Origin of the sequence: Acinetobacter sp. YH12097, from assembly GCF_013419225.1 — a bacterium.
GTDB lineage: Bacteria > Pseudomonadota > Gammaproteobacteria > Pseudomonadales > Moraxellaceae > Acinetobacter > Acinetobacter amyesii.
Genome location: NZ_VPAN01000009.1, coordinates 1 through 94,025, shown reverse-complemented (window position 1 = coordinate 94,025; position 94,025 = coordinate 1). Strand labels below are relative to the sequence as shown.

81 protein-coding genes, 4 tRNA genes and 3 pseudogenes are annotated in these 94,025 nt (G+C 40.3%); 44 read left to right on the top strand and 44 right to left on the bottom strand.

What is annotated here, in order from left to right:
* From FTU37_RS06295 to purB, 5 genes are all read left to right on the top strand, one after another.
* A partial coding sequence (locus FTU37_RS06295) for an IS3 family transposase (RefSeq protein ID WP_153888945.1) occupies window positions 1–202 on the top strand: 202 nt, incomplete at its 5' end.
* Between the two features lie 615 nt (window positions 203–817).
* Complete coding sequence (locus FTU37_RS06285) at window positions 818–1,303, top strand: NUDIX hydrolase (protein ID WP_168379208.1); 486 nt, start codon at window positions 818–820, stop codon at window positions 1,301–1,303.
* 4 nt (window positions 1,304–1,307) lie between these two features.
* On the top strand, window positions 1,308–2,444 hold the full coding sequence (mnmA, locus tag FTU37_RS06280; RefSeq protein WP_168379207.1) for a tRNA 2-thiouridine(34) synthase MnmA: 1,137 nt from the start codon (window positions 1,308–1,310) through the stop codon (window positions 2,442–2,444).
* 12 nt (window positions 2,445–2,456) lie between these two features.
* Entirely contained in the window at window positions 2,457–3,188 is a 732-nt protein-coding gene (gene hflD, locus FTU37_RS06275) for a high frequency lysogenization protein HflD (protein ID WP_078190181.1), read from the top strand.
* A gap of 56 nt (window positions 3,189–3,244) precedes the next feature.
* Window positions 3,245–4,633 (top strand): adenylosuccinate lyase, encoded by a 1,389-nt coding sequence (purB, locus tag FTU37_RS06270; protein WP_180124007.1) that lies wholly within the window; start codon window positions 3,245–3,247, stop codon window positions 4,631–4,633.
* 184 nt (window positions 4,634–4,817) lie between these two features.
* On the opposite strand, the gene FTU37_RS06265 is transcribed toward purB, so the two are convergent.
* Window positions 4,818–5,057, bottom strand: coding sequence for a hypothetical protein (locus tag FTU37_RS06265; protein WP_168379205.1), 240 nt, complete (start codon window positions 5,055–5,057; stop codon window positions 4,818–4,820).
* Window positions 5,058–5,269: 212 nt separating this feature from the next.
* Between FTU37_RS06265 and FTU37_RS06260 the strand changes: the two genes are divergently transcribed.
* Window positions 5,270–5,935: a DUF2238 domain-containing protein gene (locus FTU37_RS06260; protein ID WP_180124006.1), complete on the top strand. Its 666-nt coding sequence runs from the start codon at window positions 5,270–5,272 to the stop codon at window positions 5,933–5,935.
* A 364-nt stretch (window positions 5,936–6,299) separates the two neighbouring features.
* Here FTU37_RS06260 and FTU37_RS06255 read toward each other — a convergent pair whose 3' ends face one another.
* From FTU37_RS06255 to FTU37_RS06230, 6 genes are all read right to left on the bottom strand, one after another.
* The gene (locus FTU37_RS06255; protein WP_252725857.1) at window positions 6,300–6,725 is read right to left on the bottom strand and encodes a hypothetical protein; all 426 of its coding nucleotides are present in this window, start codon (window positions 6,723–6,725) and stop codon (window positions 6,300–6,302) included.
* Window positions 6,726–6,830: 105 nt separating this feature from the next.
* Window positions 6,831–7,793, bottom strand: a complete 963-nt coding sequence (gene sohB / locus FTU37_RS06250; protein ID WP_180124005.1) for a protease SohB — start codon at window positions 7,791–7,793, stop codon at window positions 6,831–6,833.
* Between the two features lie 190 nt (window positions 7,794–7,983).
* A complete protein-coding gene (gene pstB / locus FTU37_RS06245; RefSeq protein ID WP_218948527.1) occupies window positions 7,984–8,907 on the bottom strand; it encodes a phosphate ABC transporter ATP-binding protein PstB in 924 nt (307 codons plus the stop codon).
* Window positions 8,908–8,920: 13 nt separating this feature from the next.
* On the bottom strand, window positions 8,921–10,312 hold the full coding sequence (gene pstA / locus FTU37_RS06240; protein ID WP_180124004.1) for a phosphate ABC transporter permease PstA: 1,392 nt from the start codon (window positions 10,310–10,312) through the stop codon (window positions 8,921–8,923).
* Window positions 10,309–11,688: a phosphate ABC transporter permease subunit PstC gene (gene pstC / locus FTU37_RS06235; RefSeq protein ID WP_180124003.1), complete on the bottom strand. Its 1,380-nt coding sequence runs from the start codon at window positions 11,686–11,688 to the stop codon at window positions 10,309–10,311. Before pstC ends, pstA begins: the two co-directional genes overlap by 4 nt.
* A gap of 99 nt (window positions 11,689–11,787) precedes the next feature.
* Window positions 11,788–12,816 carry a substrate-binding domain-containing protein gene (locus FTU37_RS06230; protein ID WP_180124002.1) on the bottom strand — a complete coding sequence of 343 codons (1,029 nt, stop codon included), beginning with the start codon at window positions 12,814–12,816 and terminating at the stop codon, window positions 11,788–11,790.
* 410 nt (window positions 12,817–13,226) lie between these two features.
* Here FTU37_RS06230 and FTU37_RS06225 point away from each other — a divergent pair, with 410 nt between their 5' ends.
* The gene (locus FTU37_RS06225; RefSeq protein WP_180055095.1) at window positions 13,227–14,279 is read left to right on the top strand and encodes a Rieske 2Fe-2S domain-containing protein; all 1,053 of its coding nucleotides are present in this window, start codon (window positions 13,227–13,229) and stop codon (window positions 14,277–14,279) included.
* Window positions 14,280–14,634: 355 nt separating this feature from the next.
* Here FTU37_RS06225 and FTU37_RS06220 read toward each other — a convergent pair whose 3' ends face one another.
* Window positions 14,635–16,167 carry an aspartate aminotransferase family protein gene (locus FTU37_RS06220; protein ID WP_180124001.1) on the bottom strand — a complete coding sequence of 511 codons (1,533 nt, stop codon included), beginning with the start codon at window positions 16,165–16,167 and terminating at the stop codon, window positions 14,635–14,637.
* 3 nt (window positions 16,168–16,170) lie between these two features.
* Window positions 16,171–17,544 carry a diaminobutyrate--2-oxoglutarate transaminase gene (locus FTU37_RS06215; RefSeq protein ID WP_168379196.1) on the bottom strand — a complete coding sequence of 458 codons (1,374 nt, stop codon included), beginning with the start codon at window positions 17,542–17,544 and terminating at the stop codon, window positions 16,171–16,173.
* 484 nt (window positions 17,545–18,028) lie between these two features.
* Between FTU37_RS06215 and FTU37_RS06210 the strand changes: the two genes are divergently transcribed.
* The 6 genes from FTU37_RS06210 (at window position 18,029) to arsH (ending at window position 23,770) form a co-directional block, all read left to right on the top strand.
* On the top strand, window positions 18,029–18,730 hold the full coding sequence (locus FTU37_RS06210; protein ID WP_180124000.1) for an SIMPL domain-containing protein: 702 nt from the start codon (window positions 18,029–18,031) through the stop codon (window positions 18,728–18,730).
* A gap of 185 nt (window positions 18,731–18,915) precedes the next feature.
* Entirely contained in the window at window positions 18,916–21,111 is a 2,196-nt protein-coding gene (locus FTU37_RS06205) for a TonB-dependent siderophore receptor (RefSeq protein ID WP_180123999.1), read from the top strand.
* Window positions 21,112–21,224: 113 nt separating this feature from the next.
* Window positions 21,225–21,554 (top strand): metalloregulator ArsR/SmtB family transcription factor, encoded by a 330-nt coding sequence (locus FTU37_RS06200; protein WP_078191857.1) that lies wholly within the window; start codon window positions 21,225–21,227, stop codon window positions 21,552–21,554.
* Window positions 21,551–22,024: an arsenate reductase ArsC gene (locus tag FTU37_RS06195; RefSeq protein ID WP_180123998.1), complete on the top strand. Its 474-nt coding sequence runs from the start codon at window positions 21,551–21,553 to the stop codon at window positions 22,022–22,024. The genes FTU37_RS06200 and FTU37_RS06195 overlap by 4 nt, the downstream gene beginning before the upstream one ends.
* Window positions 22,024–23,064 carry an ACR3 family arsenite efflux transporter gene (arsB, locus tag FTU37_RS06190; RefSeq protein ID WP_180123997.1) on the top strand — a complete coding sequence of 347 codons (1,041 nt, stop codon included), beginning with the start codon at window positions 22,024–22,026 and terminating at the stop codon, window positions 23,062–23,064. Before FTU37_RS06195 ends, arsB begins: the two co-directional genes overlap by 1 nt.
* 1 nt (window position 23,065) lies before the next feature.
* The gene (gene arsH, locus FTU37_RS06185) at window positions 23,066–23,770 is read left to right on the top strand and encodes an arsenical resistance protein ArsH (RefSeq protein ID WP_180123996.1); all 705 of its coding nucleotides are present in this window, start codon (window positions 23,066–23,068) and stop codon (window positions 23,768–23,770) included.
* Between the two features lie 57 nt (window positions 23,771–23,827).
* Here the strand turns inward: arsH and FTU37_RS06180 are convergent, their stop codons facing one another.
* The 4 genes from FTU37_RS06180 to FTU37_RS06165 form a co-directional block, all read right to left on the bottom strand.
* Window positions 23,828–24,280: a GNAT family N-acetyltransferase gene (locus FTU37_RS06180; protein ID WP_218954644.1), complete on the bottom strand. Its 453-nt coding sequence runs from the start codon at window positions 24,278–24,280 to the stop codon at window positions 23,828–23,830.
* Between the two features lie 157 nt (window positions 24,281–24,437).
* Entirely contained in the window at window positions 24,438–25,571 is a 1,134-nt protein-coding gene (gene proB / locus FTU37_RS06175; RefSeq protein ID WP_180123995.1) for a glutamate 5-kinase, read from the bottom strand.
* A gap of 40 nt (window positions 25,572–25,611) precedes the next feature.
* A complete protein-coding gene (cgtA, locus tag FTU37_RS06170; RefSeq protein ID WP_078190204.1) occupies window positions 25,612–26,826 on the bottom strand; it encodes an Obg family GTPase CgtA in 1,215 nt (404 codons plus the stop codon).
* Between the two features lie 214 nt (window positions 26,827–27,040).
* Window positions 27,041–27,415, bottom strand: a complete 375-nt coding sequence (locus FTU37_RS06165) for a helix-turn-helix domain-containing protein (RefSeq protein WP_078191873.1) — start codon at window positions 27,413–27,415, stop codon at window positions 27,041–27,043.
* Between the two features lie 115 nt (window positions 27,416–27,530).
* Between FTU37_RS06165 and FTU37_RS06160 the strand changes: the two genes are divergently transcribed.
* A complete protein-coding gene (locus FTU37_RS06160) occupies window positions 27,531–28,385 on the top strand; it encodes an SDR family oxidoreductase (protein ID WP_180123994.1) in 855 nt (284 codons plus the stop codon).
* A gap of 58 nt (window positions 28,386–28,443) precedes the next feature.
* Here FTU37_RS06160 and FTU37_RS06155 read toward each other — a convergent pair whose 3' ends face one another.
* From FTU37_RS06155 to uvrB, 7 genes are all read right to left on the bottom strand, one after another.
* On the bottom strand, window positions 28,444–29,124 hold the full coding sequence (locus tag FTU37_RS06155) for a hypothetical protein (protein WP_180123993.1): 681 nt from the start codon (window positions 29,122–29,124) through the stop codon (window positions 28,444–28,446).
* 3 nt (window positions 29,125–29,127) lie between these two features.
* Complete coding sequence (locus FTU37_RS06150; RefSeq protein WP_218954646.1) at window positions 29,128–29,829, bottom strand: MFS transporter; 702 nt, start codon at window positions 29,827–29,829, stop codon at window positions 29,128–29,130.
* A 306-nt stretch (window positions 29,830–30,135) separates the two neighbouring features.
* A complete protein-coding gene (locus FTU37_RS06145) occupies window positions 30,136–31,593 on the bottom strand; it encodes a glyceraldehyde-3-phosphate dehydrogenase (RefSeq protein ID WP_180004927.1) in 1,458 nt (485 codons plus the stop codon).
* A gap of 710 nt (window positions 31,594–32,303) precedes the next feature.
* Window positions 32,304–33,980, bottom strand: a complete 1,677-nt coding sequence (locus FTU37_RS06140) for a hypothetical protein (RefSeq protein WP_180123991.1) — start codon at window positions 33,978–33,980, stop codon at window positions 32,304–32,306.
* A 218-nt stretch (window positions 33,981–34,198) separates the two neighbouring features.
* On the bottom strand, window positions 34,199–35,131 hold the full coding sequence (rarD, locus tag FTU37_RS06135) for an EamA family transporter RarD (protein ID WP_180123990.1): 933 nt from the start codon (window positions 35,129–35,131) through the stop codon (window positions 34,199–34,201).
* Between the two features lie 133 nt (window positions 35,132–35,264).
* The gene (locus FTU37_RS06130; RefSeq protein ID WP_180123989.1) at window positions 35,265–35,855 is read right to left on the bottom strand and encodes a lipocalin family protein; all 591 of its coding nucleotides are present in this window, start codon (window positions 35,853–35,855) and stop codon (window positions 35,265–35,267) included.
* 153 nt (window positions 35,856–36,008) lie between these two features.
* Window positions 36,009–38,030 (bottom strand): excinuclease ABC subunit UvrB, encoded by a 2,022-nt coding sequence (gene uvrB / locus FTU37_RS06125; protein ID WP_180084150.1) that lies wholly within the window; start codon window positions 38,028–38,030, stop codon window positions 36,009–36,011.
* Between the two features lie 292 nt (window positions 38,031–38,322).
* On the opposite strand from uvrB, the gene FTU37_RS06120 reads away from it, so the two are divergent.
* Together FTU37_RS06120 and FTU37_RS06115 are read left to right on the top strand one after the other, a co-directional pair.
* Complete coding sequence (locus tag FTU37_RS06120; RefSeq protein WP_180050860.1) at window positions 38,323–39,111, top strand: hypothetical protein; 789 nt, start codon at window positions 38,323–38,325, stop codon at window positions 39,109–39,111.
* A 198-nt stretch (window positions 39,112–39,309) separates the two neighbouring features.
* Window positions 39,310–40,767, top strand: a complete 1,458-nt coding sequence (locus FTU37_RS06115) for a sensor domain-containing diguanylate cyclase (protein ID WP_180124011.1) — start codon at window positions 39,310–39,312, stop codon at window positions 40,765–40,767.
* 60 nt (window positions 40,768–40,827) lie between these two features.
* Here the strand turns inward: FTU37_RS06115 and FTU37_RS06110 are convergent, their stop codons facing one another.
* Window positions 40,828–41,007, bottom strand: a complete 180-nt coding sequence (locus tag FTU37_RS06110) for a hypothetical protein (protein WP_078190224.1) — start codon at window positions 41,005–41,007, stop codon at window positions 40,828–40,830.
* A gap of 444 nt (window positions 41,008–41,451) precedes the next feature.
* Here FTU37_RS06110 and FTU37_RS06105 point away from each other — a divergent pair, with 444 nt between their 5' ends.
* From FTU37_RS06105 to FTU37_RS06095, 4 genes and pseudogenes are all read left to right on the top strand, one after another.
* Window positions 41,452–42,528 carry an OmpW family protein gene (locus FTU37_RS06105; protein WP_180007679.1) on the top strand — a complete coding sequence of 359 codons (1,077 nt, stop codon included), beginning with the start codon at window positions 41,452–41,454 and terminating at the stop codon, window positions 42,526–42,528.
* Window positions 42,529–42,771: 243 nt separating this feature from the next.
* Window positions 42,772–43,983, top strand: coding sequence for an MFS transporter (locus FTU37_RS06100; RefSeq protein ID WP_180007678.1), 1,212 nt, complete (start codon window positions 42,772–42,774; stop codon window positions 43,981–43,983).
* Window positions 43,976–44,110, top strand: a complete 135-nt coding sequence (locus FTU37_RS16680) for a hypothetical protein (RefSeq protein ID WP_257221407.1) — start codon at window positions 43,976–43,978, stop codon at window positions 44,108–44,110. The genes FTU37_RS06100 and FTU37_RS16680 overlap by 8 nt, the downstream gene beginning before the upstream one ends.
* A gap of 221 nt (window positions 44,111–44,331) precedes the next feature.
* Window positions 44,332–45,288: pseudogene (locus FTU37_RS06095) on the top strand (TauD/TfdA dioxygenase family protein).
* Window positions 45,289–45,395: 107 nt separating this feature from the next.
* Here the strand turns inward: FTU37_RS06095 and FTU37_RS06090 are convergent.
* Window positions 45,396–46,307 carry a LysR substrate-binding domain-containing protein gene (locus tag FTU37_RS06090; protein ID WP_180007677.1) on the bottom strand — a complete coding sequence of 304 codons (912 nt, stop codon included), beginning with the start codon at window positions 46,305–46,307 and terminating at the stop codon, window positions 45,396–45,398.
* 102 nt (window positions 46,308–46,409) lie between these two features.
* On the opposite strand from FTU37_RS06090, the gene FTU37_RS06085 reads away from it, so the two are divergent.
* On the top strand, window positions 46,410–47,261 hold the full coding sequence (locus FTU37_RS06085; RefSeq protein ID WP_180007676.1) for a pirin family protein: 852 nt from the start codon (window positions 46,410–46,412) through the stop codon (window positions 47,259–47,261).
* A 95-nt stretch (window positions 47,262–47,356) separates the two neighbouring features.
* Here FTU37_RS06085 and FTU37_RS06080 read toward each other — a convergent pair whose 3' ends face one another.
* Window positions 47,357–48,343 carry an alpha/beta hydrolase gene (locus tag FTU37_RS06080; protein ID WP_257225233.1) on the bottom strand — a complete coding sequence of 329 codons (987 nt, stop codon included), beginning with the start codon at window positions 48,341–48,343 and terminating at the stop codon, window positions 47,357–47,359.
* Window positions 48,344–48,678: 335 nt separating this feature from the next.
* Between FTU37_RS06080 and chrA the strand changes: the two genes are divergently transcribed.
* Window positions 48,679–49,917, top strand: coding sequence for a chromate efflux transporter (chrA, locus tag FTU37_RS06075; RefSeq protein WP_180123987.1), 1,239 nt, complete (start codon window positions 48,679–48,681; stop codon window positions 49,915–49,917).
* A 33-nt stretch (window positions 49,918–49,950) separates the two neighbouring features.
* Here chrA and FTU37_RS06070 read toward each other — a convergent pair whose 3' ends face one another.
* The gene (locus FTU37_RS06070; protein WP_180007673.1) at window positions 49,951–51,063 is read right to left on the bottom strand and encodes an AAA family ATPase; all 1,113 of its coding nucleotides are present in this window, start codon (window positions 51,061–51,063) and stop codon (window positions 49,951–49,953) included.
* A gap of 142 nt (window positions 51,064–51,205) precedes the next feature.
* Window positions 51,206–52,621 carry a Si-specific NAD(P)(+) transhydrogenase gene (sthA, locus tag FTU37_RS06065; RefSeq protein ID WP_078190237.1) on the bottom strand — a complete coding sequence of 472 codons (1,416 nt, stop codon included), beginning with the start codon at window positions 52,619–52,621 and terminating at the stop codon, window positions 51,206–51,208.
* Between the two features lie 206 nt (window positions 52,622–52,827).
* Here sthA and lipA point away from each other — a divergent pair, with 206 nt between their 5' ends.
* The 3 genes from lipA (at window position 52,828) to FTU37_RS06050 (ending at window position 57,313) form a co-directional block, all read left to right on the top strand.
* Window positions 52,828–53,841, top strand: a complete 1,014-nt coding sequence (lipA, locus tag FTU37_RS06060; RefSeq protein ID WP_180004941.1) for a lipoyl synthase — start codon at window positions 52,828–52,830, stop codon at window positions 53,839–53,841.
* Window positions 53,842–54,253: 412 nt separating this feature from the next.
* The gene (locus FTU37_RS06055) at window positions 54,254–56,767 is read left to right on the top strand and encodes an acyl-CoA dehydrogenase (RefSeq protein WP_180123986.1); all 2,514 of its coding nucleotides are present in this window, start codon (window positions 54,254–54,256) and stop codon (window positions 56,765–56,767) included.
* Between the two features lie 159 nt (window positions 56,768–56,926).
* Window positions 56,927–57,313, top strand: a complete 387-nt coding sequence (locus FTU37_RS06050) for a carboxymuconolactone decarboxylase family protein (protein WP_180111703.1) — start codon at window positions 56,927–56,929, stop codon at window positions 57,311–57,313.
* Between the two features lie 104 nt (window positions 57,314–57,417).
* On the opposite strand, the gene FTU37_RS06045 is transcribed toward FTU37_RS06050, so the two are convergent.
* Together FTU37_RS06045 and FTU37_RS06040 are read right to left on the bottom strand one after the other, a co-directional pair.
* A complete protein-coding gene (locus tag FTU37_RS06045) occupies window positions 57,418–57,675 on the bottom strand; it encodes a hypothetical protein (RefSeq protein ID WP_180004813.1) in 258 nt (85 codons plus the stop codon).
* 186 nt (window positions 57,676–57,861) lie between these two features.
* Window positions 57,862–59,040, bottom strand: coding sequence for a S1C family serine protease (locus FTU37_RS06040; protein ID WP_078191894.1), 1,179 nt, complete (start codon window positions 59,038–59,040; stop codon window positions 57,862–57,864).
* A gap of 169 nt (window positions 59,041–59,209) precedes the next feature.
* On the opposite strand from FTU37_RS06040, the gene FTU37_RS06035 reads away from it, so the two are divergent.
* From FTU37_RS06035 to FTU37_RS06025, 3 genes are all read left to right on the top strand, one after another.
* Window positions 59,210–59,968, top strand: coding sequence for a Nif3-like dinuclear metal center hexameric protein (locus FTU37_RS06035; RefSeq protein ID WP_180022627.1), 759 nt, complete (start codon window positions 59,210–59,212; stop codon window positions 59,966–59,968).
* A 156-nt stretch (window positions 59,969–60,124) separates the two neighbouring features.
* On the top strand, window positions 60,125–60,751 hold the full coding sequence (locus FTU37_RS06030) for a superoxide dismutase (RefSeq protein WP_078190250.1): 627 nt from the start codon (window positions 60,125–60,127) through the stop codon (window positions 60,749–60,751).
* A 224-nt stretch (window positions 60,752–60,975) separates the two neighbouring features.
* Window positions 60,976–61,794 (top strand): AraC family transcriptional regulator, encoded by an 819-nt coding sequence (locus FTU37_RS06025; RefSeq protein WP_180123985.1) that lies wholly within the window; start codon window positions 60,976–60,978, stop codon window positions 61,792–61,794.
* A 26-nt stretch (window positions 61,795–61,820) separates the two neighbouring features.
* Here FTU37_RS06025 and FTU37_RS06020 read toward each other — a convergent pair whose 3' ends face one another.
* Window positions 61,821–62,417 carry a LysE family transporter gene (locus FTU37_RS06020; RefSeq protein WP_180123984.1) on the bottom strand — a complete coding sequence of 199 codons (597 nt, stop codon included), beginning with the start codon at window positions 62,415–62,417 and terminating at the stop codon, window positions 61,821–61,823.
* Between the two features lie 392 nt (window positions 62,418–62,809).
* Here FTU37_RS06020 and FTU37_RS06015 point away from each other — a divergent pair.
* The 5 genes from FTU37_RS06015 (at window position 62,810) to FTU37_RS05995 (ending at window position 64,098) form a co-directional block, all read left to right on the top strand.
* Window positions 62,810–62,885 (top strand) — tRNA-Asn (locus tag FTU37_RS06015).
* A gap of 5 nt (window positions 62,886–62,890) precedes the next feature.
* Window positions 62,891–62,966: transfer RNA gene (locus tag FTU37_RS06010), tRNA-Asn, on the top strand.
* A gap of 217 nt (window positions 62,967–63,183) precedes the next feature.
* Window positions 63,184–63,259 (top strand) — tRNA-Asn (locus FTU37_RS06005).
* Window positions 63,260–63,517: 258 nt separating this feature from the next.
* Window positions 63,518–63,593, top strand: a tRNA-Asn gene (locus FTU37_RS06000).
* 22 nt (window positions 63,594–63,615) lie between these two features.
* Window positions 63,616–64,098: a DUF2726 domain-containing protein gene (locus FTU37_RS05995; RefSeq protein ID WP_218945491.1), complete on the top strand. Its 483-nt coding sequence runs from the start codon at window positions 63,616–63,618 to the stop codon at window positions 64,096–64,098.
* Between the two features lie 75 nt (window positions 64,099–64,173).
* On the opposite strand, the gene FTU37_RS05990 is transcribed toward FTU37_RS05995, so the two are convergent.
* The 4 genes from FTU37_RS05990 to FTU37_RS05975 all read right to left on the bottom strand — a co-directional run bounded on the left by FTU37_RS05990 (window position 64,174) and on the right by FTU37_RS05975 (window position 67,581).
* Window positions 64,174–64,434 carry a hypothetical protein gene (locus FTU37_RS05990; RefSeq protein ID WP_168379169.1) on the bottom strand — a complete coding sequence of 87 codons (261 nt, stop codon included), beginning with the start codon at window positions 64,432–64,434 and terminating at the stop codon, window positions 64,174–64,176.
* 183 nt (window positions 64,435–64,617) lie between these two features.
* Complete coding sequence (locus FTU37_RS05985; protein WP_180123983.1) at window positions 64,618–66,069, bottom strand: S9 family peptidase; 1,452 nt, start codon at window positions 66,067–66,069, stop codon at window positions 64,618–64,620.
* A 122-nt stretch (window positions 66,070–66,191) separates the two neighbouring features.
* Window positions 66,192–67,073: a 4-hydroxybenzoate octaprenyltransferase gene (gene ubiA / locus FTU37_RS05980; protein ID WP_180123982.1), complete on the bottom strand. Its 882-nt coding sequence runs from the start codon at window positions 67,071–67,073 to the stop codon at window positions 66,192–66,194.
* A 22-nt stretch (window positions 67,074–67,095) separates the two neighbouring features.
* The gene (locus tag FTU37_RS05975) at window positions 67,096–67,581 is read right to left on the bottom strand and encodes a chorismate lyase (protein ID WP_111884531.1); all 486 of its coding nucleotides are present in this window, start codon (window positions 67,579–67,581) and stop codon (window positions 67,096–67,098) included.
* Between the two features lie 203 nt (window positions 67,582–67,784).
* Here FTU37_RS05975 and FTU37_RS05970 point away from each other — a divergent pair, with 203 nt between their 5' ends.
* Complete coding sequence (locus FTU37_RS05970; protein ID WP_180123981.1) at window positions 67,785–68,699, top strand: polysaccharide deacetylase family protein; 915 nt, start codon at window positions 67,785–67,787, stop codon at window positions 68,697–68,699.
* Window positions 68,700–68,781: 82 nt separating this feature from the next.
* Here FTU37_RS05970 and FTU37_RS05965 read toward each other — a convergent pair whose 3' ends face one another.
* Together FTU37_RS05965 and glnA are read right to left on the bottom strand one after the other, a co-directional pair.
* Window positions 68,782–69,060, bottom strand: a complete 279-nt coding sequence (locus FTU37_RS05965; RefSeq protein ID WP_168379164.1) for a hypothetical protein — start codon at window positions 69,058–69,060, stop codon at window positions 68,782–68,784.
* Window positions 69,061–69,156: 96 nt separating this feature from the next.
* Window positions 69,157–70,572 carry a type I glutamate--ammonia ligase gene (glnA, locus tag FTU37_RS05960; RefSeq protein WP_171262625.1) on the bottom strand — a complete coding sequence of 472 codons (1,416 nt, stop codon included), beginning with the start codon at window positions 70,570–70,572 and terminating at the stop codon, window positions 69,157–69,159.
* An 888-nt stretch (window positions 70,573–71,460) separates the two neighbouring features.
* Between glnA and FTU37_RS05955 the strand changes: the two genes are divergently transcribed.
* From FTU37_RS05955 to FTU37_RS05925, 7 genes are all read left to right on the top strand, one after another.
* On the top strand, window positions 71,461–72,045 hold the full coding sequence (locus FTU37_RS05955) for an aminodeoxychorismate/anthranilate synthase component II (RefSeq protein WP_078190263.1): 585 nt from the start codon (window positions 71,461–71,463) through the stop codon (window positions 72,043–72,045).
* An 18-nt stretch (window positions 72,046–72,063) separates the two neighbouring features.
* Window positions 72,064–73,110 (top strand): anthranilate phosphoribosyltransferase, encoded by a 1,047-nt coding sequence (gene trpD / locus FTU37_RS05950; RefSeq protein WP_168379163.1) that lies wholly within the window; start codon window positions 72,064–72,066, stop codon window positions 73,108–73,110.
* A 16-nt stretch (window positions 73,111–73,126) separates the two neighbouring features.
* Complete coding sequence (gene trpC, locus FTU37_RS05945) at window positions 73,127–73,933, top strand: indole-3-glycerol phosphate synthase TrpC (RefSeq protein ID WP_180123980.1); 807 nt, start codon at window positions 73,127–73,129, stop codon at window positions 73,931–73,933.
* A 106-nt stretch (window positions 73,934–74,039) separates the two neighbouring features.
* The gene (locus FTU37_RS05940; RefSeq protein ID WP_257225230.1) at window positions 74,040–74,993 is read left to right on the top strand and encodes a hypothetical protein; all 954 of its coding nucleotides are present in this window, start codon (window positions 74,040–74,042) and stop codon (window positions 74,991–74,993) included.
* A gap of 142 nt (window positions 74,994–75,135) precedes the next feature.
* A complete protein-coding gene (locus tag FTU37_RS05935; protein ID WP_180123979.1) occupies window positions 75,136–75,825 on the top strand; it encodes a Smr/MutS family protein in 690 nt (229 codons plus the stop codon).
* A gap of 95 nt (window positions 75,826–75,920) precedes the next feature.
* Window positions 75,921–76,469, top strand: a complete 549-nt coding sequence (gene folE / locus FTU37_RS05930) for a GTP cyclohydrolase I FolE (protein ID WP_171262632.1) — start codon at window positions 75,921–75,923, stop codon at window positions 76,467–76,469.
* A 120-nt stretch (window positions 76,470–76,589) separates the two neighbouring features.
* Window positions 76,590–76,946: a cupin domain-containing protein gene (locus FTU37_RS05925; protein ID WP_168379158.1), complete on the top strand. Its 357-nt coding sequence runs from the start codon at window positions 76,590–76,592 to the stop codon at window positions 76,944–76,946.
* A 79-nt stretch (window positions 76,947–77,025) separates the two neighbouring features.
* Here FTU37_RS05925 and FTU37_RS05920 read toward each other — a convergent pair whose 3' ends face one another.
* The 5 genes from FTU37_RS05920 to hemE all read right to left on the bottom strand — a co-directional run bounded on the left by FTU37_RS05920 (window position 77,026) and on the right by hemE (window position 83,016).
* A complete protein-coding gene (locus FTU37_RS05920) occupies window positions 77,026–78,402 on the bottom strand; it encodes a diguanylate cyclase (protein ID WP_168379157.1) in 1,377 nt (458 codons plus the stop codon).
* A 106-nt stretch (window positions 78,403–78,508) separates the two neighbouring features.
* Window positions 78,509–80,413 carry a DUF4105 domain-containing protein gene (locus tag FTU37_RS05915; protein WP_180123978.1) on the bottom strand — a complete coding sequence of 635 codons (1,905 nt, stop codon included), beginning with the start codon at window positions 80,411–80,413 and terminating at the stop codon, window positions 78,509–78,511.
* A gap of 79 nt (window positions 80,414–80,492) precedes the next feature.
* A complete protein-coding gene (locus FTU37_RS05910) occupies window positions 80,493–80,963 on the bottom strand; it encodes a DUF3015 family protein (protein ID WP_078190276.1) in 471 nt (156 codons plus the stop codon).
* Between the two features lie 150 nt (window positions 80,964–81,113).
* A complete protein-coding gene (locus tag FTU37_RS05905) occupies window positions 81,114–81,905 on the bottom strand; it encodes a DUF817 domain-containing protein (RefSeq protein WP_180124010.1) in 792 nt (263 codons plus the stop codon).
* Window positions 81,906–81,945: 40 nt separating this feature from the next.
* Window positions 81,946–83,016: a uroporphyrinogen decarboxylase gene (gene hemE / locus FTU37_RS05900; RefSeq protein ID WP_180123977.1), complete on the bottom strand. Its 1,071-nt coding sequence runs from the start codon at window positions 83,014–83,016 to the stop codon at window positions 81,946–81,948.
* 205 nt (window positions 83,017–83,221) lie between these two features.
* On the opposite strand from hemE, the gene FTU37_RS05895 reads away from it, so the two are divergent.
* Together FTU37_RS05895 and FTU37_RS05890 are read left to right on the top strand one after the other, a co-directional pair.
* The gene (locus FTU37_RS05895) at window positions 83,222–84,442 is read left to right on the top strand and encodes a L,D-transpeptidase (protein WP_180048626.1); all 1,221 of its coding nucleotides are present in this window, start codon (window positions 83,222–83,224) and stop codon (window positions 84,440–84,442) included.
* 192 nt (window positions 84,443–84,634) lie between these two features.
* The gene (locus FTU37_RS05890; protein WP_168379153.1) at window positions 84,635–85,330 is read left to right on the top strand and encodes a pirin-like bicupin family protein; all 696 of its coding nucleotides are present in this window, start codon (window positions 84,635–84,637) and stop codon (window positions 85,328–85,330) included.
* Between the two features lie 29 nt (window positions 85,331–85,359).
* On the opposite strand, the gene FTU37_RS05885 is transcribed toward FTU37_RS05890, so the two are convergent.
* From FTU37_RS05885 to atzF, 5 genes and pseudogenes are all read right to left on the bottom strand, one after another.
* A complete protein-coding gene (locus tag FTU37_RS05885; protein ID WP_168379152.1) occupies window positions 85,360–85,497 on the bottom strand; it encodes a hypothetical protein in 138 nt (45 codons plus the stop codon).
* 536 nt (window positions 85,498–86,033) lie between these two features.
* Window positions 86,034–86,435, bottom strand: a pseudogene (locus FTU37_RS16675) (guanosine-3',5'-bis(diphosphate) 3'-pyrophosphohydrolase); the annotation flags it as partial.
* A 159-nt stretch (window positions 86,436–86,594) separates the two neighbouring features.
* Entirely contained in the window at window positions 86,595–87,284 is a 690-nt protein-coding gene (locus FTU37_RS05875) for a GntR family transcriptional regulator (RefSeq protein WP_180026403.1), read from the bottom strand.
* Window positions 87,285–87,286: 2 nt separating this feature from the next.
* On the bottom strand, window positions 87,287–90,886 hold the full coding sequence (gene uca / locus FTU37_RS05870; protein WP_180123976.1) for an urea carboxylase: 3,600 nt from the start codon (window positions 90,884–90,886) through the stop codon (window positions 87,287–87,289).
* A gap of 19 nt (window positions 90,887–90,905) precedes the next feature.
* Window positions 90,906–92,720: an allophanate hydrolase gene (atzF, locus tag FTU37_RS05865; protein ID WP_180124008.1), complete on the bottom strand. Its 1,815-nt coding sequence runs from the start codon at window positions 92,718–92,720 to the stop codon at window positions 90,906–90,908.
* Between the two features lie 575 nt (window positions 92,721–93,295).
* On the opposite strand from atzF, the pseudogene FTU37_RS05860 reads away from it, so the two are divergent.
* Window positions 93,296–93,706: pseudogene (locus FTU37_RS05860) on the top strand (Fic family protein); the annotation flags it as partial.
* Window positions 93,707–94,025: the final 319 nt, after the last annotated feature.

The window sequence follows — 94,025 nt, the reverse complement described above, 5'->3', positions numbered from 1 at the left end:
CGATAATGCACCGATTGAAAGCTTTTGGGGAATACTGAAAAATGAGTTAGTGCATCATTACAACTATCAAACCAGAGAAGAAGCCAAAGCAGATATTATAAAATACATTGAGTTATTTTATAATCATCGAAGAATTCAAAAGGGTTTGGGTTTTAAGACACCAAATCAAATGGCCGAAGACTTTTATAAGTTGGCTGCCTAGAATCTCCCAAGGGAAAGTCTCCTGATAATTCAGCGTATATCAGTCTAGCTGTTTCCGAGACATTGCCTTGATTGGCTTCAATTAATTTGATGGCTTCAGCTTTAAATTCTGTGGTGTAAGTCTTGTGTTTCTTGCTCATGGTAAACTCCTGATGAGTGTGTTTAGTTTACCAAGTTAAAACCTCCTGTTTTTTCAGCACACATCACCCCAAAGATGATCCAGCCTATCCGTATGCTAAATGGGGATATTTATTAGCTATGTATAAATCAGGACATGGTGAGTATAAAGAACAAATGGAAAAATTCATTAACTCGACTACAGATGAAACAATGAAGTTCCAATTTCAGGGTTCTTATGAAATGGCAATTGAAAGTAACAATTGAAATAGTGCATGTATTAATTATTTTTTAATATTAATCATATCCATATTACAAAAAAAGCCTATATCAACTGTACAGGGCTTTTTATGATTCATTGTTTCCAACCCCATTTATGAACCAGTGTTCCATAAATTTCTACGCTAAAAAATATCTCTATCCAAAGAATTCACCTCCCATCGTAGCCACCGCTCCCTAAATTTTGTAGAATAGCGTTTTTACCCCATGGTGCTTTTCTATGACCGCTTGGACTGCTCACGTCACTGTTGCGACAGTCGTTGAAAAAGACGGAAAATTCCTATTTGTTGAAGAACATACAGAAGGTGTGACCCATACTGTATTTAATCAACCTGCAGGTCATGTTGAAGCTGGCGAAACCATTATTGAAGCCGCCATTCGAGAAACCATGGAAGAAACAGGTCACGATGTAGAAATCACGAACCTCCTAGGCATGTATACTTATACTCCTCCGATGTTCCCTGATCGTACTTATTTCCGTTTCTGTTTCTTAGCTAAAGACATTCAGCACCATGCCGATGCACAATTAGACACAGGTATTGCCGGTGCAGTATGGATGACGCTTGATGAACTCATTGAGTCTGCCCGTGCGCGTAGTCCATTAGTCATCAAAGCTGTGCAAGATGCTCTTTCAGGTCAAAAATTTCCTTTATCGCTCATTTACGAGCACCAAAATTCTCCCTTAATTTCAAATTTGGATGCTTAATCCTATGCAACAACGTGTCATCGTCGGTATGTCTGGTGGTGTAGATTCTTCTGTATCTGCAGCACTTTTACTTCAACAAGGTTATCAAGTTGAAGGTCTTTTCATGAAAAACTGGGAAGAAGATGACGGCACGGAATACTGTACGGCAATGGAAGATCTTGCCGATGCTCAAGCCGTTTGTGACAAAATTGGAATCAAACTTCATACCGCAAACTTTGCGATGGAATATTGGGACCGTGTCTTTGAGCATTTCTTAGAAGAATATGCCGCAGGTCGTACACCAAACCCAGATATTCTCTGCAATAAAGAAATTAAATTCCGTGCATTTCTCGACCATGCTGTGAACTTAGGTGCTGACTTTATTGCGACAGGCCACTATTGCCGCCGTGGTGAAACGCTAAAAAATTCACGTGGTGAAGAGTATGCCCCTCTACTGCGTGGTCTAGACAACAACAAAGACCAAACCTATTTCCTACATGCAGTGCATGGTCGTGAAATTAACAAAACTTTGTTCCCTGTGGGTGAAATTGAAAAACCACAAGTGCGTAAAATCGCTGAAGAATTAGGTCTAATCACCGCGAAGAAAAAAGATTCAACAGGAATTTGCTTTATTGGCGAACGTCGATTTAATGACTTCTTAAAGCAATATTTACCTGCTCAACCCGGAAAAATCGTCCTAGACACGGGTAAAGAGGTTGGTGAACATCACGGCTTAATGTACTATACGCTCGGCCAACGTGGTGGCATCGGTCTTGGTGGTCTAAAAGGTGCTGAAGAAGGCGCTTGGTTTGTACTGCATAAAGATATCGAAGGTAATCGCCTAGTCGTTGGTCAAGGTCATGAACATCCACTCATGCAAAGCACCATTTTATGGTCTGAAGCGATTGATTGGGTGGCTGGTGAACAAGAGATTCCTGAATCAGGCTTCCGCTGCACAGCGAAAACTCGTTATCGTCAGCCTGACCAAGACTGTACAATATTTAAAGACCCTACAGCGCCAAATGGTGTGCGTGTCGAATTCGATGAGCCACAACGTGCTGTTACACCGGGTCAAAGTGTGGTGTTCTACACCGGTGAAGTTTGTTTAGGGGGTGGTGTGATTCATCATACCAATGCGCCTAAACCGGATTTTATTGAATAAGGATTGTTTCGGATGACAGAGTTACCGTTTCAACAGCCTCAGACTCTGAATACTCGCCAAAATCGTGCATTGGCGTTAGCTGCTGTTTTTCAAGCGACACAGCTGACCCACATGACTGCATTGACTGGGCAACAGAGTATCGGGGAAAGCGGTAACTTTTATTTTGAACATCTCATTAAAGCCAGTTTAAATATCCGTCCTAAGTCGAATCAGTCTAGTCAGACGCTTGATTTTTTTAGTGGCTTGGCGGATATTTCGCTGGGATTAAAAACCTTAGAAAGTAGCATTACTCAACCCTTCAATACATCTCCCAAATCTAGACTTCCTAAACTTGCCAATACTAAGCTACCCATGACGTATGCGATGGCGTTATTGCAGTTAGAAAAGAAAGTCTATAGCAATCCTAAATTTGTCGAAATCATCGAACAATCCCAACAAAAAATTCTAAGACAGCTTTCCTTTTTTGATAATAATTATTTACATCCAAGTATCATTGCCAATTTAGCGCAAACCTATATTGAAACTGCAGGCCAAATTAATCCACGTATTATGGTTCGTGGTAATGCCGAAGCATTTAAAGACACTTCTCATACCAATCGCATTCGCGCCACCTTATTTACCGGCTTACAAATGGCACATTTATGGCGTCAGCTCGGTGGTAGCTCATGGGGTATGATTTTCAGTAAGCGCAAGCTACTACAAGATATTCAAGATCTTGCCCGTTTACAGTATCAGGTGGTTTAACTGATGCAGTACGGGCTTTTTGTTTTACGTTTAATTCCAAAATTTAAGGAATCGCTATGAACGCTTTAACCGCACTTTCTCCATTAGATGGACGTTACGCAAGCAAATGTGATGCTCTACGTCCCTTCCTCTCTGAGTTTGGTTTAATCCATGCTCGTGTGACTGTTGAAGTGCGTTGGTTACAAGCGCTTGCAAACCGTCCTGAAATCACTGAAGTTCCAGCGTTCAGTGCTGAAACTAACGCTGCGCTTGATGCAATTGTTGCGAACTTCTCTGAAGACAATGCAAACCGCATTAAAGAAATTGAACGTACAACAAACCATGACGTAAAAGCAGTTGAGTACTTCTTAAAAGAGCAAATCGCACATATCGATGAGCTTAAAAATGCTGGAGAATTCATTCACTTTGCATGTACATCTGAAGACATCAACAACTTGTCTCATGCTTTAATGCTTAAAAATGGCCGTGAAGTTTTAGTTGCAGCAATGCAGCAAATCATCGATTCAATCGTTGCTTTGGCTGAACAACACGCTGAACAACCAATGTTGTCTCGTACACATGGTCAAACTGCAAGCCCAACAACTTTGGGTAAAGAAATGGCGAACGTGGCTTACCGCCTTGCACGTCAAATCAAACAATTCAAACAAGTTGAATTACTTGGTAAAATCAATGGTGCAGTAGGTAACTACAACGCGCACTACTCTGCTTACCCTGAAATTAACTGGCCTGCGCATTCACAAGCATTTGTTGAATCATTAGATTTAGAATTTAACCCGTACACCACTCAAATCGAACCACATGACTACATGGCGGAACTTTTTGATGCGCTACGTCGTTTCAACACCATTTTGATCGACTTTAACCGTGACGTTTGGGGCTACATCTCACTTGGTTTCTTCAAACAACGTTTGAAAGAAGGCGAAGTTGGTTCTTCAACAATGCCACATAAAGTTAACCCAATTGACTTCGAAAACTCTGAAGGTAACTTGGGTATTGCGAATGCGGTATTGGCTCACCTTGGTGAAAAACTTCCTGTATCTCGTTGGCAGCGTGACTTAACTGACTCAACTGTGCTTCGTAACATGGGTGTTGGTTTTGCACAAAGCTTGATCGCTTTTGAAGCTTGCTCTAAAGGTATTGGTAAACTTGAATTGAATGCTCAACGTATTCTTGAAGACCTTGACCATGCGCAAGAAGTACTTGCAGAACCGATTCAAACTGTTATGCGTCGTTATGCAGTTGAAAAACCTTACGAAAAACTTAAAGCCCTAACTCGTGGTCAAGCAATGACTCGCGAAATGATGGTTGATTTCGTAAATGGTAACGAATTAGAAGCTGTTCCAGCTGCTGACCGTGCGCGTCTTGCAGAAATGACACCTGCAACATATACAGGTAATGCATCAACTCAAGCAGCAAACATTAAAGATCTTATTTCTAAAATCTAATTTTAGATAGATCAAAAAAAACGAGGCTTCATGCCTCGTTTTTTATTTATAATACTTCTGCTCTCTTTGAGATGAGGAGCATGCTCCGCAAGGAGATGAGACTATCCAACTCTCCCTTGCGAACTCAGAATATATTCTGAGGATTCTCATCTCCTATAAGGAGATAGAAAATTTAGACGCAATTTTATTCTGCAGGGCAATATTTCGCCCAATCATCTTTCATTCGCTGTAATTCACAGCCTGTTAAAACATCTGAGTAATAAACATAATATGTGGCATCGGGATACTGAATTTCATGGCGAAACATCATGCCACGCAAAGACACAGAGAGCTCTTCTGGAAAATCATCTGTTAAATAAAGTTCTTCAAACTCATAGTTAAAATAACAATTTTGAGTCGCAATAAATGCCTCAACAACGGCCATAGTTACTTCCAAATACATAAACTTCGATATACATCTGAGTTTAATACAATCTTTTTGAAAATACTTATCCCTAGTTGCTAGCTGATGACATTTGAAAAAATAATGCACAAATTCTAACGCCGTCGAACTAACACCTTTCATCGCATTATGGCTATACTTGCCGCGAATTATAAACATTGCACACCGATAAAAATTTTGAGCTTTGCCTTTTCATGATTGATTTCAAATTAAAACTTAAGCACATCTTAGCTTTTGCATTATTAACTCTTGCCATTGTGATCGCCAGTATCCAACCTTTAGAAATGGAAGCGTATATCCTCCATCAAATCGGCACAGCGTTTATGCTGATCGTGTTGCTCGTTTTCCTCTATAAAATAGGGCTAAGTTTCACAACAGTTTGTCTGTATCTTGGCTTTTTACTAATTCATGTCATTGGTGCCCATTATTTATATTCTTATGTGCCTTATTCTGAATGGACACAAGCTCTCCTCGGTTTCAACCTTGACCAAAGCATGGGATGGACTCGGAATATGTATGATCGGCTTGTACATCTTGCCTTTGGTTTGCTGCTCTACCCGTTCTTTTATCGCATATTTCAAATCTGGCTACCGCAGTTAAAAGCCGGAACACTCTTTTTATTGGTCGTACAATTCGTCATGGCGACCAGTTTATTTTATGAATGGATCGAATGGCTGATTGCCATTGGCTTATCACCAGAGGACGCTGAAAATTACAATGGGCAACAAGGTGATATTTGGGATGCACATAAAGATATGCTACTTGCAACACTTGGTGCGATGATCACTGGTGGTATTTGTTTAATGACATCAAATTTGTTGAATAACGCTAAACAAAAGCCTGAATATTTTTTATCTTAAATACTGATGTTACGCACCTAGAAGTAATTTCTCATTTTAAAAATGATTTTTAAGTCTATTCGACGGAGTCTTACATCTAGGAATTGAATAACGGGATTAGCCTTCGGCTGGAGGTACTTTTACGAAACGATGTTTCTCATTCGGCAAAATGAGAAGCGAAGCTTCGCAAGGAAACCATCTTGCGGAGCAATGCTCCTCACCGCAAAACTCGTTCGCTCGCGTCTACGTATTCAAAGTATCGCAAAAACATTTTTGATTAGAAGCAGCCCTGTCTCAAACACTTGCGGATGACGTTACCGCGTATCGTTGTTTTATTTGAATCAAATTGCACTTCTGGTGTTACTGCGTAACATCAGTTAAATATTTAAGCAGTCCATTGAATTAAGATTGAATCTGACATTTGCGGATTCAATTTTCGGTCATAATACTGAAAGCACGCTTTTGCTCCCGCTGGCATTTTTTGTAGATCATCATCTATACGAAAATGCCGTGTATATTTTGTATGATTCACTAAAATTTCAACCCGCTCAAAAGGCTGTCTTTTATTTATATTTCCGCTACTCATATAACTCTGATAGGCCACAACAGTGCCGCAGGCTTCAGAGCGAACATCTACCTGTAGTGATGAACAATAAATATAGCCTGCCAACAGTGTTGCTGCTGGGCCAAACAGCGCAGCATACTGTTTCAGCACAGATTTTTTCACACTTTGAAAATGCAGCAAATATAGCCAAGGCCAAACCATTAGGCAAATGACACCACCTAAAATAAACAGAAAATTAGACATCATTATCATCAATATCTATGTACGCAACGCAATCTATCACAACAGCATCGTTTAGCATAAAAAAAGCTCACCGAAGTGAGCTTTAAATACTTTATAAGCATAAAGATTTTAAAATTTTAGATCTTTTAATTGAACGATATTTGGATTAGCTTTGCTCAATGATTCCATCACTTTTGACATGACAGCAGGAACCAATGAATCCGCAATTTGTGCTGCTTGTAAGCCTAACTTCTCACCCAGTGTTGGTTTTTTGCGGGTTTCAATCATATATACATCATGTTGTGGCATAAGACTTAATAGATATTCATCTGACGTTTGGAGTTTATCGACCAAATTGAGATCCATTGCATCTTGACCATACCAATGCTCACCTGTGGCAACTTTATCGACATTGAGCTGAGGACGGTATTTTTCAACAAAGTGTTTAAACAAGTTATGGGTTTGCTGTAACTCTTCTTCAAATTTGGCTTTACCTTCAGCAGTATTTTCACCAAACATAGTTACGGTACGTTTGAACTGACCCGCGGTATACAGTTCAAAATCGATATGTTTTTCTTTCAATAAACGGTTAAAGTTCGGCACTTGTGCAACCACACCAATCGAACCCACCACGGCAAATGGTGCTGAAACGATCTCATTTGCAATGCAGGCCATCATATAGCCACCGCTTGCAGCAACTTTATCCACGCAAATGGTTAAGTTAAATCCAGCATCACGTAAACGTACCAATTGTGCAGCGGCCAGACCATAGCCATGCACCATCCCGCCTGGACTTTCTAATCGTAAAACCACGCGGTCACGTCCTGCTTTTGCTGTCGCTAAGATCAGGGTAATTTCTTCACGTAGACTCGTTACCGCAGATGCAGCGGTATCACCATTAAAATCGATTACATAAATTTTTTGGTTATTCTTTTTACGTGCGCGCGCTTCTTTTGATAATTGTTGGCTTAGTTGCAGCAGCTCAAGTTTAGATGCAGTCGTTTGCGCAATTTTTTTTCGTTGTTCATTGATACGTGCATTTAAGTGGCTTACACGAATTTCCGCAGGCAACTTGGGATTATGAAATAGCATAAAATTGAAACTCATTTAATTCATATTTATGTTGTATAACATGTGGGTTACATCACAAAAATTCAATCTATTTTTTGAAAATAATTCTCATTGAGTCAAATTGAGCTTTTTATTTCTATCAATTCTTTTCTACCTAATTATTGACTTCATAAAAAAAGAGCCTTTCGGCTCTATTTTCAAACAGTCTAGATTAACCAAAACGACCGGTAATATAGGCTTCTGTAAGCTGATGATCCGGTTGGGTAAAGACTTTTTCAGTGGAATTCACTTCAATTAAATCACCCAAATGGAAATATGCGGTACGGTCAGAAACACGCGCTGCTTGTTGCATCGAGTGTGTCACAATCGCAATGGTATATTGCGCTGAAAGTTCAGTGATGAGCTCTTCTACTTTTGCTGTTGCAATTGGATCGAGTGCTGAACAAGGTTCATCCATTAAAATCACTTCAGGACTGACAGCAATGGTTCGCGCAATACATAGACGTTGCTGCTGACCACCTGAAAGTCCTGTACCCGGTTGGTTCAAACGGTCTTTCACTTCATCCCAAAGGCCTGCTTTACGCAGACTATTTTCAACAATTTCTTCCATGTCGTATTTGTCACGTGCCAAACCATGCAATTTTGGACCATAAGCGACATTGTCAAAAATAGACTTTGGGAATGGGTTCGGCTTTTGGAAAACCATACCCACTTGGGCACGCAGTAACACCACATCGAGATTTGGATCATAGATATCTTGATTATCCATAAGCACTTGCCCTGTCACACGACAAGAATCAATCGTGTCATTCATACGGTTGAGCGTACGTAGGAAAGTTGACTTACCACAACCAGACGGACCAATAAAGGCAATCACTTCATTTTCATAAATGTTCAGATCTATGCCTTTGATCGCTTCAGATTCACCATAGTACACATGCACATCATTGGTACTGATTTTCACATTGCTCGATTTCGCATCTTTTTTCGCGCTAGATTGCGTATCGAATTGTGACACAAACGCAGTATTGGTTTGTTTTTGGCTGCCCTGAGCAGAGGTAAATTGTGTTTGTTCTGGATTCACGGACTTATCCTGATATAAGGAATTCTTTTCAGTTGTAATGACGCTATTCATATAATGCCCTCAATTACCAGCGTACTTCAAATTTCTTACGTAACCAGATGGCTAAACTGTTTAAGCCGATCATGAGAGCAAGAAGTACAATGATTGCTGCTGCGGTACGTCCTTCAAAGAAGTTACGTAGCTCATTACCTTGCCAAAGGAAAATTTGTACAGGTAATGCAGTGGATTGATCTAAAGGAGTGGCTGGTACACTTGCCACAAAGGCACTCATACCAATCAATAATAATGGAGCAGTTTCTCCTAGGGCTTGCGCAACACCAATAATGGCACCGGTTAAGATACCTGGTAATGCCAGTGGCAAGACGTGGTGAAATACAGTTTGTAAACGTGATGCACCCAAACCTAAAGCGGCTTGACGGATCGATGGAGGAACAGCTTTTAGTGAAGCACGTGTGGTAATAATGACCGTTGGCAAAGTCATCAAACTTAAGACTAAACCACCAACCACAGGAGCCGAAAGCGGCATATGCATCCAACCAATAAAGATCGCTGCACCAAGCAAACCAAAGACAATCGAAGGAACCGCTGCTAAGTTGTTAATGTTGACTTCGACAACATCGGTAATCCAGTTTTTAGGTGCAAATTCTTCTAAGTAAATTGCGGATGCTACACCGATTGGAATTGAAATAATGATCACGATCAGCATCATAAATAACGACCCCATAAACGCCCCAGCTAAACCTGAAGTTGCAGGTGAGCTACGAGAGTCTGGATTCTTAAATATTTCAGTATTAAATGAGTTAGTAATAACACCATCAGCTTTAAGTTTATCTGCAAGTTGGCGTACTTCTGGGCTCAATTGTTGCTGTTCATCAGGCAAGCTGCGGTCAATATTACCAGCCAACCAGACATCGACATTAGCATCTGCAAGGATTTTAAAATCTTGTTTTTGACCAATCAATGACGGATCTGCCATTACCATGTCACGTAAGCGATAAGCTTCTGAACTTGTATATAAACTGTTGAGATCATCACGTTGTGAGGCAATCGCTGGATCTTTTGCTATGATGCCATTTACGATGAGCGCATCCCAATCCACCATGCCCATTTCAGTTTGCCAAGCAATGTAACGCTCTTGGAACTGTGCAGGTGATTCACCTTCTTTTTGAATTGGTTTCGCACCAACTTTGACAATGTTTGGATCAAAAAACACAGGTACCGTCATCGAGCTTTGCCAGAATGCAGGTAAACCTTTGGCTAAAATACTACCAAACAATAGCACGACGAACAATAAGCCAGTCACTACTGCACTAAAACCCAAGACACGGAAGGTATTTTCTTTACGGTGTCTTTTCGCCAATGAGTTTTCAATGATTTTCTTACGTTTTTCACGAAGCTCTGCGGCTGCGAGCGGATCAAAAGTTTGATCCATATTTGATGTATTCGTCGTACTCATTCGTATTGCTCACGGTATTTACGCACAATGTACAGTGCAACAATATTCAGACCTAAAGTAATCACAAACAGTGTTAAACCGAGTGCAAAAGCGACCAATGCTTGAGGACTCGCAAAGTCTGTATCACCTGTTAATTGGTTTACGATGGTAATGGTGACGGTAGACACCGCTTCGAGTGGGTTGATATGCAGTAAAGGACTGTTCCCTGCTGCAAGCACCACAATCATGGTTTCACCAATCGCACGAGATGCTGCCAATAAGAATGCACCGATAATGCCCGGCAATGCAGCTGGAATCACCACTTGACGAATGGTTTCTGATTTTGTCGCACCCAAACCAAGTGAACCGTCACGAAGCGCGCGAGGGACTTGGGTAATGATGTCGTCAGATAATGATGAAACGAATGGGATAATCATAATCCCCATCACAAAGCCTGCTGTTAAAGCACTGGTTGCATTAATATCGAGTCCGATATATGCGCCGAGCTGTTTTGCAAAGGGTCCAATAATCATTAAGGCAAATACACCATAAACGATGGTTGGAATACCTGCGAGAACTTCAATAGCCGGTTTTGCCCAGGCGCGAAAACTTGGCTTGGCATATTCAGCTAAATAAATGGCAATCATCAAACCAACTGGAACAGCAACCAATAGCGCAATACCACTGACCATGAGTGTGCCCCAAAGGAGTGGCAGCAAACCATAACTACCTTCAGCATTCCCTGATGTACTAAAGCCGGGGTTCCATTCAGTGCCTAAGAAGAAATCTAGTGGACTAACAAAACTAAAGAAACGCATGGCTTCACTGAACATCGACATCACAATGCCAACTGTTGTCAGGATTGCGACACCCGAACACAGTGCCAATGCAATATTAATGACTTTTTCGACTTGGTTACGTGCACGATATTTTTCTGCGATGCGGCGTTTAGCCATGACTAAACCAATCAATGCCGCACAAATCACAACGGCCAATTTTGCATATGAGCCGATGTTTTCAATTTTCTTTAACTGTTCTGCTGCTGCAAGTTCATATGCAGCTGGCGTATCACTTACTCCAAAACCAGAAGCAATCACTTGAACGCGGTCAACCATTACACTCGTGCTTGCAGGATCTAAACTTAAACGAATATTTTCGGGAACATTATTTAAAATTACATGTTGAAAAATACTCGGTTCAACCAAGTTCCAAACAATCAAGATTAAAAAAGCGGGAATCCCACACCATAAAGCGACCAAAACACCATAATAGCCCGGTCGTGAATGCAACATTGCTGAGTTATTGCCTTTACCTGCAAGTTTGCGACTTTTGGTCAGTCCAACTTGATAAGCGATTGCAATAATTGCGAGCAACACACCAATAAGTAGCAGATTCATGTAATCTCCACTGTTTTTTCAAAAGCCCTTCTTGAAAAAACTGTTTCTTTGCAAAAAGCCAATGGCAGGTCAATCCTGCCATTGGCTGTTTCAATCCAATTATTTAACTGCTTTACCAGCTTTAAAGTTTGCAAGAACTGCAGCGCGATCTTTATCAGACATTGAAATTAAGCCTGCTTTTTCTAGCTTAGAACCTTTACCTGATACTTTTTTACTGAGGAAGAATTCTGTGAACTCTTTTAAGCCTTTAATTGATTTTAAGTGCTCGCCTTTTACGTAGAAGAACAATGGACGAGATACTGGGTATGAACCATTTAAAATCGTCTTCTCAGAAGGTGCAACGTTGTTTACTGTTGCCACACGTAGCTTGTCACGGTTTTGGTCATAGAAACCTAGACCGAATACACCAACCGCATTAGGAGATGTTTTTAAACGTGCCAATGTTGCTGTATAGTCGCCTGCAATTTCAATCACACGACCATCTTTACGGAAAGTTGAACATGCTTTTTTCTGAGCATCTTTATCTAATTTTGCGAAAGCTTCATAAGTTTCACAGCCAGCATCAACCATTTTTTCTTGGAACACTTCACGTGTACCGTGGTTTGATGCAGGAATAACTAAAGTGATTGCTTCATTTGGTAAAGTTGGGTCGATTTGATTCCAACGAGTGTATGGGTTTGGAACCAATTTACCTTTTGATGGTAGTTCCGCAGCGAGTGCAGCAAATACATGCTGTGGGCGAAGTTTAAAAGCCGCTTTTTTCGCATTTGACGCAAATACGATACCGTCATATCCAACTTTAATTTCTAAGATTTGGTTAACGCCGGCTTTTTTACATGCAGCCAATTCAGTATCTTTAATTTTACGAGATGCATTTGCAACGTCAATTGTGTTGTCGCCAACACCATTACAGAATTGTTTCAAACCACCCGAAGTACCGCCTGAACCAACGACAGGTGCTTTAAATTGTGGGAATGTATTACCAAACTCTTCTGCAACAATACTTGCATAAGGCAGTACAGTTGAAGAACCAGCAATTTGGATCGTGTCACGAGCTGCATTTGCAGTTGTAGCGACTGTTGCCCCAGTAGTGAGTACCATAGCAAGTGCGATATGATTTAAGCGCATTCTCATCTCTCTTAATTGATGCATTTATTGGAGTACGCCACTTTTGTTTTTAAAGTCTTGTACTTTTTCGATATCTGCATTTTGATTTTAGAGTATGACAGTTAGGTTACATCTTTATGACGCTTTTATGATAATTGATGATTGCATATTGATTTAAATATAATTCTTTATTTTTCAATATGTAATGAAATTTTTCAAAGTATTGGTCTTATTTATTTCTACTTTGTTATTCGTAAGAATTCATGTCCGTGTCATCTTTTGTCTTATTTTCTTTTTTCAATTTCCCCTCCTTTTCTGAATGTTGCACATTTGCATGTTCGATTTTTTATTCCTCCGTATTCCAATAATTGAAATTTCATTACATTTTTAGTTCGCTCAATATGCGAGTTTACATAAAAACAGAGCCTAAAATGACCAGTAAAGCCATTGCGACATTTAATCCGGACTTGCCTGTGCATATGACTTTTGAAAAACATGACTGGCACTTACTTGCAGAATATTGGTATCCGATTGCTTTATCGAGAGACATTACAGAACAGCCTTATGGCACTGTGCTTTTAGATATGCCGCTCGTTATCTATAAAATGGGAAATGAACTGGTTGTCGCTAAAGACGCCTGCCCGCATAGGGGCGTACCGCTAAGTTTAGGCAAAAATGATGGTCTAGGGGTAGTCTGCCGCTATCATGGCTTACGCTTTGGTGAACATGGGCATTGCAACCGTATACCCGCACATCCCGATCACAAGATCTCCCCTCGCTTTAATTTACGAACTTATGCAGCTGTCGAACGTTATGGCTTAATTTGGTGCTCCCTCACTGCCGCTAAAGAGGCTGCACCGAATATCCCTGCAATGCCATATTGGGATGAATCCGAGTTTCAGCAATTGGTTTGCCCAACGGTCGATTTTCAATGCTTCGCAGGCAGGCAGCTTGAAGGCTTTATTGATGTCGCGCATTTTGCATGGGTACATCCAGAAACTTTTGGTGACCCTGAAAATACAGAAGTACCTGACTATAAAACCATTGAAACTGCAACAGGATTCCATGCAGATTACTGGAGCAGTGTTGGGCGCTACCCGATTGGTTTAGAACAACGTGGACAAGATGGCTTTCAATGGCTGCGCCATTTTGAAATTCATCTGCCGTTTACCGCAACGCTGACGATTCATTTTCCAAATAACAGCAAGCAAGTGATTATGAATGCGGCTTCACCGATGACTGCTCGTTCTACCCGTCTATTTGCACCGATTTGCCGTAACTATGACAAAGACCTGCCTGTAGAAGATGCTTACGACTTTAACCTGAAAATATTTGAGGAAGACCGCTTAGTCTCTGAATCACAAAAGCCTGAATATTTGCCTTTGGATTTAAGCATCGAAGCGCATTTTCCAGCGGACCGCAGTTCCAGCATGTACCGCAAATTATTGCGTAAAAAAGGTTTTAGTCCATTGTTTGCGGCATAACATCAATATCGTATTGCATTCACCTCACCCTAACCCTCTCCTACAAGGAGAGGGAAACTCCTTTACAAGCCTTATATTGGTTATAAATATTGTGGTATCTCATTCATCAAATGATAAACATCAATGACTATCGCGACTGGAGACAGGGATGTCACTATAAGGTAATGGTCACATGGATGTACCTTTTGCCTGAGAAGGATTTTAGTTACTTTGATCCCTCAAAGTAACAATCTGCCTACGCAGTAAACTATCATCTCTCAATGAAAAATTGCGGCCATGTAATAAATTAAGCGCCTTTTCATTTAAAAAAAAGGAGCTCAAATGAGCCCCTTCTTCTACAACTACAAAATGACAATTAGTCAATTGCAGGTGTATATGTACCGTCAGCGATTGGGCCTTTGATACGATCCGCTTCTGCAAGCACCAGAGCAAGCAAATTCTTCACGTTGTCTAAAGTCGCTACTGGGCTTAAAGTCGTCATTTTCAAAGATTGAACCTGACCTACTTTAGTTACACCAATATTCGCTTCACCACGTGCAAACAATTCGTCTGCTACGTTTTGGTTCAATGTATCTAACAATTCAACTGGGTAACCTTCAGGGATCACACGGAACAATACAGAGGCGAATTGTGGATCAACCAACATTTCTACACCATCAGTTGCATCAATATATGCTGCAACATCACGTGTTAGACCTACACCATGATCAATCATCGAACCGTAAAGCTCTTCACCTAACGCTTCAACCGTCATCCACAATTTCAACGCGTCAAAACGACGTGTTGTTTGTAGTGACTTAGATACTAAGTTAGGAACGCCATGCTCTTCATCATAAGCAGAGTTTAAATACTCAGCTTCATAATGCATGAAACGATAGTTCGATTCATCTTTAAGCAAAAATGCGCCACATGAAATCGTTTGGAAGTAATGCTTATGGAAATCAAGCGTTACCGAGTCAGACAGTTCAATACCATCTAACATTGAACGATAGTCATTTGAAAGAATCAGTGCACCGCCCCATGCTGCGTCGATATGCATCCACGCGTCATATTTGTTGGTGATTGCACGCACTTCTTTCAATGGGTCAATTGCGCCTGCATCGGTTGTACCCGCAGTTGCAACCACACATGCTACAATTTTACCTTCAGCTTGAAGGTGCGCCATGGTTTTCTCAAGCGCGTCTATATCCATGCGTGCATTTGCATCTACAGGAACAGTGACAACAGATTGGAAACCCATACCCATCATGGCCATGTTCTTTTGCACAGAGAAGTGTGCATTTTCAGAACAGATCACTTTTACGTTACGCATTGCTTTCGCAGGTACGCCATCACGCTGAACAGACCACGGGTTACCGTTTTCGTCTTTCCAGTTTTTAGCAATACATGCATCACGTGCAAGCAAAACGCCCATCAAGTTAGACTGCGTACCGCCAGAGGTGAATACACCTGCTTGACCTGCACCATAGCCAACTTTTTGGCGAAGCCAGTCAATTAACTGAACTTCCATCAATGAACCTGCAGGGCTTTGATCCCATGAGTCCATAGATTGATTCGTCGCGTTAATGAGCACTTCAGCGATTTGGCTTGTTACCATTGTTGGGCAATGCAAGTGCGCTAAAGAATGTGGGTGATGTACTTTTAAGCTTTTGTTTAAGAAAAGCTCAACCATACGGTCTAGTGATTTTTGTACACCCATACCTTCTTTTGAAGGATTGAATGCAATTGCACTACGAAGCTCTTTAATGCTACCGCCGGTGTACATTTTGTCATTTTGCAACCATGCAGAAACGGCTTTTACCGCTTCGCCCATTGCTGACTGATAGTCAGCAATGGATTGTGCATCATTGCAGAATAACGCTTTACGATGTTCTGCAAAATCTACCATGACTTATGCGCCTCGGGTTGCAACAAGTGCTTCAGCAAGTGCTTTCTTGAAGCGAACGATCACCTCAATACATTCAGCTTGGTTAATGATCAATGGGCAAAGTAAACGAATGACTGTACCGTTACGACCACCTTTTTCTAACAACAATTTGTTGTTGAAACATGCTGCTTGAATTGCTGCTGCCAATTGAGAATCACCTGGTAATGAGCCCATGTGATCTGCTTTTTGACGTTCATCAACAATCTCAACACCAATCATCAAACCACGACCACGCACGTTACCAATACATGGGAATTCTACAGCTAATTTTTTAATTTCAGCTTGTAAGAAGTCACCACGCTCTTGTGCATTTTGCGCAAGATTTTGCTCTTTGATGGTTTTTATTGTTGCAAGACCAGTACCCATAGCAAGTTGGTTACCACGGAATGTACCCGTGTGACCCGCTGGTTGCCATGCGTCAAACTTACGTTTAATGCCCAATACTGCAAGTGGTAAGCTACCACCTACCGCTTTAGACATTACAATGACGTCTGGCTCAATACCTGCATGTTCAAAGGCAAACATTTTACCTGAACGTGCAAAGCCCGCTTGAACTTCATCAAGAATCAACACGATGTTGTGCTTTTCAGTCACTTCTCGGATTTTCTTTAACCATTTTACAGGTGCAGTCACCACACCGCCTTCACCTTGGATTGCTTCCAAGATTACAGCTGCAGGTTTTGTTACACCGCTTTCTACGTCTTCAATGAAGTTTTCGAAATAATACGTTAATGCGTCTACACCCGCTTCACCACCAATGCCTAATGGGCAACGGTATTCATGCGGATACGGCATAAATTGAACACCCGGCATTAAGCCGTTCACAGCATTTTTAGCAGACAAGTTACCTGTCATTGCTAAAGAACCGTGAGTCATACCATGGTAACCACCTGAGAAGCTGATTACTGAACTACGACCAGTGTAAGTTTTTGCTAATTTAATTGCTGCTTCTGTACCATCTGCACCAGACGGGCCACAGAACTGTAGACAATACTCTTCTTTACCACCAGGTAATTGCTCAAGTAGTGCTTCAGTAAAAGCATCTTTTAAAGGCGTTGTTAAATCCAAAGTATGCAATGGGAGGCCACTTGCAAGTGTATCTTGGATACTTTGAATTACCGCAGGATGATTATGGCCTAATGCCAATGTTCCTGCCCCAGCTAAACAATCGAGGTACTCTGTACCTTCAACATCGGTAACCCAACAACCTAAAGCTTTTGCTATCGCAAGTGGAAGTTTACGCGGATAGCTACGAACATTGGATTCCATCTGGCTTTGGCGAGTCAAATAGTATTCGTTAGTAGAATTAGTGGCAGGGTTTACAGAAGAAACGCTCATATCGAATTACCATCTCTGATATGGGTTGAAAGAAATAAGTCGGGTGACTTGCGGTCCTTTGACTCGGTGCTTTATGAGTTTCTAGTTAGTTTTAAGAGCTCTTTGTGTAATGGCTAACTAGACGGCGGATGATACAGACTTTTTCAATAAAATAAATCACTTTTATGATCAAATAAAAAGATAATTTAGAGAAAAAACAGATCTATGCCATGGATAACCTGAATTATCATCTTACAGTGTGACAAAACAAAGAAAACCTTTTTATTTTATGCTTTTTTACAATTTATGAATGATTATTGTAATCTTCAAACATTTACGCAATTAAGTATTGATTATTTGAAGCAATATTCATCAAGCACTGCATTTATTTTTCTTGAAAGATTTACAATCCCACCACAGATTTTCCTTTAATCCATCACAATCCCCTTTTAAGATAAGAGCATAAGCTAAATTAGTCATTCTGAAAGAAGAATAGGTCATAACAATGCGTAAAATTATCTTATCTACTGTTTTATTAGCATCCGGTCTAGGTTTGGCAGCAGCAACTCAAGCAGCCGACCCACTCAATTACAACATCGTGAACATTCAGGCGGATGCCACTCGCCAAGTGTCGAACGACCAAATGTATGCCGTTTTATATATTGAAAAATCAAATAAACAGCCGGCTGAACTTGCTACCCAAATCAACCAATTAATGACCCAAGCGGTGAACACAGCCCGTAAATACCCTGCGGTAAAAATCGAAACGGGATCTCAAAGCACCTACCCGATTTATGACAATGACAGTCGTAAATTGAAAGAATGGCGTGGTCGTGCTGAAGTTCGTTTAGAAAGTACTGACTTTAAAACTGCTAGCCAATTGGTGAGCGAGTTACAACAAAATTTCCAAACTCAATCCATCAGCTTTAGTGTGTCAGATGCACAGCGTAAAAAAGTTGAAAATGAACTCATGGTTGAAGCATCCAAAAACTTTCAACAACGTGCTCAAGCGCTCGCTCAGGCATGGAATAAATCAGGCTACAACTTGGTTAATATTAATTTAAATACCAGCAATTATGGTGGTCAGCCAGTTCCGCGTATGGCGATGATGAAAGCTGCAAGTGCCGATGCTATTCCTGAACAAGAAATGGCAGGTGGTGAATCTAAAATCACGGTCAGTGCAAATGGCTCTATCCAGTTTAAATAATTAAATTCATTTTAAGAAACCGTGCTTTAGCGCGGTTTTTTTAATTATAAAACCCACCTATTCTTTATTTAAATTAAAAAGTCTATTAGCTTAGTCAAATTCATAGTTTTAAATGATAATCATCCTTATTTAAATTTATCGCACTCAAGATTATGATACGCGCTCTCTCCATTGCTCACACTTTTATGTATAGTTCAAGCAAAAAATCTCTAAAGCTTCAAAACTTCCCGTTATTACCGCTAAGTATTGCCGTAGGTATAAGCATGGTTGCCACTATGGCTTCTGCTGCTGAAAATACAGATACCGCGCAAGCTGATGTTTTACCGACCATCACCATTGAAACTCAAGGGAACTGGCTGGAAAACGCCAATGAAAAAAAGGTGCAAAAGCATGCCGGTGCGCGGACCATCATTGACCGTAAACGATTAAACGAAAGCGCAGCAACATCACTAAAAGATGCGTTACGCCAAGTTCCCGGCGTTCAGGTTCAAGAAAATAATGGTACTGGCGGTAGCGATGTTTCATTAAATATTGGCGTTCGAGGATTAACCTCTCGCCTCTCTCCACGTTCAACCGTGTTGATCGATGGCATACCAATGTCATTTGCACCGTATGGCCAACCACAACTTTCGATGGCGCCTGTTTCGTTAGGAAATATAGAATCTGTTGATGTAGTCCGTGGTGCAGGTTCTGTTCGTTTTGGGCCACAAAATGTCGGCGGTATTATCAACTTTGCCACACGTAGCATTCCTGAAGACTTTAAAGGTGCCGTGGCATTAAACTCTGAATATGCAACTGGTACGGATCAGGTAAAATTAAGTCCTAGTCTGTTTGTTGGTGGAACATTTGATAATGGTTTAGGTCTTGCCTTGCTTTATTCAGGTACTAAAGGCAACGGTTATCGTGAAGCGAACAATAAAAATGACATTGATGATGTCATGTTAAAAACCGCTTATGACATAACAGATCAAGATAAAATAGCGTTAAATTTCCATCACTACGATGGTACAGGTGAAATGCCTGAAGGTTTAAGTGCTGCTGAATTCAAAGCAAATCCATATCAAACGTCGCATTATCGTGACTTTTTCACTGGCCGTCGTTCAGATGTATCCCTACGTTATACACATAAAGATGACACGAACAACTTTGAACTTTTAAGTTATTACATCGATTCATTCCGTACCAGCAACCTTGAATCTACTTTAGCCAATGGCAATCATCGCTTAGATACCTCACCACGTGATTATAAAGTCTTTGCCATTGAGCCACGTTATTCACGTAGCTATAGCTTAGGAAGTACGCTGAATGAAGTGACTGTCGGTTACCGTTATATGGACGAAGAGAGCACCGAGTTCGCAGGCCGTACTGAATACGCAGCAGATGCAGAACCTGGTCAGTTTATAGCACGTACCCGTAGTGCGGGTGGCACCAAAGCACACGCTGCTTATATCGATAACCGTATAGAACTGGGTAAATGGAATATTACACCCGGCGTTCGTTTTGAATCGATTGATACGCAAAACAGTTTTAGTGCCTATAAAAATGGCGTATTACAAAATACTGTTCATCCATCGATCCAATCTGACGAATTTTTGCCAAGTTTAGCTATCCTGTATAAAGCAACAGACCATTGGAATTTCTTTGCCAATGCCGGTGTCTCTTTTGGTCCACAGCAATATAACCAGTTAGCAACAACGCAAGGTACTACAGCGGTCACCACCTTAGATGGCTTACATCCTGAAAAGTCTAATAACTATGAAATTGGTACCAAATATTTAGGCAATGGTTTGAGTGCTGAATTGACTGCGTTTTATCTAGATTTTGACAAAGAACTGATTTTAGAACGTGATGCTGCAAACAATGGCATTTGGACTGACCTCGGTGCTACAAGTCATAAAGGGATCGAAACCGGTTTTAGCTATGACTTTGGACATTTAGCTGACAATCTCGAAGGCTTAAAAGCCTATGGTAATTACACCTATACCAAAGCGGTTGCTGAAGCAGGTAACTTTAAAGGTAAAGATTTGCCCTTCTATTCACAAAATGTCGCAAACTTTGGCTTAGGTTATAAATATGATGCTTGGTCCATCAATGCCGACATGTATGCTCAATCTAAACAGCGTGCCCCAGGTAACCAAGATTCAGGGATCTACCAAACAGAAGAAACGGCAAATGGTAAACTGGGCGATATTCCAGGCTATTCAACTTTTGCTGTGCGTACAGGCTATGACTTTGGCGGTTCGCTACAAGAGGTTAAAGTTGCTGCTGGTATTAAGAATGTCTTTGATAAACAGTATTTCACCCGTTCATCAGATGCAACCGGTGGTAAATATATCGGTCAACCACGTACCTTCTTCTTACAGACGTCGTTTGACTTTTAAACTGGTCTAAATATAAAAATCCCACCGCGTGTGGGATTTTTATTGAAGAATACATATGGACATCCATATATTCATATGTAAAGATATATGCAAATCCATATATACAGAAAAACATGGAACAGACTGAATTTTTCAAATTACTTGCAGATGAGACTCGTCTGAACATCATCATGCTGTTGGCATGTAAAGGTGAACTCTGCGTCTGCGAACTCACTGAGTCCCTTGAATTAAGCCAACCCAAAATTTCACGTCATTTGGCATTACTGCGTTCATCAGGTGTGCTGAGTGATCAACGTAAAGGTCAATGGGTCTATTACTCCATTCACCCTGCACTGCCTACTTGGTGTACACAAATACTTGATGTCATGCGTCACCAAGAACGATTTAAAGATCTCGATTTAAACTCTCCGAAAGGCACTACCACATTGTGTGAAACGCTATGAATTTTTTATTTCTATGTACTGGCAATAGCTGCCGCAGCATTTTATCCGAAGTACTTTTTAACCAGCGTGCCCCTGAAGGTTTCCGTGCTTATAGCGCAGGCAGTAAACCTTCAGGACAAGTCCACCCATTTACCTTAAAAACCCTACATAACCTCAATCTACCGACTGAGGGCTTGTCGAGTAAAACCATCGCAGCATGTGAACAGTACCAACCCGATGTGGTGATTACCGTCTGTGGTTCTGCCGCTCAAGAAGCTTGCCCAATTTACTTAGGCTCAGCCATCAAAGCACACTGGGGCTTAGAAGATCCTTCCCATTTAGAGCTTGCAGATGACATCAAACTTGCAGCTTTTCTTGATACCGTGGCGCATATTAACCGCCGTTTAGATGCTTTATTTACGCTCGATATTACGCAATTAAGTCGCGAAGAACTCAACCAAGAAATCCAAAAAATTTCAGAGATCCAATAATGGCTGCTGCAAAACTGTCATTTCTAGACCGCAATCTAACGCTATGGATTTTTATCGCAATGGGGCTAGGCATTGCGATTGGCGTGTATATTCCTAGTGCTTCAAGAGCTTTAAATCAACTCAATATTGGTGATGTCAATATTGCGATTGCCATTGGTTTAATCCTGATGATGTATCCACCTTTGGCGAAAGTGGATTACAAAGCGCTGCCTGAAGTGTTTAAAGACAAACGCACCCTATACCTTTCACTGCTTCAAAATTGGTTAATCGCACCTTGCCTGATGTTTATTTTGGCTATCGTGTTTTTACAACACTACCCTGAATACATGACCGGTTTGATTCTGATTGGTTTAGCACGTTGTATTGCAATGGTTCTGGTTTGGAATGATTTAGCTTGCGGGGATAACCAATACGTTGCGGCTTTAGTGGCATTTAACAGTATTTTCCAAATTGCATTTTTTAGTACCTACGCATGGTTCTTTTTGAGTTTTTTACCGCCATATTTTGGTATCGAAGCACAAGTGATCCAAGTCAGCTTTTGGACCATCACACATGCAGTATTGGTGTATCTAGGTATTCCCTTCCTGCTCGGTTTCCTTACGCGTGCCATATTGGTAAAACACAAAGGTCTGGATTGGTATAAAAATCAATTTATACCCAAAATCAGCCCCATCAGTTTAATCGCATTACTCTTTACCATTGTGGTGATGTTTAGCCTCAAAGGTGCAGATGTCGTAAGCCTTCCAATGGATGTACTGCGTATTGCCATTCCCCTCACGATCTACTTTGTGGTGATGTTTTTCATTAGCTTTTTGATGAGCAAATGGATGGGTAATAATTACGCCAAAACCACTGCCATATCCTTTACCGCAGCGGGTAATAATTTTGAACTTGCCCTCGCTGTTGCCATCGCCACCTTTGGTATTGCATCTCCGATTGCATTTACCACGATTATTGGCCCATTGGTTGAAGTCCCTGTGCTAATTGCATTAGTGAGTGTATCGCTATGGTTAAAACGAAAATGGTATAAAGAGAACTAAAATGAAGCTCCCCAATATTCAACTAGATCTACTTGAAACACCGCGTTTTGAACAAGTTCAAGCTAAAGCACTTGAACATCCGCCACGCATTCTGCTGCTATATGGCTCTAACCGTGAACGCTCATTTAGCCGTTTAACGGTATTGGAGGCGGGTCGAATCCTTGAACATTTTGGTGCGGAAGTCAAAATCTTTCATCCTAAAGGTCTTCCACTGCCTGAAGATGCTGAAACCTCACATCCCAAAGTTCAGGAATTACATGAATTACTTGCATGGTCTGAAGGCATGGTTTGGTGTTCGCCAGAACGACATGGTGCGATAAGTTCTATCTTGAAAGCACAAATTGATTGGATTCCTTTAGCGTCAGGTGCCATTCGTGCTACTCAAGGTAAAACGCTGGCGTTAATGCAAGTCAGTGGTGGTTCGCAATCTTTTAATGCTGTTAACCAAATGCGCATCCTTGGGCGTTGGATGCGGATGATCACGATTCCAAATCAATCTTCCGTTGCAAAAGCATTTTTAGAGTTTGATGAAAATGACCGCATGAAACCTTCCTCCTATTACACTCGCATTGTCGATGTAATGGAGGAACTATATAAATTTACCCTACTCACACGTGGCCAATCTGCCTACCTCACAGATCGCTATTCTGAACGAGTTGAAAGTGCGGAAGAGCTCTCTAAACGGGTTAATCAAAAGAACCTTTAATGAAAAACTCCTGCATCTGTGCAGGAGTTTTAGTCTAAAAATTTCATCAACTTTAACTTAAGCCAATAATTTATAAAATAATGTCGTTGAATCTATTGTACCCGTATGGCTCAATGCAAATTGCGGAATGATCCCAGCTTTTATATAGTTAAATTTTTCATACAGCCTTTCAGCGAAATCGCCTGTACGCGTATCAAGTACGAGTAATTTCAAGTTCAAGTGTTTTGCTTGATCTTCTGCAAGTGTTAATAGTTGATAAGCTACTCCTTGCTGACGTACCTTTGGATACACCATAAGTTTTTCAATCTCAGCACGATGCAGCGCATTGGCTTTGGTGGCACGAACCAATTGTACTGTGCCCACAATTTCACCGCTTTGTAGCGCCGCCCACAAAAAGGTTTTATGCTTTTGAATATCCTTTGTCACAGCAGACAAATATTCATCATAGTGCGACTTAGATTCTTTAGCTAAAAAACCCAGTGATGCACCATCTTGCACACATTGTGCCAATAATTCGCACAGTTGAGCCTGCTCATCTTTTAGATCTTGAAGGTTTAAATATTAAATTTAGCTCATATTATTTTCCTCTTATTTCTATTTTTATCGTTATATTCAAATGACATGCCATAAAAAATCCCGCTCGGAAGCGGGATTTTGATCTTTCAATTTAGTAAATTGACATATGATTGCGATGGATCATTTCAAGTGATCGGGCTTCCCCTAAAACTTGATGAACTTTATCTGAGGCCAAACCTTTAACGATTTCTGCCGAACGTGAACTGAAGTTTACACGACCAACGGCAACTCGATGACCTTGTGTATCGACACATTCCACCACATCACCACGTTCGAAATGCCCTTCAACCGCTTTCACACCGACAGGTAATAAACTGCGGTGATTATCACGAATGGCTTTGATTGCACCATCATCAATCACTAAACGACCTGCTGTTTGTAAATGTGCAGCTAACCATTGTTGATGGGCTGTGACACGGTCATTATCCGTAATGAATAAGGTACCGAGTAATTCACCGGCCATCACACGTGAAAGTACATTGTCGCTATCGCCGCTCGCAATGACTGTTGGACAACCTGACTTGGCTGCCAAACGTGCCGCACGAACTTTGGTCAACATACCGCCACGACCGAATTTACCGCCGCCGCCAGCCATATCGAATAATGATTCATCCATTGCACGTACTGTATGAAACAGTTTTGCGTCTGGATTGGAACGAGGGTCAGAGTCGAACATGCCTTCTTGGTCAGTTAGAATCACCAAGAGGTCTGCATGAACCTGTCCAGCCACCATAGCTGCCAAAGTATCGTTATCACCAAAGCGAATTTCATCTGTCGAAACAGTGTCATTCTCATTGATGACTGGAATGACACGCCAGTCGATCAAGTGTTGCAACGCATCACATGAGTTTAAATAGCGACGACGGTCTGCCAAGTCATCATGCGTTAACAACACTTGCGCTGTGCGTATCGAACGTTGTTCTAATACGCTAGACCAAGTATGAATTAAGCCCATCTGACCAATGGCAGCACAAGCCTGTAGACTGGGTAGATCTGTGGGTCGGTTGTCCAAATTCATACGAACCATCCCTTCAGCCACAGCACCGGAAGACACAAGAATGATCTCGTGTCCTGCATTGTATAGTTCTGCAATTTGTCCCGCCCAATGCGAGATTGCATCCAGATCTAACCCTTTTCCGTTTGCTGTGAGTAGTGATGATCCGATTTTAACAACGATACGTTTACAACCCTTGAGCTGACGTTGCCCATCTACCACTTCTATCATCTTGTCCTCAGACTTGTTTGCTTTGACACTTATTCAGCAATTAACGTACGTAGTACGATTCTGCCTCATCATCACCGTCTTCAAATTCATCATCAAAGTCTTCACCTTGACCTGCCAGACGTTGTTGACGACGCATTTCACGATATGCTTCTTTCGCAGCAAGCGTTTGCTCACGTGTTTCAGCTTCAAGCTGATCCCGGAACGCTTTAACTTCTGCAGCATATTCAGGATCTTCCGTTTCGCGTTCGCGCTGTTCTTCAATTTGATCCATCAGGTAGTACACAACGTCTTTAGTACCTTCAAACGTTAAACCTGAAGTTTTGAATACAGGGCCTTTCCACTGTAACTCTTCGAGAATGTGATCACACCATTCATCACGCGTTTCAGCCGCCAATTGGTCTACTTTATTGAGTACCAATACAACAGGTAATTTTGAAAGTGTTGGGGAGAATTTTTTCAACTCTTCCAAAATTGCTTTTGCATTGTACGCAGGGTCAGAACCATCAATCGGTTGAACATCTACAATGTGTAATAAAATACGTGTACGCGCCAAGTGTTTCAGGAATCGAATACCTAGACCTGCACCTTCTGCAGCCCCTTCGATTAGACCCGGAATATCCGCCATTACAAATGAGCGGTGACTATCGGCATCAACCACACCTAGGTTTGGCACCATAGTGGTAAATGGATAATCTGCAACTTTTGGTTTCGCTGCTGAAACTGCACGGATAAAGGTTGATTTACCCGCATTTGGCATACCCAACAAACCAACGTCTGCGAGTACTTTTAATTCAAGACGAATTTCACGATATTCGCCTTTTGAGCCGTGTGTACATTTACGTGGAGAACGGTTTGTTGAAGATTTGAAGTGAGTATTACCCAAGCCACCTTCACCACCTGCTGCCACTAACACACGCTGACCGTCAGCCACTAAGTCGCCGATGATATCGCCAGATTCTGTATCTACAATTGTTGTGCCCACTGGAACGAGCAATACGGTATCTTCACCGCCACGGCCTGAGCAGTTCGCTCCACGACCATTTTTAGCACGTTCTGCACGGAATTTACGTGTATAACGATAATCTACTAGGGTACTTGTGTCGTTGTCGGCTTGAACGTATACGTTACCGCCACGACCACCATCACCACCATCTGGACCACCAAATGGTACGAATTTTTCACGGCGAAAACTGGCTACGCCATTGCCACCGTCGCCAGCCTCTACGGTAATGACTGCTTCATCAACAAAGCGCATGTTTGCCAATCCTCTAAAAACTTTAAAACCGCTTATTCTGCCATATTTTAAAGAATTTCTCGAACAATATTATTCAGCAATACTATAAATTTCATTCATCTTGGTGCTGATGCAAATTTTTTAGGAAAATCCGCACCTCGCTCGAAAATCTTTAGCTCATCATCAAAATACCTTTGATAAATGGCAAACGAATTTCACTCCCCATTTCTGAAAGCTATTTACGTGCATTTTCCTTGGCTTCAATAATTTCAGGCAAGGTTCGTTCAACCCAACCAATCAGATGCATTAACTTTTCTGCAGCCTGCGAGCCCATTAAAGTCAGTTGATATTCAACTTTGGGTGGCACAACTGGATAGACTGTCCGTAAGATAAAACCATCTTGCTCGAGCATTTTCAGCGTTTGAGCCAGCATCTTTTCGCTCACCCCTTCGATCCGCTGCTTAAGTTCACTAAAACGGTGTACCCCTTCAGTCAAACAACGCAAAACTAATACTGACCATTTATTGGTGAGATGTTCCAATATTTCTCGAGATGGACAATCAGTGGATAAAACTTGACCTAATAATTTACTTGTAGCGTATGTGTTCATTAAATCTTTCCTCAAAGTCACTAACTTACTTTTTGGTACGTACTTACATTTAGTAAGTTAACAGATTAAGATTCAACCATCAAGATCATTTATTCAACAATCAGAGGGTTTAAATATGAAAATCGCAATTACAGGTGCAACAGGTCAACTAGGCCAATTGGTCCTTCAATTTTTATTGAAAGAAACCGCGGCCAACAACATCATCGCTTTAGTTCGCTCACCAGAAAAAGCAGCATCTCTACAAGCTCAAGGCATCGAACTTCGTCATTTTGACTATGATCAACCAGATACACTGGTTCCTGCACTACAAGGTGTCGATAAATTATTACTCATTTCTGCCAATGAAATTGGTCGTCGTACTCCACAACACAAAGCCGTAATTGATGCTGCAGTAGATGCGAAAGTTCCATATCTTGCTTATACCAGCCTGTTACGTGCTGATACATCGCCATTGGGTTTATCTCAAGAACATCGTGAAACAGAAAGTCTGATTCAAGCTAGTGGTTTAACCTATACCTTCTTACGAAATAACTGGTATGTCGAAAACTATCTTGCCGCTGTAGGGCATGTGGTTGAAACAGGTACCTTATTTGGTGCAGCAAAGGATGGAAAAATTAATGCAGCGACACGTGCTGACTATGCTGAAGCTGCTGCAAAAGTACTTACAAGCTCTGGTCATGAGAATAAAACCTATGAACTTGCAAGCTCAGACAGTTTCACATTGGCACAGCTTGCTGAAACCCTACAGCAAGTTTCAGGTCAAAAGGTCCACTATCAAAATTTAACTGCAGAAGACTACACACAAGGTTTATTACAAGCTGGCTTACCTGCTGGTCTTGTAGATGTAATCGTCGATGCTGATATCAATAGCATTGACGGTGCAATGCAAAGTGATCGTAAGGACTTGGAACAGTTACTCGGCCACCCAACCACTACTCTACACAGTGCTGTTGAAGCTGCTTTAAAATAAGATCGAACCATCAAAAAAGCCCGAATTGATTCGGGCTTTTTTTTGAGTTAAATCTAACTTATGGATGTACATTTTTTATCGGCAAATCCATGTTCAACTCTAAATTTGCCTTGGTATTACGCTCTGCGTTGTACATCGTGGCATTAAAGGTTGCAATTTTTCGCATGGTCATCGGGTCATTAAGTTTTAGTTGTGGTGCAAACTGATGTACCACATGCAAATCAACTTTTTCATTAAACTCAAAATACACAGGACCATTAAAATTAATTCGAATAGGAATGTTATAGGTTCTTTTCAGATGAAAAGGCACATCTAACTTAACAGGAATGTCCATTTTTAACGGAAATTTCGGCACGAGTTTATTTTTAATCACCAAATCCGTGGTCGCCTCAAGCGGAATCGTCTGGTTAATTTGAATATTGGTGGAATAATCAATATCCACTGAGATCGGAACCTCTACACTAAACTGCAAATCTGCCAGATATTTTCCCTTTAATGGTAGTTGCAGCTTCCGATCTAAAGCAATCTGCGTATCCAACGTCCCGATAGACTGCGTTTGCAAATAATTGCCTACTGAAATTTTGGTGGGTAGTGAATGCGACAATTGAATATCAGCATTTTTTGCACGTACTTGCATCGACGCATAAATATTTAAATACAACCAAAATAACACCGCAACCAATAACGCAACTGCGATAAAACTTAAAATGATGCGTTTCGCCGATTGAAATATCCACATGGCTTAGTCCTGAGCTTTCGCTTCAGTTTTGGCATGCTCTCTGTTGAGTCGCATTGTTTTTAGTGGAATGACTAATTCGCCTTTTTTAATTTGAACGGGCAACGTATTTTGCACATCCACTGTCGCTTTTAATGCCGTCTTAATTGGAACATTCAAATTACCTTCAATAGGAATATTGGTTTTTAACTTTGCATTCAGTGGAATATGTAGGTTTTCTTTCAGCACGGTTTTGACTGGTGCATCAAATTTTAAATGTACTTTTTGCTCCAAAGGCACATTCATATTCACTGGAATATCCAATTGAATTGGGATATCACCTTTGAGTGGCAAAGTCACATCTTGCCCCATGACTTTAACTTTTACGTTGGTATTCACAGGAAGGTTTTGATTCACTTTCAAAGTTTCACGCACTGGAATCGTGGTCTTGATCGGAACATGATTATCAAAATACACTCGTGGTGTCAGCGTTTGAGTTAAGGGAATATTTAAATTTTCATGTATCGGAATTTCAGCATTCACCCGCCCTGTCACATCCACATCCAAGGCATCATGAATTTTGACTTCGGCTTGTAATGGCTCTTGCAGGTCGATATTGACGTTTTGATTTTCTAGTGGGATATAAATATTAAAGTGCTTAAACACCCAAATGGCGATGAGTACACCACAGAGTGCAGCAAACACAATAAATGCCAATCCACTGAGCATGTGCTTTGCTTGCAAACTAAATTCCTTTTGCTTTTTTATTTTTACAGCTTTATTTTGAACACATTACCCAAACCAGTTTGCAATTTTTTGTATTTATTTCTTTAATAATTTCATTAACTTAAAACTTGAATATTTTAGTCGGCTTTTCATTATAAATGACTCGCACTCATCTAACAGTGGCAGAAAAAACAAGACATTTTGATGCTTTTGATCAATCCACCCATCGTCTATGCCTTAAGCTATTCATCCCTGCTCATTAGATAAAAAAAAGAGCCTCAAATGAGGCTCTTTTTTAGCTTTCACAAATTATGCATTCGTTTCAGCAGGAATTTTTGGATAGCTTACGCCACCCATTTGTTCCGCAATACGCAATACTTGGCAGCTATAACCTACTTCGTTATCGTACCAAACATAAGCAGTTAAACGGTTACCAGAAGCGATTGTCGCTTGAGCGTCAAATACACCTGCGGTACGTGAACCGATAAAGTCAGACGATACAACTTCAGTTGAGTTTGTATAACCGATTTGACCTTGAAGGTTAGAGTTGATTGAAATTTGGCGAATGTATTCATTCACTTCTTCACGATCAACATCTTGACCTAAAGTAAGGTTCAAAATTGCAAGAGATACGTTTGGAGTAGGTACACGTACTGAGTTACCAGTCAATTTACCTTGAAGCGCAGGAAGTGCTTTAGCAACAGCTTTAGCAGCGCCTGTTTCAGTAATAACCATGTTCAATGTTGCAGCACGGCCACGACGGTCAGCTTTATGGTAGTTGTCGATTAAGTTTTGGTCGTTCGTGAACGAGTGAACTGTTTCAACATGACCATTGATCACTGTGTACTTGTCGTTTAACACTTTAAGTGTTGGTGTGATCGCGTTTGTTGTACAGCTTGCAGCAGAGATGATTGTATCTTCATCAAGGATGTCAGCTTGGTTCACACCGTATACAACGTTCTTCATGTCACCTTTACCAGGTGCAGTTAGAATTACACGTGCAGCGCCAGCGCATTTAAGGTGCTGTGCAAGACCTTCAGAATCACGCCATTTACCTGTGTTATCGATTACAAGTGCATTGTTAATACCGTAAGCAGTGTAATCAACTTCAGATGGGTTAGACGCATAGATCACTTTGATGAAGTTACCGTTAGCAATGATTGCTTCGTTTTCTTCATCAACAGAAATCGTACCTGCGAATGGACCATGAATAGAGTCACGACGTAACAAAGACGCACGTTTTTCTAAGTCACCGTCAGATGATTTACGAACAACGATTGCTTTAAGGTTAAGACCACGACCTAGACCAGATTGGCTGATCATCAAACGTGCAAGGATACGACCAATACGACCGAAACCGTAAAGTACAACATCACGGTTTTCAACGTTAGTTGCATTGCCTTCGAGTGATTTCACAGCGTCAGCAACGAATGCGTCAACATCACCGCCTTTTTCTTTGAACTCAACAGCAAGTTTGCCAAGATCAATTTCAGCAGTACCGATGTTTTCGATTTTCGCTAAAGCTTCAAGAATTGGGAAAGTGTTCACAACTGAAAGTTCAACGTCAAGTACGCGAGTACGACGATGCGCTTTAAGAATTTGGATAACCGAACGGTTAATTAAAGAACGACCGTATACTGTAGCTACGATGTTTTTTTCACGATATAACTGACCCACTAGGGCAATCATACGTTCCGCGATTTCTTCACGGTTTTTCCAGCGACCTTGGTGCTCTGCATGTAGGGCAACGATAGTGTCTTTGCTCACAGATACGTCCTCTAATTAATTGTAAATCTAAGCATAAATTTCAAAACCCCACAATTGTAATGGAAAACTGAAAATTAATGAATCTAAAAGCAGATTTCGACAAGGTTATTTTGTTATATATTCACTATCAATTTTCAAAATAATCATGATTAGTATTATGATTTTATAGCCGAAAGTTGAAAAACCGGCTTTTTCGCAGATTTTTGTCACAAAATTTCAAATGTAGTTTTATCAACCAGATCTCTGCATATTTAGCTCAAAGATTAACGAATATTTATATTTTTCAAATTGCGGTGTTTTTTTATTTTGCTCAATTTATAGTATTTTTACTGATGTTAAGCTCGTAATAATAATTTCACATTTTTAAATGATTTTTATGACTATTCGACGGAGTCTTACATCGAAGGTTTGAATAAAGGGTTTAGCCTTCAGTTGGAGGTACTCTTACGAAACGTTGTGTCTCATTTGGCAAAATGAGAAGCGTGCTTCGTAAGGAAACCATCTTGCGGAGCAATGCACCTCACCGACAAAACTCGTTCACTACCGTCAATTTATTCAAAGTATCGCAAAAACATTTTTTATTAGAAGTAACCCTGTCTCAGACAATTGCGGATGACATTACCGCGTATCGTTCTTTTATTTGAATCAAATTACGCCTCTAATGTTACTGCCTAAAATTATTTAAAGTCAGATCTATATTTAAAATTCAGTTAATTTTTCAGATTCTCAGCAAATTTTTCCAGATTAAAATCAAAGAAATTTACACTCAGCTCAAATACTTTCGGTAGTGCATTTAAACCATTCTCTCCAGCACTAATCGCAAAATATCTCCGATCACTAAAAGACTGCACCTTTAAGGCATTTTCACATGGCTCAAAATCGAGATTGACGAGCTGTGACGCATGTTCCTTTAGCAACATTAAAACCTGCATATAAGTTTGTCGCTTTTTTTGCTGCTGCGCTTTTAAAGCATCGGCTTCAAGGCTTTCATAATCCCCTGTTTTCGTCATGCGTTTGGAAAATCCAACATGCGCGCCATGGGTACCCATATTTTCTACAGTTGCTTCTGTAGCAAAGATCTTCTGTTGATCATCGACCGGCTGCAAGAGCGCTTTCAACGCCGTATGAATTTGCTGTGACTGCTGATGATGTAACTCCCAATCATCTTCATTTTGAACATGAAAAATGTGCGTACGCCGTTTCAACAAAAGCACCTGCCAAGCCTGTAGTTGAAGTCGCAGTCGCTTTAACTCCAAACTTGCCTCAAACTTAGGGCAACTACTCAAGACGTTTAGACTCGTGATGAGCTTCTGAGATATTTGCATGCTATGGAAAAAGACAAAATCATGCTGTATCTGCTCACTCAGTTGATATTGAACAGTCTGATGTAAGGGCTTCAATATCAATGTATTGAACTGCTGCTCAAAAGCAGGTAAAACCGTCGCTAATTGAGTAGCATCCTCTACATGCAGCATTAAAAGTAGATGCTTATCTAACCGTGTATAAAGTTGCTGCATTAAATTTTGCAGATTTAAATGTATAAAACCTGCAATAGATGCCAGCTTAGAGACTTGAATTTTTAATTGTTCTATCTGCTGATTTTCTAAAGCAGTAGTTAAATCTATGGCCACCCCATCAAAAACGTCGTCTGCTAAGGCCTCATTATGCTTTGTCGATAAAAACCGAGTTGCTGAATACTGCGTCGTCCAATCTAAATCAGGCGACAAAATATAAATAAACTCAGATGTTTGTACAATTTGTAAATATCGCGTTTTTTGTTCACGCTTTAAATAGTATTTAAAAATCGGATGTTGCCAAACCTCAGATGATTTCGGGATAGAAGCATCAAAAACTTGCCCCAACACATGTGACTTTAAGAAAATTTCGATCAAGAAAATTTTGACTTGCTGAGCAGTGAGTTGACGTGCATCACTCGACGCAATCAAATCCATTTCACGAATGATTTGTGCGGCATTTAAAATAAAATGCCGATGTAATACGTTTTTTTCATGCTGTAATTCAAAATCTTCTTCGGCATCTATTTCATTGATATAGGCTAGGTTTTCTTCTAATTTTTGCGCAACTTGAATACTCATTGTCAATATTCGAAGTTCTTCGAGCTGTGTTGCCAAATACTGTGCATGCTCACGCATGACATCATATTTTAGTACTTTCATCAGCATGCCCAAATTCATCGGTACATCAAGATGATACGACTGTGATGAAGACTCCCAACGAATTCCTTTTTGCAATAACACCTGCTGTATCTGCGCTAAATTGGATTGATCAAGGTCAGTACATATTTCAGACACGATACTCCGCCAATGCTGATCCAACACAGGCTCTAGCTGTAAAAGTTTAGTGCTTAGATGAAATGGGACAACCACTGACTGCTTCCTGTATCTTGGTTCTTTAATCAATCTTTTATCGATTTCAGTTTATTTTTATCTAAAATAAATATTTTTGTACACCATCATCCAATGTTGTTCTTCCTAAACAATAAATTGAATCATGGCGTGTTTTAATTTTCTAAGTTTAAGATTTTCTTAAAAAACAGCAAGCGTTAATTGTGAACTGATCAATTTATCGTACCAATATTCTCAGTCTAAGAATCGATTCTATCATTTAACGCTTTTACATTTTTAGCTAGCGCACGTTCATTTTGCTTTTGTTTAAACAGATGTAAGATGCCTTCTATTACCAATAACAACACTGCACCCCAAATTGGAATATAAGTTAGCCATTCTTCGGCTTCTACTCGCTCCCCTAATGCGATCGATGCAAAGGCTAACAACACGGGTTCTAAATAACTCAACAAACCAAATATCACAAATGGCAGATAACGACTCGCCAACATATAGCTACCTAAGCCAAGCGCACTCAGAAAACCAAGTCCTAAAACCGCCAAAATCAGATACGGGAATAACGACATTAGCTCTAAACTATCGCTATGAATAAATCCTAAATAAAAGGCTACAGGCAAAATTAAGCAAAGATCCCACCAAAAACCACCCAAATGATCGGTTTTAAAGGTACGACGTAAAAAGAAATAAATCGGATAAGCCACAGCGACATAAACAGTTTCCCACGCGATACTGCCAATACGCCAAATTTCATGGCCGACACCTAAAATTGCCAGTGCCACGGCAGCCATCTGCCATTTAGAAAGTTTTTCTTTATACAGCACACATCCGACCAGAACCATCACTAAAGGCAGTAGAAAATATCCCAAAGAAACTTCTAGTCCACGGCCATTAATCGGCCCCCACAAAAACAACCAAAGCTGTGTAGTACATAAAAAAGAACTGATGATTAACCAAATCAGAAAAATCGGCTGCTTAACCACTCGCCAAAAAATTTCACTGACTTTGTTTAAATCTTTCATCCACCACATAAATAGCGTTAAAAATGGTAAGGTCGCTAACATGCGCCATGCAAATGTTTGCTCGCTATCTAGAGGTTTTAAAAAGATGGTAAAGAAATACAAAATACCAAAAGTGACCGATGCCAATACAGACAATGCAACGCCTTTATACATCTTTCACTCCAGTCCCGAATACACCATAAATTTGATATTTTGCTTGATTGATCAAGCTTTTCGCAGAGACATTCTAGCAAATAAAAAACCATGCACAGGCATGGTTTTTTAGCATTTGTTCAAATATTTAGATTTATGGTTTTACTGTCTGCTTGGTATGAATAATATCTGATAAGTCATAACCAACAGATTGAGCATAATTTAGATATTCCTGAATCACTTCCTGATCTGGATGAGCCGAACGAGAAAGAACCCACATATATTTACGACGTGGCTCACCCACCAAAACTGTTTGATAGTCTTCATCGGCTTTGAGTACCCAATAATCACCACGCCCCACAGGCAACCAACGAATGGCTTCTGGTAAGAAACTAACTTTTAATTTCGTGTTAAACGGTGCATTTTGTACAAATGCCTCGCCTATTGATTGCTTCTTGGTGCCATCTTTCGATACACAGCGATTATTGACATTAATATTGCCGTTTTCATTTAAGGTATAGACCGCGGTAACATCACGGTCACAGCTTTTTTGAAAGACTAAAGGCTTACGAGCAACTTCATACCACATACCTAAATAACGATCGAGCTCGACTTTTTCCACAGTCTGTAAAGGTTTCGTCTGTGCATAGGCCATTGTGGCTGCACCCAAACCAATTAACACTGCTGCACCAAGTGCAATTTTTGCGAGCTTAAAACCAGCTTTCGGAAGATTCGTTGTTGTCATTTTATGCCTCATTTCGATGCAAAACATTCGATGAAAATTAAGTAATTCTTTCTCTCGTGTTTTTACTCTAGCGGAAAGATTGCTCTAAAAATCATTTTCTTGTCTGAATTATGTATGTAATTCAGACAATATGCCGCATCTTGTCTAACAAAATTATGAAATCATCTGTGCTTTTAAACGCAAGATTTCATCGCGTAATCGAGCGGCTTGTTCAAACTGTAAATCTTTCGATGCCTTCAGCATTTCTTTTTCCAGCTTGTTCATATGTTTTGCTAAAAGTTTTGGATCTGACATCAAATGACGTTCATCTGCAGTTAATGCCTTAGCCTGATCTGAAATTTTTGCATCGATTTCATCATCTGTCAGCACTTCACCTGTATCAATATCATTGACGTTTTGACGTACTGCACTCCGTGGCGTAATGCCATGCTCAAGGTTAAATGCGATCTGTAAATTACGACGACGATCCGTTTCATCAATGGCTTTTTGCATGGAGTCGGTCATACGATCTGCATATAAAATCGCTTTACCATTTAAGTTACGTGCTGCACGACCGATGGTTTGAATCAATGAACGCTCAGAACGTAAGAAGCCTTCTTTGTCTGCATCTAAAATGGCCACCAAAGACACTTCGGGCATATCTAAGCCTTCGCGTAGTAAGTTAATCCCAACGATTGCATCGTATACACCCGAACGTAATTCATGAATAATTTTAGTGCGCTCAACAGTGTCGATATCTGAATGTAAATAAGCGACTTTAATGCCGTATTCTTTCAAATACGAAGTTAAGTCTTCTGCCATACGTTTGGTTAGCGTTGTGACTAACACACGTTCATTTAAATCTTTACGATTATTAATTTCTGAAAGTACATCATCCACTTGTGTTAGGACTGGACGAATTTCAATTTCAGGATCGACCAAACCTGTAGGTCGAACCACTTGCTCAACGACTTGTTCAGATTTTTCTATTTCATAATGTGCAGGTGTTGCACTGACATAAATGGTCGAAGGAACAATCCGCTCCCACTCTTCAAATTTCATTGGTCGGTTATCGAGCGCACTTGGTAAACGGAAACCATAATTCACTAAATTTTCTTTACGTGAACGGTCACCTTTATACATAGCCCCAATTTGCGGAACAGTCACATGTGATTCATCGATGATCAATAAGGCATCATCAGGTACATAATCAAACAACGTCGGCGGTGCTTCACCTGAAGGTCGACCTGACAAGTGCCGTGAGTAGTTTTCAATACCGTTGGTATAGCCAAGCTGCTGCATCATCTCTAAGTCATAACGTGTGCGCTGTTCGATACGCTGTGCTTCGAGTAATTTATCATTTGCACGGAAAAACCCCAGTCGGTCTGTAAGCTCTTCACGAATAGTCCCAATTGCACGCTGCAAGTTATCTTTAGGCGTCACGTAATGGCTCTTTGGATAAATCGTAATCCGTGGCACTTTACGGACCAATTTGCCCGTCAAGGGATCAAACCATCGAACTGAATCAACTTCGTCATCAAACAACTCAATTCGAATGGCATTTTGATCCGATTCTGCAGGGAAAATATCAATAATTTCACCACGGATACGGTATGTGCCGCGTAGGAATTCGAGTTCATTGCGGGTGTATTGCATTTCCACCAGACGCCGGATGATGTCATCACGGCTGATACGGTCACCTTCAACGATATGCAAAAGCATACTCATATAGGCATTGGGATCACCCAGACCATAGATGGCTGAAACGGACGCTACAATAATTGCATCACGTCGTTCTAATAATGCCCGTGTTGCCGAAAGACGCATTTGGTCAATGTGATCATTAATCGATGAGTCTTTTTCAATAAAGGTATCTGAAGATGGCACATAGGCTTCGGGCTGATAATAGTCATAATAACTGACGAAATATTCCACAGCATTATGCGGAAAGAAGGCTTTAAACTCGCCATAAAGCTGCGCAGCCAAAGTTTTGTTATGCGCCATAATAATCGTTGGACGTTGCGTGCGAGCTATCACATTTGCCATGGTATAGGTTTTACCCGAACCTGTTACCCCTAAGAGCAACTGGTCATGCATTCCTTTCTCAATCCCCTTAACCAATTTCTCAATCGCTTGAGGTTGATCACCTGCGGGCTGATATTGTGTTACCAGTTCAAAAGGCTGTTCCTGCATCACACTCTTCTTCAACAGTTTTATATGGCTTTATTATGAGGGCAAAGTTGCACAAAACAACGCTAAATTTATGTAAATACCAGAGGCGTGTACGGACTGTAAAATTATAATTCAACATAAACCCATAGATTTTTCATCTTTAAAAATAATTCTCCTGATTTCGTATGTTTTTCTAGAGGAAACTCTTGGCTCTAAAAAAACTCAGGAATAAAGCGTTCATTTATCCCTTATTAATACTTGACCTATATAAATTTCATCTGCAACATGAACAAAAGGACGCCACAGATCAAATCTTATGACTTACCAATATCATGACGAAAGTATTGTTAAAAACTTAGCTGAAGATACCATTTTTGTTTTTGGCAGCAATATGGCAGGTCAACATGCTGGCGGTGCAGCGCGTACCGCACTAGAGCATTTTGGTGCAATGAATGGTATTGGTCGTGGATGGGCAGGTCAAAGTTTTGCGATTCCAACCATGAATGAGCATTTACAACAAATGCCGTTGTCGCAAATTCAACACTATGTCGATGATTTTAAAATCTACACCAAGAATCATCCGAAGACTAAATACTTCATTACCTCGATCGGTTGTGGTGTCGCTGGCTATAAAGTTGAAGAAATTGCTCCCATGTTTAAGGGGATTTCCAGAAATGTTATTTTTCCAATTTCATTCCGTCCTTTCGTTGAAAAAGCTTTACCTAAACTTACTTCGAAACTTCTACATACAATTTTTCAAGACTCGGTAATTTTTGCACCTTCGGCAGATGAATTGGTTGATGTTCTGGCCTTAACAGATAATGAAAAAAGTCTTGCGAAAATTGTGCTGAATACCCAAATGTACCCAACAGACAGTAATGGTCGTGACCGTATTTTTGAAATTGAAGATATTTTGCATGCGCTGAATGGGAAAATATTTGAGTTTCAAAGTAATTCTGAAGGCCCGATGATGTTTGGCGGCGTTATTTTAGCCCTACTTGAACTGTACAATATCAATGAAAAAGATTTCATCGATGTTTGGAAAGCTGAACGTGAAATTGCTGCACCAAAGCCTGAAAATAAAGCCCGTAAAGCCAGCCGCTAAAGGCTCTTTTCACCACATTTGAAACACCCAAAAAGCCAATGTCCATATTGGCTTTTTTTCTACGGTTGACTAATGGTTTTTAGCGACTTAAGTCACATTAAAAATAAAACTTATTTTACATATCACATTATTTTAATATCATTTTTTTCGTCTTATACTACTTGCTGACATTATCATAAAGAATGACGAGCACATAAAATAGACATGCTAGATTCTCCTTTTTTTGAGCTATCCCCCATTGCCATGTGGCTTGAAGATTACAGTGAAGTCAAAAAACAATTTGATCTCTGGCGTCAGCAAGGTGTGCAGGATCTCTCCACTTTTCTTCAACAAGATGAATCACGTATTCTGCAATGTGCGAGAAAAATAAAACTCTTACAGGTCAACGCAAAAACGTTGGAACTTTATCAAGCACGTGACTTTGAACATTTATGTCAAAACCTTGATTTAGTTTTTCAGGCGGAGATGTGTCAAACACACATTAGAGAATTGGTTGCATTATGGAATGGTGAAACACATTTTTCCCATTCTGCCGTGAACTATACGCTCAATGGACAACGCCTAGACATTCAACTCAAAGGCATCGTGCTACCGAGTCATGAGCAGGATTTATCTGCCGTTTTAATTACGACTGAAGATATCACCTCTTATACTGAAGCTTGCCGTTTACAAGAACAAAGTCGTCATTTGGCAGAAGCGCGTTTTCATTATTCTCCAACCTCACTTTGGGTCGAAGATTTTAGCCGGATTAAAATCAAATTAGATCAGCTACGCGCTTTAGAAATTGAAGACTTTGTCACTTTTTTGGATGTTCATCCCGATTTTGTACAAGAGTGCATTAAAGAAATACTGATCGTTGACGTCAATCAAGCCACGCTTGATTTATTTGGCGCTCCGAACAAAGAAATATTGCTCAAAAATGTACATAAAGTTTTTACCAAAGAAATGCTGCAAACCTTTAAAGAACAGTTGATTGAACTTTGGAATGGCAATCTACATCATCAACGTGAAGCCGTAAATTATGCACTTGATGGCAGTATTCGCCATGTCTTATTGCAATTTACCGTATTTCCCGATTATCTCGATGACTGGAGCACTGTGCAGGTTGCGCTGACTGATATTACCGCACGTAAAAAGGCTGAAAATTATCTTGAATATTTAGGTAAGCATGACGTTCTGACCAAGCTCTATAACCGTTCATTTTATATCGCAGAACTCAATCGTCTCGAACGCAATCAATTACGTCCTGTTTCTTGTATTTTTATTGATTTAAATGGACTAAAAGAACTCAATGACAGTATTGGGCATGATGCTGGTGACAGTATCCTCAGACGTCTGGGCAACATTTTAAACCAACTTATTCAGCATACGCCCTATTCTGCTTCGCGCATTGGCGGTGATGAATTTGTCATTCTATTACCTGGTGCAGATGATGCAGCGCTGCAAAACTGCTTACAAAGTTTGAATGAGTTGTTATTGGTCGATAACCAATTTTATTCTAATCAACCGATGAGTATCTCGATTGGTTCTGCCACCAATGAGCTGAATGAGCGGATGGACGATATGCTTAAACGTGCCGATTTGGACATGTATCGTCAGAAGAAAAAGTATTATCTCAATAAAGACCGAAGAATTCAGTCTGAAATACGCAATTAACATCAATAATTTGCAATAAAAAAGCCATGGTTTTAATCATGGCTTTTTTATTTAAATCTCTTAACGCTTACCCATCGAACGACGTGTACCGCGTGGTGGCATCCAAGTACGGTCAGCATAACGCTGAGGTTTTGGACGCATATCTTCAAAGATTTCATCCGAAGCATTATCTTCAGCTTTTTTAATCGGAAAAGGCAAATTAACTAAAGCCTTTTTCTTGGGAGGGTTTTGCGTACTCATACGAATAACTCAATTGAATCTGGCGCTATTGTACAAAAAAAATGGTTTTGGTGTAAAAGGCTTTGAGTGATTAGCCTCGATTGACATATAAAGACTCCATAATTAGCTATGAATTTTTATATCTATAGAGGACAACAGCACAAAAAACTGCTTTAAATATGGTCGTTTTAAACTAATTTATTGACCCAAATCAACCAAAGCACTGTCATTTATGTCAATAAATATTGAGTATTTACAAATAGATAGAACCATTTCTAAATTTCAAAAATGTTCGATTTTTTTACACAAATACCTAATTAAAGCCTTCAAATAATACAAATCATCAAAAATGTTACAGGACTATTACCTTTACTGTTGTTTTCTATAACATTTTTTACGCATTAATTTTGAATAATGGGCACTTAGAAAAATTATTATCAATTTACGGACATGGAGTCCTTTCAAATGAAAAAAAGTGTATTGTGCATTGCTGCTTCTATGGCAGCCCTACCTATGCTCAGTCATGCAGACTCACCATATTTTAGTTTAAAAGATGGCGATGGCTTCAAACGTTTTTCTGTCTCTGTTGGTGCCTTACATGTTATGCCACAAGGTAAAGCACAACCATTCCATGTTGATACATCAGTAAAAAATGGTGAAACAGCCAAAGTTGGTGATATTTCAATTGACGCAGTAAAAGCCAATATGGATCCTGCTATGGATCCAAACATTTCTACTTGGTTTGTCGGTTTGCTCGATAAATTAGGTACGAGTACCTTACCAGCAGGGCTAAGCGGTACTGCTGAAATTAATGGCCTACAAAGTTGGGATAACCAAGGTACTGGCCTTGAAGCCGATGATGTAACCACACTAGGCATCATGACCAACTATTTCTTTACTGATAACATTTCTTTAGAAATGAAAGCCGGTATCCCACCTGAGGTAGACCTAAACGGCAAAGGAAAAATTTATGCGCCATTTGCAGCTATTGCGACACCTGAGTTAGGTATTATCGACCTACCTGAAATCGCAATGAAGAATAGTTTGCTGATTACAGATTTAGAAGCCTACGGCCCAGCGGCATCTGCTCGTGCATGGACCCCCGCTGCAGAAATCCAATATCACTTCGGTAAAACTGGCGTCAATAAATTCCGTCCCTATGTGGGTCTAGGCGTAATGTATGCATACTTTAATGAACTAGAAATTAATCCACGTACAGAAAAAGACCTGATTGCTGCTGGACATATGATTGCCAATATTAAAGAAGGCAATGCTGGTGCCGCACTTGACGGTAAACCAAGTAAAGCTAAGCCAAAAGTTGAGTTAGAAGCTTCTGATGCTTTTGCTCCTGTTGTGACAGCTGGTTTTACTTATGACTTCAACGACAAATGGTTTGCTGTAGGTTCTGTCAGCTATGCACACCTACAGAATGAAACCACCATTACCGTTACAGATGCGACACATGGTGAACTGATCAAATCTAAAGCCGATATTGAAGTAAATCCAATTCTTGCGTATGCAGGTATCGGTATGCGTTTCTAATTAATAACCTAAATATAAAAAGACGGCTACAGCCGTCTTTTTTATTAGGCTACATATGGTCTTTTATTCTGAGATATCTTTTCAATCTCATTTAGACACTTTTGAATTTCTGCTGTGTCAATTTCCTTTATTCATCCATAGTTACCTATAAAAAAAATTTATTGTTTGGTGAATTAAATTTAATCGCAACTCTGCGTTTATTCGAATACCATTGGATTAAATTTAAAGAATGTAGCCTGCTGTATGTCTGATACTCGTTTCTCAAAGCCCCTGATTTACATGCTCATTGGCAGTGCTATTATTTTGGCATTGTCTTTAGGGGTGCGTCATGCATTTGGCCTCTATCTCGTGCCGATGAGTGATGAATTTGGTTGGGGACATAACGTTTTTAGCCTTGCCATTGCCATGCAAAACTTAATTTGGGGTGCTGTACAGCCAATTACTGGGGCTTTTGCAGATAAATATGGCAGTAAGATCGTGGTCGCCGTCGGGGGTGCATTATATGCCCTAGGGCTATTACTCATGGCCATCAGCTCTACCGGTTTACTTCTTAATTTAAGCGCAGGTTTAATCCTGGGTTTGGCTCTCTCAGCCACATCATTTCCAGTATTACTTTCTGCCGTAGGACGTGCAGCGCATCCAGACAAACGTAGTTTAGCCATGGGTATTGCCAGTGCAGCAGGTTCTTTTGGTCAGTTCATTATGCTGCCCTCTACATTACTGCTATTGCAAAAATTGGGTTGGTCTTCGGCTTTGGTGGTCAGCGCCATTTTAATTGCGCTTATTATTCCTTTAGCTTGGATGCTAAAAGCACCAATGTATGTTGCACCAAATGCAACTAATACGCATGAAGCCTCTCTGACTTTTAAACAAATTTTGCAATTGGCTTGGGAGCATAAACCCTTTTGGTTTCTAGCACTCGGTTTCTTTGTCTGTGGCTTCCAAGTGGTGTTTATTGGCATCCATCTTCCGGGATATTTAATCGATCATGGCTTTAATGCCACTACGGGCACTATTTTCCTCGCGCTCGTTGGACTATTTAATATTGTCGGCACCTACACAGCTGGTTGGCTCGGTGGCAAATATTCCAAACCAAAGCTGTTGATGGGACTGTATGGTTTACGTGGCATTGCCATTATTTCCTTTCTTTTGCTGCCTTTAAGCACATGGACAATCTATGCATTTGGCGTCATTATGGGACTATTATGGCTTTCTACCGTACCACTCACCAACGGTATTGTGGCCAATATGTTTGGCGTTAAATATCTCAGTATGCTCAGCGGTATCGTGTTCTTTACACACCAAGTCGGTTCATTTTTTGGTGGCTGGTTGGGTGGTGTGAACCATGATATGACCGGTAACTATGATGCCATTTGGATTTTTTCGATTGTCCTGAGTATTTTTGGGGTATTGGTACATTTCATGGTTAATGAGGAAAGTGTCATTCATGACTAATTCAACATTATGGTTCCGACTCAGTATTGCTATCAGTATTCTGGCCTTGTTGGCTTTATCCATCGGCTTATGGAGCCAAACGCCTGAATTATTCGAATACTTTAACCAAGCGTTTTGTGCACATTAAAGACGCATAGAAACCTTAATTCCAATTCAAACTGCTGTTTTATCAACACTACAACAGCAGTTTTTTAGCTATTTACTACACGATTCAATAAAAGCTGCATTTTCAGCATATTAGTATTAATAATACGTTTTTTCATAAACTTAGCTTATTTTTTAATTTTCCATCCTGTGCTTTCTTCCATAGATTAAGTCTCAATAAAGAACAATTTGAGAACTTATGAAATGACTGCATTAACTCAACTTTCGCAAGCCATCCATGATGCTCCACGTTGGCATCAAGCAGAACAATTTCAAGATGGCAATGAAATTCGTATTGAAGCGCAACATGACCAAGCTTTGGGGGCTGTGGTTTATGGTTTAGATGCGCGTAAAGCACAGTCTGGGGAAACCATCTACCGTTTAAAACAAGCACTGGCAGAACACTTGATTTTAATTTTTAAACATCAAAGTCTAGATGATTTACAGTATCTCGCGTTTGCAAGCTACTTCGGTTCAATTTTCCGTCCTGGTGCAGATATTCCTGTGCTAGCGTCACAAGATGATACCGGTACACCACCAGACGTGGTACCCGTTTCAAATGCAGTCGGCAAAGGTGACTATACTGGACATGGTGAATTGGCTGCGCATGCAGATCATCAGTGGACTCCGCTGCCATCTTTTGGCTCATTACTCTATGCCATTGAACTACCGCAAGACGGTGGACAAACCTCATGGTATAACACCATTAAAGCCTATGAAGCTTTAGATGAAGCGACACAAAAACATTTAGACCAACTTTAACTCATTACCTATAACCCATTTGTCCGTGCCAAAAATAATAAAGGCACAACGGGATATGGCGCTACACCTCTTTACCGTTTCAAAGACCAACCGATTGTTGGACATGCCTATCCACATCCGCTTGTACGTACCCATCCAGAAAGTGGCCGTAAAGGTCTGTGGTTAAATGAACGATCTGAAGTGGAATTGGTTCACTACGATGATCAGTCAGGCAGTGAATTGATTGCATCCTTACGTGAACATTTATTGAAACCTGAGTTTCGATATGAACATCAATGGGAAGAAGGTGACATTGTATTTTGGGATAACCAAGCCACTTTACACTCACGCCGCCCTTTCCCTTCAGACCAACGCCGCTTATTAAAGCGAATTAGCCTAGCAGGAGGACGACCATACTAATGTTGAACTTCATGCCAACAATAAAAAATAAATAACCCAGTAAAATCCGTGTTTAAGCAATAACTCCAAATAATTAAAATTTTAAAACAATAAGAACACTGCTCAAATTACGGATGATCTATATCTAATGCCTTAAAACCTGAAATTAAATGATCTAACATCGCACGCACACCCGGCAGCATGCCTTGTCGTGTCGCGTATGCAACATGGATTGCCCCTTGCGGCAATTGCCATTCAGGAAACAGTTCAATTAACTCACCACTTTTTAAAGCATCACGTACAAACACTTTGGGCAAAGAAGCGATTCCCACGCCAGAAAGAGCAGCAGAAATCATCGCACTAAAACTGTCAGTTCTTAAGCGTGGATGAAATTCAATTTGTTGAGTTTCACTTTTTTCACGATGTCGGAAATCCCAAAAATGTTTAGGCCGATCAAAACCAATACACGGAAAATTTTGAATCTCAGCCAATTGCTGTGGTATTTCACGCTCGAAGAAAAGTTGTGGCGATGCCACCAAAACATGATCCCAAGCATCTAAATCTCGAACGATCAAATCACTATCCATTAAAGGCATATTACGAACACGAATTGCTAAATCTACGCCTTCCTCAATGACATCAACCCGATGATTGGTCGCCATGAGATGCACACTGACCTCAGGATATTGCTGCATAAAATCGGTGACCATTTTTGCAACAGGCATTTCCACCAAAGCCACAGGACAAGAGATTTTAATTTGGCCACAGAGTTGATCGTTCAACGTACTGAGCACAAAGTTTTCCGTTTCGCTGACTTCCTCTAAAATTTTTAAGCAGTGTAAATAGAACTGTTGTCCTATTTCAGTCACAGTAAATTTTCGCGTATTACGTTGAATCAGACGTACACCCAAACGGGTCTCTAATTCTGTAATACGGCGTGATAGTTTAGACTTTGTAATACCCAATGCTTCACTGGCTTTGGTATAACCTTGGTATTTCACCACTTGCACGAAGTAGTAATAGTCATTTAAATTTTGCATGATTGTTTCATTTTTAGAATAATCTGTTGAGTTTTTCGCCCTGTCATTCCCTCACTATACCTCAATAATAGATCACAGAAGCATTAAATTGAGGGCTGAATTATGAATTCAATCAAACGTGTTTATCATAGTGATCGTAGGACTTGGGTGGGCGATGGCTTCCCAACAAACTCTATGCTCCCTATGCAAGAAATGGGCAATCAAACCAGTCCATTCCTCGTTATGGGCTATACCGGCCAATATCATTTCTCTCCAAGTCACCATCAACGTGGTGTTGGATCACATCCACACCGTGGCTTTGAAACAGTGACCATTGTTTATGAAGGTGAATTGGAGCATTTTGACTCTAAAGGAAATCACGGCAGCATTGCCAAAGACGAAGTGCAATGGATGACTGCGGGTCGAGGCATTATGCATGAAGAACACCATTCTAAAGATTTTGCCAAAACTGGCGGAAATTTAGACATGGTACAACTTTGGGTCAATTTACCTAGTCATGCCAAAATGACTGAACCTCGCTATCAAGAACTGACAACAGCCAATATTGCTGAAGTAAAGCTTGCACAAAATGCAGGCGTGGTACGCGTCATTGCTGGCCAATTTGAAGATACATTGGGCGCCGCTGAAACCTTTAGCCCGATGAATGTATTGGATGTGCGCTTGAATGCAAATGCTGAACAGGAATTTTCATTCAACCCACAGTGGAATAACATGATTTTTGTATTAAGTGGGGCGATCGAAATTGAAGGTCAACGCTTTGATGCGAAACAGACTTTATATGTGAGTGACCAAGTATCGTCCTTGAAACTTAAATCTTTTGAAGCAACCAAACTGCTTATTTTAAGTGGCGAAGCTTTAAATGAACCGATTGCGGCACATGGACCATTCGTCATGAATACTGAAGATGAAATACGTCAGGCATTTTATGATTTTCAACATGGTCATTTTGCTTAAATATTTCCACGATAAAGTCCCAATAAAAAAAACCGCCTTCTGGCGGTTTTTTTATATCTATGTTGGTATGAATTACGCATCACGCTTTCAACAGATTATTGCGTGACTTTTTGATAAAACGCATCTATTGCATTGACCATTTGCTTAAGTCCCGGCTGTTCCAAAGGATAATGTCCTGCATTTTTCAACAGCACGACATCGACTGGAACTTGGTGAATCCGTGCTAAAAATGGCTGACTTAAAGCCAAAGGCGTCCAGCGGTCTTGTTCAGGCTGCGTTAGTAAAATTGGGCAGACATCAAACTGCTCCGGTGGCGTGTCATTTTTATAATATAAATACGAATCTAGAAATTTAACCGATACACTATTCCCAGCTGACGTTTTATCTTTTAAAAAGACCTGCAATGCCGCCTCATTATTCACCAAGCGATGCATTTTACTTACCCACCGCATCGGCATTGGCAATGCTGATGAAAATGGTGTATGTGCTGTCACATGAGCCAGTGGGCTGCCCACGCGGCTCATAAATTTATTCAAAGAGACTTGATCACGCACAGTTTTATTTGAAGTGTCTAGAAAGGCCATACCGACGATACCTTTCACCTTTTTATTTTTTGCCGCCACGTGATAGGTCAACATACCACCTGCACTAAGCCCATACAAAACGATAGGACGATGATCTTTTTGTAGCTCGGCTTCAATGAGGTCATTACCTGCTTGAACCCAATCATCATAACGAATTTTTGAGCCCTTTTTGACTTGGGTGAGGCCATAACCGGGCATATCAATAGCGATAGTTTCATAGCCACGTTGTGCCAAAGGATAACCCAAAATCATCGACATTTGTCGACCATTTGTTCCCACACCATGAAACAGAATCACCTTCACTTTTGCCTGTGGATTCCGATAAGTATCTAAGTGAACAGTATGACCCTGCCAACTCCACCACTCTTCTTTGGGTCGCTGCGTTTCTGTTAAATGGTATTCTTTGGGTAGATAGTGCTGAATGCCCTGCCAACTGTTTTGATCTGTATAACTTGCTAATGCTTGTGTAGCCGGTAGCTGATCATCTGCAAATGCCATGATTGAAAGTAACGATGCAATGCCACTCATCAACCACTTCAATAAAGCGCTCAAAATTTCTGATAAGGTGTCTGATTTTGGAGAAGTCATTTTTAGACAATTTTTTATGTGTATGTGCTGATGCTAATCAGCGGCGGAAACCGACGCCATGTGCATGTGGGACAGCACTATGTCACTTCGTCCAATTATCTTTTTCCCTGCTAAGCACTTCAAAATATTTTTGAAGCAGGATTTACATACTCCTGCAATAATCAGCCTTTAAGATCTTTTAACTTTCATAATTTTATCCTTTAGAAATTCATAACCTTACTTTTGATTTTAAATATTGGTAACGCATGAGCCAGTCCAAACCACAACGAAACCTTGTCATCTTTCTCACCTTTTTAAGATTAGGGTGTATTGCATTTGGTGGACCTGCGGCACATTTGGTGTTGTTTTTTCAATATTTTGTGAAACAAGAAAAATGGATAACAGAGCATGAATATGCGCATTTGCTTACCTTGGCTCAAGTCCTTCCAGGCCCAACCAGTAGCCAGCTAGGCATGGCGATTGGATTTCAACTCAACCGCTATCAAGGTGCTTGTTTTGCATGGTTAGGATTTACTTTACCTTCAGCCCTGCTGATGTGTGCCGCGGCCACTTTAAGTATAAAACTCAGTAATCAACTCTCAACTTTATTCTTTCATGTTATTCAGTTAATTGTACTAGCCGTTGTTGCATGGGCATTTTGGCAAATGATGCGAAGCTTCTGTAAAACAAAATTTCAGTATCTAGTCATGCTTTTAGCAGCATTTTTTATTTATTTCTTTCAATTTTCTTTAAATCAAGTTTTGGTGATTTTATGCGCTGCAATTATCGGTTTAGTTTTATCGTCAAATCAATTACACAGCCAAAAGCCAAATATCGCCGAAACAGTTCCACCCAAACATGACAATTTTAGCCAGAATGCACATGAAAATACTCGCACCTCTTGGCTATGGCTTCTCGCCTTTATCAGCCCTTTTTTCGTTCTGCTATTCTTCGATATACAACATAGCAATATATTGGCTTTCAGCTTAGAAAGCTTCTACCGCACAGCATCCCTCGTCTTTGGTGGTGGACATATTATTTTGCCATTTTTACATCAGGACTTTGTCTCTACAGGACTGATCAGTAATGAAAATTTTGACTTAGGCTATGCCCTTGCACAACTCATGCCGGGGCCCTTGTTTAGTTTCGCCACCTATCTCGGCACACTTTTACCCATGACCGATGTGCCAATATTGAATGCCTCACTCGCGACATTGGCGATTTACTTCCCATCGTTTTTATTATTGTGTGGCTTATTACCGTTTTGGAATAAGTTGATGAAATGCCCGATGCTTTTTGGCACCTTAAAAATGATCAATGCGGCTGTCGTCGGTCTATTACTGTGTCTACTATTTCAAATGAGCCAGAAATACATCATTCAATGGACAGACTGTATATTTGTTGCCGTCATTATTGCTTTACTTCGCAGCAAACTGCCAGTTTGGTTCAGCTTAATAAGTAGTTTTATCGGCTATTATGCTTTTTTATCTTTTCTGCCTTTTTAAGCTAAAACAAAAAACTAGAGCTAAATGAATAATCTAATCCTCATCGATTAAGCTTGCGCCCTTGACCACTGTTTTCCCCTCGACCTGATCTAGTTGATAATGCTGCACATCACTATACTGTTTGATCATTTCAACCAGCTCATTGGAATGTGTGGTCAACCAAAGCTGTGTATAGCGACTTGCTTCAGCAATCAGCAGCGCCAAGGCAGGTAATAAATCGGGATGTAAGCTATTTTCTGGCTCATTCAGTGCCATAAAATTTGGGGGTCTTGGACTCAATAAAGCCACAGCTAAACACAAAAACCGTAAAGTCCCATCTGAAAATTCGGCACTTTCCAAAGGTCTTAAGATCCCTTGCTTTTGCATCATCATTTGAAAGCGCCCACCCATTTCCTGCACATAAAATTGGGTCTGCGGAAAGGCTTTTTCTAGTACTTCAAACAAGGTTTCACTGTTGCCACGCTCACGTAAAGTTTCAAAAGCCGCAGCTAAATTTGTACCATCATGCGCTAAAACTGGCGAACGAATGCCCACCTGTGGGACACGGATCGGTGAATTTCCACTGACAGAAAACTCATGATAAAAGCGCCAGTTTTTCATGGTCTCACGCACTTGTGAAACTTCGGGGTATAAATGTGGATCGGACAATTGTCCAAACACCGACTCTTCAGGTGTTAAAGACATCGGATAAGCAATCCGTTCTTCATCAACATTTTTAAGAAATGCCGCTTGGTTGGTTCTCTCTAACAACTCGCTCATTTTTCGACGTTGATAACCGCTTAACCAAATTCCTTCTACTTTGACCAAAGGATCGAGTGCAAACAAGGTGATGAGCGGTTCAGGAAAACCTATTTCAAGTTGATATTCATAATGCTCCATCTCCACTGCAAGCTTCATGCGCTTAGGGTCTTTCGATCGATCACCCGCACGGTGACCACCTGCCCACATGATTTTTTGAATCCCGCCCTCATTTGCAATAGCTTGGGATAATTGGCCATTTGCAGCTTCATGCAGGAGACGTACAGCTTTATATAGATTGGATTTACCACAACCATTCGGACCACTGACGATATTCAGACGCGATAAGGTCAGATTCATATGATGAATAGATCGAAAACCTTGAATGGTCACTGAACGGATCGTCATAAGCTACCTAAAATGAGTTGGAAATGCTGATGATTATAAGTGGATTGAATGTATATTTTGCATACACTTTATTCTTACCATAAAAAACCCGCAAGCCGAAACTTACGGGTCTTTCATTGTACATTCTAAGTTCAATTTAGCCTTAGAATAAACGGTTCATACCATTCAATGTTGCCACACGGTACGCTTCCGCCATAGTCGGATAGTTAAATGTGGTTTCTACGAAATATTTAATCGTATTGTTCGGGCTGTTCATCACGGCCTGACCAATGTGAATAATTTCCGCAGCATTATTACCGAAGCAATGAACGCCTAAAATTTCTAAAGTATCACGATGGAACAAGATTTTAAGCTCGCCCACGGTATCACCGGTAATTTGTGCACGTGCCAAATGACGGAAAGATGCCTGACCCACTTCATACGGAATTTTTTCTTCAGTTAACTGTTGTTCAGTTTTACCAATCGAAGAAATTTCAGGAATTGTATAAATACCTGTAGGAATATCCGTTACAGGTGCAATTCCTTCTTCACCGCTCATGTTAGAACCGGCACAGCGACCTTGGTCATATGCAGCAGATGCAAGTGAAGGCCAACCGATTACATCACCCGCAGCAAAGATATTCTCTACTTCAGTTTGATATTGATCATTCACGGTTAATTGACCACGGCTGTTTGGTTTGATGCCTACATTTTCTAGGCCTAAACCATCTGTATTACCAGAACGGCCGTTACACCACAAAATCGCGTCGGCTTTAATTTTCTTACCACTTTGCAAGTGCAGAACCACATGATCATCATGTGTTTCAAGATGATCAATCTGTTCGTTGTGGCGAATCAATACACCCTGCTCACGTAAACGATATGACAATGCATCTGAAATTTCATCGTCTAAGTAGCTGAGTAATTTGTGTTGTGTATTGATCAAGTCAACTTTGTGGTCTAGACCAATAAAGATAGACGCATATTCACAACCAATCACACCTGCACCATAAATGATGATTTTTTGGATTGAATAATCCAGATCCAAAATTTTGTCTGAATCAAATACGCGAGGATGATTAAAGTCTAAAGCAGCTGGACGGTAAGGACGTGAACCTGTAGCAATCACTAATTGCTGGAATACTAAAGTTTCCGTCATACCTTCATTGCTAAAAATCAAAACAGTGTTTTGATCTTGGATATACGCACGGCCGTGGAAAATATCAATTTTATTACGGTCATAAAAACGTGAATGAGTTTCAACTTGTTGTTGAATCACTTTATGCGCATTACGTAACACCTGTTTCATCGTGAACTGTTTCCATTCACCGACTTTTTGGAACATAGGGTCACGTTGGTAACGTAAAATGCTTGAAACGGTCTGACGCAATGCTTTACTTGGAATTGTTCCTACATGGGTACAGTTACCACCAAGCTGTTCACGCATATCTACAATTGCAACTCGCTTACCTGATTTAGCAAGTTTCATTGCAGCGCCTTCACCCGCAGGGCCAGAACCCAGAACTACCGCATCGTATTTCACGAAAGTTCCACTAACGACCTCTTTCTTACGTGGCATTCAACGCTCCTTTACAAATATTCTTTAATCTAGGCTGTATTATGACGTATATCCTAACTTTTTTGGATATTTAGCTCACATATATTATGTGATAACCACATTTATTATATGAATATCGTTTTCCCCCTATTTAAGCTCAAGTCCGCTATAATGATTGAGCTAATTTTTTGAATATCTCCTCGTCAAAAACAGTGGAAAAGTTGAATATGTCTGAGAACCGTAAACCTGTACAGGGTGTAAAACTTCGTGGCGCAGAAAAAGTCGCTCGCATACCTGTGAAGGTCGTGCCAACGGTTGAAACGCCTCGTAAGCCTGACTGGATTCGGGTCAAAATGGCTGCCCCTGATGAAGTTCAACGTATTAAAACAACTTTGCGCGCACAAAAATTACATACCGTGTGTGAAGAAGCGGCTTGCCCGAACTTACCTGAATGTTTCGGTGGCGGTACTGCAACCTTTATGATTATGGGCGATATCTGTACTCGTCGTTGCCCATTCTGCGACGTTGCGCATGGTCGTCCCAATGCTCTTGACCCAGATGAACCACGTCACATGGCAGAAACCATTGCCAATCTTGGTTTGAAATATGCCGTAATTACGTCGGTCGACCGTGATGACCTAGTTGATGGCGGCGCACAGCACTTTGTTGACTGTATTAAAGAAGCTCGTGACTTGAGTCCAAAAACACTTTTGGAAATTCTAGTTCCTGACTTCCGTGGTCGTATGGATGTTGCCCTTCGTATTATGACGGAGTGTCCACCTGATGTGTTTAACCACAACATTGAAACCGTGCCACGTTTGTATAAAGCAATGCGTCCGGGTTCTGACTACCAACACTCTCTAAACTTATTAAAAATGTTTAAAGAATACTGCCCAGATGTTCCAACCAAATGTGGTTTGATGGTCGGTATTGGTGAAACTGAAGAAGAAGTGATCGCGTTATTAGACGACTTAAAAGCACACGATGTTGACTATGTCACCATTGGTCAGTACTTACAGCCCTCTAAAGAACATGCACCGATCGATCGTTTCGTTACACCTGAAGAGTTTGATCGTTACACAGCACATGGTCAAAAGCTTGGTTTCAAAAACATTTGGGCTGCACCAATGGTCCGTTCAAGCTACTTTGCTGACCGTCAATACTATGGTGAGCCAGTACCTGCGGTACGTCGTAAAACTGATCCTGCAAAGAAAATTGCAGTTCAAACGATTGAAGCTTAATCACGCAAAGATTTAAAACATCGCAAATTAAAGCCCTCATTGATTGAGGGCTTTTTTTGTGGCTTTCACACACTCAGCCTAATTCGTTTCCCAATATAAGATCTTTCGAAAATTGTCCGTTCCTTAAACGTTATCCAATATATCGAATCATCCAAGTTTACGTAATGTGACATTTCTTTGCCCGATAGGGATTGTGTTGTGATTATTTATTAATCAATCTATTGATAACACTTTATTTGCGCTTTCATTATATTCGCGCAATTGTCCAATCATACTCACCAGCCGAGTGATGCCATTTTGACAGTCTCATGCACTTTAAAATCAGAAAGACAAAAGATGAGATCATTTTTAAACGCATGTAGGCTGTTTTAAACGCATAACGCTCTGGCCCTTGTCACTGGAGCCATAACAAATGCTATTTATACTCAGTGCAGTACTTTTTATTTTTGCTCTTTGGGCCGTTTTTTTCTTTGAACTTTCACGAGCTGTAGGCGCAATAACACTGATATTTGTTTCAATTGCACTCGCCTTTTTAAGCCCATGGTCATTAATACTTGGCATCCCACTTATTGCTTTAAGTTTAGTTGTGTTGATTGACCCACTGAGGCTCAATCTACTCACCAAACCTGCCTATAAAACTTTAGCAAATGCAATGCCGAGTATGAGTACTACGGAACGTGAAGCGTTGGATGCAGGAACAAGTTGGTGGGAAAAAGAGCTATTTATGGGTGCGCCTGATTGGAAAAAATTTGAGGCTTATCCCTATCCACAGCTTAGTGCTGAAGAACAATCCTTCATTGATAATGAAGTCGAGCAACTTTGTGCCATGCTCAACGAGTGGGATATTCACCATAAACATAAAGACCTCCCACCAGAAGCTTGGCAATTCATTAAGGATAATGGTTTCTTAGGATTGGTGATTCCAAAATCGTATGGAGGCCGTGAATTTAGCTCATTTGCACAAAGCCGTGTCATGAGCAAGATTGCATCCCGCTCACTGACTGCCGCAGTCAGTTGTATGGTGCCCAACTCGCTTGGACCCGGGGAATTGCTACTACACTATGGTACTGAAGCACAAAAAGATCGATATCTCCCAGGCCTTGCCAAAGGTGAAGAAATTCCATGTTTTGGTCTCACTAGCCCTGAAGCCGGCTCAGATGCAGGTGCTATTCCTGATACAGGTGTCGTCTGTTATGGCACCTTTGAGGGACAACAAGTGCTCGGCTTAAACATGAATTTCTCTAAACGCTGGATTACCCTTGCACCGATTGCCACTGTCATTGGTCTGGCATTTAAATTATACGATCCAGATGGATTATTGGGAGATAGAAATAAAACTGAATATGGCATCACTTGTGCACTGCTACCGGCGAGTCATGAGGGTGTCATTACAGGTCCACGTCATAATCCAGGCTCTCCGTTTATGAATGGTACAGTTGAAGGCAAAGATGTCTTTATTCCCTTAGACTGGATCATTGGTGGGATTGAAAATGCAGGCAAAGGCTGGCGTATGCTAATGGAATGCTTAGCGGTTGGTCGTGGTATTTCACTCCCTGCATTGTCAACGGCAGCCGGTGAAATGGCATATCTAAATGTCGGTGCATTTGCCAAAGTTCGTCAGCAGTTTAAAATTTCCGTGGGTAATTTTGAAGGTGTACAAGAAGCTTCGAGTGATATCGCATCAGATGCTTATATGCTTGAAGCATTCCGCTATTTGGTGACTTGTGGTTTAAACCAAGGCGGCAAACCTGCTGTAATGACTGCAATGGCCAAATACTATGCCACTGAAACCATGCGGAAAGTGGTGAATCATGGCATGGACATCGTCGGTGGACGTGCCGTGCAAATGGGACCTCGTAATTTTTTAGCTTTGAATTATCAAGCCATTCCTGTGTCAATTACCGTCGAAGGCGCCAATATTCTAAGTCGCTCTCTAATGATTTTTGGACAAGGCTCAATGCGTTGTCATCCATATTTATTTGAAGAGCTACAATTACTTCAAGCCGAAGATAAAAACGCTGCACTCAATACATTCAATGAAATGCTGTTTAAGCACTTGGGCTATACTTTTAACCGAACTGCACGTGCCTTTGCTTATGCGTTCACTGGTGGCCCATCAGACTCACCTGCTTCAGCGGATGAATTTAGTCGCCCCTACTATAAAAAAATTAATCGATTCAGTGCCGATTTCGCGCTGACTGCAGATATGTGTCTTGGCCTTTTAGCCGGCGATATTAAACGTAAAGAAATGCTCTCTGGCCGACTTGCAGACATTCACTCTTATTTATTTATAGCAACGGCTATTCTTAAATATTATGAACAAGGTCAAAGAAGCGAAGCTGAACAATTACATGCGCAACTTGCATTAGATAAAGCTTTGTACAATGTTGAAGAAGCTTTCCAGGGCTTATTTGATAACTTCCCAATGCGACTAGCAGCAAGCGTAGTAAAAATCATCTGCTTTCCGTTTGGACGAGTTGTTGCCAAACCTACAGACCGTTTAAAACGTGAAGTTGCCACTCAAATGATGCTAGACAATACTTTCCGCCAAGAACTGAAAAAGCACGTGTATTACAGCACTGCAGCAGATGAAGTTTCTGGTCGTATGGAAAATGCCTTTTTACAATTGTTGAAAATTGAACCGCTGTGGAACCAATTTAAAAAAGCTGAATCTAAAGGCCAATTTAAAGGTTTAACTTTTGAAGCACATATAGTCGATGCAATTGCACAAAAATTCATTACAGCCTCTGAAGCTGAACAGCTCAGCACTTACAACATTCAACGTTATGACAGCATGCTCACAGATGTATTTGACATGCAGCTCATCCACGAACTTGAGTTATCCAATCCACATTTAACCGTTACACCAGAAGTGAAAAAGCAACAACACACCGATGATGAACCAGAAGCCTTCCTGCGTTATTAATCAGCTTCTGCATCGCTTTTAAGCTTTATTTTTCTCAAAATAAAAGCCATTCCATTCTTAAACAATGGGATGGCTTTTTTATACGACCATCAGCCAATGGTATCGCAGAGTCAAAGGTATAGGCTGTACTGCAAAATTACATCACAGAGGGTTTGCTACATGTCACAACCAGATTATGAAAATGGCTTAAAAGTTCGTACTGAAGTTATGGGTGAAAGTTTCGTTAAACGTGCTCAAGACAATACCGTGCCATTTACTCAACCTTTGCAAGATTGGATTAATGAGCATGCATGGGGTTCAACTTGGCAGCGTGAAGGCGTTTTACCCCGTAAATATCGCTCACTGATTACCATTGCATTTTTAACTGCACAAAAAAGTCCAACAGAACTCAAGGGTCATGTCCGAGGTGCTTTAAATAATGGGGCGACTGTAGAAGAAATTCAGGAAGTGTTACTTCATAGTTTGCCATATTGTGGCGCACCGGCGACTCAAGAAGCCTTTCGTGCGGCACTTGAAGTCATTAATGACTATCAAAAATCTGAATAAGTTACTGCGTTATAAAACGGCTTTAGAAAACTACGATTATTGTGGTTTTCTAAAGGGTTTCATCTTGTTTTTAACTTACGACCTTAAATGCAGTGAATCCCGAATCAAATCCAGTAGACATTAAAATTATAGAAGAATTCATTCACTTCAAATCGAACTTGATATCCCAATTCTGTAAGCTCAGCAGATAAACTTCGAATCTCTTCTAAAGCTAAATGCTTGGGTAAAACCGTAAATACGGCGGTATTCCCCTGTTTGGCATTTTCCTCAATCAGCAAAGCCAAACGTGTCTTATATAAGGCGATATCTAAATTGGCTTGACTGGATAAAACTTTGGCATATTCTGCGGGTAAAAAGCTCATATTCTTATACGTTTATCTGATTATTATTGCTTATAAATTAAGCCAAATTCAGCAAAGTGTTCAATGCATTTTTGTAATTGATATTTCAATTACAAAGCGCATTGTTTGGCGCAAACGATGCTCTTCAAAGCGATATACAAAAAAAGGTACTCAAAAGAAATCCCTCATGAAGAGGGATTTTCTATGCTAGCGGGGTAATGGAATATATTGCGAGTCACTGTTTTGAGTTTGCGGTTTACGCTCTCCCACTTGTACAGGTAATGTCATCGCCTTTCCGTCTCGCTCAATGTCAATTTGCATAGTGCTCAATGGCGCTTGTTGTGCAACGTAATTGATTAAATGTGAGGTCGAGGTAATCAGCTCATTATTCACTTTCATGATTTTATCACCACGTTTTAAACCTGCTTGTGCTGCAGGTCCATTGCGAATGACATCTGCGACAATCACGCCATTCACCCGTGGATCTAAAATATTTTCTTGTTTAATTGGAAGTAAACTAATACCTAACCAACCACGTACCACTCGCCCATCTTTTAAAATAGCGTTCAGCACTTGTTGGCACACTTTTGCAGGAATGGCAAAACCAATCCCCAAAGAGCCACCTGACTGCGAGAAGATCGCGGTATTTACACCAATTAAGTTCCCTGCAACATCAATTAAAGCACCACCAGAGTTGCCGGGGTTGATCGCAGCATCTGTTTGAATAAAGTCTTCGTAAGTGTTGATTCCCAAATCTGAACGACCTGTAGCTGAGATAATCCCTTGCGTAACCGTCTGACCCACGCCAAAAGGGTTACCAATCGCTAGGACGACATCACCGACTTCATTGCCACTTAGCTTAAATGGCAAAACCGGTAATTGACTCATTTCAATCTTAATCACAGCTAGGTCTGTATCTGGGTCTGTACCCACAACTTTCGCTTCAGCACGACGACCATCATGTAAAGCCACAACGATCTGATCGGCCTGTGCGATCACGTGGTTATTCGTCAAAATATAGCCATCTGGACGAACAATCACACCTGAACCTAAACTATTTTCGTTTTGATTGGTTTGATCTGGAAGTTGATTACCAAAAAACTCACGGTAAACAGGATCATTTAATAAAGGATGATCCAATTGTTTCACTTTTTGCGTAGTGAAAATATTGACAACCGCTGGAGCAGCAACTTTTACCGCAGCACTATACGAAACTACACCGCCTGTACGCGACGTATCAATGAGGGGCTCAACCTTTTCTGCAGGCATTTTAACCCCATCTGGGGCAATGGGTGCTTTAGGTTTTTGAACCTGTTGCCATGTAAAGAAACCGATGATCACAAGTATTAATAATACCCAAGGTAACCATGTAAAGGTCCGACGCACGTCTATATCCTCTAAATTTTATAATTCATTGATGGCTAAATAATTTATATCGTATTGTAATGTAATCTTTTCAACAAAATTAAAAATAAATACAGAGATTTGTGATTCTTTAGTTACAATTTAAACAATCGTAAATTTTGATTCATCTCTTTGAGATTTTGGACAGTATATGGCTCAGTTAAGTGAAATTATTCAGTGGTGTGACAGCACACTCAAAGCACATGAATTTAAGGACTATGCTCCCAACGGCTTGCAAATTGAAGGCTCAGCAGAAGTGCATAAAATTTTATGTGCAGTTACCGCATCACAAACAGCGATTGAAGCCGCGATAGCAGAAAAAGCTGATTTGCTATTGGTACACCATGGTTATTTTTGGAAAGGTGAAGCTTACCCAATCACAGGTATGCGCGGCAAACGCATCAAAAGCCTGATCAAAAACGATATTTCACTCGTTGGTTATCACTTACCTTTAGATAGTCACCCTACTTTAGGTAATAATGCAGCGATAGCAGATTTGCTCGAATTAGAAAATATTGAAGCTTTAGATCCTACTGAACGTCATCCTATTGGCAATGTTGGCTATTTAAAACAATCCATGACTCCAGCGGCATTTAAAGACTTCGTTTCTGAAAAATTAGGTTTTGATGCCATTCACCTGCCTGCAGATAAACCATCTATTCAAAAAATTGGTTTTTGTACGGGCGGCGCACAGGACTTTATTGGCAAAGCGGCTGCTTTAGATTGTGATGCCTACATTTCAGGTGAAGTGAGCGAACGTACTTTTTACGAGGCTGAAGAATTAAACGTGCATTATTATGCATGTGGACACCATGCAACTGAGCGTTATGGTGTACAACGACTCGCAAAAGCTATTTCAGAACAGTTCAATATTGAGTATAGTTATTTCGAATTAAATAACCCGATTTAATTTAAATCGTCTAGGTCTTTGGCTCAGTCCTTATACGTATATTTTCAGGCTTTATTCTGTATTGTTATTTATAAGCAATGCGCATTTTACTGCAAGAATCTATTACAATAACGGCACTTAATGTCAAAACCCAGCAAAATGCAAGGAATTGAAAACATGACAACGATTACTTTACCAGCGTTACCTTACGGTTACGAAGATCTTGCTCCTCACATCAGCAAAGAAACTTTAGAATACCATCACGACAAACACCACAATACTTATGTTGTTAATCTTAACAACCTAATCGCTGGTACTGATCTTGAAGGCAAATCTTTAGAAGAAATCATCACTGCTGTTAAAGGCGATGCTTCTAAAGCAGGCGTATTCAACAATGCAGCTCAAGTTTGGAACCACACGTTCTACTGGAACTGTATGGCTAAAAACGGTGGTGGTAAAGCTACTGGCGCATTGGCTGCTAAAATTGACGAAGCTTTCGGTTCTTACGAAAAATTTGCTGAAGAATTCGCTGCTGCTGCAACAACTCAATTCGGTTCAGGTTGGGCTTGGTTAGTTGCTGACGAAGTAAACGGTAACCTTTCTATCCTTAAAACTTCAAATGCTGACACTCCGCTTGCTCACGGTAAAGTTGCTGTGTTGACTATCGACGTTTGGGAACATGCTTACTACATCGATTTCCGTAACGCTCGTCCTAAGTACATCTCTACTTTCCTAGAAAGCCTAGTGAACTGGGACTACGCAAACGCTAAATATGCAGGTCAAGCTGCTGGCGTTGAAAAATAAGTTTGAAACCTTATTTTAAAGTCAAAAAAATCACCTTTTTAGGGTGATTTTTTTATGGGTTCTAAAATTTTAAAATAGCCACATCGGTAGTGGATAATTCACAACAAATTAAATTATTGATTCAAATATAAAATTGAATATTTCTGTATAAATTATTTGATCTCAATTTTCGAAAAATTAAAAAATAACCTAAAATAGAATCTACGAAAAACAGGCCATCAATTATGCCGAATCTCTCCAATGAAAATAATTGGATTGTGAGAGCTCCTACTCAAAGCCATAAATTTGAACGAATTGAAGCGTTTCTTTCTAATTATGCTTACAAGCCTCATCGACATGATACTTATGCAATTGGCAGAACACTTTCCGGAGTTCAAAATTTTCATTACAAAGGTACATTGCAGCACAGCCTACCAGGCATGACGATGGTCCTACACCCAGATGAGAAACATGATGGCGAATCAGGCACATTGGATGGCTATCGCTATAGAATGATTTATATCGAACCAGCGATGATCCAAACCATTTTAAAGGGTAAACCCTTACCTTTTATCAAACATGGCTTAAGTCATGACATTCGACTATTTAAAGCAACAGATCATTTTCTAAGCACGATCAATCATCATCTGGATACCCTCGAAGAGGAAGATGCTCTATTTGATTTGGCGACCATACTTTGTGAAATTTCAGATACTTCATTCAATCAAAATACAAAATTTGATTATACGGCTGCAGAAAGAGCACGTGAGTATATTTTGGCGTATCCCCATGAAAACTTAAGTTTGTCAGATTTAGAAAAACAAGCTGGCCGTGACCGCTGGAGCCTCTCTCGTGATTTCCGATTATTATTTGGAACGAGTCCACACCGTTATATGACGATGCGTCGTTTAGAAACAGTTAAGTTCTACCTTGCTCAAGGAGAATCTATCGTTCAGGCAGCTCTAGCTTCTGGCTTTTTTGATCAAAGCCATATGACCAGACATTTTATAAAAACATTTGGTCTCACACCTACCCAATGGAAAATGATCAATATTCAAAGGTAGCTCTTCAATTTAAATGGCAAATTTTATTAAAGTAGATTGATACCATTCAGGAAATCTTTGAACATAAAAAGCCCTGATAAAATCAAAAGTATCCCCATTAGTTTATTAAGACGATTAAACCAAACAGGATCAGCTATTTTTTTGCCTAATATTTTTCCAAAGAGCGCATAGGTGAATGGTGCGCCAACAGCAGCAAGTGAAATCAGTAAAGAAACTATAAATATCATGATTCCAGTAATCTTGGCTGCGGGATACATAATTGTCGTGACAGGTAGGATGACGAGAATGGCTTTTGGATTTAATAACTGAATAAGCAGACCGTTTAGGAATGTGAGATGGTTTTCTTGCTGTTGTGTGGTTTCTACATTAGCTCTGATCATTTTTATAGCTAAGTAAAAGGTATAGAGTGCACCCACTAAAGCAATATAATGAATCCATCCATGCGGAATAACAGCTTCACCGATATAGCCAAACAATACGAATAAGATCAACATGGCAAAGCCAACGCCTATGTAAAATCCTACAGTCTTTTTTAGTTGACCCGTAAGACCTGAATTGAGTCCCATAAAATTTACAGGACCTGGGCTATACATAACGCTTAGGGTATAAAGAAAAATTTCCACAAAATTCACTCAATTAGGTAGTAATAAACATCAAAGAGAGAACGATATCGGGTTCTAGGCCTTAAAGATTGTACGTTTGTGATGAAATCGATCTTGGAATAAATACCCTCTTTTTGACGTAATGGCCGCAATACGAAACTACAGCACGCATTGCTTTCAGTATTTTCGGAAATAGCAAAACAAAATAAAGCACCCCCTACCCACCATTTCATCAATTACACTTTTAACTATAATCACCAAAGTATTCTGATGACTTTTAATACGATAAAAGCTTAAAAGAATCAATAAATAAGCAACAAACACATCTTTGGATAATAAAAAAACATTTAAGCGCTTTATCTTTTATTTTTACTTGACCACTTTAGCTTTCATCCCTAAAATGCGCATCAGATTCTCCAATAGCTCAGTCGGTAGAGCGACGGACTGTTAATCCGCAGGTCCCTGGTTCGAACCCAGGTTGGAGAGCCATCTATTCTTCCATAGCTCAGTCGGTAGAGCGACGGACTGTTAATCCGCAGGTCCCTGGTTCGAGCCCAGGTGGAAGAGCCAGATTCTAAAAAGCCCACTCATTGCGAAGTGGGTTTTTTATTGCCTACTATTTAACAAAGCATACCTACTTTTTTTGTTTTTGCTTTCCTAAAAGTATCCGTATATGTACCAAGTTGTCTGATTAGGCTATTTTTAAAACACTTAATTTGATTTTTCTGTATTTTATTTAAATCAGGCTTGACCACCCTGCCATACATCTTTAGAATCCGTTTCAGATTCTCCAATAGCTCAGTCGGTAGAGCGACGGACTGTTAATCCGCAGGTCCCTGGTTCGAGCCCAGGTTGGAGAGCCAAATTCTAAAAGCCCACGCATTATGTCGTGGGCTTTTTTTATGCTCTAGGCTTTTATTTTTAAGATAAGAATCACTTGCTCTATGACCTAAGCTATTCACCGACCTCTCCTTCCACATTAGAAGCAATTATCAAAGCTTAAGTTTTAAAAACACTTTATATTAAAGGTGTTTATATTTAATACATTCAGCCTAAATTTTCTTATTTTTTGCAATTCCGACTTGACCTCACTGCATTTGCCCCATAGAATGCGTGCAGATTCTCCAATAGCTCAGTCGGTAGAGCGACGGACTGTTAATCCGCAGGTCCCTGGTTCGAGCCCAGGTTGGAGAGCCAAATTCTAAAAAGCCCACGCATCATGACGTGGGCTTTTTTCATATATGTAGTTTATTCCGTGCCAGATCTCAGTCAGTTCATATTTTTTATTATTGGTTGCTTGGCAACTTTTGCACTTGTCTGCTTAGTCTTTCCGAGACTGTTTAGAAGCAAACAAAAGTTTTTCCCACGTCGTGTAATCACTGCCTTTGAAAGTAAGATGTTTCATCGTTTAAATGAAGCATTTCCGAACTACCACATTTTAGCCCAAGTGGCTTTTAGCGCACTGATCACCAATCAAAATTATAAAATTAGGAATAGATTTAATCGAAAAGTCACTGATTTTGTCATACTTGACCAAACTTATAATGTGCTTGTGATTATCGAACTGGATGACCCTAGTCATATAGGCAAAGAGCAAGAAGATGCTGAACGTGATGCAATGCTTGAAGAAGCGGGCTACCGTGTAATCCGCTACACCAGTATTCCAACAGTTCACACGCTCAGGCATGATATAAATAAATAGTTGTAAAATACGTAAATCAAAATCAAACATTGAGTGAATGCGCATTGCATTCACATCGATAATGTAAACAGAATTTTATTGAGCATTTGACTCTTGAGCAGCCAGCACTTCTGATACTGCTTGGTCAGCCTCAGCAGCCAAAGCCTCATCTTGGGCTTCTTTAGCTTTAATGCGCTCAATCATTTCAGCTTGTTGTTGCTTATATTTTTCTTGGTTTTTGGCATCACTATTGACTGCAAGAAAAGCCATACTGACCAAAAATATAGGAATCAATAGCCCAAGTGCCATCAAAATGATCATCTTTTTGGTATTGGGCTTTGGCTTAACTTCAGACATAACGATTCTTTCATTTACATAAATAATTCGACGCCCAATATAGCAAAAAACAAAATTCGCTCAAGCCTTCATATCATTCTTTACTCTAACCAACTATACCCCCTCATTTTCACGGATTGAATGATTAACAATCCAATATTCAATAAAAAAAGGAGACATGCTCCTTTTTTATTATTTAAAAACTTAGCTTGAAGCAACTATACCCGTACAATGTGGACTTTGGCTCGCATCTTTTTGCTCATTGGTTAAATCAATACCTGTACCTGCGGACATTTTAGCTTGAATAAATTCGACCGCTTGCGCATTTCTACAGATAATCGCCTGTGTATGACTTGCTTTTGGCACAATATCCAATAAATATCCATCCTCATATTTTGCCTGTGGGAAGTATTTCACCGCTTGCAATTTCATATTTTCAAATAAAGCTTGAGTCACAGGAGGTAATACAGCTTTATCTTCTTCACCTTGAATAATATAAACAGGGGCTTTAATTACTTTGGCAGCAGTTGCATTCGTCGCTGGCTGATTATCATTTAAAAATTTCTGAACAACGGGATCGGTATCGATTTTATTCAAATCAATTCCGTACTGTGAAACCATATGCGTTGGATCTTTTAAGAATTCAATCACAGCTGCTTTAAACTGTTCTTGCAAACCATTTGCGCCATTTGGATCGGCATAACTTAAACATGCACCATCATCCCCTGTACGTCCATAGGCTTTTTCTGCAATAACACCAGCATCTGCAGTAAAGATATTTTTTAAATCATAATTTGGCTCATAGGCTTTAATACCCGAACTGGTCAATGCAGCATATGCCAAAAGCTCAGCATAGCCATCTGCAAGTTGCCCCATTAACGCATCTGCTTGCTGTGCATTGATTATGTTATTTGCAAGCGCGTAACGAATTTGAAGCAATTGTTCATCTAAGATATTGACGCCCTTACTCACGCCGTTGTCATCCAGATTTAAAGCAGGATCAAGATAGATCCTAATAATCGTCCCCAAACTCGATGCAGGTGCGGCTGCCACTGCCCCTTTATAGTTTGCATCCGTATTTGCAAATTCCGCCGTCCCTAAGGATGCATGACCACCTTGCGATTGACCGATCGACATCCACTGACCATTGAGTTGCTTACCATAATGTTCTTTTGCTGCTTTAACCGCAGTAAGTGCCGAATTTGCCGCACTCGATAAATTGAGGTATGGATGCACCCCCTTCGTACCTAAACCCTCATAGTCTGGTGCCACAATTACATAACCTGCTGCCATAAGCGTGTTAGCTAGAATTTTAAAACGTGGATGAATTACATTTTTACTTGGCGCACATTCATCTCCAGCCCCGACTGTTCCATGCTCCCATACCACAACACGATAACCATCTTTAGGTTGAGTAGCTTTTGGAAATAATACTAAGGCTGTTGCTGTTGCTGCTTTCCCCTGCACATTGGTCATGTTATACGTCATGACTTTAATGGACGATGTATTGTCTACAGTATCTAAAGCATAATTTGCTTCAGAAACAAATGTTGATTTTTGATTCGAAGATGATGAGTCATTATCATCATTACACGCGGTTAAAGACAGCATAGAAACTGCAACTGTCAGAGCTAATGCTATTTTTGAACGTTTCATAAAATATCCTTTTTAATCATTATTCTTTAAGCATGAAACTACATGCCTTTTTATTAATGCATAAAAAAAAGCACCCGAATAGGATGCTTTAGTTCATTTTAAACAGTTTCAGATCAATGACATTAAAGAACCAATGCCATAAAAATTCCAATAAAAATCATAAGCCCGACCCAACGGTTATGGCGAAACGCCCAAAAACATAACTGAGGATCACGGCCTTTAGTTTTAGTCCACTGGTAAATAAAATCGGCAGCCACAGCCAACAATGCAACCAAACCGAATGGCACCAAGAGATCTTCTAAATACAGCGCTGCACCAATCAATACAATACTCAGCGCCTGCAATAAAGAAATGATTTCAATATCGTATTTACCAAATAAAATCGCAGTCGATTTCACGCCAATTTTCAAATCATATTCACGGTCAGTAATGGCATATTGTGTATCATACGCAACGGTCCACGCCAAATTACCAAAGTACAATAACCAACACGTTAAATCAGGTGTTTGCCCCACTGCGGTGTAAGCCATAGGAATCGACCATGAAAATGCCGCGCCTAAAAATACTTGTGGCAGATGCGTGTAGCGTTTCATAAAGGGATAAATGAACGCTAAAAACAATGCACCAAAGGACCAATAAAAAGTTTCTATCGGTAAAAAGAACAACATACATGCGCTAGCAAGTACCAAGATCAAGAACACATATATGGCTTCTTTAGCACTAATCACTCCAGTGGCTAAAGGACGATGTTTGGTTCTTTCCACAGCACCATCGACTTTACGGTCAGCAAAGTCATTAATCGCACAACCTGCTGCACGCATAAATATCGTGCCCAAAATCATGGGAATCAAAATACTGAATTGCGGTGTTCCTTGATTGGCAATCCACAGTGACCACATGGTTGGCCAAAAAACCAGTTCCGTGCCAATTGGCTTATCGAAGCGACATAAATAGTAATAAGCTTCTAAACGCTGCTGCCAAGTAATCTGTTGCACCACGGCCATGACTATCCTTCATCTGGTAATGTTATTTCTGCAAATATTGCTCAAAACTCGCTAAAAAAGTTTCCTGAACTATAAATTTACAACCATGCCAAGTATAACAGCTCTGACGTGTCCAACCATCGTCTAGCCACAATACACGCCGCTCACACTTCGGATTGGTACGCTGAAATAAAAAATGTCCGATGGGTTTTTTACCAATATGCTGAAAAATCCGCGCACGCCCTTGTATGCTAAGGATTGGAAATATACTTTTTGCCTTGACCCACGGCTCAGCTTCACAGCCATATAAATAACTTTCACGTACCCAAGCTGTGTGCTGTATTGGCATTTGTAGCCACCGTGCATCTTGAAGCGTCATACGTTGAAATTGCTCAATACTCGGCTCAACTTTAAATACACCTTGGGCAAAATCTGTTAATTGTTGGGTTAATGAACCCGAAGCATACAACCATGTTCTTAATTCAGGAGACATCCTTTTATCCCGCATTTCGCATGCTTGACGCTGCATATTTCATTTCCCTTATAAGCATTTGCTGAGTATAGCGAATCCTTAGTGTAACCAACTCAACATCGTTTTTCATGACCAATAGCTTGTTTTAAGTAAAATGAGCAAAACCAAAACGGCTTAAGTACTTCATTACATTTGCAATCAACACAAACCTCACATACACAGTATGATGTCGTGGATAACAACTGAATTACACCAACATAATGTTTCCATATAACCCGCTACATGTTTTTATTTTTTTCGTTTTACTTTGTGCCAATATCACGGTTCAAGCAAAATCTATTGCACTCAGTTTTGATGATGGATTAAATCCAGTGTTTAACGCACAAGCGGAACAAATCAATGCCCAAATTTTAAAACATCTGCATGATCAACAAATCAAAACTATTGTCTTCCCTAGCCTGATTAAAATTGGCGATTATCAAGGTAAACAACTAATTCAAGCGTGGGGACAATCTGGCCATCTGATTGGCAATCATAGTGCACTGCACCAAAATCTGAATAAAGAAAATGTCACTGTACACGATTATCTGCACAGCATTGAACAGGCAGATACAGTGCTAAAAACGCTGCCGAATTACATCCGTATTTACCGTTATCCATTTTTAAAAGAAGGTAATAACGCTGAAAAACGTGATGCTGTCTATCACTGGTTAGAGCAGCATCAATACCGCATTGGCGGTGTGAGTATTGATGCCAGTGACTGGTTTTATAACCGGAAATATCTCGACTATGCCAAACAGCAAGACTTTGACAAATTAGAGCGTCTAAAACAAGCGTATATTGCTCACCTGCTTCACCGAGCGGATTATTATGACCAGCTTGCGCAGCTCACTTTACAACGTTCACCGCAGCATGTTTTGCTTTTACATGTAAATGCCATTAATGCCGCATTTTTAAAGGATGCCATTACTGCTTTTCAACAGCATGGCTGGACATTTATTTCAGCTGAGCGCGCCCTGCAAGACCCGTTATATGCACAGCACAGCCAAAACATCCCTGCGGGTGAAAGTGTGATTTGGTCGATTGCCAAAACTCAAGGAATTACACAGCTGCGCTACCCCGCCGAAGATGCGCCTTATGAAGGTGACAATTTAAAACAGCATGGTTTGCAATGACGGTTAGCAAATCACTTAAAGCACTATAAAAAATGACCTGCTGTGTTTCAGGTCAATTTTTAGATCAAGTTTTAGTGTTGGATTAAAAGTTATCTGTCTTGGCAATAGCTTCAAACTTTCCTTGCGGCGTTTTTATTAAAACCAACCCTTCGGTTGTAATATAAAAACTTTCAGGGTAATGAAACTCCAATGCCAGCTCTGGGTTTTTCAGCTCGATAAATTGAGCCTGCTTATAACCTTCAACGGTCCGCCCCACTTCCAAATAAGTCACTTCTGAGAAGTTAAGTTTAAATCCCTTTGCCTGATCTGCTGGATCAATCCAAGGGAAAAAACCGGTATGTTTTTTACGTGGTTTTGCCATGTTTAGATATTCATTCAACTCTTTGCCTTATCTTAATCCATCCCATAAAAAAACCCGCACAAGGCGGGTCTTTTTACAGTGAAATTCTGTACAGAATTACAAGCTGTAGTACATGTCGAATTCAACTGGGTGAGTAGTCGTGTTAAGACGACGAACTTCTTCAGTTTTAAGTTCGATGTAGGCATCAAGCATTTCTTTAGTGAACACGCCACCTTTAAGAAGGTAATCATGGTCAGCTGCAAGAGCTTCAAGCGCCATATCTAAGCTATGAGCCACTGTAGGGATTTTAGCTTCTTCTTCAGGAGGAAGGTCGTACAAGTTCTTGTCAGCAGCTTCACCTGGGTGGATCTTGTTTTGAATACCGTCAAGACCAGCCATAAGAAGCGCAGCGAAACCTAAGTACGGGTTCATCATTGGATCTGGGAAACGTGCTTCGATACGTTTGCCTTTAGGGCTAGAAACGTAAGGAATACGGATAGAAGCTGAACGGTTACGTGCTGAGTAAGCAAGCATAATCGGTGCTTCGAAATGTGGAACTAAACGTTTGTACGAGTTAGTTGATGGGTTTGTGATTGCGTTCAATGAACGAGCGTGTTTGATCACACCACCAATGAAGTACAACGCCATTTCTGAAAGACCAGCGTATTCATCACCAGCAAACAAGTTCTTGCCATCTTTAGAGATCGACATGTGAACGTGCATACCTGAACCGTTATCACCAACCATTGGTTTAGGCATAAACGTAGCAGTTTTAGCATATTGGTGAGCAACGTTCCAAACAGCATATTTGAACTGTTGAACTTCGTCCGCTTTGCGAACCATAGTGTTGAAGCTTACACCGATTTCAAGCTGGCAAGATGCAACTTCGTGGTGATGTACTTCTACACGACCTGGGCCCATGATGTCTTCAATTTTTGCACACATATCTGCACGCATATCTTGTGAAGAATCTACAGGAGGAACTGGGAAGTAACCACCTTTCACACGTGGACGGTGACCAGAGTTACCCGCTTCGTAATCTTTACCAGTAGACCAAGCAGCTTCTTCAGCGATTAATGTGTGGCGCGCGCCAGACATATCGATGTCCCATTTTACTTCGTCAAAAACGAAGAATTCTGGTTCTGGACCAAAGAAAGCAGTATCACCAATACCAGTTGATTTTAGGTATTCTTCCGCACGGCGAGCAATAGAGCGTGGGTCACGTTCATAACCTTGACCAGTTGAAGGTTCGATAACGTCACAAGTCACAACAACTGTAGCTTCTGCAAAGAACGGGTCGATAAAACCAGTTTCTGCATCTGGACGTAAGATCATGTCAGATGCTTCAATGCCTTTCCAACCAGCAATTGAAGAACCATCAAACATTTTGCCATCTTCAAACGTATCTTCGTCGATTGAATCTGCTGGGTAAGTTACGTGTTGTTCTTTACCCTTAGTATCAGTAAAGCGAAAATCGACCCATTTTGCGCCACTTTCTTGGATGAGTTGAAGGACCTTGTTCGCCATGCTCATTTTGCTCCGATGATTTTTTTGTGCACACTGAAGTGCGTGTTAGTAGTTGGTAGTTATTAAGCAATTACCGTACCAACTTTTAAAAGCTAAGCTAAAATACTGAATTCCTTATCAGAATAGAAGATTTTAGCTCCTTGCTTTTCGACTATTATACTGTGTGTAACAGTAAATGCACCATATTCAGCCACTCTTCATCACTTTTGTTTAAAAACTTCTCGCAGGTGTATCAAAATAGTGCAACTTGGTTTTGCACCAGTATGCACCAAAATGATTAATCGCTTTCAACGATAAAATTATTAGGATTTTATTCAAGCTTTAAGGTCGAATTTAAATACGATAGAAACTAATGGTTTAGCTAGTTCTAGATGGAAAAATACCAGCGTGATAACTATATTCATGATCGATATTTAGGTTTTTTGAGCCCTTAAAGCACTCTTTTTTTGAAGTAGATTTAACCATTTTGTTTTAATTTTGATCAATCTACCTTTGCATTAATTGTGCTCCATTTTGGTGATTTTGCTTCAAAACGGTTCATATTTTTCCAGCTAGAGCCTGAATTGCAATTTTTAACGACAGTAAGCAGATCTTTTTAAAATATCAATTGAACACATTTTAAACACTTAAATTCAGCCTATTGCTTTGTTCAACTTAAATCCTAAATTTATAAGTCGATAATTTGCTGAAATGATTTCAGTTGCGATGAACTTTGGCGAAATTGTTCAGCAGAAATTGAATAATATTTGCTATGATTGGCTGCATTCTAAATATTTCACTATTTTTCTATTTAAAATATCCACACGATATTTGGGTCAATATACAACTATTTAGAATCATTTCGGACTATTCTAAGCACAGTTAAGTGCATAAATTTCAAAGGTTAATACGCTCATGCTTTTGATGATCGACAATTATGACTCTTTTACCTACAACATCGTCCAATATTTTGGCGAGTTAAATCAGGAAGTAAAAGTTGTACGTAACGATGCCGTGACATTGGAAGATATCGAGCGATGGCAACCGAAGTATTTAGTCATTGGTCCTGGCCCTTGTTCGCCAAGTGAAGCAGGTATTTCAATTCCTGCGATTCAACACTTTGCGGGAAAAATTCCTTTACTCGGTGTGTGTTTAGGCCACCAAGCCATAGGACAAGCTTTTGGCGGCGATATTATTCGCGCTAAAAAAGTGATGCACGGTCGTTTATCTGACATGTATCACAGCGATCAAGGCATTTTCAGCAACCTCCCTTCGCCATTTTCAGCAACGCGTTATCACTCTTTGGTGATTGATCAAGCGACTTTGCCTGAATGTTTAGAAGTGACCTGCTGGACCAATGAAGAAGATGGCACGATGGAAGAAATCATGGGCGTAAAACATAAGACATTGCCTGTCGAAGGCGTGCAGTTTCACCCTGAATCAATTCTTAGTGAACATGGCCATCAAATCTTTAAAAACTTCTTAGAAATTTACGCTTAATCGAGTGCAAAAAATATTATGAATATTCAACAAGCTTTAAATAACATCACTAAAAATATTGAACTCACTCAACCTCAAATGGAAGAAGTGATGCGTACCATCATGCAAGGTGAAGCGACCGATGCGCAAATTGGCGCACTCATGATGGGCTTACGCCAAAAAGGTGAAAGTATTGATGAAATCACTGCCGCAGCACGTGTAATGCGTGAGTTTGCGATCAAAATCGATGTCAGTGATCTGCCACATTTGGTGGATATCGTTGGTACAGGTGGTGATGGTCAAAACTTATTTAACGTTTCTACTGCGTCTAGTTTTGTCATTGCAGCAGCAGGTGCAACCATTGCTAAACATGGCGGTCGTGGTGTTTCATCAAAATCAGGCTCTTCTGATCTTTTAGAACAAGCTGGAATTAACCTTGACCTGAACATGCAGCAAACTGAACGTTGTATTCGTGAAATGGGCGTTGGTTTCCTCTTTGCACCTAATCATCATAAAGCCATGAAATATGCTGCTGGTCCACGTAAAGAATTGGGCTTCCGTAGTATTTTCAACCTACTTGGCCCGCTTACGAATCCGGCCGGCGTAAAACGTTTTGTGATTGGTGTTTTCTCTACAGAATTATGTCGTCCTATGGCTGAAGTTTTAAAACAACTCGGTGCAGAACATGTCTTGGTGGTGCATTCAAAAGACGGTTTAGATGAAATTAGCCTTGCATCAAGTACTTATGTTGCTGAACTCAAAGATGGCGAAGTTACTGAATGGGAAATTCAGCCGGAAGCCGTAGATATCGAGTCGCAAACCTTAACGGGTCTATCTGTAGATAGTGCTGCTGAAAGTCTAAAATTGATCAAAGATGCTTTAGGTAAAAACAAATCTGCACTCGGTGATAAAGCCGCGAATATGATTGCCCTAAATGCAGGCGCAGGCATTTATGTTTCAGGCTTAACCAAAAGCTATAAACAAGGTGTTGCATTAGCACATGACATTATTTATGGCGGTCAAGCACTAGAGAAAATGGGCATTTTGTCTGAATTTACTAAAACTTTAAAAGAATACGAAGCTTAAGATTAGGACACAGATCATGGTAGATATCACCAATACAATTTTGGGTAAAATTGTTGAACGTAAAAAAGAAGAATTTGCAGCCCGTCTTAAACAACGTAGCTATAAAGATGTCGAAGAGCTAGCTCAAGCAGCTACACCTGTTCGAGGTTTTGCACAAAACCTCGGCTCTAAACGTCCGGGGGTGATTGCTGAAATTAAAAAGGCATCACCATCGAAAGGCATCATTCGTGAAAACTTTAACCCTGCTGAAATTGCGCAGCAGTATCAAGATGCTGGTGCGGCATGTTTGTCTGTTTTAACCGATGTGGATTTTTTCCAAGGTGCTGATGAAAACATTCAGATCGCACGTTCGCACTGTGACTTGCCAGCCCTGCGCAAAGACTTTTTGATTGACCCTTATGGCGTAATTGAAACACGCGCTTTACATGCGGACTGTATTTTATTAATCGTGGCTTGTTTGTCTGATCAACAACTCGAAGAAATGTCGAAAACTGCTTTTGAACACAATCTCGACGTGTTGGTTGAAGTACATGACGAAGAAGAACTTGAGCGTGCAATGCGTCTTTCTGACAACTGTATACTTGGCGTCAATAATCGTAATTTAAAAACCTTTGATGTTGACCTCAACACATCATTACGTTTGAAAAAGTTACTTGAACCTTCTCGCCTACTCGTGACAGAAAGCGGTATTGCCACACCCACAGATGTTGCCATGATGCAAGAACATGATATTCATGCATTCTTGGTCGGTGAAAGTTTTATGAAGCAGCCACGCCCTGATCAGGCGTTTAAGGAGCTGTTTGGTGTGCCTGATAAAATATAAATGAAATATGTAGGGTGAGTTCGCTCACCCTTTTTCTCCTTTGCATCCATATTAAAAAAATTACACATCCTTTTTATAATTTTTATTCATTTGAGAATTAAAAATAATGAAGTCGATTATTTCTTCTACTCTTCTATTCATTTCATTAATCTTGGTTTCACTACACCAGATAAGTTGGGCAAAAAATATAACTCTGTATACTGGCTCACCGTATCATATTGACCAAAATCATATCCTCTACTTCAATATTTCCACTATGCCCGAAGGCATCATTGCTGCGCAGATTGACCTAAATCAAATTTTTCCAAATATAAATACTAACGTGCTAAAGGGCAAAAATTATGATTTCAATAATAATCAAATTGAAATCATTAGTTATCAAGGCTTACCAATAGTCATTAATTACTCAATCAATACTAAAAACAAGAATATTGAAAATTCAACCTATTTTTCTATTTCTAAAGGACATAAAAATTCTTTATCAAAACCAATCAATATTAAATCTCACCCTATTTCCATGGAAAAATTAAATCATTTTGAACAGATTTTTTATAAAGATACCCCTCATTTATTGAAAAAGAATTTAGCTGATGAGCCATATTTAATAAATCTATTCATGTTCCATGCAGCAATAAATGATTTTGATGATATGAATGATTTTTTCCAAAATGCGATAAAGAACCTGACACAGAAAAATGATATTGATAATTATGAAAAAGCCAAAAATTTGTATCTTGAATATTTAAATTTTGGTGAAAACAATGAATTTTATGATACCACCTTAATTATGGCGGCTATCGAGCACACAGATATTTCTTTCATCAAAAAAATGAAGCTGAGAAAAATAAATGAACTTGTAGTAGATGAAGTTGAACCACAAACATATTATTTCACTAGATGCTCCCCATTAGGTAAAGCTATTCGCCTAAATCAATATCAGATAATTTCTTATTTACTTGAAAAAGGCGCTTCAACCGAAATCGTGTGTATTTCTAAATTTAATGAAGAACAATCAGCATTAGCTCTTGCAGAACAATATAAAAATAAAAAAAGTTATTAAATTAATTAATTCAACTTTGAAGCCCAAATAGGACTTGTAATGAATTAAGAGATCTTCTTTATATAAAGTCTTTCCAGTTCAAATCAGTGCCATTTAAGGCTATAATTGCACTAAATTTTTGTATATTTCCCGTTTTTTCATTATGAGCAAACACGATTCTTCGCTTTCAAAAGATCAGTACAACCTACTGAAATCTTTTAAAAAGCAAATTACGAATCCACATTCCTCTACGATTGCTAAACAGCCTGAGCCAACGCCAAAGACTGTTGAACAAGAGCAGGAAGAAGACTTCGCGCTTTTCCAAAAGCAAATGCAAGGTGTTCAAAAAATGAATGCAGGAAATACTGCAAAAATGGAAAAAGTGGGTCGTAAAAAACCTGATGCGCAAACGTTGGCTAAACGTGCTGCTGCAATTGGTCCTATGGAAACAGATGATGCATTACTTTCTGATACGCAAGCGATGCTCAACCCTGTTGCCAGTCAAGCTGCTTTAAGCTATCGCATTGCAACCTTACAACATAAAGTTTTTGAAGATTTAAAAGCCGGTAATCTACGTTGGTTTGAAGCTGTCGACTTACACGGTTGTACTGTTGAAGAAGCCCGTTCTGCCGTGCTGCAAATTATTCAAATGGCGAAAGATGACAATCAAAACGTCATTAAAATTGTGCATGGCAAAGGTCCAGAAGCAATTTTAAAAACTTATGTAAATAGTTGGTTACGTCAACATCGTGATGTATTGGCATTTGTGAGCGCCCCAGAAAAACAAGGCGGCACAGGTGCTGTACTGGTTCTGCTTAAACGTGCAGAAAAAACCCCACAGTTTAAACAATAATCGGATTTAACTCCAAAAGAAGGCATTGTAATAGTTTTCTGCTACAATGCCGTCCTTGTTCAATCTCTCAGTGTAAGTGAACACGTCTTATGTCTATGCAGCAATCCTACGCAAATATCCTAACTGCCGTTGGTGAAGATCTGAATCGCCCGGGTCTTAAAGATACGCCTATGCGTGCTGCTAAAGCTTTTTCATATCTTACTTCTGGTTATAGCCAGACACTTGAAGAAGTGACCAACAATGCGGTTTTCCCATCCGATAACCGTGAAATGGTCTTAGTTAAGAATATTGAATTCTATTCATTGTGTGAGCACCATTTATTGCCTTTTTATGGCCGTGTACATATTGCTTATCTCCCAGAAGGCAATGTTTTAGGTTTATCAAAATTCGCACGTATTACAGAAATGTTTGCCCGTCGCTTACAAATTCAGGAAAACCTTACTCAGCAGATCGCTGAAGCAGTGGCTGAAGTGACTGGTGCGCGTGGTGTTGCTGTGGTGATTGATTCAGCTCACATGTGCATGATGATGCGTGGTGTAGGTAAACAAGAGTCTACAACACGTACCGTTTCTTTTGTCGGTGACTTTAAAACCAATAAAGAAGAACGTCGTGAATTTTTAAGTGCAGTTCCAGAAAGCTATTAATAGAACATTCAGCGTTAGCACTCATAAAAAAAGCCTCGAGCTCTTGAGGCTTTTTTTATTTATGTTTTAATGTCGCAAATCGTTTGCTTTGATAGCAAAGCACTATTTTCAGGATGAATCATGTCAGATGTATATATTGCCGGTCAGGGTTTAGCGCAAGCCAAACACAGCATAGACTTCCCTCGCCCAGACCGTTTGGTTGAGGGCAATCCTAAACGTGAAACTGCAAGCCTGTATGTACACCCCAATATGGACTGCGGGATTTGGCAATGTGAAGTTGGCGCATGGAATATTGTCTTTGCACCGAACAAACAAGAGTTTTTTACTATCCTTGAAGGATTAGTACGTATTCATGATCAACAAGGCGGATATATCGAGGTTTCCGCTGGCCAAGCGGGCATTATTCCCCCATCGTTTCAGGGCAAGTTTGAAGTTGTCGAAGCCGTCAAAAAATACTATGTAGTTGTCGAAGTTTAAATTACGGCACATCTCGCCATAAAACGCATTTACCCATAAAAAACTCCCACATAAGGGAGTTTTTTATACTCTGAACGAATTAGATATACGACAAATGCTTTGTGACTTGGATACAGTTTCGACCATTATTTTTTGCCGCATACAGTGCATGATCTGCTGCATCTAAGAAACGCTGATAATCAGGATGGCCATCATACTGCACACAACCAATGCTTACGGTAAAACTAAATTGCTGACCTTGTGCCGTTCGGATCAAGCCCTTTTCAATATATTGGCGAATATTTTCTGCAATTTTCATCGCACGGTTTACACCAGTATCGACCAAGAGTAATAAGAACTCTTCACCACCGATACGGAATGCATAATCGCTACCTTGACTATAACGCTGCAAGGCTTCAGCAATAAATTTGAGTGCGAGATCACCTGCTGCATGACCAAACTTATCATTGATCATTTTAAAATAATCCGCGTCAAAGGCGAGCAAAGACAATGGCGTTTCATTTTGCCGCGCAAAGGTAATTTCACGTGAAATAATCGTACTGAGATAGCGGCGGTTTAGAAGTTGAGTCAAAGAATCGTTGCCAGACTCAATATATTCAGCCACTTGAAATAGTTGATCGACTAAATGCTGAATTTCACGGTTCAATTCACGAATCTGTTGAATCAACTGTTGCAGCTGATCTTTTTCCGTCATCTGCATCGTTTGCTGGGTTAATTGATCCACTTCATAAATTCGGTCAATAATCAGTTGAACCTGATCTGAACCAGAAAAAGCATATGCCGCTTTATGAATGAACCATAGCCCAAACTCTGATTTTGAAAATAAGGGATGATAAAAACCAACATTGCCCGAAAAGATTTTAAACATCAGTTCATTTTCCCAGTCGAGCAATGAACCCCGTTGTTTATCTTTATGCACTGCTACATCTTGCATCGCTGAAAATAAGCGATAATTGTGTTTTGTTTCTTGGTTTTTTTCTGTATTGATCTCATAAGAGCGGCACATAATTTCTGTGCTGAACCCCATAATTTGTACAATATAACTGCACATATGGAGAATATTTTGCGTTTGGTTTAACTCTAAAATTTCAAATATTTTACGTTCTATTTCACGTACACCACGCATGATGAACCATGACGGAATACCAACACGCGCGTGTACCATTCCAACTTTCTGCTGTCTTTTGACTGAGCTTTCAAATTCACCATTCAGTGCGACATTAAACGTTTCTAACAACCATTTTCTTAAAGTGTCGATGAGCCTTTTTTGAATGATATCGTCTTTAAAAAATTCAGCTGACTCTGGCTCACGTGACATTTGTTCATAAAAAACAGTAACTAAATGTTCAACATGCCTTTGGATAAATTGCAATGCTGCAAGATGTTCATTTTCAGTATATTGATCACAAATATCTTTCCAAGCCTGACTTAGACCTGTAATACATTCTTGATTCATTCGGTGACACAAACCACAGCTATTACAAAGCTAGCAATCATACCTTGCTTTACTTACATAAAAAAACAAATTTATTTGATATTTCATATTTTATCTATCTTAAAAATTAATAGAAAAATACATAACTCAATTTCAATTTATTCCAATCTTGATCATCTTGCTGCTGGTATTCATAGCCTAGTCTTAAAGCATTTTGTTGGTTGACGATATATTGTAATTCAGCATCGAGTTTCAGATTCCATTGATGTGTGTCTTCCCAATACGGAAGCTCTGCCTGAACCAAACTATTGAATTTTTCCGACCAAATATTTTGGCAACCCAATGTCGGCCCAAGGCCCACTCGCCATCCATCATCTAGTGACTTGCCGCCCTGCACCTGCATTTGAGACTGCACATAACACAAATGTGTGCGTTCCTGATTGGCCCAGCTATAGCCGGATTGAGCTTTTAATTCAGCTACACCATGTTGTTTCGTTTCGCTAAATTGACCTGCATCTACTGACACTTGCTGCCAGCCAAAATTAAAACCCCATGTTATCGGTGTTTTAAATGGCGTGATCGGGTTGTAAGAATTGACCGATAAAAAATCAAAATGATTGAGTTTGAGTTGGTCGTCTCGATATTGGATCGAGCCATCCCAAAACATCAACTGCGTACCAATCCGAAAGCCACCTTGCGGATCGATCAAGTCATGATATGCCTGACGATGCCCGAGTTCGATATATTTTTCACCTTGAACTTCACCTACTGCGGCTGAAAAATTTCGCGCATGATGTCCATTGACTGGATCTAGACTTGGCTGCTTAGGTTCAGTCCGTTGTTTGGGTTGTGAAGATTGGCTACGTAAGGCCAAGATTTGACGCAATTTAGGCTGCGTTTCTTCCGCACTCACTTTTCGACCAATCAGCAATAAATACAGATGGTCATACGCCATTTCTAATATTTTCGCTTGCTCTGCTTCATTAAACTGAGCGAGTGCTGTCGACATCATCGCAGGTTCAATTTCAGCGAGCTTATGCGCTTCACGTGCTAAACGATATCCATGTTGCTGCGCTTGTGACAAAAGCTGCGTTTCTAATGCAGGACGATAAACCGCTGCTTGAATCAGTTGTTCATCATTGATCGCTTTGATCGTCTCAACGGGAATGGAAGCTACTTTAAATTTCTGGGTTAAATTCAGTGTGGGGCGAACCAAATCCATTAAGCCCAATAATCGATAGGCACAGTTATCACTGGCGAAATAATAGGGAAAACTGACATTTTGCATTTCCCAAATATGTTTAACCAAATAACTGGTTTCTTGCTCGGTTAGTGCTAGCTCATATTCCCACAAATCACGACTTTCAAAATCACCATATTCTTTCACCTTTCGGTAGTACGGCATCAAGGAATATTCACCAGGATACTGTCCTGTTAAGCCTTTCCATGCATAAGACCAGTTATCTTCACCTGCAACTGTCGCTGCATAGTTAATGGCATAGGACACCAAATTTAGCTCTTTTTGATCTTTCGGATCGAGACGCAATAAGGTATGTCCAAACATAGAACTTGGATTACCCATAAAGTCTGTGGCGTAAATTAATGTCGCTTTATACGGCTTAATTTTCCCAAACCATTCATCAAACTCAGGGCAACTCACCACTGGTAACTGCTCTGAACGGATGGATAATTCTTGCATCAGCCACTGACTACGCGCAGGGAAACGACAACGAAAGGCTTGATTAGGTTCGGCGGGTTGAAACAGTGCAGCGACATCTGCCTCTAATTCAGCTTGAGCACTTTGGCGGCCATTTTCAGCTAAAAAATAACCTGTATAGGCAACTTCACTTTGTCCTTTATGATCTGTATATAAAAGTCGTTGCCAACTGATGTGTTCAGACAGTTTTTTTGATTGTGCAAGTTCAATATATCGCTGCACCTCTACAGTTTTAGAGAGGTTTCGATCTACAACTTGCTGAGCATATAAGATGCTCGGAATCATAAAGGTACAAAATAAAGCAATTGATTTCATTCAGTTATATTCAAATCCATTTTTATATATTTTAGATAATAAAAAACCCTGCCGAGAGACAGGGTTTTGAAAGCATCGATTAAACGTATGCTTTAAGTACTTCATCTTTCGCCATTACGCTTTGTAATGAAGCAAGTACTTGTAGAGAAGACTGGTTTTCAGCTGAATAGATTTCAGCAAAATTTGCTTTAGACACAGCAAAGAAACGTGCTTTATCTGTTGATTGGATGTTTAAAAGCTCAGCCAAAACATTCAGGCTCTCACCTTGACCAACCGCCATATCACGAGCAAGTGATTCAGCATTTTCATTGGTAAATGTTACCGCTTGAGCAGTCACTGTACCAGTACCGCTACAACCTAAAGTACCAAAAGTAATACCAAGTAACTGGTTAGTAAAAATACCGTTGGTAGTCGCAGCTAAAATTTTAGGAATTTTACCTGATTGACCAGCCCAAACTTGAGAACCAACACCACAACCTACGTCACGGTCAGCAAAAGCAGCTGTAGAACCTAGTGCAACGACTGCAACTAAAGCTAATTTTTTTAACATGGCACTTCTCCAGGGAATTTTATTCCATTGTTTTTAATTATTAAAACATGTGTAATTTTGATTACACACCTGTAGATTAACTTGATCTTTCAGATAAGGCAAAACATTTTCATCTAAAACTTTTGGCTAAAAATAATACGTTCTTTTTCACTATTTTTTGAGCAACCAAGTACCATTTTCATCACGTTTTCCAAGGATTTTGAGTACTAAAACCAGACTGAGTAATAGCAACAAATACCAAGAACCGAGTTTCCCCCAACCGACCATATGCCATGCATCGACCTGACTTGGATATAACCAAATTTGATAGAAGGTACTGATATTTTCTGCGATCCAAATCAAGAATGCCAAAATCAACAATACTGGTAACATGGGCAACTGAATCACATGATTTTGTAATTGAAAACTCAGCTTGGTTTTCCAAAAGATCACCACACTCCAAGCAAACAAAAGCATACGAATATCTGGTACAAAAAATTTGGTCATAAAATTAAGATATGACAAAACGGCTAAGCACAGCATATTGCCAAAACGCGGTAAGTTACTGAACGACACCTGATATAGACGTAACGAACGTGCAAAGAAACTCCCCACCGCCGAATACATGAAACCTGCAAATAATGGCACGGTCAGCAGTTTGAAAACCGCAGGCTGCGGATATTGCCATGAGGCAATGTGTGGATGGGTGAGAAATATTTCCATCCCCATTGCAAGGATATGAAACAGTGCTATGACTTTGGCTTCCGCCCAAGACTCGAGTTTCAGGTAGAGTAAACACACTTGAATAATCAGTGCATAAAACAATAAATAGTCATAACGGAAAAAGCCAAAATATTCCAGACTTCCCATTACTGCAGTTAATGCAAAAGCGATCAGCAGTAATATCCCAAATAAGGCAGCCGAAGCTGCCTTATAAGAGAACTCAAAACATGATTTTATCATCTTGACCACAGTTGAATCCTAAACCTATTTCCTTGAAGCCTTATAAATACTTGGCACTATATTCGTGTACCGTATCAATAAAGGCTTTTGGATTGGCTGGATCTACCCACTGAGTAATACCATGACCTAAGTTCGCCACATAACCGGTTTTTTCACCGTTGGCATATGCATCATCTAACATGGCACGCGTCGCTTTCGCAATCGCTTCAGGCGAACCATATAATGTTGCTGGATCTAAGTTGCCTTGTAATGCTGCACGGCCTGCGACTGTTTGACGCGCCACATTTAATGGCGTAGTCCAATCTAAACCAAAGGCATCTGCACCCGTTGCAATCATTGGCTCTAACCATTGACCACCACCTTTGGTAAACAAAATCACAGGAACTTTGCGTCCATCTTTTTCACGCTGTAATCCTGCCACGATTTTTTGCATGTAGTTTAGTGAAAATTCAATGTATTCACGGTGTGCTAATGCCCCACCCCAACTATCAAAGATTTGTACAGCTTGGGCACCTGCATCAATCTGCGCATTGAGATATTCAGTCACCGCCACAGCCAAACGGTCTAATAAAGCATGCAGTACTTCAGGTTGTGCATACATCATTTGTTTCGTAAAACGAAAATCTTTGCTTGAACTGCCTTCCACCATATAGGTTGCCAATGTCCAAGGACTGCCTGAGAAGCCAATCAAAGGAACTTGTCCGCCCAATGCTGAACGAATCGTAGTCACAGCATTCATGACATAATCTAAGTCAGATTTTACATTAAACTTAGGTAAATTCAGTACATCTTGTTCGGTACGTACAGTTTTATGAAACTTCGGACCTTCACCTGCTTCAAAATACAGTCCCAAACCCAACGCATCAGGTACAGTCAAAATGTCTGAAAATAAAATGGCTGCGTCTAAGTCATAACGACGCAAAGGTTGTAAAGTAACTTCACAAGCAAATTCTGTATTTTTACAAAGGGATAGGAAATCACCCGCTTGTGCACGTGTTTCACGATACTCTGGTAAATAACGGCCAGCCTGACGCATCATCCAAACCGGAGTTGCATCTACCGGTTCACGTAATAAGGCACGCAAGAAACGATCATTTTTTAAGGTCGTCATTCACTTTCCCAACTTAATTCGATATTGGCATCATCATATCAAAAAGGTTGTAAATATAATAACTTCTCAAACATTTAAAAACCGATCATGTTGAGTGCCAAAAATGATATTTACACAAAACAACTACTGCATCTCCACTTTTTTTCTGTAATACTTAGCCAGTTTTTAATACACAGTAAATGAATAATTCTTAAGGTTGAATTACATGTTCGTTCGCACCATGCTCGCACTGAGCCTAAGTTGCATATTTGCTGGTACAGCTATTGCCGCATCTACTGCTGAACAACCATTAACGCCAAAAAAAGTGACTAATGTTGCAGTTCAGGATCCCATTGATCCGTTAGCGACTGAAGCTTCATCTGCAACTAGCCAGATTAGCGCTCAAGAACAAGAAGATCTGAACCAAGCATCGCAAACTTTAGACAGCTTGCAACAATCAGAAGATGTTAAAGCCGACATCGGTGCTGCACCTGCTACATCGACTGCTACAACTCCAACATCAACTTCGCCTGCTGCCAAAGTTGCTTGGGGTTTAAATGACCTAAATAATGCACAGTGGTATGACAATATCGGTAAAGGTCAATTCCCTGTTTATGCACGTGCGCATGTCATGCTCAATAATGCACATGCTTCACCAGGTGCAATTGATGGTACTAGTGGTAAAAATACCTTAAAGGCGATCGCTTCATTCCAACAAATGAATAGCTTGAAACCTACAGGGACTTTAACCAAAGAAACTTGGGATGCGCTGATTGCGAAACAAGGTTCTAAACCTGCATTTATTGAATACACGTTGACTGACGCAGACTTGAAAGGTCCTTATGCAGCATCGATTCCACACGACTATGCATTACAAGCAAAAATGAAAGGCTTGTACTACACACGTGTGACTGAAATGTTGGGTGAAAAATTCCACATGGATGAAGACTTTTTGAAAAAGTTGAATCCCAAAGCGACATTTAAAAAAGCTGGTGAAAAAATCTTAGTAGCGAATATTCGTAACGAAGTTCCTGAAGATATTCACCTGATCGTTGCACATAAAGGCGCGAAACAACTTTACTTGTTTAATAGCCGCAACCAAATGATCGGTTCATTCCCTGCAACGATTGGTAGTTCTGATACTCCATCGCCTACAGGTACTTACAAAGTCACAGGTGTTGCACCAAACCCTTGGTACAGCTACTCACCGTCTAACTTTGTTCAAGGCAACAACAAAAAACCACTTTCATTACCACCTGGTCCAAATGGTCCTGTTGGTAATATCTGGATTGGCTTGAGCAAAAAATCATTCGGTATTCACGGTACACCGAACCCATCTGCTATCTCTAAAACTGCGTCACACGGTTGTATTCGTTTGACCAACTGGGATGCAAATGACTTAGGTAAGAAAGTGAAATCTGGTGTGACTGTTAAATTCTTAGAATAATTTTAGTCACATTTAAAAAAGCCTGCTTCGTGCAGGCTTTTTTTATAGCTGTGCATTCATGCATAACAAAAGACTCAATCATGAATGATCGTTGCAAAAATAGGATGAATTGTCGCTAAAAAACTATATATCCCGATTTAGTTCAATCTTAAAATAGGCACATGTTCAATAATTAAGATAAGGATGAATGCCATGAATGCTTTTTTACATCCAAGTGAAAACCGTGGTCACGTAAAAATGGGCTGGCTTGAGTCTAAACACAGCTTCTCTTTTGGTAACTGGTATGACCCGAAATACATGGGCGTTAGTGCGCTTCGTGTAATTAATGATGACTTAATTGCAGCACATGAAGGTTTCGGTCAACACCCACATGACAACATGGAAATTTTAACTTGTGTGTTAAAAGGTACCATTACGCATAAAGACAGCATGGGCAACCATGGTGGCATTTCTGCGGGTGAATGGCAGCTGATGAGCGCAGGTACAGGTGTGCGTCATAGCGAAATGAACCAAGGTGATGAAGATGTACATTTACTACAAATTTGGATCGTTCCAAATGAACGTGATGCTGAACCGACCTATCAACAAATTAAATGTGATCCACGCGATCAACCCAATCAATGGCATTTAATTGTCGGTCCAAATGACAATGCAGCTATGCATATTCGCCAGCAAGCGGAAGTTAAATCTGCATTTTTGACGAAAGGTCAATCTTTAGATATCCATGCAACGCAGCATATCAACTATATCCATGTTATTTCAGGTTCAGTGCAAATTGCTGAACATAAAGTTGAAGCTGGTGGTGCAATTGCGTTCTTAGAAGATAGCCAAATTGAAGCGCTTGAAGATGCTCAAGTGATTTGGTTTGATTTACCTGAAGTAAAATAAAAAAAAGCCCTCAAATGTGAGGGCTTTTTTTATGTCGCTTGGCTCAGGCGTTCACTTCGTTTATACAACCACATCAACACCAAAGTTGGAATGATAAACCCTGCAGCCACCATGATGCCATGTAGGATTGAGGCATAAGGCTCAGCAAGCATGGCCACATGTTTCATTGGAGATGTCAATGGATGGAATCACTTTAAACGTCTCGAAATCAAGCATTTCGAGATATTCTTAAATGACACTCAGCATCTAATTATCTAGATAAAATTCATCAATCAAAGGTGATTTTATTCTATTGCTGATGCAATCTATCTAATCAGCCTTCAGTTTCCACGCGATAAAAATGATTTTGCATAAAGACGTTAAACATAGAGAAAAATAATTGCCGATCTTGTTCAGATTGAAAGATGCCACCGAAATAGTCCCGATCTGTGTTTAAAATTAAATCGAAGAACGTTGCTTGGTTAGGAACCACTCCCTTTCTTTGGCAATATGCAAAATATGCGCTGACATCTTCAAATAAGATCCACCACTCCTGTGGACTTCCAATCTGAATGCCACCTAATGAATGCTGAAGATCAAACATCGCATTGAGCAGATATTGAAAATTTTGCTGTGAACTTTGAAATTGCAATCTCGGATAATCTGTTGTTAGATTTAAATCGATCAGATGTAAATGGACGCTCCGAGCACGCTCTAATCTACGTTTAACTTTTAAATATTGATGATAACGACGTCGATCTTTTGCTGTGACCGTTGTTAGGCGAGATAAATCCATATTGTCATACAAATCACTGAGTTTTACTTCACAAGCAATTGCATTTTTAGCGGTACGCTGCGCAGCTTGAAATCGGTTCTCACCTGCTGTTTTAGTCAGTGCCAGTATCGCGTCAATAATATGCGCTTGAAAACCCATAGCACTAAGCTCATCCGTCGTTGTCGCAGTATCTTCTAAAATGTCATGTAATACAGCGACGATTTTAGCATCAAGATGCTGCACATTTTGCATCACACGAAGTGGATGTTGAATATAGGCTTGTCCCGCTTTATCGACTTGTCCGAAATGGCGTTCAGTCGCCAAAGAAATCGCGTTTTCTAAAGTTGAAATAAAGAATCTCCCCTTGGTGGTCTTTTTTATTTTTCTCCATCATATTAACCAATGAATACAGATATTTGTAGCTCTAAGCGCTACTCGAACGACACAGATTGACTCGTAAAATGCATATTTTCCAAGACTTTCCATGAGGTAGATCTTTTGCAAATACTTCTATGCCATTCGCGCCAACATTTCCAAAGTAATTTTTTTCACCTCTTCTTTACTTTGCTGAATATGGCTGCGCATTTTCTCCAATGCCGCTGTCACGTTATGTCCAAGGATCAATTGTAAAATCTGTTGATGCTCTGCATAAGTGGCTTCAATTCGATAATCTTTAGAAAAATCTAAACGGCGAATAATACGGATTTTTTCACTTACATCCCGATGTACCTTTGCCATTTCACTATTGCCGATTGCTTCAACCAATTGGCAGTGATATGCTTCATCTTGCATCGATAAAGTTTTTAAATCATGCAAAAACTGTTCAGGCGGAATACACCACAAATTCACCAATGTCTGTAAAGCCTGCTTGAGTTGTTCTGATTCCATTTTGCAGAGCTGCTCAATGGCATAGCATTCCAGCAAAATCCGTAAATCATACAATTCTTCATAAGCCCTAAAGTTCAGCGGCTTCACTTCCCAACCGCTACGAAAATGCACTCGGACATAGCCATCTTGCTGTAAACGGTATAAAGCCTGCCGTACGGGTGTACGGCTTACTTCATATAATTCGGCAATTTCAGATTCGGTAAAACGTGCGCCCGGTTTGAGCTGGAAATCAAAAATATCGTTTTTTATTTTTTGGAAAACCAGCTCAGACAAGTTGTCTGAGCTTTTCCCAACAATGGTGGTTGTGGTCATGTTTATTCCATATAAACCAGCGGTTCACCGCTATGTACCGTTTGTCCTGCACGGCAGATAATCGCTTTCACGATACCATCATCATCGGCATAGACTGGAAGCTCCATTTTCATCGCTTCAATAATGGCTACAGTCTCACCTTTCTTCACAGACTGTCCAGCTTCGACAAAAATTTTCCAAATGTTGCCGGTCATCGATGCATTTAAAGCTGCATACTGGCTATAGTCGGTATCATCTTGCAGGATTTCCATTTCCGCAGGTGCATCGAACTCATCTTTCCAGCGTTCAACTTCAGTTGTAAATGCCTGCTGCTGCTGTGCTTTAAATTCGGCAATACTGTCCTTCTCTGTTTCCAAAAAGGCTTGATAGGCTGCAAAATCAAATTCAGTTTCTTCAATTTTGATTTCCGCCACACCATTGGCAAAGTCAGCACGGAATTGATCCAGTTCAGCTTCGGTTACTTCATAATATTTAATTTGATCAAAGAAGCGTAAGAACCATTGCTGATCGCCAAACTGTTTGTTCTTTTTAAACTTATTCCAAATAGGCAGTGTACGGCCAATCAATTGATAACCGCCTGGTGAGTCCATGCCATAGATACACATGTACATACCGCCAATACCCACTGTGCCTTCTGCAGTAAAAGTACGTGCAGGGTTATATTTCGAGCTGAGCAAACGATGACGCGGATCAATTGGCACTGCACAAGGTGCAGTTAAATACACATCGCCCAAACCTAAAATTAAGTAATTTGCATCAAAAAGAATGTCTTTGACTTGCTCACGACTGTCTAAGCCATTAATGCGCTGAATGAAATCGACGTTATTTGGCAACCAAGGCGCTTTGGCACAGACACTTTCTTGATAACGTTCCACAGCACCTAAAGTGGCCGAGTCCTCAAATGCCATCGGCAAGTGAATAATACGGGATGGAATCTTGATTTGGCTCAAATCTCCCATCTCATTTTCGAGACCCAATAAAAACTGGATCAAATTCGCTTGGCTAAAACGCAATCCATCATATTTAATTTGCAGTGAACGCACACCTGGTGAAAGCTCTAAGATGCCATCAATCTTCGCCTCACGAATGAGTTGCATCAAACGATAGACGCGTAAGCGCAATGCAAGGTCGAGAACGTTTTCGCCATATTCCAGCAAGATGTAACTGTCACCTGCCTGACGATACACCGCTTTAGGTGCATGCGTATCTGCTTCACGTACTGCCAATATCCCTTCAGGCTTACATTCAAAAATTGCCACCTCTGAGTTTTCAGGTGCTTGAGCAAAGTTTTGAATATCTACAATTTGCTGAACTTCTAAGGCATTGGCCTGTTCCACACTCATTGGATAGAAACTGATGCTGTCATCTGCCTTCAGTTGACCGATCTTCCAAAGTTCTGCTTTGGCAATCGTCACTGGGCAAACAAAGCCACCGAGGCTTGGGCCATCTTTAGCCAAAATCACAGGGAAATCACCAGTGAAGTTAATCGCCCCAATAGCATATTCACAGTCATGCACATTGGATGGATGCAAACCTGCTTCACCGCCATTTTCACGTGCCCAGCATGGTGTCGGGCCTGTTAGGCGAATACCTAAACGGTTTGAGTTAAAGTGCACATTCCATGTTGAAGCAAAAAATTCTTCAATATATTCAGGTTTAAAGAAATCTGGTGCGCCATGCGGGCCATAGAGCACACCAATTTTCCATTCTTTGCCATAGCTTGGAATACGTTCTGCAGCTACAGCTTGCGGTGCTGCTGTTGCAATTTCCAATCCATCTAAAGGCAAGCTTGGATTGACCATTTTAATCATGTCACCTGCACGCAGCACTCGCCCTGCATGACCGCCAAAATTACCCAATGCAAAGGTTGAGCGGCTGCCTAGATATTCAGGTACATTTAGTCCGTTGCGGATTGCAAGATACGTACGGCAACCCGACTCAACTTGTCCAAGTACTAATGTTTGCCCTGCTTTGATGCTGATCGGTTGCCAAAAATCGACATTCACACCATCTAGAGTCGCGCTACATGGCGCACCTGCAATGGCTACAATGCTATCGGCATGAAATTTCAGGCTTGGTCCTTGTAAGGTAAACTCAAAACCTGCTGCCGATTTTGGATTACCGACAATTTGATTGGCCAACTGAAATGCATAATCATCCATCGGGCCTGATGGCGGTACGCCGATATCCCAATAGCCTACACGCCCCGGATAGTCTTGAATCGAACTTTGCGTGCCCGGTTGCAGCACTTCAATTACATTTGGCACGTATTTAAAATCATCCAGTAGACGTGTCCAGATTTGCATATTTTCAAAGCGTGCATCTGATACTACGGTATGTGCATAGTCTAAGTTGGTGCTGATGCCATTCAAGCGGGTTTCCGCCAAGGCTATTTTTAACTTAGCAATCGCACTGTCTCGGTCTGCAGCATGCACAATAATTTTGGCAATCATCGGGTCAAAATATTGTGAAATTTCAGTCCCTGTAGACACCCAAGTATCCACACGAATATCTTCAGGGAAATACACATCCATCAACACACCCGGACTTGGCTGGAAGTTTTTCACTGGATCTTCCGCATAAATTCGCACTTCAATGGCAGCGCCATTGGGCTGAATATTGCTGAGTTTTTCCCAATCTAAAGCATCACCTGCCGCCACTTTCAGCATGCATTCAATCAGGTCTAAGCCCGTCACCATTTCAGTGACTGGGTGTTCAACCTGCAAACGGGTATTCACTTCAAGGAAATACACTTCATCACGGGCAGCATCATAGATAAACTCAACCGTACCTGCGCTGCGGTATTTCACCAATTGACCAAGCTCTACAGCAGCACGGTGCAATTTTTGACGGGTTGCTTCTGGTAAGTGCGGTGCAGGTGTTTCCTCAACGACTTTTTGGTTACGGCGCTGCAATGAACAATCGCGCTCCCCAAAGGCAACGACTTGACCTAAACCATCACCAAAAATTTGTACTTCTACGTGACGGGCTTTATCGACAAAACGTTCGAGGAAAACACCTGCATCCTTAAAGAATTGCTCGCCTAGACGCTTTACACTTTCATACGCATCTTTTAATGATTGTTCATCATCACAGCGGGTTAAACCAATTCCGCCACCACCTGCGGTGCTTTTCAGCATGATTGGATAGCCAATCTCTGCAGCAGATGCGAGTGCTTCATCCAAACTTGCCAATAAACCTGTGCCTGGTGTCATGGGTACATTGGCGGCCGCAGCCAATTCACGTGCACGATGCTTCAAACCAAACTCTAAAATTTGTTCAGCCGTTGGCCCCATAAAAGCAATATTATTTTCCTCACATGCACGGGCAAAGTCGGCACTTTCAGATAAGAAACCATAACCGGGAAATATTGCTTCAGCACCAGTTTGTTTGGCTGCTTGAATCAATTTTTCAATACTTAAATAAGTCTCTGCAGGTTTAATACCTTCAAGAGAAACTGCCACATCTGCATCTAAGACATGCTGTGCATAACGGTCGGTCTCTGAATACACGGCAACAGATTTCACACCTAATTTTTTTAGAGTACGAATCGCACGAACAGCAATTTCACCACGGTTTGCAATTAAAACTGTTTTAAACATGATTATTTCCCCGATTTTTTTAATTTGATTTTGCTGTTGTTGCTTGCAGTGATTGGATATAGGCGCGCCAGCCGCCAAATTCACTGATATTTTTTGCACCGTTTAGGCCATAAGGTTCACAAATAAAGCCTTTCACCCAACGTCCATCGGCAAGCTCGATATTGCCCATACCCAGTGGTGTTGGAATTTCGGCGACAAATTCACCAAAGCGTGCTTTTGGAATATCCCAAAGCTCGACAATAATTTTTTGACCCGCTTCCTGACGCGCTAAACCTGGTTTCGGAGGTACTGTGCCCGGCAGTGCATAGAGGGCGTAATCGGCAGAAGTGGTTGTGGTTTCAACATGCACGGCTTGGCGTGTTGTCAGTTGGAAATTGAGTGGCATGCCTGTGAGATGTGCGCCTACGACTGCAACTCGAAAATGTTGTGCGGATGGTGCAGACATGACTGAAGCTACTTCAGGCAATGTTTTGCCTACTGCACCAAGTGGTAATTTCAGATGGTTTTGCCATTTTTCGGCAAAGTTTGCTAAAGCCGTATCGTGCCAAGCCGGTGCAATTAAAGTAATTCCAAAAGGCAGCCCGTCGGCGCGAAAGCCTGCAGGTACAGCAATGGCACTCAGATCAGCTAAATTGGTAAAGTTGGTATAGGTGCCAAATTGGCTATTATTTTCAATTGGCGCTTCAGCCATTTCTGCCAGTGTGTGAATGGTTGGCGAACTTGGCACCACTAAGGCATCAAATTGCGCTAAGATTTGCTGAATGTCTCGAGCCAATTCTTGCTTTAAATATTCGGCGTTATAAGCATCCACCGCAGTGTACTGCTGCCCTTTTTGAATAATTTCTAAAACTGTTGGATCAAAGTCATCTGCATGGCTGTCTAAAATTTCAGCTACGGCTGCCGTACGCTCTGCTACCCATGACCCTTGATACAGTTGTGCAGCCAATTTTGCAAAAGGACTGAAATCAATTTCAGTTAGTACTGCACCTAAGTTTTTTAATTCAGTTAGTGCTTGCTGAAATGCATCAGCAGATTGAGCATCGCCAAAAAATTCTAACTGTTTTGGAATGGCTAACTTTAATTGTGCGCTGAACTTTGCAGGCGCTGTTGCTGGGTTCACACGTGAATAGCTGTCGGTTACATCAAAACCTTCCATAACTTCTGCCACTGCAGTTGCATCAGCGACGGTTAAGGCAAAAATTGAAATACAATCTAAGCTCTTACAGGCAGGCAATAAGCCTGTATTTGAAAAGCGACCTTTGGTCGGCTTTAAACCGACAATATTATTGAAAGCTGCAGGGATTCGTCCTGAACCTGCAGTATCTGTACCGAGTGCAATCGGGACTAAACCACGTGCTACTACACTGCCTGAACCAGAGCTTGAACCACCGCTTACATAGTCAGGATTAACAGTATTCGGCACGGCACCAAATGGCGAACGCGTACCGACTAAACCAGTAGCGAATTGATCTAAATTGGTTTTACCTACAATGATGGCACCTGCTTGTTTTAAGCGCTGCACCACAGAGGCATCTTCAGTTTTAATGTCCGTAAATAATTTAAACGCAGCCGTCGATGCAAAGCCCACCACATCAATATTATCTTTCACTGCAATAGGCACACCAAATAAAGGTAAGGCCGTAGCATTTTCAATTTGTTTTAAAGCTTTAATCTGAGAAGTTAATTGCTCTATAGATGCAATGGAAATCCATGCTGGGTCTACGCGATCAAATTGCTCGACCAAGGCATATAAGTCTTCAAGTTGAATTGTGTTATTCGTGTAGGCCGCTTTCCATTCCGCTAAGGTCCAGCCTAAAGTTTTTATTGAGTTCATTGATGTGCTCATTCTTGTATCCAAGTTTGAATACTGTGTTGCACACATCATGCCAACTCTAATTATTATTTATTTTTCAATATCTTAATATATTTTATCAATCATTTGCCTATTTTATTTAGCCAGTACAAAAGGATAAATGTTCTATTAAGTTTCCAAGCTCCACTATTTTGGTGCATGACTTTTATAATCGTGTTTTCAATAGATTCTTTTCATTTAGATGCAGATATAAATACAGTGAACTTTCTATTTTCACTCTTTATAAGCTTTCAATTTAGATGTTTTGTATGACTTTGAACTTAGAATAAAAAGAACTGAGAAATATTTTGAATTTTATATATAGAAAAAGATACATCAATGATGGCTAAAGCAATATTGGGCTTTGAGATTGATCGGGTTGAATAGAAAAGTAGTAATAATAAAAGCTATTGATTCGCAAAATTTAGTTCAACAATCAAAACTAAAAAATGGTGCGCTCAGCGCGCACCGTAAATACAATTTAACTAATTGTTTATTATAAATATTTAAACCCAACCCACATCATTGTACCGCAAAAAATACCGTAAAAATTCAGCATTCTAAAAAATATTGATGATGGCAATGTAGGTCATTACCACCAACGAAATATATTGATTTCAGGTGCTACCACTACCCCACCTGACTATACATTGTTGAATGACAAAATGGCTCAACTAGTCGGTTGGTACAAGTCGGAAGCGCATCAGCGTCATCCTATTGAACGTGCAGCTAAAGTACACCTGGATTTTTTATTGATGGTAATAGACGCACATCACGTCTATTGATGAACCTTAAGTTGCTGAAATCTGGATATCCACCTTGCGTTATTACAGTTGAAAAATCGCGTGGCTTACTATGAAGCTTTGGATCAGTGGATGGCTTATGACAAAACTGAAGCTTTTATCCAATTGATTTCTGAAGCAGTGATCGAAGGATTTAAACCATATCAGATAATTTTAGGAATTTAGAGTTACTCCCATTTATATATTTCTTTATTTGTACTGCTGCTTAGGACATTTTATTTATTAGAGCCTTGTTGCCTAATGCTGTTATCAAAAAATTGTTCAGCGATATAATTTCAGAATGAAGAAGCCTACACATAGAATCTATCATACAAAGAATTGACCTTACCACAAACCTAATTTTATTAACTTATTCAATAGATCTCTTTCATAAATCAAAAAACGATCTTCTTTTTGGTTAATATTTGCACTCCGGATTTCTTAGCATTCGTGCATAATCTGCGGATGAAATACATCGATTCAAACAAGCTTTCTGATCCTCAGT

Bases quoted from the DNA above. Each gene is read 5' to 3' on its own strand.
- pstB (WP_218948527.1), bottom strand. From the start codon at position 8,907: ATGAATAGCGTCATTACAACTGAAAAGAATTCCTTATATCAGGATAAG.
- cgtA (WP_078190204.1), bottom strand. From the start codon at position 26,826: ATGCGCTTTGTTGATGAAGCAGTCATTACCGTAGAGGCTGGCGACGGT.
- FTU37_RS05975 (WP_111884531.1), bottom strand. From the start codon at position 67,581: ATGCAGCGTCAAGCATGCGAAATGCGGGATAAAAGGATGTCTCCTGAA.
- purB (WP_180124007.1), top strand. From the start codon at position 3,245: ATGAACGCTTTAACCGCACTTTCTCCATTAGATGGACGTTACGCAAGC.
- FTU37_RS06220 (WP_180124001.1), bottom strand. From the start codon at position 16,167: ATGGTAGATTTTGCAGAACATCGTAAAGCGTTATTCTGCAATGATGCA.
- FTU37_RS06255 (WP_252725857.1), bottom strand. From the start codon at position 6,725: ATGATGTCTAATTTTCTGTTTATTTTAGGTGGTGTCATTTGCCTAATG.
- FTU37_RS05990 (WP_168379169.1), bottom strand. From the start codon at position 64,434: ATGTCTGAAGTTAAGCCAAAGCCCAATACCAAAAAGATGATCATTTTG.
- FTU37_RS05905 (WP_180124010.1), bottom strand. From the start codon at position 81,905: ATGATAAAATCATGTTTTGAGTTCTCTTATAAGGCAGCTTCGGCTGCC.
- chrA (WP_180123987.1), top strand. From the start codon at position 48,679: ATGAGCCAGTCCAAACCACAACGAAACCTTGTCATCTTTCTCACCTTT.
- lipA (WP_180004941.1), top strand. From the start codon at position 52,828: ATGTCTGAGAACCGTAAACCTGTACAGGGTGTAAAACTTCGTGGCGCA.
- FTU37_RS06230 (WP_180124002.1), bottom strand. From the start codon at position 12,816: ATGCGCTTAAATCATATCGCACTTGCTATGGTACTCACTACTGGGGCA.
- FTU37_RS05970 (WP_180123981.1), top strand. From the start codon at position 67,785: ATGTTTCCATATAACCCGCTACATGTTTTTATTTTTTTCGTTTTACTT.
- FTU37_RS06090 (WP_180007677.1), bottom strand. From the start codon at position 46,307: ATGCAAAATTTAAATGACTATTACTACTTCGTGCAAGTGGTGAAATAC.
- atzF (WP_180124008.1), bottom strand. From the start codon at position 92,720: ATGAACTCAATAAAAACTTTAGGCTGGACCTTAGCGGAATGGAAAGCG.
- pstA (WP_180124004.1), bottom strand. From the start codon at position 10,312: ATGAGTACGACGAATACATCAAATATGGATCAAACTTTTGATCCGCTC.
- FTU37_RS06120 (WP_180050860.1), top strand. From the start codon at position 38,323: ATGACTTACCAATATCATGACGAAAGTATTGTTAAAAACTTAGCTGAA.
- FTU37_RS05965 (WP_168379164.1), bottom strand. From the start codon at position 69,060: ATGGCAAAACCACGTAAAAAACATACCGGTTTTTTCCCTTGGATTGAT.
- FTU37_RS06285 (WP_168379208.1), top strand. From the start codon at position 818: ATGACCGCTTGGACTGCTCACGTCACTGTTGCGACAGTCGTTGAAAAA.
- FTU37_RS05885 (WP_168379152.1), bottom strand. From the start codon at position 85,497: ATGAAACATGTGGCCATGCTTGCTGAGCCTTATGCCTCAATCCTACAT.
- FTU37_RS06200 (WP_078191857.1), top strand. From the start codon at position 21,225: ATGGAACAGACTGAATTTTTCAAATTACTTGCAGATGAGACTCGTCTG.
- FTU37_RS05875 (WP_180026403.1), bottom strand. From the start codon at position 87,284: ATGACCACAACCACCATTGTTGGGAAAAGCTCAGACAACTTGTCTGAG.
- glnA (WP_171262625.1), bottom strand. From the start codon at position 70,572: ATGAGCATGGCGAACAAGGTCCTTCAACTCATCCAAGAAAGTGGCGCA.
- FTU37_RS06025 (WP_180123985.1), top strand. From the start codon at position 60,976: ATGCCGAATCTCTCCAATGAAAATAATTGGATTGTGAGAGCTCCTACT.
- FTU37_RS05920 (WP_168379157.1), bottom strand. From the start codon at position 78,402: ATGAATCAAGAATGTATTACAGGTCTAAGTCAGGCTTGGAAAGATATT.
- hemE (WP_180123977.1), bottom strand. From the start codon at position 83,016: ATGACGACCTTAAAAAATGATCGTTTCTTGCGTGCCTTATTACGTGAA.
- FTU37_RS06080 (WP_257225233.1), bottom strand. From the start codon at position 48,343: ATGGCATTTGCAGATGATCAGCTACCGGCTACACAAGCATTAGCAAGT.
- FTU37_RS05895 (WP_180048626.1), top strand. From the start codon at position 83,222: ATGTTCGTTCGCACCATGCTCGCACTGAGCCTAAGTTGCATATTTGCT.
- FTU37_RS06195 (WP_180123998.1), top strand. From the start codon at position 21,551: ATGAATTTTTTATTTCTATGTACTGGCAATAGCTGCCGCAGCATTTTA.
- arsB (WP_180123997.1), top strand. From the start codon at position 22,024: ATGGCTGCTGCAAAACTGTCATTTCTAGACCGCAATCTAACGCTATGG.
- FTU37_RS06070 (WP_180007673.1), bottom strand. From the start codon at position 51,063: ATGACGATCCGTTCAGTGACCATTCAAGGTTTTCGATCTATTCATCAT.
- pstC (WP_180124003.1), bottom strand. From the start codon at position 11,688: ATGAATCTGCTACTTATTGGTGTGTTGCTCGCAATTATTGCAATCGCT.
- FTU37_RS06050 (WP_180111703.1), top strand. From the start codon at position 56,927: ATGTCACAACCAGATTATGAAAATGGCTTAAAAGTTCGTACTGAAGTT.
- FTU37_RS06055 (WP_180123986.1), top strand. From the start codon at position 54,254: ATGCTATTTATACTCAGTGCAGTACTTTTTATTTTTGCTCTTTGGGCC.
- FTU37_RS06100 (WP_180007678.1), top strand. From the start codon at position 42,772: ATGTCTGATACTCGTTTCTCAAAGCCCCTGATTTACATGCTCATTGGC.
- FTU37_RS06260 (WP_180124006.1), top strand. From the start codon at position 5,270: ATGATTGATTTCAAATTAAAACTTAAGCACATCTTAGCTTTTGCATTA.
- FTU37_RS16680 (WP_257221407.1), top strand. From the start codon at position 43,976: ATGACTAATTCAACATTATGGTTCCGACTCAGTATTGCTATCAGTATT.
- FTU37_RS06150 (WP_218954646.1), bottom strand. From the start codon at position 29,829: ATGCTCAGTGGATTGGCATTTATTGTGTTTGCTGCACTCTGTGGTGTA.
- trpC (WP_180123980.1), top strand. From the start codon at position 73,127: ATGGTAGATATCACCAATACAATTTTGGGTAAAATTGTTGAACGTAAA.
- uca (WP_180123976.1), bottom strand. From the start codon at position 90,886: ATGTTTAAAACAGTTTTAATTGCAAACCGTGGTGAAATTGCTGTTCGT.
- FTU37_RS06215 (WP_168379196.1), bottom strand. From the start codon at position 17,544: ATGAGCGTTTCTTCTGTAAACCCTGCCACTAATTCTACTAACGAATAC.
- FTU37_RS06210 (WP_180124000.1), top strand. From the start codon at position 18,029: ATGCGTAAAATTATCTTATCTACTGTTTTATTAGCATCCGGTCTAGGT.
- FTU37_RS05890 (WP_168379153.1), top strand. From the start codon at position 84,635: ATGAATGCTTTTTTACATCCAAGTGAAAACCGTGGTCACGTAAAAATG.
- sthA (WP_078190237.1), bottom strand. From the start codon at position 52,621: ATGCCACGTAAGAAAGAGGTCGTTAGTGGAACTTTCGTGAAATACGAT.
- proB (WP_180123995.1), bottom strand. From the start codon at position 25,571: ATGATAGAAGTGGTAGATGGGCAACGTCAGCTCAAGGGTTGTAAACGT.
- FTU37_RS05935 (WP_180123979.1), top strand. From the start codon at position 75,136: ATGAGCAAACACGATTCTTCGCTTTCAAAAGATCAGTACAACCTACTG.
- sohB (WP_180124005.1), bottom strand. From the start codon at position 7,793: ATGCTATTTCATAATCCCAAGTTGCCTGCGGAAATTCGTGTAAGCCAC.
- FTU37_RS05915 (WP_180123978.1), bottom strand. From the start codon at position 80,413: ATGAAATCAATTGCTTTATTTTGTACCTTTATGATTCCGAGCATCTTA.
- FTU37_RS06205 (WP_180123999.1), top strand. From the start codon at position 18,916: ATGTATAGTTCAAGCAAAAAATCTCTAAAGCTTCAAAACTTCCCGTTA.
- FTU37_RS06110 (WP_078190224.1), bottom strand. From the start codon at position 41,007: ATGAGTACGCAAAACCCTCCCAAGAAAAAGGCTTTAGTTAATTTGCCT.
- FTU37_RS06225 (WP_180055095.1), top strand. From the start codon at position 13,227: ATGACCAGTAAAGCCATTGCGACATTTAATCCGGACTTGCCTGTGCAT.
- arsH (WP_180123996.1), top strand. From the start codon at position 23,066: ATGAAGCTCCCCAATATTCAACTAGATCTACTTGAAACACCGCGTTTT.
- mnmA (WP_168379207.1), top strand. From the start codon at position 1,308: ATGCAACAACGTGTCATCGTCGGTATGTCTGGTGGTGTAGATTCTTCT.
- FTU37_RS06045 (WP_180004813.1), bottom strand. From the start codon at position 57,675: ATGAGCTTTTTACCCGCAGAATATGCCAAAGTTTTATCCAGTCAAGCC.
- FTU37_RS06035 (WP_180022627.1), top strand. From the start codon at position 59,210: ATGGCTCAGTTAAGTGAAATTATTCAGTGGTGTGACAGCACACTCAAA.
- FTU37_RS05985 (WP_180123983.1), bottom strand. From the start codon at position 66,069: ATGAAACGTTCAAAAATAGCATTAGCTCTGACAGTTGCAGTTTCTATG.
- FTU37_RS06165 (WP_078191873.1), bottom strand. From the start codon at position 27,415: ATGAACACATACGCTACAAGTAAATTATTAGGTCAAGTTTTATCCACT.
- FTU37_RS06030 (WP_078190250.1), top strand. From the start codon at position 60,125: ATGACAACGATTACTTTACCAGCGTTACCTTACGGTTACGAAGATCTT.
- FTU37_RS06130 (WP_180123989.1), bottom strand. From the start codon at position 35,855: ATGACAACAACGAATCTTCCGAAAGCTGGTTTTAAGCTCGCAAAAATT.
- FTU37_RS05925 (WP_168379158.1), top strand. From the start codon at position 76,590: ATGTCAGATGTATATATTGCCGGTCAGGGTTTAGCGCAAGCCAAACAC.
- FTU37_RS06155 (WP_180123993.1), bottom strand. From the start codon at position 29,124: ATGTGGATATTTCAATCGGCGAAACGCATCATTTTAAGTTTTATCGCA.
- FTU37_RS05995 (WP_218945491.1), top strand. From the start codon at position 63,616: ATGACGTGGGCTTTTTTCATATATGTAGTTTATTCCGTGCCAGATCTC.
- FTU37_RS05955 (WP_078190263.1), top strand. From the start codon at position 71,461: ATGCTTTTGATGATCGACAATTATGACTCTTTTACCTACAACATCGTC.
- FTU37_RS06105 (WP_180007679.1), top strand. From the start codon at position 41,452: ATGAAAAAAAGTGTATTGTGCATTGCTGCTTCTATGGCAGCCCTACCT.
- FTU37_RS06085 (WP_180007676.1), top strand. From the start codon at position 46,410: ATGAATTCAATCAAACGTGTTTATCATAGTGATCGTAGGACTTGGGTG.
- ubiA (WP_180123982.1), bottom strand. From the start codon at position 67,073: ATGGCCGTGGTGCAACAGATTACTTGGCAGCAGCGTTTAGAAGCTTAT.
- FTU37_RS06265 (WP_168379205.1), bottom strand. From the start codon at position 5,057: ATGGCCGTTGTTGAGGCATTTATTGCGACTCAAAATTGTTATTTTAAC.
- FTU37_RS05940 (WP_257225230.1), top strand. From the start codon at position 74,040: ATGAAGTCGATTATTTCTTCTACTCTTCTATTCATTTCATTAATCTTG.
- rarD (WP_180123990.1), bottom strand. From the start codon at position 35,131: ATGTATAAAGGCGTTGCATTGTCTGTATTGGCATCGGTCACTTTTGGT.
- trpD (WP_168379163.1), top strand. From the start codon at position 72,064: ATGAATATTCAACAAGCTTTAAATAACATCACTAAAAATATTGAACTC.
- folE (WP_171262632.1), top strand. From the start codon at position 75,921: ATGCAGCAATCCTACGCAAATATCCTAACTGCCGTTGGTGAAGATCTG.
- FTU37_RS06160 (WP_180123994.1), top strand. From the start codon at position 27,531: ATGAAAATCGCAATTACAGGTGCAACAGGTCAACTAGGCCAATTGGTC.
- hflD (WP_078190181.1), top strand. From the start codon at position 2,457: ATGACAGAGTTACCGTTTCAACAGCCTCAGACTCTGAATACTCGCCAA.
- FTU37_RS05910 (WP_078190276.1), bottom strand. From the start codon at position 80,963: ATGTTAAAAAAATTAGCTTTAGTTGCAGTCGTTGCACTAGGTTCTACA.